This is a genomic window from Tsukamurella serpentis, from assembly GCF_054780975.1.
Genome location: NZ_BAAGVH010000008.1, coordinates 1 through 87,849, shown reverse-complemented (window position 1 = coordinate 87,849; position 87,849 = coordinate 1). Strand labels below are relative to the sequence as shown.

At 68.8% G+C, this 87,849-nt stretch carries 81 protein-coding genes, 1 tRNA gene and 2 pseudogenes; 42 read left to right on the top strand and 42 right to left on the bottom strand.

Translation table 11 applies throughout. From position 1 onward, the window contains the following. On the bottom strand, nt 1-891 hold an 891-nt coding region (locus tag ACYVHG_RS14970; protein WP_461168271.1), incomplete at its 3' end, for an enoyl-CoA hydratase/isomerase family protein. 31 nt (nt 892-922) lie between these two features. Then, nucleotides 923-2,131, bottom strand: a complete 1,209-nt coding sequence (locus ACYVHG_RS14965) for an acetyl-CoA C-acetyltransferase (RefSeq protein ID WP_461168270.1) — start codon at nt 2,129-2,131, stop codon at nt 923-925. A 111-nt stretch (nt 2,132-2,242) separates the two neighbouring features. Between ACYVHG_RS14965 and ACYVHG_RS14960 the strand changes: the two genes are divergently transcribed. Next, entirely contained in the window at nt 2,243-3,829 is a 1,587-nt protein-coding gene (locus tag ACYVHG_RS14960; RefSeq protein WP_461168269.1) for an AMP-binding protein, read from the top strand. Between the two features lie 22 nt (nt 3,830-3,851). Here the strand turns inward: ACYVHG_RS14960 and ACYVHG_RS14955 are convergent, their stop codons facing one another. Beyond that, nucleotides 3,852-4,778 carry an oxygenase MpaB family protein gene (locus ACYVHG_RS14955; protein ID WP_461168268.1) on the bottom strand — a complete coding sequence of 309 codons (927 nt, stop codon included), beginning with the start codon at nt 4,776-4,778 and terminating at the stop codon, nt 3,852-3,854. Nucleotides 4,779-4,909: 131 nt separating this feature from the next. On the opposite strand from ACYVHG_RS14955, the gene ACYVHG_RS14950 reads away from it, so the two are divergent. Continuing rightward, nucleotides 4,910-6,103 (top strand): TetR/AcrR family transcriptional regulator, encoded by a 1,194-nt coding sequence (locus tag ACYVHG_RS14950; protein WP_461168267.1) that lies wholly within the window; start codon nt 4,910-4,912, stop codon nt 6,101-6,103. 36 nt (nt 6,104-6,139) lie between these two features. Here ACYVHG_RS14950 and ACYVHG_RS14945 read toward each other — a convergent pair whose 3' ends face one another. Genes ACYVHG_RS14945 through ACYVHG_RS14890 form a run of 12 tightly spaced genes read right to left on the bottom strand, consistent with a single transcriptional unit; the run spans nt 6,140 to nt 16,235 of the window. Further along, a complete protein-coding gene (locus ACYVHG_RS14945) occupies nt 6,140-7,009 on the bottom strand; it encodes an oxygenase MpaB family protein (RefSeq protein WP_461168266.1) in 870 nt (289 codons plus the stop codon). After that, entirely contained in the window at nt 7,006-7,209 is a 204-nt protein-coding gene (locus ACYVHG_RS14940; protein WP_461168265.1) for a hypothetical protein, read from the bottom strand. Before ACYVHG_RS14940 ends, ACYVHG_RS14945 begins: the two co-directional genes overlap by 4 nt. Next, nucleotides 7,209-7,424: a hypothetical protein gene (locus ACYVHG_RS14935; protein WP_461168264.1), complete on the bottom strand. Its 216-nt coding sequence runs from the start codon at nt 7,422-7,424 to the stop codon at nt 7,209-7,211. The genes ACYVHG_RS14940 and ACYVHG_RS14935 overlap by 1 nt, the downstream gene beginning before the upstream one ends. A 30-nt stretch (nt 7,425-7,454) precedes the next feature. Then, nucleotides 7,455-8,186, bottom strand: a complete 732-nt coding sequence (locus tag ACYVHG_RS14930; protein WP_461168263.1) for a hypothetical protein — start codon at nt 8,184-8,186, stop codon at nt 7,455-7,457. A gap of 28 nt (nt 8,187-8,214) precedes the next feature. After that, a complete protein-coding gene (locus ACYVHG_RS14925) occupies nt 8,215-9,174 on the bottom strand; it encodes an MlaD family protein (RefSeq protein WP_461168262.1) in 960 nt (319 codons plus the stop codon). Further along, nucleotides 9,171-10,211: an MlaD family protein gene (locus tag ACYVHG_RS14920; RefSeq protein WP_461168261.1), complete on the bottom strand. Its 1,041-nt coding sequence runs from the start codon at nt 10,209-10,211 to the stop codon at nt 9,171-9,173. The genes ACYVHG_RS14925 and ACYVHG_RS14920 overlap by 4 nt, the downstream gene beginning before the upstream one ends. Then, on the bottom strand, nt 10,208-11,323 hold the full coding sequence (locus ACYVHG_RS14915) for an MlaD family protein (RefSeq protein ID WP_461168260.1): 1,116 nt from the start codon (nt 11,321-11,323) through the stop codon (nt 10,208-10,210). The genes ACYVHG_RS14920 and ACYVHG_RS14915 overlap by 4 nt, the downstream gene beginning before the upstream one ends. Then, nucleotides 11,317-12,360: an MlaD family protein gene (locus ACYVHG_RS14910; protein ID WP_461168259.1), complete on the bottom strand. Its 1,044-nt coding sequence runs from the start codon at nt 12,358-12,360 to the stop codon at nt 11,317-11,319. Before ACYVHG_RS14910 ends, ACYVHG_RS14915 begins: the two co-directional genes overlap by 7 nt. An 11-nt stretch (nt 12,361-12,371) precedes the next feature. After that, complete coding sequence (locus tag ACYVHG_RS14905) at nt 12,372-13,391, bottom strand: MlaD family protein (protein ID WP_461168258.1); 1,020 nt, start codon at nt 13,389-13,391, stop codon at nt 12,372-12,374. Nucleotides 13,392-13,393: 2 nt separating this feature from the next. Beyond that, complete coding sequence (locus ACYVHG_RS14900) at nt 13,394-14,455, bottom strand: MlaD family protein (protein ID WP_461168257.1); 1,062 nt, start codon at nt 14,453-14,455, stop codon at nt 13,394-13,396. 4 nt (nt 14,456-14,459) lie between these two features. Beyond that, nucleotides 14,460-15,317, bottom strand: a complete 858-nt coding sequence (locus ACYVHG_RS14895) for an MlaE family ABC transporter permease (RefSeq protein ID WP_461168256.1) — start codon at nt 15,315-15,317, stop codon at nt 14,460-14,462. Between the two features lie 3 nt (nt 15,318-15,320). Beyond that, nucleotides 15,321-16,235, bottom strand: a complete 915-nt coding sequence (locus ACYVHG_RS14890) for an ABC transporter permease (RefSeq protein WP_461168255.1) — start codon at nt 16,233-16,235, stop codon at nt 15,321-15,323. A gap of 202 nt (nt 16,236-16,437) precedes the next feature. Between ACYVHG_RS14890 and rpsF the strand changes: the two genes are divergently transcribed. The 4 genes from rpsF (at nt 16,438) to rplI (ending at nt 18,086) form a co-directional block, all read left to right on the top strand. After that, nucleotides 16,438-16,722, top strand: coding sequence for a 30S ribosomal protein S6 (rpsF, locus tag ACYVHG_RS14885; RefSeq protein ID WP_461168254.1), 285 nt, complete (start codon nt 16,438-16,440; stop codon nt 16,720-16,722). Between the two features lie 26 nt (nt 16,723-16,748). Next, entirely contained in the window at nt 16,749-17,282 is a 534-nt protein-coding gene (locus ACYVHG_RS14880; RefSeq protein ID WP_461168253.1) for a single-stranded DNA-binding protein, read from the top strand. 82 nt (nt 17,283-17,364) lie between these two features. Beyond that, entirely contained in the window at nt 17,365-17,622 is a 258-nt protein-coding gene (gene rpsR / locus ACYVHG_RS14875; protein WP_068526176.1) for a 30S ribosomal protein S18, read from the top strand. Between the two features lie 14 nt (nt 17,623-17,636). Further along, on the top strand, nt 17,637-18,086 hold the full coding sequence (gene rplI / locus ACYVHG_RS14870) for a 50S ribosomal protein L9 (RefSeq protein WP_461168252.1): 450 nt from the start codon (nt 17,637-17,639) through the stop codon (nt 18,084-18,086). A gap of 82 nt (nt 18,087-18,168) precedes the next feature. Here the strand turns inward: rplI and ACYVHG_RS14865 are convergent, their stop codons facing one another. Further along, a complete protein-coding gene (locus ACYVHG_RS14865; protein WP_461168251.1) occupies nt 18,169-18,705 on the bottom strand; it encodes a hypothetical protein in 537 nt (178 codons plus the stop codon). 541 nt (nt 18,706-19,246) lie between these two features. Here ACYVHG_RS14865 and dnaB point away from each other — a divergent pair. The 5 genes from dnaB to ACYVHG_RS14840 all read left to right on the top strand — a co-directional run bounded on the left by dnaB (nt 19,247) and on the right by ACYVHG_RS14840 (nt 26,033). After that, nucleotides 19,247-20,647: a replicative DNA helicase gene (gene dnaB, locus ACYVHG_RS14860; RefSeq protein WP_461168274.1), complete on the top strand. Its 1,401-nt coding sequence runs from the start codon at nt 19,247-19,249 to the stop codon at nt 20,645-20,647. A gap of 26 nt (nt 20,648-20,673) precedes the next feature. Then, on the top strand, nt 20,674-21,585 hold the full coding sequence (locus ACYVHG_RS14855; RefSeq protein WP_461168250.1) for a LysR family transcriptional regulator: 912 nt from the start codon (nt 20,674-20,676) through the stop codon (nt 21,583-21,585). Nucleotides 21,586-21,878: 293 nt separating this feature from the next. Further along, nucleotides 21,879-23,210, top strand: coding sequence for an MFS transporter (locus ACYVHG_RS14850; protein ID WP_461168249.1), 1,332 nt, complete (start codon nt 21,879-21,881; stop codon nt 23,208-23,210). Nucleotides 23,211-23,247: 37 nt separating this feature from the next. Beyond that, nucleotides 23,248-24,540 carry a M20 family metallo-hydrolase gene (locus ACYVHG_RS14845; RefSeq protein ID WP_461168248.1) on the top strand — a complete coding sequence of 431 codons (1,293 nt, stop codon included), beginning with the start codon at nt 23,248-23,250 and terminating at the stop codon, nt 24,538-24,540. An 11-nt stretch (nt 24,541-24,551) separates the two neighbouring features. Then, nucleotides 24,552-26,033 (top strand): amidase, encoded by a 1,482-nt coding sequence (locus ACYVHG_RS14840; RefSeq protein ID WP_461168247.1) that lies wholly within the window; start codon nt 24,552-24,554, stop codon nt 26,031-26,033. 3 nt (nt 26,034-26,036) lie between these two features. On the opposite strand, the gene ACYVHG_RS14835 is transcribed toward ACYVHG_RS14840, so the two are convergent. Beyond that, nucleotides 26,037-27,608 (bottom strand): PucR family transcriptional regulator, encoded by a 1,572-nt coding sequence (locus ACYVHG_RS14835; protein WP_461168246.1) that lies wholly within the window; start codon nt 27,606-27,608, stop codon nt 26,037-26,039. A gap of 124 nt (nt 27,609-27,732) precedes the next feature. Between ACYVHG_RS14835 and ACYVHG_RS14830 the strand changes: the two genes are divergently transcribed. Next, nucleotides 27,733-29,259 (top strand): CoA-acylating methylmalonate-semialdehyde dehydrogenase, encoded by a 1,527-nt coding sequence (locus ACYVHG_RS14830; protein WP_461168245.1) that lies wholly within the window; start codon nt 27,733-27,735, stop codon nt 29,257-29,259. A 14-nt stretch (nt 29,260-29,273) separates the two neighbouring features. Further along, nucleotides 29,274-30,656: an aminotransferase class III-fold pyridoxal phosphate-dependent enzyme gene (locus ACYVHG_RS14825; RefSeq protein WP_461168244.1), complete on the top strand. Its 1,383-nt coding sequence runs from the start codon at nt 29,274-29,276 to the stop codon at nt 30,654-30,656. Nucleotides 30,657-30,706: 50 nt separating this feature from the next. On the opposite strand, the gene ACYVHG_RS14820 is transcribed toward ACYVHG_RS14825, so the two are convergent. Beyond that, complete coding sequence (locus ACYVHG_RS14820) at nt 30,707-31,513, bottom strand: carbon-nitrogen hydrolase family protein (RefSeq protein WP_461168243.1); 807 nt, start codon at nt 31,511-31,513, stop codon at nt 30,707-30,709. Between the two features lie 57 nt (nt 31,514-31,570). Here ACYVHG_RS14820 and ACYVHG_RS14815 point away from each other — a divergent pair, with 57 nt between their 5' ends. Further along, nucleotides 31,571-32,212, top strand: a complete 642-nt coding sequence (locus ACYVHG_RS14815) for a GntR family transcriptional regulator (protein ID WP_461168242.1) — start codon at nt 31,571-31,573, stop codon at nt 32,210-32,212. Nucleotides 32,213-32,218: 6 nt separating this feature from the next. Here ACYVHG_RS14815 and ACYVHG_RS14810 read toward each other — a convergent pair whose 3' ends face one another. After that, nucleotides 32,219-33,541, bottom strand: a complete 1,323-nt coding sequence (locus tag ACYVHG_RS14810; RefSeq protein ID WP_461168241.1) for an MFS transporter — start codon at nt 33,539-33,541, stop codon at nt 32,219-32,221. 119 nt (nt 33,542-33,660) lie between these two features. On the opposite strand from ACYVHG_RS14810, the gene ACYVHG_RS14805 reads away from it, so the two are divergent. The 7 genes and pseudogenes from ACYVHG_RS14805 (at nt 33,661) to ACYVHG_RS14775 (ending at nt 38,975) form a co-directional block, all read left to right on the top strand. Then, nucleotides 33,661-34,350, top strand: coding sequence for a DUF2848 domain-containing protein (locus ACYVHG_RS14805; RefSeq protein WP_461168240.1), 690 nt, complete (start codon nt 33,661-33,663; stop codon nt 34,348-34,350). Nucleotides 34,351-34,483: 133 nt separating this feature from the next. Beyond that, complete coding sequence (locus ACYVHG_RS14800; protein WP_461168239.1) at nt 34,484-35,128, top strand: ABC transporter permease; 645 nt, start codon at nt 34,484-34,486, stop codon at nt 35,126-35,128. Then, nucleotides 35,125-36,294: an ATP-binding cassette domain-containing protein gene (locus tag ACYVHG_RS14795; RefSeq protein ID WP_461168238.1), complete on the top strand. Its 1,170-nt coding sequence runs from the start codon at nt 35,125-35,127 to the stop codon at nt 36,292-36,294. Before ACYVHG_RS14800 ends, ACYVHG_RS14795 begins: the two co-directional genes overlap by 4 nt. Continuing rightward, on the top strand, nt 36,291-37,064 hold the full coding sequence (locus ACYVHG_RS14790; protein ID WP_461168237.1) for an ABC transporter permease: 774 nt from the start codon (nt 36,291-36,293) through the stop codon (nt 37,062-37,064). Before ACYVHG_RS14795 ends, ACYVHG_RS14790 begins: the two co-directional genes overlap by 4 nt. Beyond that, the gene (locus ACYVHG_RS14785; RefSeq protein ID WP_461168236.1) at nt 37,064-38,023 is read left to right on the top strand and encodes a glycine betaine ABC transporter substrate-binding protein; all 960 of its coding nucleotides are present in this window, start codon (nt 37,064-37,066) and stop codon (nt 38,021-38,023) included. Before ACYVHG_RS14790 ends, ACYVHG_RS14785 begins: the two co-directional genes overlap by 1 nt. A gap of 52 nt (nt 38,024-38,075) precedes the next feature. Beyond that, nucleotides 38,076-38,585: pseudogene (locus tag ACYVHG_RS14780) on the top strand (cupin domain-containing protein); the annotation flags it as partial. Then, nucleotides 38,565-38,975 (top strand): rhodanese-like domain-containing protein, encoded by a 411-nt coding sequence (locus ACYVHG_RS14775; protein ID WP_461168273.1) that lies wholly within the window; start codon nt 38,565-38,567, stop codon nt 38,973-38,975. The pseudogene ACYVHG_RS14780 and the gene ACYVHG_RS14775, both read left to right, overlap by 21 nt. On the opposite strand, the gene ACYVHG_RS14770 is transcribed toward ACYVHG_RS14775, so the two are convergent. Beyond that, entirely contained in the window at nt 38,966-40,129 is a 1,164-nt protein-coding gene (locus ACYVHG_RS14770) for a GAF domain-containing sensor histidine kinase (protein WP_461168235.1), read from the bottom strand. The genes ACYVHG_RS14775 and ACYVHG_RS14770 overlap by 10 nt on opposite strands. 83 nt (nt 40,130-40,212) lie before the next feature. On the opposite strand from ACYVHG_RS14770, the gene ACYVHG_RS14765 reads away from it, so the two are divergent. Beyond that, nucleotides 40,213-40,461: a hypothetical protein gene (locus tag ACYVHG_RS14765; protein ID WP_461168234.1), complete on the top strand. Its 249-nt coding sequence runs from the start codon at nt 40,213-40,215 to the stop codon at nt 40,459-40,461. Between the two features lie 5 nt (nt 40,462-40,466). On the opposite strand, the gene ACYVHG_RS14760 is transcribed toward ACYVHG_RS14765, so the two are convergent. Further along, nucleotides 40,467-41,117 (bottom strand): response regulator, encoded by a 651-nt coding sequence (locus ACYVHG_RS14760; RefSeq protein WP_461168233.1) that lies wholly within the window; start codon nt 41,115-41,117, stop codon nt 40,467-40,469. A 196-nt stretch (nt 41,118-41,313) separates the two neighbouring features. Between ACYVHG_RS14760 and ACYVHG_RS14755 the strand changes: the two genes are divergently transcribed. The 3 genes from ACYVHG_RS14755 (at nt 41,314) to ACYVHG_RS14745 (ending at nt 44,821) form a co-directional block, all read left to right on the top strand. Further along, the gene (locus tag ACYVHG_RS14755) at nt 41,314-42,258 is read left to right on the top strand and encodes an acyl-ACP desaturase (protein ID WP_461168232.1); all 945 of its coding nucleotides are present in this window, start codon (nt 41,314-41,316) and stop codon (nt 42,256-42,258) included. 22 nt (nt 42,259-42,280) lie between these two features. Continuing rightward, on the top strand, nt 42,281-42,961 hold the full coding sequence (locus tag ACYVHG_RS14750; RefSeq protein ID WP_461168231.1) for a TIGR00266 family protein: 681 nt from the start codon (nt 42,281-42,283) through the stop codon (nt 42,959-42,961). A 99-nt stretch (nt 42,962-43,060) separates the two neighbouring features. Further along, nucleotides 43,061-44,821: a BCCT family transporter gene (locus ACYVHG_RS14745; protein WP_461168230.1), complete on the top strand. Its 1,761-nt coding sequence runs from the start codon at nt 43,061-43,063 to the stop codon at nt 44,819-44,821. Nucleotides 44,822-44,824: 3 nt separating this feature from the next. Here ACYVHG_RS14745 and ACYVHG_RS14740 read toward each other — a convergent pair whose 3' ends face one another. From ACYVHG_RS14740 to ACYVHG_RS14725, 4 genes are all read right to left on the bottom strand, one after another. Beyond that, nucleotides 44,825-45,409 (bottom strand): GNAT family N-acetyltransferase, encoded by a 585-nt coding sequence (locus ACYVHG_RS14740; protein WP_461168229.1) that lies wholly within the window; start codon nt 45,407-45,409, stop codon nt 44,825-44,827. Nucleotides 45,410-45,464: 55 nt separating this feature from the next. Further along, nucleotides 45,465-48,719, bottom strand: coding sequence for an arabinosyltransferase domain-containing protein (locus tag ACYVHG_RS14735; RefSeq protein WP_461168228.1), 3,255 nt, complete (start codon nt 48,717-48,719; stop codon nt 45,465-45,467). An 8-nt stretch (nt 48,720-48,727) separates the two neighbouring features. Next, nucleotides 48,728-52,153 (bottom strand): arabinosyltransferase domain-containing protein, encoded by a 3,426-nt coding sequence (locus tag ACYVHG_RS14730; protein WP_461168227.1) that lies wholly within the window; start codon nt 52,151-52,153, stop codon nt 48,728-48,730. A gap of 114 nt (nt 52,154-52,267) precedes the next feature. Beyond that, nucleotides 52,268-55,516, bottom strand: a complete 3,249-nt coding sequence (locus tag ACYVHG_RS14725; RefSeq protein WP_461168226.1) for an arabinosyltransferase domain-containing protein — start codon at nt 55,514-55,516, stop codon at nt 52,268-52,270. 101 nt (nt 55,517-55,617) lie between these two features. Between ACYVHG_RS14725 and ACYVHG_RS14720 the strand changes: the two genes are divergently transcribed. Continuing rightward, complete coding sequence (locus ACYVHG_RS14720) at nt 55,618-56,043, top strand: ImmA/IrrE family metallo-endopeptidase (protein WP_461168225.1); 426 nt, start codon at nt 55,618-55,620, stop codon at nt 56,041-56,043. Next, nucleotides 56,040-57,080, top strand: coding sequence for a hypothetical protein (locus ACYVHG_RS14715; RefSeq protein WP_461168224.1), 1,041 nt, complete (start codon nt 56,040-56,042; stop codon nt 57,078-57,080). The genes ACYVHG_RS14720 and ACYVHG_RS14715 overlap by 4 nt, the downstream gene beginning before the upstream one ends. A gap of 32 nt (nt 57,081-57,112) precedes the next feature. Here the strand turns inward: ACYVHG_RS14715 and ACYVHG_RS14710 are convergent, their stop codons facing one another. Continuing rightward, nucleotides 57,113-57,517, bottom strand: coding sequence for a transcriptional regulator (locus tag ACYVHG_RS14710; protein ID WP_461168223.1), 405 nt, complete (start codon nt 57,515-57,517; stop codon nt 57,113-57,115). A gap of 120 nt (nt 57,518-57,637) precedes the next feature. On the opposite strand from ACYVHG_RS14710, the gene ACYVHG_RS14705 reads away from it, so the two are divergent. Further along, nucleotides 57,638-58,084, top strand: coding sequence for a type II 3-dehydroquinate dehydratase (locus tag ACYVHG_RS14705; RefSeq protein ID WP_461168222.1), 447 nt, complete (start codon nt 57,638-57,640; stop codon nt 58,082-58,084). 5 nt (nt 58,085-58,089) lie between these two features. On the opposite strand, the gene ACYVHG_RS14700 is transcribed toward ACYVHG_RS14705, so the two are convergent. Beyond that, nucleotides 58,090-58,665 (bottom strand): TetR/AcrR family transcriptional regulator C-terminal domain-containing protein, encoded by a 576-nt coding sequence (locus ACYVHG_RS14700; protein ID WP_461168221.1) that lies wholly within the window; start codon nt 58,663-58,665, stop codon nt 58,090-58,092. 40 nt (nt 58,666-58,705) lie between these two features. On the opposite strand from ACYVHG_RS14700, the gene ACYVHG_RS14695 reads away from it, so the two are divergent. From ACYVHG_RS14695 to ACYVHG_RS14685, 3 genes are read left to right on the top strand one after another with little or no spacing between them, the layout of a single operon-like run. Beyond that, nucleotides 58,706-59,272: a biotin transporter BioY gene (locus ACYVHG_RS14695; RefSeq protein ID WP_461168220.1), complete on the top strand. Its 567-nt coding sequence runs from the start codon at nt 58,706-58,708 to the stop codon at nt 59,270-59,272. After that, entirely contained in the window at nt 59,269-59,961 is a 693-nt protein-coding gene (locus tag ACYVHG_RS14690) for an energy-coupling factor ABC transporter ATP-binding protein (protein ID WP_461168219.1), read from the top strand. The genes ACYVHG_RS14695 and ACYVHG_RS14690 overlap by 4 nt, the downstream gene beginning before the upstream one ends. Nucleotides 59,962-59,968: 7 nt before the next feature. Beyond that, on the top strand, nt 59,969-60,544 hold the full coding sequence (locus ACYVHG_RS14685; protein WP_461168218.1) for a CbiQ family ECF transporter T component: 576 nt from the start codon (nt 59,969-59,971) through the stop codon (nt 60,542-60,544). On the opposite strand, the gene ACYVHG_RS14680 is transcribed toward ACYVHG_RS14685, so the two are convergent. The 5 genes from ACYVHG_RS14680 to ACYVHG_RS14660 all read right to left on the bottom strand — a co-directional run bounded on the left by ACYVHG_RS14680 (nt 60,541) and on the right by ACYVHG_RS14660 (nt 67,125). Next, the gene (locus ACYVHG_RS14680) at nt 60,541-62,205 is read right to left on the bottom strand and encodes a TIGR03767 family metallophosphoesterase (protein ID WP_461168217.1); all 1,665 of its coding nucleotides are present in this window, start codon (nt 62,203-62,205) and stop codon (nt 60,541-60,543) included. The two genes, ACYVHG_RS14685 and ACYVHG_RS14680, sit on opposite strands and share 4 nt — an antisense overlap. Before the next feature lie 101 nt (nt 62,206-62,306). Further along, nucleotides 62,307-64,229 (bottom strand): galactan 5-O-arabinofuranosyltransferase, encoded by a 1,923-nt coding sequence (locus ACYVHG_RS14675; protein ID WP_461168272.1) that lies wholly within the window; start codon nt 64,227-64,229, stop codon nt 62,307-62,309. 1 nt (nt 64,230) lies between these two features. Continuing rightward, entirely contained in the window at nt 64,231-64,992 is a 762-nt protein-coding gene (locus tag ACYVHG_RS14670) for a decaprenylphospho-beta-D-erythro-pentofuranosid-2-ulose 2-reductase (RefSeq protein WP_461168216.1), read from the bottom strand. 23 nt (nt 64,993-65,015) lie between these two features. Next, nucleotides 65,016-66,446, bottom strand: a complete 1,431-nt coding sequence (locus ACYVHG_RS14665) for an FAD-binding protein (RefSeq protein ID WP_461168215.1) — start codon at nt 66,444-66,446, stop codon at nt 65,016-65,018. Between the two features lie 79 nt (nt 66,447-66,525). Next, on the bottom strand, nt 66,526-67,125 hold the full coding sequence (locus ACYVHG_RS14660; protein ID WP_461168214.1) for a TetR/AcrR family transcriptional regulator: 600 nt from the start codon (nt 67,123-67,125) through the stop codon (nt 66,526-66,528). Nucleotides 67,126-67,238: 113 nt separating this feature from the next. Here ACYVHG_RS14660 and ACYVHG_RS14655 point away from each other — a divergent pair, with 113 nt between their 5' ends. From ACYVHG_RS14655 to ACYVHG_RS14635, 5 genes are all read left to right on the top strand, one after another. Continuing rightward, nucleotides 67,239-68,399, top strand: coding sequence for an acyl-CoA dehydrogenase family protein (locus tag ACYVHG_RS14655; RefSeq protein WP_461168213.1), 1,161 nt, complete (start codon nt 67,239-67,241; stop codon nt 68,397-68,399). Between the two features lie 103 nt (nt 68,400-68,502). Beyond that, the gene (doeB2, locus tag ACYVHG_RS14650; protein ID WP_461168212.1) at nt 68,503-69,648 is read left to right on the top strand and encodes a N(2)-acetyl-L-2,4-diaminobutanoate deacetylase DoeB2; all 1,146 of its coding nucleotides are present in this window, start codon (nt 68,503-68,505) and stop codon (nt 69,646-69,648) included. 35 nt (nt 69,649-69,683) lie between these two features. Beyond that, nucleotides 69,684-70,943, top strand: coding sequence for a diaminobutyrate--2-oxoglutarate transaminase (locus tag ACYVHG_RS14645; protein ID WP_461168211.1), 1,260 nt, complete (start codon nt 69,684-69,686; stop codon nt 70,941-70,943). Then, nucleotides 70,940-72,148 (top strand): ectoine hydrolase, encoded by a 1,209-nt coding sequence (gene doeA, locus ACYVHG_RS14640; protein WP_461168210.1) that lies wholly within the window; start codon nt 70,940-70,942, stop codon nt 72,146-72,148. The genes ACYVHG_RS14645 and doeA overlap by 4 nt, the downstream gene beginning before the upstream one ends. Further along, on the top strand, nt 72,148-73,524 hold the full coding sequence (locus ACYVHG_RS14635; protein WP_461168209.1) for an NAD-dependent succinate-semialdehyde dehydrogenase: 1,377 nt from the start codon (nt 72,148-72,150) through the stop codon (nt 73,522-73,524). Before doeA ends, ACYVHG_RS14635 begins: the two co-directional genes overlap by 1 nt. A gap of 13 nt (nt 73,525-73,537) precedes the next feature. On the opposite strand, the gene glmS is transcribed toward ACYVHG_RS14635, so the two are convergent. Together glmS and ACYVHG_RS14625 are read right to left on the bottom strand one after the other, a co-directional pair. Beyond that, nucleotides 73,538-75,358: a glutamine--fructose-6-phosphate transaminase (isomerizing) gene (gene glmS / locus ACYVHG_RS14630; RefSeq protein ID WP_461168208.1), complete on the bottom strand. Its 1,821-nt coding sequence runs from the start codon at nt 75,356-75,358 to the stop codon at nt 73,538-73,540. 13 nt (nt 75,359-75,371) lie between these two features. Continuing rightward, nucleotides 75,372-75,632, bottom strand: a complete 261-nt coding sequence (locus tag ACYVHG_RS14625) for a hypothetical protein (protein WP_461168207.1) — start codon at nt 75,630-75,632, stop codon at nt 75,372-75,374. 150 nt (nt 75,633-75,782) lie between these two features. Here ACYVHG_RS14625 and ACYVHG_RS14620 point away from each other — a divergent pair, with 150 nt between their 5' ends. From ACYVHG_RS14620 to ACYVHG_RS14605, 4 genes are read left to right on the top strand one after another with little or no spacing between them, the layout of a single operon-like run. After that, nucleotides 75,783-75,998: a helix-turn-helix transcriptional regulator gene (locus ACYVHG_RS14620; RefSeq protein ID WP_461168206.1), complete on the top strand. Its 216-nt coding sequence runs from the start codon at nt 75,783-75,785 to the stop codon at nt 75,996-75,998. Further along, entirely contained in the window at nt 75,988-76,497 is a 510-nt protein-coding gene (locus ACYVHG_RS14615) for a hypothetical protein (RefSeq protein ID WP_461168205.1), read from the top strand. Before ACYVHG_RS14620 ends, ACYVHG_RS14615 begins: the two co-directional genes overlap by 11 nt. A gap of 29 nt (nt 76,498-76,526) precedes the next feature. Continuing rightward, nucleotides 76,527-76,976: a GtrA family protein gene (locus ACYVHG_RS14610; RefSeq protein WP_461168204.1), complete on the top strand. Its 450-nt coding sequence runs from the start codon at nt 76,527-76,529 to the stop codon at nt 76,974-76,976. Continuing rightward, nucleotides 76,973-78,556 (top strand): glycosyltransferase family 39 protein, encoded by a 1,584-nt coding sequence (locus ACYVHG_RS14605; RefSeq protein ID WP_461168203.1) that lies wholly within the window; start codon nt 76,973-76,975, stop codon nt 78,554-78,556. Before ACYVHG_RS14610 ends, ACYVHG_RS14605 begins: the two co-directional genes overlap by 4 nt. On the opposite strand, the gene ACYVHG_RS14600 is transcribed toward ACYVHG_RS14605, so the two are convergent. From ACYVHG_RS14600 to ACYVHG_RS14575, 6 genes are all read right to left on the bottom strand, one after another. Then, nucleotides 78,557-78,832, bottom strand: coding sequence for a type IV toxin-antitoxin system AbiEi family antitoxin domain-containing protein (locus ACYVHG_RS14600; protein ID WP_461168202.1), 276 nt, complete (start codon nt 78,830-78,832; stop codon nt 78,557-78,559). It abuts the gene before it with no gap. A 93-nt stretch (nt 78,833-78,925) separates the two neighbouring features. Beyond that, nucleotides 78,926-80,566, bottom strand: a complete 1,641-nt coding sequence (locus ACYVHG_RS14595; RefSeq protein WP_461168201.1) for an acyl-CoA synthetase — start codon at nt 80,564-80,566, stop codon at nt 78,926-78,928. A gap of 82 nt (nt 80,567-80,648) precedes the next feature. Then, entirely contained in the window at nt 80,649-81,584 is a 936-nt protein-coding gene (gene glfT1, locus ACYVHG_RS14590; protein WP_461168200.1) for a galactofuranosyltransferase GlfT1, read from the bottom strand. Further along, nucleotides 81,577-82,377, bottom strand: a complete 801-nt coding sequence (gene wzt / locus ACYVHG_RS14585) for a galactan export ABC transporter ATP-binding subunit Wzt/RfbE (RefSeq protein ID WP_461168199.1) — start codon at nt 82,375-82,377, stop codon at nt 81,577-81,579. Before wzt ends, glfT1 begins: the two co-directional genes overlap by 8 nt. Nucleotide 82,378: 1 nt before the next feature. Beyond that, a complete protein-coding gene (gene wzm, locus ACYVHG_RS14580) occupies nt 82,379-83,236 on the bottom strand; it encodes a galactan export ABC transporter permease subunit Wzm/RfbD (protein WP_461168198.1) in 858 nt (285 codons plus the stop codon). An 87-nt stretch (nt 83,237-83,323) separates the two neighbouring features. After that, complete coding sequence (locus ACYVHG_RS14575; protein ID WP_461168197.1) at nt 83,324-83,839, bottom strand: bacterial proteasome activator family protein; 516 nt, start codon at nt 83,837-83,839, stop codon at nt 83,324-83,326. A 71-nt stretch (nt 83,840-83,910) separates the two neighbouring features. Between ACYVHG_RS14575 and ACYVHG_RS14570 the strand changes: the two genes are divergently transcribed. After that, nucleotides 83,911-85,167: a cysteine desulfurase-like protein gene (locus ACYVHG_RS14570; protein WP_461168196.1), complete on the top strand. Its 1,257-nt coding sequence runs from the start codon at nt 83,911-83,913 to the stop codon at nt 85,165-85,167. Nucleotides 85,168-85,179: 12 nt separating this feature from the next. Here ACYVHG_RS14570 and ACYVHG_RS14565 read toward each other — a convergent pair whose 3' ends face one another. Next, nucleotides 85,180-86,145 (bottom strand): NAD(P)H-quinone oxidoreductase, encoded by a 966-nt coding sequence (locus tag ACYVHG_RS14565; RefSeq protein WP_461168195.1) that lies wholly within the window; start codon nt 86,143-86,145, stop codon nt 85,180-85,182. 92 nt (nt 86,146-86,237) lie between these two features. Here ACYVHG_RS14565 and ACYVHG_RS14560 point away from each other — a divergent pair. Further along, nucleotides 86,238-86,325 (top strand) — tRNA-Ser (locus ACYVHG_RS14560). Nucleotides 86,326-87,049: 724 nt separating this feature from the next. On the opposite strand, the pseudogene ACYVHG_RS14555 reads toward ACYVHG_RS14560, so the two are convergent. Further along, nucleotides 87,050-87,643 (bottom strand): annotated as a pseudogene (locus tag ACYVHG_RS14555) (recombinase family protein); the annotation flags it as partial. Nucleotides 87,644-87,849: the final 206 nt, after the last annotated feature.

Sequence of the window (87,849 nt, the reverse complement as noted above, 5' to 3'; positions counted from 1 at the left end):
CGCCTTGATCATGTTCTTCGACACCTGACCGGTGGCCAGCTTGGTGAAGTACCGGGACTCGATCACACTCGCCGTGTCGAAGTCCACCAGTGCCCCTTCGACTGCCGCGGCCATGATGGCGCGCGGCGCCGGCATCGGTGCGCCCTTGAGCTGTTTACGCAGGTTCGCCGGGAACGCCGGCAGGTTCGCGGCGACGGCGGGGGAATTCGGAGCGCCGCCGGGGATCTTGTAACCCTTGACGTCCCAGGGCTGCACGCCGCCCTCGGGGTTCGCGGTGATCCAGGCCTTCGCGGCCGGGATCAGCTCCTCGACGGTGTCGACGACCTCGTGGACCAGGCCCACCTCCTTCGCCTTGGTGGGCTTCATCCGCGGACCCTGCAGCAGCACACCCATCAGTGCGCCCTGCAGCCCCAGCAACCGGACGGTGCGGATGATCCCGCCGCCGCCCGGGAGCAGGCCCAGAGTCACCTCGGGCAGACCGATCTGCGAGCCCCGAGCGTCCGCCGCGATCCGGTGGTGGGTGGCGAGCGCGATCTCCAGGCCACCACCGAGTGCGGCACCGTTGATCGCGGCCACCACCGGCTTGCCGAAGGTCTCCAACCGGCGCAGAGTGCCCTTGAGGGCCACGCCGTTGTCGAAGACCTGCTGCGCCTGCTCGGGAGTGGCCTGGCGGATCAGGTTCAGGTTTCCGCCCGCGAAGAAGGTCTTCTTCGCCGACGTGAGGACCACGCCGGTGATGGAGTCCTTCTCCGCCTCCAGACGGTCGACGGTGGCGTCCATCGAGGTCCGGTACAGGTCGTTCATGGTGTTTGCGGAGCTGGTGGGATCGTCCATCGTCAGTACGACGATGCCGTCGGCGTCCTGCTCCCAGCGGATCATGTTCTCAGCCATGTCGTGTTGTCTCCGTAGTCTTTTCGGCCGGTCAGAGGCGCTCGATGATGGTGGCGATACCCATGCCGCCGCCGATGCAGAGGGTGATCAGGCCGTAGCGGCCACCGGTGCGCTCGAGCTCGTCGAGCACGGTGCCCACCAGCATGGCGCCGGTCGCACCCAGCGGGTGACCGAGCGCGATCGCACCGCCGTTGACGTTGACCTGCTCACGGTCGAGCTTGAAATCCTTCATCCACTTCAGCACCACCGACGCGAAGGCCTCGTTGAGCTCCCAGACGTCGATGTCCGCGGGGGTCAGTCCGGCCAGGGCGAGGGCCTTCTCGGTGGCCGGGGTGGGTCCGGTGAGCATGATCGTCGGATCGGAGCCGGTGACGGCGGTCGAGACGATCCGGCCGCGCGGGGTCAGGCCCGCCTTCTTGCCACCGGCCTCGTTGCCGATCAGCAGCAGCGCTGCACCGTCGACGATGCCGGAGCTGTTGCCGCCGGTGTGCACGTGGTTGATCTTCTCCACCGTGTAGTACTTCTGCAGGGCCACCGCGTCGAAGCCGCCCATGGCGCCGATCCCCTCGAACGCGGGCTTGAGCTTGCCGAGGCTCTCCGCGGTGGTGCCGGGGCGACGGTGCTCGTCGTTGTCGAGCACCGTCAGGCCGTTGATGTCCTTGACCGGTACCACGGACTTGGCGAAGCGTCCCTCGTCCCAGGCCTGCGCGGCATTGGCCTGTGATTGCGCGGCGAAGGCGTCGACATCGTCGCGGGTGAAGCCCTCGATGGTGGCGATCAGATCGGCACCGATGCCCTGCGGGACGAAGTAGGTGTCGTAGTTGGTGGTGATGTCCTGGAACATGGCGCCGCCGTCCGAGCCCATGGGCACTCGCGACATCGACTCCACACCACCGGCGAGCACCAGCTGGTCCCATCCTGAACGGACCTTCTGCGCCGCGGTGTTTGTGGCCTCCAGACCGGAACCGCAGAACCGGTTGAGCTGCACACCGGCGACGGTGTCCGGCAATCCGGCGACCATGGCCGCCGCGCGCGGAATCACGCCTCCCTGATCGCCGATCGGGGTGACGACGCCGAGCACGATGTCGTCCACATCCGCCGGATCGAGGCTCGGGAATCTGTTCTTGACCTCGTCGATCAGGCCGACCACCAGGTCGACCGGCTTGGTGGCGTGCAGCGAGCCGCCGCGCTGCTTACCGCGCGGCGTGCGGATGGCCTCGTAGATGTATGCGTCGGACACTGTCTTCCTTCCATGGTGTGCGTCTCTCCGGATTATCACAAGTGAATCACTATTCTCTAACTTTCAGCGATTCGACCCAAGGAGAACATGTTCTACAACACAATCGCATACATGACTCGAGAAGAGAACATCGCCTGGTACCCCCGCACCGAGGAGCCGCGCAGCTCCCAGCGCAACACCTGGAACAACCATGTGCGCAACCACGCCGTCATGCGCGGCGATCAGCCGGCGCTGAAGTATCAGGACTCCACCCTCACCTGGGCGGGACTCGCGGACCGGGTGAGCACTCTCGCCGGGGCGTTGGCGCACCGCGGAATCGGATTCGGCGATCGCGTCCTGGTGCTGGGACTCAATCGCCTCGAATACGTCGAAGCGGTTCTCGCAGTCACAGCGCTCGGCGGCATCGCGGTTCCGGTCAACTTCCGGATGGCTCCGCCCGAGGTCGCCTTCCTGGCCCAGGACACCGCCGCCAGCGCCGTCGTCTACGAGGCGCCCTTCGATCCGCTGATCGCCGCGGGCGCCGCCGCCGGAGCAGGGTTCGGCCTGCGCATCCGGTTCGACGGTGCCGACGAGGCCTCCGGCGCACTCGGGTACGAGGACCTGATGTCCGAGGGCCGTACCGCGCCGGTGGTCGACGTCCCGGAGGACTCGCCGGCACTCATCATGTACACCTCGGGGACCACCGGCCGGCCCAAGGGCGCGGTACTCACCCACGTGAACATGACGGCCCAGGGCTTCAACAACCTGATCGCCCCCGGATCGGTGGACACCGAGGCGGTGGGTGCGGTCGCGGTCCCGCTGTTCCACATCGCCGGTTTCGGGGTGCTGTCCTCGGCGTTCATCGCCGGCACCACCTCGGTGATCTTCCCGCTCGGCGCTTTCGACGCCGCTCAGACCCTGGACGCGCTCGAACGCGAGGGCATCACCACCATGTTCATGGTGCCCATGCAGTGGCAACTCGCGGTGGCCGAACAGCAGGCCCGTCCCCGCCGGCTCAGGCTGCGGTACGTCTGGTGGGGCGCCGCCCCCGCGAGCGAGACCCTCCTGCGCGCTCTGGTGCAGACCTTCCCCGAGGCGACCATCTGCGCCGTCTTCGGCCAGACCGAGATGTCGCCGGTGACCTGCGCGCTGGCCGGTGACGACACGCTGCGCAAACTCGGCTCGGTCGGCAGGGTGGTACGCACCGTCGCCGCCCGGGTGGTCGACCCGGAGGGCCGCGACGTGCCCCGCGGCGAGGTCGGAGAGATCGTCTACCGCGGGCCGAATCTGATGGCGGGTTACTGGAACAACCTCGATGCCACCCGCGCCGCCTTCGACGGTGGCTGGTTCCACTCCGGCGACCTGGTGCGGATGGACGAGGAGGGCTTCGTCTACATCGTCGACCGGGCCAAGGACATGATCATCTCCGGCGGCGAGAACATCTACTCGGTGGAGGTGGAGAACGCCGTCGCCGCGCACCCGTCGGTGGTCGAGGTGGCGGTGATCGGCAGGCCCGACGAGACCTGGGGAGAGGCGGTGGTGGCCGTGGTGCAACTGGGCGAGGGGGCCGAGCCGCTGACGGTGGACGCGCTCTCCGAGTTCCTCACCGATCGGATCGCCCGCTACAAGCACCCGCGCGATCTGGTCGTGGTGCCGGCCCTGCCGCGCAATCCCGCGGGCAAGGTCACCAAACCCGTGTTGCGCAAGGACTTCGGCTGAGCCGCCGCAGCGCGGTCGGGCGTCAGATCAACGGGCGCCCGAATCTCGCACGCAACCGGGTGTCGGCCAGCAGCAGGCGATAGGGAAGGCGTCGCAGCGCCGGCGGTACCAGCCGGTCGGCCGCGGCCACCGCCTGCCAGAACCGATCGAACCGGCGCTGGTCGCGTGCGGTCCACTCGATCTGCATCGCCTCGCGGAACCGGGGCGCCAGGAAACCCGCCGTCTGGAAGCGGGAGAAGCCGCGCAGCGGACGCGGCACCGCGCCGACGAAGGTGAGGTCCACCAGTTGCCGGAGGTAGTCGCGGGTCTCGCTGGTGGGCTGCACTTTCCGTTCGCAGAGTTCGATCCACCGGGCGTCGAACTCGGCCGGAGTGGCCGGCCACATGTCCGGGTGCACCTGCAGGGTGGTGCCCAGCGGCGCCGAATCGCGGTAGAACAGCGCACGCTGCTCCGGGCTCATCCGCCCGCGCAGCAATTGGTGGGTGTCCTCGAATCCGACATACAGGCACATCGCGACCCACAATTGCAGTTCGCGGTCCATACCGTTGTACTTCACCGGGCTCGTCGCCGTCGACTGCACCTGGCGGTGCGCGCCGTCGACCGCTTCCCGGTAGCGACGCCTGTCCTCGGCGTCGCCGAGCACGGCAACCGCCAGGTAGGTGAACGTGGTCCGGGTGCGCTTGACCGGGTGACGGTACAGCGCACCGGATTCCACCCGGGACTCCATCACCCCGTAGGCCACCGGTGTGTTGAGCAACTGCATCACCACGTTCGCGGGCCCCGCCACCGCGGAGGGCGCGTCCATCGAATCCGCGAACACCGTGAGCGTCTCGGCGGGCCGCTGCGCCGCCGTGATCGCGATCCGGTAGCCGGCAGCCACCGGGTCGGTGTGCGGCTTCGGTTGTGACCGGACGTGTGCATCGGTGACAGGTGTTGCGCTGCGGGTCATGCCGGTTCCTCCGGTGAAGTTCCTTACCGAAACGGTATGTGAATGTTCGTTTACTTAGTAGGCTCGACGGTACACCGCGATCGGGCATGCGTCAGCGAGTAGTCTCGATGCGGAGCGAGAAGGAGTGGTAGGTGACGCAGGCGAAGCGGAAGCGGCCGAAGGATCGGCGCGAGCAGATCGCGCGAGTGGCCGCCGAGGACTTCTCCCGGCGCGGGTACCACGGTGTCGGCATCGAGGAGATCGCGGCGAGCCTGGATATCAGTGGCCCCGCGGTGTACCGGCACTTCCCCAACAAGTACGCGCTACTCGAACACGCCATCACCACCGCCTCGGACGCGCTGACCGCGTCCGTCGACGAGGCCGCCGAGCGCACCGCGGGCCGGCCCGCCCCCGAGCGGGCCGATGCGATCATCGGCGCCGCCCTCGCCGTCGCCTTCGAGCGGCGCAACACCGGCGGGCTGTTCCGCTGGGAGCAGCGCCTGCTGGAGCGCGAGGACCGCGCCCGTATCCGGAATCAGCTCACCGAGATGGTGGGCACGTTCGCAGAATCGGCTCAGGAGATGCTGCCCGGGGTCGATCGCGCCGAGGTCGAACTGCGGTGCGTCGGCGCGGTCAGCGTCACCGGCAGCGTCACCGCTCACCGCACGGTGCTCGCGCAGAAGCGGGCCGAGGCCGCCCTGGCCGGTGCCGCTCGGGCCGTGCTCGCGCTCCCCGAACCGGTAGTGCCCTACCGGGCGGACCCGGGCGGCCAGCAGGAGCTCGACGGTGGCCGGCAGGCTCAGGTGCTCGACGAAGCGATCGGCCAGATCTTCGAGCACGGCTTCCACAACGTGAGCATGGGCCAGATCGGACGCGCCGCGGGCATCGTGCCCTCGGGCATGTACCGCTACTTCCCGAACAAGGCCGGAATCCTGGTCGGAGCATTGGACCGTGCCGCCGAGGCCACCGCCCGGATGATCGACGAGGTCGCCGCCGCGCACCCCGAGCCGGTGGCCCGGCTCGCGGCCCTGGCGCAGTCGTACGTGCACCTGTCCTTCCGCGCTTCGAAACTGATGACGGTGTACTTCCGGGAGATCGGCAACGTCCCCGACGCCGACCGCAGCCGGTTGGCGAGTATGCAGCGTGCCAACGTCGCGGCCTTCGCCGACGCCGTCGGCGCGGTGCATCCCGAGCTCAGCGCCGCCGAGGCCACCTTCCTGGTGCACGCCGCGTTCGCGGTGGTCTTCGACGTCGGCCGTACCCGCCGCTTCGACCCGGATCCGGCGTTCCAGGCGCAGCTGTACGCGATGGTCTGCGCGGTGCTGTTCTCCGGACCCGGAAACTGAACCACTCGAACCCGAACCGTCGGCCCGGAGACGCGGTCAGAGAATCGGCTTGCCGGCCTTCATCCGGTGCCGCAGATCCGTCATCAGCGCATAGCTGCCGCCGAAGCGCAGGAACCGCGGGATGAACCGGTTGACGAAGCCGAGGAACGAGAACAGATTCTCGAACCGCCGCTGATCGGAGGCCGTCCAGGCCACGCCCAACTGCTCACGGAAGTGTGGCGCGAGGAAACCGATGGTCAAGAACCGAAGCACGCCTCCGAAGACGAACCGCGTGGGACGGTTGATCATCCGCAGATGCAGCAGATCATCGAGGTACGCGGCCACCGGCTCGTCGAGCCGCGTCCGGGCACACGCGCCCACCCAGTACTCGTCGAACTCGTCCCGCGTGGCGGGCCACATCCGGCGTGGCACCTGCAGTGAGGTCGCCAGGACCGACGCCGACTGGTAGAAGCTCTCCCGATGCCGATCCGGAAGGCGTCCGTGGAGCAGCTGGTACGAGTCCTCGAAACCGATGTACAGGCACGCAGCGACCCACAATTGCAGGTCGCGGTCGAAGGCGTTGTACCGCACCGCCGAATCCGGTCCGGACCGGACCCGCCGATGCGCCGCGTTCACCGCTTCTCGGAACGCTTCCACCTCCGCGTCGTTTCCCAGGATCGCGACAGCGAGGTACTGCGTGGTGGTCCGCGCCCGCTTCCACGGCCGGTGCATCAATGAGCCGGAATGCACCGTCGGCTCCACCACGCCGTGCCCCACACCGGGATTCATCATCTGCATGGCGACATTGGCGGCGGCTCCGCCGAACGACCAGAAGTCCAGCGCGTCGGTCACCGCCGGCTCGCGACGGGCGGTGCGGCTGTGCGTGCCCGGGACCGGGATCCGGATGTTCTCCACGGTGAGGGTCATGGTGTCTCCTTGGGCGGTTCGATCGTGGCGAGCTGGTCGTAGAGCAGCCTCAGGCCGAGGACGACCGCCGTGATCGCAGCGATGACCATCCCGATCAGCGCGAGCCAGGCGACGACTCGCACCGCTGCCGGAACAGTTTGTCGCCCAACGAGTATCTTGACGTATTGGACCACCAGATCGATGATCCACACCAGGGCCATCACCGCATCGTCACATTCGTGAAGATCAGGACGGGCCAGCACACGATCGCGCCCAGGAACGAGACGAATCGTTCCGTGGGGTCGAGTGCACCGAGATGATCGGTGTGGGTAGCCGACCACACCACCCCGATCAGCAGGTACGGGATACCGATCAGGATGAAGAACCCGATGAACTCGGAGACCTTCATCTCGTAGTCGAGGAATCGTCGGAGCATGGATCGTCCTAGCTCAGTGCGGTGTGTGGGTCAGTTCGGGAGCGCCGGCGGCGGAGGCAGTTCGGGCACCGTCGGCGGTACGACGGCGCCGGGTGCGGGTGAGCTCGACGGCGGTGCGGGAGCGCCGCCCAGACCGCCGAGTACCGCATTCGGATTCGCCGAATCGCCCACCTCGGTGATGATCCAATCCCGCCCACGATCCAGGGTCACCCCGTACGCGGTGGTGCTCACCGTGCCCTGCGGGGCCTGTACGTTCTGCGAGGAGACGTCCACCGCCACCTTCACCGTGTAGATCCCGTTGACCTCCGAGGTGACCTTCCCGAACAGGGCCTTGCCGGTGGTGGTCATCCGCAGCGGGGGCAGCACCTCCCGCATGGTGTCGGCGATCGCGTCGAACTTCTTCCCCAGTTCCGGGGTCACACCGGTCTTCATCGCGTTGAGCCACGGGGTCAGGTCCCGGTAGTCCATGGTGGCGGCCTTCACCGCGTAGTCCGCCGCGATCTGCTCGGCCCTGGCGCGGTCGGCGTCGGCGGCACGCTCGGAGCGCAGCGATCTGTGCTGCAGGAACAGCAGCACAGACAGCGCGAGCACCGCCACCACCAGTACCGTCACCAGCACCGTCCTGACCACGTGGGCCGCGGCGGGCGGCCCGGACGGAGCGGCGGGCCGGTCCTCGGTGCCGGGGTGCGGGGTGCCGGCGTCGGCGCTACCGGCATCGGAGACGTCCGGGGCGGTTCTTCCGTGCTTGTCGTCGGCAGCCATGGTGCATGCCTCCTTCACGTTCGATGTCTCATGGGCGGGGGAGGGTGAGGGTCACCCGGGCGGCGCCGTCCGGTCCGGCGAGTTGCAGCGCGTTGCTCAGCAGGGTGCTCAGGTCGATCTGTGGGACGGTGCGGTTGAGTGCGGAGAAGATCGAGATGAACGGCCCCCCGGTGGTGGCCAGCGCAGGTAGGAGTTCGTCCAGGTACGGCTTCAGCCGCATCAGGAACGGATCGATCGTGGTGATGAACGGAGTGGGCGCATCGAGCGTGGTGACCATGCGGAGCACCGCGTCGACGGCGCCGCGCACCACCGTGGACGTACTGCGGAACTCGGTGCCCACGGCGGCCAGCGTGTTCGGCGCCCAGGCGAGATCGGCGGAGTAGATCTGAGTGTCGGCGAACATCTTCCGGATCGCCGGCATTCGGGCCAGGACCGTCGCGCTGAGCAGTTCGCCCGCCCTGCCCAGGGTCTCCAGTTGACTCTCCCGGCCGGCGGTGGCCCGCCACCCGGTCTGCACCAGGTCGGCGACGGCGCCGCTGTCGGCGGTCCGGTTCAGTGCTGCGAGCGCCGTGAAGACATCGCTGATCGACCGTGACTGGGACACCGCCGAAGCGGGAACCACAGTGCCGGAGGTGAAGACGGGACCGCCCGAGGTTCTCGGCGAGACTGCGATGTACGGCTCACTGAGTGCACTGAGTTGTTCCACCGCGAGTGCAGAGTCCACCGGAATCCGGTACTGCGACGGGTACCGGACACCGACCTCGACACCGTCGACCGAGGGACGCACATCGGTCACGCCACCGATCCGCACTCCGCGCAGCAGGATCGGCGACCCGGGGGAGAGCTGGCCGGTGTGCGGTAGCCGCAACGACAGAGTGGTGTACTGCACGCCGGGCCGCAGGCCCATGTATCCGTGCAGCAGGATGAACAGGCCGATCACCAGGACCGCGGTGAAGGTCACGACGTTGACCAGCAGTTCCTTCCTCACTTCACCGCTCCGATCATCCGCATCGCGCGCACCGCCTGCTCGGCCTTCTCCGCCGTGGGCACCCCCGGCCCGTCGGAGACCTTCGCGATCGTGACCTTCGGGCCCTTCTCGACCCAGGGGATGATGGTGTCGCGGAGAAGGTTCCGGAGGTTGATCAGATTGTCCGGGCGGGTGGCGCCGACCGGCCGGTCCAGCAGCAGCAGTGGCGTGACCACCTGTGTCAGCAGTGCCGCGAGATCACGTACGGCGGGGGTCAGGGGTGCCGCGTTGCGGACCACCGGGGCCAGTCCGGCGAAGACCTCACTCACGCGGGAGGTCTCGTTGATCACCGCCCAGCGCTTCAATCCGGCGGGCGAGAGGTACGCGCCGATCAGCTCACGTTGTGCCACTACCGCATCGGTTACACCGACCACCGAGCGCAGTGCGTCGTTGAGCGATCTGGTGTCGTTCGCCCACGCCAGCACGGTGGTCGAGAGGTTGTCGGTGATCGTGCGCGTGCGCGCGGGATCGTCGGGGAAGGCGGCGTCGATCCGATTGACGGTGTTGCCCAGTTGTGCGACACCGCCGCTGCCCAGGAACCCGGACAGGCTGACCATCAGGTCCTCGATCTGATCCGGTGGCCGGGTCTGCGACAGCGGGATCACACCGCCGTCGCGCAGTGGGCCCCTCGTGGAGGTGGGCGCGCTGGTCAGCGCGATGTACACGTCACCGAGCAGGGTGTCCTGCCGCAGTTCGGCGGTGGTGTCCGCCGCGATGGTGGCCGGCTCGGTGACAGTCACCGTGGCCACTGCCCGGTCGGCGTCGAGACGGACCGAATCGAGGGTGCCGACGATGCGTCCGTCCAGCCGTACCTGCGCCTGGTCCGGCAGGTTCAGTGCGTTCGCGAACTCCACTCGCAATTGCCAACCGGAGGCGAAGGAGGCCGGTGCGGGCAGAGTCGCCGGGCTCGCACCGCGCACCCCCACGACCGCGAGGAGCAGTACGCCGATCACGATCAGGATGCGGGCCGAGCGCCCGCGCAGCGGATTCGCGTTCATCGCGCCGCCCCCGTTCCACGGAGCACCGCCGAGATCAGATCCACTTCGATGCGACCGGGATCGACCACCCGGCACTGGCCCGGTGCGATCCGGTTCACGTTCGCGCAGGTCAGATCCGGGTTCCGCGCCACCATCGTGGTCGGCGGCGGGGTGTACCCGATCTTCAGGCCGAGCGTGCGCTGATCGAACGAGACGTTGAAGGCGTCGATGAGCGGCGGCAGGAAGCCCAGCAGATCGCCCCAGTTCCTGACCCCGGCGCTCACCAGGCGCGAGACCGGGATCACGGTGTCCAGGACCGGCCACAGGTTGTGCCCATAGTGCGAGATCAGGTCCCGGAGCATCTGTCCGATCGGGATCAGCGCGTTCGCCAGCGTCTCGGTGGTCCGGGCCGTCGGCGTGATCGCCCCGGCCAGTCCGCCCGGGGTGTTGGTCAGCAGTCGCTTGAGCGGGTCCCAGTTGGAGGTCATACCACCGGTCAGGGACGAGACCGAGTCGATGGTCCGGCCCACGTCACCGATACCCGGACCGGGATCGTCGAGCAGCGCGGCGAGCCCGTCGATGACACCTCCTATGTCCGGACCGGTGCCCTTGGTGGCGGTGGCCAGTGACTTCACCGACTGCTCGACCTGGGCGGCCTGCTTCGGGCCACCGTCGACGGTGATCCGGGTGGCGAGATCACCGATCGTGGACAGGCTCCGGCTCAGCGACTGCGGGGTCCGGGTGTCGGTGAGACAGGCCCCGGGGCCCAGCGCGGGCCCGGCGCTCTTGGGGTCGATCAGGGCCAGCTGGCGAGAGGCGATCAGCGAGGCTGCGACGGTGACCGCGCCGGTGTTGGTGACGACGGGCTGATCGGCGTCGACGGTGAACTCCACCCGAGCCGAGGAGGGTTGCGGGGTGACCGCGGTGACCCGCCCGATCGGCACCCCGAGGCGAGTGACCGGGTTTCCCACGTACAGACCGATCGCGTCGGGCAACAATGCGCAGTGGGAGGCCTGCGGCTTGTCCGGGGTGCGCGCGCGGTACAGGGCGCCGGCGATGAGTACCGAGACCACGGCGATCGCGATGGCTGTGACCAGCCATTTCGATCCCAGGATGCGGTTGTGGATCAGCACGGTGCCCCTTCCATGGGGATGCAGTACTGGGAGGAGATGGTGGGCACCGAGGCGTCGAAGACGATCGTGCCGTCGGGCTTGACCGACGACTGCAACCGGCGCAGGATTGCCATTGCGTCGTCGATCATCTGCTGGTACTTGCCCAGCAGGCCGCCGATCTGTTGGGTGATGAGGTTGAACTGCGCCTCCATCGACGCCAGGTTCTCCTGGTAGAACCCGGCCGGCGGTAGCAGTCTCTGAAGCACCAGATCCAGTGCGGCCATGAACCGTTTGTATCCGGCCACGTTCAGCCGTGCGGTGGAGAAGTACACGTTGAGGTCCCGCATGATCGCGGTCAGCGCGTCACCGTTGCGATCGACCTCTCGGGAGTACTCCGAGAGAGTCTGTACGAACCCGCCCACCTGATCCTTCTGCCGGGAAAGGCTCTGCACCACACCGGACATCGTGGTGAGTAGTCGCTTCATCTGCCCGGGCCGGCCACCGGTGGAGCGTTGGATCTGGGCCAGCGTCTCCCGCAACGGGGTGGGGTCGATGGCGCGGATCTTCGGCTCGGCCTGTTGGAAGGTCTGGACCAGGCTGTACGGCAACCGGACCCGCGCCGGCGGAATCACCTTCGCGCCCAGCGGCTCGCGGCCGATCGAATCGATGTCCACGAAGTAGCCGCCGACACCGGTGAGCATCTTCACCGCGACCCGTGACTGGTCCCCGATGTGCACCGATCGCCGGACCTGCAACTGGACCTTCACGCGGTCACCGTCGAGTCCTACGCTGCGTACCGATCCCACCGAGACGCCGGCCACGCGGACGTCGTCACCGGAGCGCACCATGCCCGCCTCGGGGAAGTCCGCGCTGATCGTGGTGGTCCCGATCGGACGGATCGCGAGCACTGAACTGGCGATCAGTACGGCAAGGGTCACCACGATCCCGATCACGCCGAACAGCAGTTGCCGCGACCGGGAACCGGGTACGGCCCAGAACTCCTCGATACCGGAGACGAGTCGGACCGCGAGACCGTGCCCGTCGCGCAGTACTCTCACCGGAACCGACATTACCTGCGGCACAGCGTCACCTTCGATCCGCGGAGGAAGATCTGGATGTTCGCCGGCAGGCTCGCCTCGCCGCGGGTGCAACCGGTGGAACCGCCCGGTGGGGGCAGGCGCTGTTGGGTGAGTGCGGCGAACAGCCCGGGTAGCAGCGCGGCGAGGTCGACCAGGCTCTGCAGGCGCGGCAACTCGGGCCGGGCCAGCTCCAGCCAGGTACTGCCCGTGGTGTGCAGGCCCGCGCCGCGCAGCAGCGAGTCGGCTGCGGCCATCAGTTCGGCGCCCTGGTCCGAGAGCACGGTGACCGAGGGTGCGGCATTGCGCAGTACCTGGGCGGTACTGGTGAGGTAGCCGATCACTGTCGGCAGGGTGGTGGATCTGCCGCCGAGCGTCCGGTTCATGGCGTCGAGATTGCGCACCAGCGTCTGCAGCAGTTCGGAGCGGTCGTCGGTGAAGCGGCTCAGCGTGTCCAGGGCGTCCATCAGTGGACCGAAGCCGGAGCCGTCGCCCTCCACCACTGCGGCGATGGACCGCACGAGGTGGTTGATCTGTCCGGGGGACATCGCCGCGAGCACCGGTTGCAGTCCGTTGAAGATGGACGTGACATCGAACGAGGGCACCGTCCGGTCGGTACCGATGGTGGTGTCCGGGCCGATCGGGGCGGCCGTGGCATCCGACGGTGACAGGTCGAGGTACCTCAGGCCGGTGAGGTTCTGGAAGCGGATCGACAGCGTGCTCGCCGTGGTCAGTCGCTGCGCGCGGTCGACGGTGAACCCCACCCGGGCCAGCGTGGCGAGGGCACCGTCGTCCTGAGCCAGGGTCACCGATTCGACCTTGCCCACCTGCACCCCGAGCAGGCGGACGTCGTCGCCCGGCCGCAGGCCCGAAGCGTTGGTGAACACGGCGGTGTACGGCGACTGCGCCGCGGTCGCCGGCCGGGTGAGCGCACGGAGGGTGAACGCCCCGCCGATCGCCACCAGTACCACGAAGATCAGCAGCAGGATGCCGGGGTGACGAGTGCTCCGCACGACTACCGCCCCCCGGGAGGGGTGACGCTGAGCTCCGGCAGCGGCGGCAGCGCCGAGGTGATCGCGGGGAACTGCTGGAAGGTCACGTCCAGATTCAGTACCGGACCGGATCCGTTGTCGGGCATGGACCGTCGAACCCTCTCGATCAGTTCTTCGAGCTGTCGGCCGTTGCGGGCGGCGTCCGGCATGGAGGCCACGGTCCGGTTCGCGAGCTCTCGCACCGGAATCAGGACCTCGGTCAGTGCGGTCGTGTTCGGTGCACCGAGCAGGCTCGCCACGACCGGCAGTGTGGTGGTGACCAGACGGTCGATGGTCGCGGTCTGGGCCTTCGGGTAGCCCGGGACGTCGGGCCCCTTCCACTCCCACAGCGTCTGCAGACCGGGCAGCACCTTGGTGGTGGTGCGATCGAGTGCGCCGAGGGTGGCGGCGATGGTGGGCAGGGTCTGCGCGGTGGGCACCCGCTGGGTGTCGGCATTGGCCTCGGCGACGGCGCCGACAGCACCGATGAGCGGCAGGAACAGTCGGGTGGTGGTATCGGCCTGGGCCAGCAGCTGCGACATGTGCGGGCGCAGCCCCTCGCGTTCGAGTGAACTCAGTGAACGCAGCAGCGTCGACATGGTGCCGTCCTCCGGGGTGGAGCGCGGCTCGAAGGAGGCGCCGTCGGCCAGTGCCCGGCCCGAACTCGACGGAGTCAGGGCGACCACGGTGATGCCGAAGGTGTTGCCCGGGGTGAACGCGACCGCGACCGAATCGGTGACCAGTTCGTCGGCGGTGCCGTTGAGCGCCATGGCGACACCGAGCCTGCCGGAGCCGCGGTCGGTGATCGCGGTGACCCGACCGATCCGCAGCCCGTCCATCTGGACCGCGGTGCCCGGGACGACTCCCGGCGCGATCGACCGGACCACCAGGGTCAGGGACTTGTCGGCGGTGGCCCAGAGCGCACCGGCGACGGCGAAACCGGCCACGGCGAGCGCGAGTGCCACCAGCGTGGCCAGGCCCCGGCGCACCAGGAGCGGGCCCGTGGTCGTCATCCCGGGGACCGGGGTGATCCAGTTCTGCGTCACCGCTTCACCCCCGGAACACCAACTCGCTGTTGACTCCCCAGATCGCGATGGTGAGCAGCATGTCGAGGACGACGATGGCCACCATCGAGGCGCGGACCGCACGCCCGGAGGCCACGCCGACGCCCTCCGGCCCGCCCGAGGCGAAGAACCCCTGGTAGCAGTGGATCAGGATCACCGCGGCCAGGAAGACGACCACCTTCCCGATCGACGCGATCAGGTCGGACGGGGTGAGGAACTGCCGGAAGTAGTGCTCGTAGGTGCCCGCGGCGTCGCTCTGGGACAGCGCGACGATGGTGCTCGAGGCGAAGAAGCTCACGATGATCGCGATCAGGAAGACCGGGACGATCGCGATGACACCGGCGATGATGCGTGTGCTCACCACGAAGGAGATGGCCCGCAGTCCGAGCGCTTCGAGGGCGTCGATCTCCTCGGTGATGCGCATCGCGCCGATCTCCGCGGTCATCCGGCAGCCGGCCTGCACCGCGAAGCCCGCCGCGGCCAGGATGGGCGCGAACTCGCGGGTGTTGGCCAGTGCCGCGATCACACCGGTCAGCGGGCCCATGCCGAGGAGGTCCAGGGTGGCGAACGCCTGGACGGCAACGGTGCCGCCCACGGCCAGGCCGAGCACCACCATCATCAGCGAGGTGCCGCCGCCGACGATGACGGCGCCGCGCCCCCAGGTGAGATCGGTGACCGTGCGGACGGTCTGCTTCGGGTAGGAGCGCAGCGCGTGCGGGATCAGGGCGATCGCGGTGACCGCGAACGAGACCATGTGCCCGAGTCGCGCGAGCAGGGCGCGCAGACCGTCGTAGGCGGTGCCGGCGGCCCGGAAGCCGGGGGGCCGGTAACGGGTGATGGTCACGTCTCAGCCCACCCGCATCGGGAAGTAGGACGTGTAGATCTGCGTGAGCGCGAAGTTCAGCACGATGATGCCGACGGTGGAGACCACCACCGTGGTGTTGACCGCGTCCGCGACACCGCGCGCCCCGCCGCGGGCCTCCAGTCCGTGCTGGCATCCGATGACCGCGATGATCAGACCGAAGATCGCCGACTTGATCAGCGAGAAACCGAAGTCTCGGGTGGTGGCGTAGGCGCCGAAACTGAGCCAGTAACTGCCTGCGGTGACACCCTGCCCGAACACCGCCAGGTAGTAGGCCGCGCCGATACCGACGACGATGATGAAGGTGCACAGCAGCGGTGCCACCAGTGCGGCGGCGAGCATCCGGGGTACCACCAGGCGACGGACCGGGTCGATGCCCATCACCCGCATGGCGTCGACCTCCTCGCGGATGGTCCGGGAGCCGAGGTCGGCGGCGATCGCCGAGGCTCCGGCGCCACCGAGCAGCAGCCCCGCGGCCAGTGGCGCGGCCTGCTGGATCACCGTCAGCCCGCTCGCGGCACCCATCAGTGAGCCCGCTCCGATCTGCTGCACGATGCTTCCCACCTGAATGGTGACGATCACGCCGAAGGGCACGGCCATCAGGAAGGCGGGGACAGCGGTGACACTGACCAGGAACCAGGACTGGGTGATCACCTCACGGATCTGCGCCCGCCCGCGCAGCAGGTCGGCGAGCAGGGCGACGGTCGAGTTCAGGACCAGTTCGACGGTGCGCCCCAGGGTTCGGACCGGGCCGAGGGCGTTGTCGTCGAGGTTGCGGCGGAGGGTGGCGACGGTGCCGGGCCGTGCGGTGACGCCGGAGGGCACAGCGGAAACGGTGGGTTCTGAGGGCACGGGCGGCGCAGGGGCGGTGGGGTTCGCGTCGGTCGCGTGCTGCGGCATGGTCGCCCTCCTTCCACCCGACATGTTAGGGAACGTTCTCTATCTCCGTACGGGTTTTCGGCAGATGCGCCGGGGTTCGCGGGCGTGCGCTGATTTCGCAGGTGGGGAGCACTGGGGTACTCTGAACCGGTTGCCGGACCGGCAACACTCCTGCCGCGGAGAGTCCGCGGCCGCATAGTCCATAGGAGGAGGCGAAAAGCCCATGCGTAATTACGAACTGATGGTGATCCTGGATCCGAGCCTGGATGAGCGCACCGTCGCACCCTCGCTGGAGACCTTCCTGAACGTGGTCCGCAAGGACGGCGGATCGGTCGGGAACATCGACATCTGGGGAAAGCGCCGCCTGGCGTACGAGATCTCCAAGAACTCCGAGGGCATCTACGCGGTGATCGATCTGACCGCTGAGCCTGCCACCGTGAGCGAGCTCGATCGTCAGCTGAAGCTGAACGAGTCGGTGCTTCGCACTAAGGTGCAGCGACAGAACTAGTCGCACACGAAACCAGGGAGAGAACCATGGCAGGCGAGACGGTCATCACGGTCATCGGAAACCTCACGGCGGATCCGGAGCTGCGCTTCACCCCGTCCGGGGCGGCCGTGGCCAACTTCACCGTCGCGTCCACGCCCCGCACCTTCGACCGGAACACCAACGAGTGGAAGGACGGCGAGGCGCTGTTCCTGCGCTGCAACATCTGGCGTGAGGCGGCCGAGAACGTCGCCGAATCGCTCACCAAGGGCACGCGCGTCATCGTCTCCGGCCGGCTCAAGCAGCGGTCGTACGACGATCGCGAGGGCCAGCGGCGCACGGTCGTGGAACTCGAGGTCGACGAGATCGGCCCCTCCCTGAAGTATGCGACGGCCAAGCCGACGCGCACCCCGCGCGGCGGTGGCGGCGGCGGTTTCGGTGGCGGCCAGCAGGGCGGCGGTGGCGGTTACAGCCAGTCCGCTCAGCAGGCTCCGCGCCAGAACCAGCCACAGGACGATCCGTGGGGCAGTGCCCCCGCGGCCGGGAACAACTTCGGCGGCGGCAACGACGATCCGCCGTTCTGATCCCGCATCGAACACCGTGATCGGCGCGTGAACCCCGAACACCGGGAGCGCCCGGAAGACCTCATCAAGGAGTACCAACACCATGGCCGGTAAGGGCAATGGCCGGAAGGTGCGCGTCGAGAAGGCCGTCAAGGCCAAGGCGTGCACGTTCTGCAAGGAGAAGAACACCAAGATCGACTACAAGGACACCACGCTGCTGCGTCGGTTCCTGTCGGAGCGGGGCAAGATCCGCAGCCGTCGCGTGACGGGCAACTGCGTTCAGCACCAGCGCGACATCGCGATCGCCGTCAAGAACGCGCGTGAGGTGGCTCTGCTGCCGTTCACGTCGACGACCCGCTAAGGAGGGATGAAGAAATGAAGCTCATCCTCACCGCCGACGTCGACAACCTGGGCGCCCCCGGCGACACCGTCGAGGTCAAGGACGGCTACGGCCGCAACTACCTGCTGCCCCGCGGCCTGGCCATCGTGGCCACCCGTGGTGCCGAGAAGCAGGTCGAGGGCATCCGCCGCAGCCAGGAGGCCAAGCGCGTGCGCGGCCTCGATCACGCCAACGAGCTCAAGCAGGCCATCGAGGGCCTCGAGAGCGTCTCGCTGACCGTGAAGACCGCTGAGTCCGGCAAGCTGTTCGGCTCGGTCACCGCAGCCGACGTCGCCGCCGCGCTCAAGGCAGCAGGCGGCCCCGTCGTCGACAAGCGCAGCATCGAGCTGCCCGAGGGCCACATCAAGTCGACCGGGTCCTTCCCCGTCGTCGTGGTCCTGCACCCGGACGTCCGCGCGAAGTTCGCGCTCACCGTCTCGGCGTAAGTCCCGCAGTACGCCAGGAGCCCCCATCGCCAGCACGGCGGTGGGGGCTCCTGCGTGTTCGGGGGTGGGAGGGGGATGCGGATCAGACCGCGATGGTGCCGACGCACGGCGTGCTGGTCTGAGTGCCGATCCACTCAGTGCCCGCACCCGCCTTGATCACCACGTTGAAGGTGACCGATCCCTTGCCGGTGACGATCGGAGTGTCGGCGAGCGTGGGGAGCGGGCCGGTGCCGCGCAGTTTGGCGCTGCCGAACTTGCCGCTGGTGGTGTTGTTCCAGGACAGCGTCGCGGTGGAGGCGAACTGGCTGAGCACCAGGTCGCGGGCTCCGGCGTTGCCGGTGGCGCCGACCCGGATCGTTCCGCTCTCGGTGACGCTGGCGGTCACCTTCCAGGTCAGAACGTCACCGCCGAGCACGAACATGGGGTTCGGGCTGGTGCAGGTCGCCGTTGCGGTGGCCGGCTTCGGTGCAGGTGCAGGTGCAGGTGCAGGGGCAGGGGCCGGAGCCGGAGCCGGAGCCGGAGCAGGGGCGGCGGCGACCAGGCCGGCCGAGCAGACGGCGGCGGCTGCGACAGCGACCGCGACGCCGGCAGTGCGAGCCGAGATCGTGGAGGTGTTCAATCGGGCGTCCTTCCGCGTTGCTGAGTGCAGCCTCAGACTACGTCCTGAGAGTGCGATGAGACAGCTGAGTTCGACCTGGCGGATGCAAAGGTGCAGGTAGTGGCAGACGTCTTCGGACGGCGTCCGACAACGTCAGCTGGTTTTTCACCCCGAGGTGTCCTGCGGTTCACCCACGACACGCCCGAATGTCAGATCAGTGCGACACGCGGAGCAATCTTGTTCCACAGGAGTGTGGGACGTCCGAAGGGCGGTGACCAGGGAGAATGTCGTGTCCGATTCGGTGTCTCCACAGGTTTTCCCCATCGGTCCACACCGGCGTCCCCACCGTGACCTCGCATCGTGCACAGGCGCTCCACAGATCGGTCCACAGTCGGGCTTTGCGCCCGGCGGCGCAGGGCCTAGCGTTCACGGGCATCGCCGGGCGCGGGTACAGAGGGCCGGAAAACCTGTCGGCCCGTAGCGATAGACATGCAACACAGGAACCAAGACCAGCACGTCCCATCGGGGCGCGGCGGTCGCGAGGAGAGGCGGTCGGGTGTCGATCACGGACGAGCAGGAGTTCACCCCGAGCGCCGCCGACCGGGCGGAGCCCACCTCGTCCGCGCCCCCGGCTGAGGACTTCGGCCGTCAGCCCCCGCAGGACATCGCCGCCGAGCAGTCGGTGCTCGGGGCGATGATGCTCTCCAAGGACGCCATCGCCGATGTGATCGAGGTGGTCCGCCCGGGTGACTTCTACCGCCCTGCGCACCAGTCCGTGTACGACGCGGTCCTCGATCTCTACGGCGCCGGAGAGCCCGCCGACGCCGTCACCGTCTCGGCCACCCTGGACCGCAAGGGCGAGCTCAAGCGGGTCGGCGGCGCGCCCTACCTGCACACCCTCATCTCCACCGTGCCTACCGCCGCCAACGCCGGCTACTACGCCGAGATCGTCGCCGAGAAGGCCATCCTGCGGCGGCTGGTGGAGGCCGGGACCCGCATCGTGCAGTACGGCTACTCCGGGTCCGACGGCGCCGATGTCGCCGAGGTCGTGGACCGTGCACAGGCCGCCGTCTACGACGTCACCGAGCGCAAGGCCTCCGAGGACTACGTGGTCCTCGAAGAACTGCTCCAGCCCACCATGGACGAGATCGACGCCATCGCCTCCCGTGGCGGTGTCAGCATGGGGGTGCCCACCGGCTTCACCGACTTCGACGCGCTGACCAACGGCCTGCACGCCGGTCAGATGATCATCGTCGCCGGCCGGCCGGGTGCCGGTAAGTCGACGGTAGCGCTGGACATCCTGCGCTCCTGCTCGATCGCCAACGGTATGGCCGGTGCGCTGTTCAGCCTGGAGATGAGCAAGACCGAGGTGGTGATGCGCCTGCTCTCCGCAGAGGCGCGGATCAAGCTCGCGGACATGCGCTCGGGCAAGATGACCGACGACGACTGGACCCGCTTGGCGCGCCGGATGTCGGAGATCTCCGAGGCGCCGCTGTTCGTTGACGATTCCCCGAACCTGACCATGATGGAGATCCGGGCCAAGGCCCGCCGGCTCAAGCAGCGCCACGATCTCAAGCTGATCGTGATCGACTACCTGCAGCTGATGACCTCCGGTAAGAAGGTCGAATCCCGCCAGCAGGAGGTCTCGGAGTTCTCCCGCCAACTCAAGCTGCTGGCCAAGGAGCTCGAGGTGCCGCTGATCGCCGTCGCGCAGCTCAACCGTGGCCCCGAGCAGCGGACCGACAAGAAGCCGCAGGTGGCCGATCTCCGTGAGTCCGGCTCGCTGGAGCAGGACGCCGACATGGTGGTCCTGGTGCATCGGCCCGACGCCTACGAGCGTGACGATCCGCGTGCCGGTGAGGCCGACTTCATCCTCGGTAAGCACCGCGCCGGCCCCACCGCCACGGTCACCGTCGCGCACCAGCTGCACTACAGTCGCTTCGTGGACATGGCGAAGGGCTGATCCTGCGCGCCCGGTGAGGAGTGCTCGTGGCAGCTGACTTCACGCTGACCCAACTGCGCTACTTCGTGGCCGTCGCGGAGGCCGGGAGTATGACCGCCGCCGCGCGGAAGTTGTCGGTGACCCAATCCACCGTCTCGGCCGCCATCGCCCAACTCGAGCACGAGATGGGCCAGGCGCTGTTCGTCCGGCTCGCCCGCCGCGGCCTGGAACTGACCGCCGCGGGACAGCGGCTGCGATCCGGTGCCATCGCACTGCTCGAGGACGCCGGATCGCTGATCGCGACGGTCCGCGACGAGGGCGACGAACTCGACGGCGAGATGACTGTGGGGATGTTCGCGCCGCTGGCGGCCTTCCGCGCCCCGGTGATTCTGCAGGCGTTCGAGCGGGCCCATCCGCGTGTGCGGGTGACCTTCCTGGAGGCCGATCAGGACGGCCTGCGCAGCGCTCTTGCCAAGGGGCAGTGCGAGGTCGCTCTGATGTACGACATGGGGGTGCTCGCCACACCCGGAACCCAGGTGGTGGAGACGATCGCGCCGCACGTGATCGTCTGCCCGGATCACCCCGCGGCGAACAATCCGGATGCCGAGGTCTCACTGCGCTCCTTGGCCGATGAGCCCTTCGTCCTGTTCGACGCACCGCAGTCGCGCGAGTACTTCCTGTCGCTGTTCCGGCATTTGGGTATCGAGCCCAACGTGCGGCATCGGGCGTCGGGTTACGAAACGGTACGGTCCTTCGTCGCCCGTGGCCACGGCTACTCCGTCCTCAACCAGCGCCTGCATCACGATGTGACGGCCTCGGGTGGCTCGGTGGTTCCCCTGCGCATCGTGGAGGACCTGCTGCCCATTCGAGTCATGCTGATGTTCCCGCCGGTCGGAGCACCCACGCGGCGCGCACGTGCCTTCGCGACGGTGTGCCGCACGCTGTACGGAGCCGGCTGACCCATATCCATCGATCGAATCGATGACAGCAAGCAAAATCATTCGTTGGATTTCTGTGATCCGGCTCACCATGCTGGAGGGTGAGTGTCCTCCACCACCGCTACGGCAGCGGCGTGAGCCCCCGGTGGAGGTCTCCGGATCCGTAGGAAGAGGTCATCGATGAGCGATGTGTTAACCGCGGCGTGCCGTGTCTGCGAGGAATCACCGGCACGATTCATGAACGTCACATGCCGGGTGCCGGCCGCAACTCGAGCGCGACGGTCCGGAAAAGTCGCGTCCCTAGCGTGGCGCGCATGACCGCAACCCACCGTGAAACCGCAAGCCGCGCAGCAGTGACCGGCTCGCCCACCCGAGCCACCCCGATGCAGCGCCGCGTGCTGGCGGGCGGCGCGATCGGGCAGTTCATCGAGTTCTACGACTTCGCGCTCTACGGCCTCTCGGCCGTGGTGCTGGCCCGCAACTTCTTCCCGTCGCACAACGAGCTGGCCGGGCTGCTCGCCACGTTCGCCACCTTCGGGGCGGCGTTCGTCATCAGGCCACTGGGCGGGCTCTTCTTCGGCGCCCTGGGCGACCGGATCGGACGCCGCAACGTCCTGTTCGCCACGCTGCTCACGATCGGCGGTGCCACCGCCTGTATCGGACTGCTCCCGACGTACGGGAGCATCGGTGTCGCGGCCCCCGTCCTGCTGGTCATCTGCCGGTTGTTGCAGGGCTTCTCCGCGGGCGGGGAATCGGTCGGAGCGCCCACCTTCACCTACGAGCACGCACCGATCGAACGTCGTGGTGCATGGTTGAACACCACCATCGCCGCCACAGCCCTGCCGTCGGTCTTCGGCGGCGCCCTGATCCTGGCCCTGACCGCTGCGATGGGGTCGGATGCGTTCAGTCAGTGGGGCTGGCGGATCCCGTTCCTGCTGGCCGCGCCGCTCGCAGTGGTCGGACTGTGGATCAGGTTGCGCACCGAGGAGTCCGACGCCTTCCGGCAGACCTTGGCGCGGGCGGAGCGTCGTGAGTCGACACCGCTGCGGGAGGCGATCTCCCAGAACGGCCTGCAGATGCTGCAGGTGATCTTCGTGATGGGGCTCACCGCGATGGGCTTCTACTTCCTCTCAGGCTATTTCGTCACCTACGTCAAGACCACCGGTGGCCTGACTCAACAGCAGTCGCTCATCGCGAATGCGGCGGCCATGTCGCTGTACACCGTTCTGCTTCCGCTGACCGGCCGGCTCGGCGACAGATTCGGGCGCAAGCCCATGCTCATCACCGGCAGCCTCGCCATCGCGGTCCTGGCGGTACCGTGCTTCGCGCTGGTCACCAGCGGAAGCCTGGCGATGGCGATCCTCGGCCAGATGCTGTTCGTGCTGCCGATCACCGTCTACGGTGGCGGTTGCTACACCTTCTTCGTCGAGATCTTCACCACGCGCACTCGATTCACCAGCGCTGCGATCAGTTACAACACCGCCTACGCCCTGTTCGGCGGAACCGCTCCGTTCGTCGGTACCTGGTTGGTCGGGATGACCGGAGCGAGTGCGGCGTCCGGCGTCTACATGGCCGCCGCTGCGGCCGTCGTCCTGGCACTGCTGCTGCTGACCCCGGTACCCGAGACCAGGCACGCTCCGCTGTGAGCACCGCCGATACCGAACCGACTGTGAAAGGAATCCTGTGAACACCCCACCTCCCGCCGACACCGCTTCCACCGACCAGACCTTCCTCGCGGACTTCCACCAGGTTGCCGCTATCGGTGCCACCGCCGCCGGCGGTGTCGACCGGCAGGCCGGGACCGAGGAGGACCGCGAGATGCGGCAGTGGTTTTGCGAGTTCGCCGCCCGGCGCGGCTGGGAGACGCGCAGTGACGGGATCGGAAACCTGTTCGCCCTCGTCGAACTGGTACCCGGGGCTCCCTACGTGATGATCGGCTCGCACCTGGATTCGCAGCCGCTGGGCGGCCGGTTCGACGGTGCGTACGGTGTGATCGCGGCCCTGCACGCCGCAGACAGGTACCAGCGGCAGGTGCGTGAGTCCGCGGTTCCCGTGGCGCCCGAGTACAACATCGCGGTCGTGGACTGGTTCAACGAGGAGGGCGGACGGTTCGCCCCCTCGATCATGGGGAGCTCGGTGTTCGCCGGTTTGATGGACCAGGAACAGATGCTCGACGTCGAGGACCTCGCCGGGGTGTCCGTGCGGGAAGCGATGACGTCGATCGGGGCACTGGGCACGGACCCGCGGCCGGAGGTGGCCGCGTATGCGGAGATCCACATCGAGCAGGGCAGGATCCTCGAACGGGAGGGCGTCGATCTCGGTGCGGTCGACTTCAGTTGGCACACGCAGAAGCTCGACATCGAGGTGATCGGTGAACAGTCACACACCGGTGCCACCGCGATGGCCGATCGGCGCGATGCACTCGTCGCCGCCAGCGAGGTGATCCTGCTGGTCCACCGCGTGACCGAGGTCGCCGAACCGGAGTCACTGGTCTCGTCGGTCGGCCGGATGACCGTCGAGCCGAACTCCCCGATCGTGGTGCCGCGCCGCGTGCACCTGGTCGCCGATCTGCGGGCCGAACGCAAGAGCGATGTTCTCGCGGCCCGCGACCGACTGCGGCGGGAGATCGCTGAGGTGGCGGCCCGGTACGACGTGCGGATCGAGGTGACCGACGTGGACATCAGGGAACGTCAGTTCTACCCGGTCGAGGGGATCGAGCTCGCCGAGAAGTGCGCCGCCGATGCGGGACTGAGCGTGCGCAGGCTGCGCACGATGGCCGGGCACGACTCCGTTGCGATGAACCGCATCGTTCCCACGGTCATGCTGTTCATCCCCTCGGCCGACGGGGTGTCGCACTGCGAGCGCGAGTTCACCTCGGATGCGGACATGGTGTCCGGCGTGCACGCTCTCACCGCGGTGGTGGCGCGACTCGCCGGGGGCGAACTCGACGGTGTCGCAGCGGGAATGCGGCGGTAGCGGAGTTCGCGATGATCGCCGCAACACCGCAGTTGTGCCTGGTGTCCGCCACCGAACTGCGCTCGGGGTACCTCGCCGGGCGGTTCACTCCCGAGGAGGCGATGCGGGCCGTCCTGGCGCGGATCGCCGCGGTCAACGGAAGCCGGGAGCAGGGGATCAACGCGTTCACCGAGATCCTGTACGACGAGGCGATGCGACGAGCACGCACCGCCACAGACATCGTCACCGCGGCGCGCCGCACCGGTGATCCGATACCGGCACTGCTGGGTATTCCGGTGGCCACCAAGGAGAAGCACGCCATCGGTGGTCGCACCCTGGAACTGGGGCTGTTGTCGCGCCGCGGCCGGATGGCGGTGCGGGACCATCCGGTGGTCGCCCGCATCCGGGCGGCGGGCGGAATCGTGCACGCACGTACCACTACACCCGAGTTCAGTTGCGCGACGGTGACCCACTCACCCCTGTGGGGTGTGACCCGCAACCCGTGGAACCTCAGGGCTTCACCGGGTGGCTCGTCCGGTGGAGCGGGGGCGGCACTGGCGGCCGGAATGGCCACCCTGGCGACCGCGAGCGATATCGCCGGCTCCACCCGGGTGCCAGCGGGATTCACCGGGACGGTGGGTTACAAGGCTCCGTACGGCCGGATCCCGGGCACTCCGCCGCTGAGTGCCGACACCTACCGCGGTGATGGGCCGATGGCGAGGACCGTCGCGGACACCGCACTGCTGGCGGATGTGATGTCCGGCCACGATCGTGGTGACCACTTCAGCTGGGGAGCGCCCGGAGACCTCTCCGCCGCCCTGGAGCAGTGCGGGTCGTCGCTCACCGGGGTCCGCGTCGGGCTGGCGACCGGGATGCGCGACGTTCCGGTGCACCCCGAGGTGCGCGCCGCCACCGAGCGTGTGGGGCAGGCCCTGCGCGAGCGCGGCGCCCGGGTGGAGGAGGTGGAGCTGCCGTGGTCGAGCGAGCGGATCCGCGAGGTCACGTTCGCGCACTTCGGGCATCTGCTCGGGCCGGCGTTGGCCGCGGAGGCGGTGGGCCCCGGCGGACGCCGGCCGCAGGTGGCGGCCTACACCAGCAGATTCATCGAGGACGCCGCCGAGGCGGCCCGGGCCATGTCGCACTACGAGTGCGTCCGGGCCGAGGCCCGGATCCAGGCCGAACTCGCAGCGGTGATGGAACCGGTGGACGCGCTGGTGTGCCCGGTGTCCGCGGTCACCTCGCTGACCGCGGACGGCGACTACCTCGACGGGATCGATGCGCCTGGAGAGCAGTCGATCCACCTGCGGCACTACTGGCAGGCGCACCTGACGAGCGCGTTCAACGTGTGCAATCGGTGTCCGGTGCTCGCGGTACCCGCGGGAATGGCGGGTGACGGCACTCCGATCGGCGTTCAGTTGGTGGGCAAGCCGCTCGACGAGTTGCTTCCGTTCCGCCTGGGCGCCGCCGTCGAAGCCGAATCGTCACGTCCGGCGTGGCCACGACTCGACGTTTGACGGTCAGTCGTTCAGCGTGTCGGCCACCAGCACCGCGACCCCCAAGGACAGCAGGGAGCCCGGTTCGCTGAGGGAGACGCCCAACTCGCGTTCCAGGCGGGCGATCCGGTGGTAGAGCGCCGGACGGGACAGGTAGAGGGCCTCGGCCGCACCGGATTTCGAGCCGCCCGAGCGGGTCAGCGCGCGGATCACCGCCAGGTCGTCGCGGCGCTCGGGCGCGAGCAGGGGACCGAGCTCGGAGGTGGCGAAGGCGGTGACACGGGGTTCGTCGGCGAGCAGCGCCACCAGACCTTTCAGCCGGACATCGCTGGAGCGGAACCAGTTCCGAGTACCGGTGCCCAGACCGGCGGCAGCGGCCGCGACGTGGCCTGCTTCGGCCAGACCCGCTGCTGCGACGTGCACTGCAGTGGCCGCCGGGCCGGCCCCGATCCACAGCGGGGCGGGCTCGGCGTCGAGGTGTGCGGCGGTCACGTCGGCGGCGATGCAGTCGATCACCGGCTCGATCCCGGCCGGCCGGGTGGCGGCCGCGACGATCACGGCCACCGAATCCGGACCCACCCGGCCCACCAGTGCCGATGCACCGCACCGTCGGACAGCGGAGGAGATCACCTCGCGCAGGCGTCGCTCGCGGCGCATGGCCTCCAGCGGCCCCACCGAGCCGGACCAGTGCAGCACCAGGGGCACGATGGCGCCGCGGTGGGTGAGTCCGAGCGCGGTGGCCTGTTCGTCGACCTGTGCGGGTTCGAGTTCTCCGGCCGAGACGTCCGCCAGGAACGTCGACTGCGCCAGCGCGGCGAGGTCCTTGTCGTCGCGTTCTGCGATCAGGTGCAGCGCGATCGCCTGCGCCGCTCGTTCGGCGACGTGCCGTGCGGTGGCGTCCGCCCGTCTGGTGACTCGGAGCTGGCCCCAGGCGGCCTCGCGCACCGAGACCAGCGCGACGACCTCCGTAGGGCCGCCGTCCGCGCACTCGGGAGCCGCGCCGGCGGGCGGGCGCGAGGGGTGCTCGGCCGCATCCGGAGCCGAACCGAAGGCGACCACGGTGCCGCTGGGGTCCTCCAGGACGACGGTGGCTCCCAACAGCTCCGCCGCTGCGTTGACGATCCGCTCCGGTGCGGCGCCGCGGAGCGCCAGGTCGGTGAACAGTTCGTGGATCCGGCGGTTCGCCTCCAGTTGTTCGAGCTGGTCGGCGACGATCAGCCGGTGCACCGCTTCGGTCACATCCACGAACCGGGTCTGGTTGTGCAGGATGACCACGGGGACGGTGGTTTCGGCGGCGGCTCGGCGGAGCGCGCTGCGGGTCGGTTCGCGTCCCGCCGGGAGCTCGACGATGATCCCGGCGGCACCGGCCTGCTGCAACTGGGCCAGGTGCCGGGCCGCGGCTTCGACGTCGGCGCCGATCATCAGACCGGTGCTGAGGATCAGTTCGCCGCCGGTGAGCAGTGCGGCGGTCTCCAGCAGCTCGGAGACGTGTACCCAGCGAACCGGTGTGTCGAGCGCGTCGCCACCGGTCACCAGTTCGACTGCGGAGTCGGCGAAGACAGGTAGTTCGAGCACGTCGCGGACCGACAGGATCATTCACAGAGTGTAAATGCCTAGAGGTCGTCTCATTACAGAATGCAGGCGGTGCGGTGAGCTGCGGACCGCCAGTATCGGGGGAACGACAGGCGCGCCGTGCGCCCTCGCCGATGGGAGGAATTCGATGACGACGACCGAAGCTCAGCGTGAGACGGTGACCGGCCACTGGATCGGGGGCCGGGTCACCGCGGACTCCGCAGGCCGCGTCGCGGACGTGACCAACCCTGCCACCGGCCGGGTGACCGGACAGGTCGCGATGGCCTCGGCGGAGCAGGTCGACGCCGCCGTGGCGGTCGCGGCGAGCGCCTTCGAGAGCTGGAGCGCCACCTCCCTGGCGAAGCGGACCTCGGTGCTGTTCGCCTTCCGCGAGCTGCTCAACGCGCGCAAGAACGAGCTGGCGGAGATCATCACCCGCGAGCACGGCAAGGTTCTCGACGACGCCCTCGGGGAGATCGCGCGCGGACTGGAGGTGGTCGAGGTCGCGTGTGGTGCGGCGCAATTGCTCAAGGGCGGCTTCAGCGAGAGCGCTTCGACCGGTGTCGACGTCCACTCCAAGCGGCAGGCCCTGGGCCCGGTCGCGATCATCTCACCGTTCAACTTCCCGGCCATGGTGCCGCTGTGGTTCTTCCCGATCGCGATCGCGTCCGGCAACACCGTGATCGTCAAGCCGAGCGAGAAGGATCCGTCCGCATCGAACTGGTTGGCCCAGCTGTGGCAGGAGGCGGGCCTTCCCGACGGCGTTTTCAACGTGGTCCACGGCGACAAGGAGGCAGTGGACGCCCTCCTCGACCACGACGGTGTGAAGGCCGTCTCCTTCGTCGGATCCACGCCGATCGCCCAGTACGTCTACGAGCGCGGCACCGCGCGGGGCAAGCGCGTCCAGGCGCTCGGGGGCGCGAAGAACCACATGCTGGTGCTGCCGGACGCGGATCTCGATCTCGCCGCGGACGCCGCCGTCAACGCGGGCTTCGGCGCCGCGGGAGAACGCTGCATGGCGATCTCGGCTCTGGTGGCGGTGGGGGAGATCGCCGACCCGTTGGTCGCCCGGATCGCCGAGCGGGCGCGCGGCCTGCGCACCGGGGACGGCACCCGCGGCACCGATATGGGGCCGCTGATCACCGCGGCCCATCGGGACAAGGTGGCGGACTACATCGAGCAGGGTGTGGCGGCGGGCGCACGGCTCGTGGTGGACGGCCGTCCGGGCCAGTTCTACGACCAGTTCGATGCCGACGGTGACGGCTTCTTCGTGGGCCCCACGCTGTTCGACGACGTCACCGAGGACATGAGCATCTACCGGGACGAGATCTTCGGCCCGGTCCTGTCGGTGGTGCGCGTGGATTCCTACGACGACGGCCTGGCGCTGATCAACCGCAATCCGTACGGCAACGGGACGGCGATCTTCACCAACGACGGTGGCGCGGCGCGGCGGTTCGAGAACGAGGTGCAGGTGGGCATGGTGGGTATCAACGTGCCGATCCCGGTTCCCATGGCGTACTTCTCCTTCGGCGGGTGGAAGGCCTCGTTGTTCGGTGACACCCACGCCTACGGCGCGGAGGGGTTCCACTTCTTCACCCGGGGCAAGGTGGTCACCACCCGATGGCAGGACCCCAGTCACGCCGGTATCAACCTCGGCTTCCCGCAGAACGACTGAGAACGGAGAGCGTGATGACTGCGAGTACTACGACGGTGCGGGACTCCGATATCGCCCCGGAACTGCTGGAACAGGGCCGCCGGGCGTATCAGCTCGATCGCGCGCACGTCTTCCACTCCTGGCAGGCGCAAGGGCGGTTCGATCCCACCACGATCGTCAAGACCGAGGGCTCGTACGTGTGGGACGGGAACGGCCGCAGGTTGATCGACCTCTCCAGCCAGCTGGTCAACACCAATATCGGCCATCAGCATCCCCGGGTGGTGGAAGCGGTCGCGGACCAGGCCCGCGACATCTGCACGATCGCGCCGCAGTACGTGAACGCGGCGCGCTCGGAAGCGGCCCGGCTGATCGCCGAGCGGACTCCGGGTGAACTGAACAAGATCTTCTTCACCAACGGCGGGGCGGATGCCGTCGAGCACGCGGTGCGGATGGCTCGGTTGCACACCGGGCGGCGGAAGGTGCTGGCGGCATTCCGGAGCTACCACGGGGGCACGCAACTGGCGGTGAACATCACCGGAGACCCGAGGCGTTTCGCCAACGACTACTCGGCGGAGGGCGTGGTGCACTTCATGCCGGCCTACCCGTACCGCTCCTACTTCGGATCCGAGTCGCCCGAGCAGGAGACCGAGCGGGCACTGCGTCATCTCGAGGACCTCATCCTGCTGGAGGGCCCGGAATCGTTCGCCGCGATCATCGTCGAATCGGTGCCGGGTACGGCCGGGATCTACACGCCGCCACCCGGTTACCTCGCGGGGGTGCGGGAGTTGGCCACGCGGTACGGGATCGTCTACATCGCCGACGAGGTGATGGCCGGCTTCGGCCGGACGGGCGCGTGGTTCGCCGTCGAGCACTTCGGCGTGGTTCCCGATCTGGTCACCTTCGCCAAGGGGGTGAACTCCGGTTACGTGCCGCTCGGGGGCGTGGCGATCTCCCCGGAGATCGCCGAGACCTTCAACGACCGCGCCTACCCCGGGGGGCTGACGTACTCGGGTCATCCGCTGGCCACGGCGGCGGCGGTGGCGACGATCAACGCGATGGCCGACGAGGCGATGGTGGAGAACGCGCGACGGCTCGGTGAGGAGGTGATCGGGCCGCGGCTGGAGCGGATGAGGTCCGAGCACCCGTCCGTCGGTGACGTTCGCGGTCTGGGCTGCTTCTGGGCGATCGAGCTGGTCAAGGACAGGGCGACGAAGGAACCGCTCGCTCCGTACGGCGGTTCGTCCGCGGAGATGGACCGGGTGGTCGCGGCGATCCGGGCGGGTGGCGTCCTGCCGTTCGCGAACTTCAACCGTATCCATGTGGTGCCGGCCTTGAACATCGCTGACGATGTGCTGCGGACGGCGCTCGATGTGGTGGACGAGGCACTGGCGGTAGCGGACGGGTTCGCCCGTGCGTGACTGACGCGTGCTCGTCGGTGGGGCCGCCCGGACTCGGGCGGCCCCCGGCGTCAGTCGATCCGGCGGCGGTTCGCGAGCACCGGCAGCGCCGCCCGGGTACGCCCGAGGACGTCGGTGTCGATCTCGACCAGCAGGTCGCCGACGGCCCCGCCCAGGGCGCCGATCACCTCGCCGGTGGGTCCGGCGACCACGCTGTGTCCGACGCCGAGCGGCGCCGATCCGGTCACCTCGGCACCTCCGGCAGCGGGATCGGCCTGCCCGCAGGCCACGACGAAGGAGGTGGAGTCCAGCGCACGGGCACGGGCGAGCACCTGCCACTGGTCGATCTTCCCGGGTCCGGCACCCCAGGAGGCCGACACCACGATGATCTCGGCGCCGCGGTCGGCCATCGTCTGGAAGAGCTCGGGGAAACGGATATCGTAGCAGGTCGCGAAACCGACGGTGATCCCGCCGATCTCGACAACGAGCGGCTGGTCGCCGGGTGCCACGGTGTCCGATTCCGCGAAGCCGAACGCGTCGTACAGATGGATCTTGTGGTAGGCGCCCTCGACGCCTGGACCGGTGACCAGCAGGGTGTTGCGCACCCGATCGCCGTCGGCGGGGGTGAACATCCCGGCCACGATGGTGATGCCGTCGCGGTGCGCGATCCGTCGCACCGCCGTGGCCCACGGACCGTCGACCTCCTCGGCGATCTCGGCCAGGGGGACTCCGAAGCAACGCATCATCGCCTCGGGGAAGACGACGACTGCGGCGCCGGCGGCCGCTGCGGCGGCCGATTTCCGATCGATGATCTCGAGATTCTCGGCCGGGTCGGCGGAGCTGTTGACCTGCGCCAGTGAAATTGTGAGCGTAGACATACTGTTCACCTCTGTGGAAAATCAAAACGGACCGCCGAAGCGGTGTATACATTACGTATGCAGCGACTGTCGGGCCGGGCGAAGGCCTACGCCTTCCTGCGCAACCAGATTCTGACCTCCCCCACTCTCGAGGGTGCGTTCCTCAACGAACAGCAGATCGCAACCCGGATCGGTGTCTCGCGCACACCGGTGCGCGAGGCCCTGCTCCGGCTCGAGGCCGAGGGACTGGTGGAGATGGTGCCTCAGCGCGGCGCGCTGGTGCCGGCGATGTCGGGGCGCCAGCTCACCGAACTCATGGACCTGCGGGGTGCGCTCGAACGCCACGCCGCCACGACCGTCCTCGGCAGCGGCACGGCGCCGGTGGCGGAGATGCGCAGCCTGTGGTCCGAACAGCGGGCCCTGGTGGGCGATGAGACCGACACCGCCGCGAGGGAGTTCATCGACCTCGACAGTCGCTTCCACCAGATCCTGGTCGACGCCGCCCGGAACGACCTGCTCTCGCGGACCTACGAGAGCCTGCGTACCCGGCAGATGCGGGCGGGCCTCGCCGCGCTGTCCACCTCGTCCGCCCGCTTCGACGCCGTGTGCTCCGAGCACGCGGCCATCGTCGACGCCTTGGACAGCGGCGACGAGGCTGCGGTGCATCGGAGCATCGACGATCATCTTGAAGTCACTTTGCAGGTGCTGTTGCGGGCTTAGCCGCGATCACGGAGTCCCGACCAGCTTCGCGGACTCCTGCTCCTCGGCCCGGTCGGGGTCGCGGCCCAGGGCGAGACCGGCGAGGGTGACCGCACCGACCACCGCGATGTAGATCGAGACCGGGACCCACGAACCGGTCCGGTCCAGCAGGAAGGTGAAGATCAGCGGCGCGAGCGCACCGCCGAAGACGCCGGCGATGGTGTAGGCGAGGGAACTGCCGGTCGATCGCAGCCGCACCTGGAACTGCTCGGTGACGAACGCCGCCTGCGGGCCGTACATGAAGGAGTGGAACGCCAGGCCCACGACGATGCCGGGGATCAGCGTCGCCATCGAGCTGCCGCCGATCAGCAGGAAGAAGATCGGAGTCCAGATCACGCCGCCCACAGCTGCGACACCGTAGACCAGGCGGCGGTTGATCCGGTCGGAGATCGCACCCGCGAGCGGGATCAGGCCGAGTTGGAAGGCCGAGCCCACGAGGATGGCGATCAGCACCTCGCTGCGGTCGAAGCCGAGCTTCTTCACGCCGTAGGTGATCGCGAAAACCGTGAACAGCGCGTAGATCACATCGGGTGCGATGCGGGACATCACGGCGGCCACCAGCGGGCGGGCCTGGGTGCGGAACACCGCACCGACCGGTGCCGCCTCCCGCTCACCGGACGCCTGCAGTGCCTTGAACACCGGAGTGTCCTCTAGGCGCAGGCGGATCCACAGGCCGAATCCGACCAGAACCGCGGAGAGCAGGAAGGCGATTCGCCAGCCCCACTCCTCGAACTGCTGGTCCGATAGCGACAGGGTCAGCAGGGCCAGGGTGCCGTTGGCGAGCAGGTTGCCGGCGGGCGGTCCGATCTGGGCCGCCGACGACCAGAAGCCGCGCTGCGCGGGGTTGCCGTACTCGCTCGAGAGCAGCACGGCTCCGCCCCATTCGCCGCCGACCGCGACGCCCTGCGCGAACCGCATCATCACCAGCAGGCTCGGCGCGGTGATGCCGATGCTCGCGTACGAGGGGATGAGTCCGATCAAGAAGGTGGTGACACCGATGAGCAGCAGGGTGATCACCAGCAGTTGCTTGCGGCCGATGATGTCGCCGAGTCGGCCGAAGACGAATCCGCCCAGCGGACGGGCCACGTAACCCACCGCATAGGTGGAGAAGGCGAGGAGCGTTCCCGTCATGGGATCGTTGCTCGGGAAGAAGACCACCGGGAACACCAGTGCCGCGGCGGCGGAGTAGATCGCGAAGTCGTACCACTCCAACGCGGTGCCGGTAAGGCTGGCCGCAAACGCCTTGAACAGGCTTTTCCTGTCCGGCGGCGCGCTCGTTTCACTGCTCACGGGGAGCTCCTTCCAATCATCGCATTCGCGTTGTACCCGCTCCATACTTGATGTATACAAGAGGTATGCGCAACCGCGGGGCGCTTTCAGAAACAATCTTGTAACGAGGAGCGACTTCCATGCTGACCTTCACGCTGCCCGATGGTTCCACCGAGACCGTCGAGGTGTTGAACGTGCTGAACGCGGGCTACGCAGGCCGTGACCAGGCCGAGGTGGAACACCACATCGCCGAACTCGCCGAACTCGGAGTTCCGGCGCCGCAGACCACCCCGACCGTGTACCCGGTCTCCCCCTATCTGGCCCGCCAGACGGATCAGGTCGACGTACAGCACGGCCGCACCTCCGGCGAGGCCGAATGGGGCATCGTGCTGCTCGGCGATCGGGACGAGGACGTTCTGCTGGTGGCCGCGTGCGACCACACCGATCGTGAGCTCGAACGTCACGGTGTCGCGTGGAGCAAGAACGCCTCGCCGGACGTGCTCTCGGAGAAGGCCTGGCGACTGACCGATGTCGCGGACCGGATCGACGCGATCACCATGCGCGCCTGGGTCGGCACCGGGGATTCCGAGGAGACCCTGATCCAGGACGGGACCATGGGCGATCTCCTCACCCCCGGGTACTGGCTCGACGTGCTCGCCGAACGCGGCCTGCGCAAGCGCGGCACCGTGCTCATCTCCGGCACGATCTCCATGCTGGAGGGCGTGAACCAGTTCGTCGACCAGTGGCGGGTCGAGCTCGGTGATCCGGCGACCGGCAACACCCTCGACTGCCGGTACCGGGTCGCGCGGATGCCCGAGCCGATCGGCTGAGCCTGAGTAGATCTTCGCAGCCGGCGGCCACGGGCCGCCGGCTGCTCCATGACCGGATACCGGCCGGTCCGGGATTCGAACCGGTGTGACGCGAATCGCGCACGAGCCGGGCAACATCTGTAGGTTCGTAGAGGTGGACCTCGGACGATTCCTGGAGGGTCGTGGCGGGCAGCTCGCCTTCCTGACCTACCAGCACACCTCGTTGGTGGTCCAATGCGTGCTGGTCGCGGCAGTGATCGCGCTGGTGATCGCGGCACTGGTCTACCGCACCCGCGCAGGTGCCGCGCTGGCCACGGCGATCGCCTCGGTCGGAATGACGGTGCCCTCACTGGCGCTACTTGCCCTGCTCCTGCTGGCATTCGGACTGGGTGTCACGCCGTCGGTCATGATGCTCGCCTTCTATGCCACCCTCCCCATCCTGACCAGCGCGATCGTCGGACTCCAGGCCGTCCCGGCCACCCTGGTCGAGGCCGCTCGCGGGCTCGGGATGCCGCGCTGGCGGGTGCTGGCCACCGTCGAGCTGCCCAACGCCTGGCCGGTGATCCTCACCGGAATCCGGGTCAGCACGCAGCTCGTGGTCGGTGTCGCCACCGTGGTGGCCTACGTGCTCGGTCCCGGCCTGGGATCGCTGATCTTCTCCGGCCTGGTCCGTCTCGGCGGTGCGGGGGCGCTCGAATCCGCGTTGGTCGGCACCGCATTGGTGGTGGCCGTAGCGCTCGTACTCGACGGTGCGCTGGTCCTGCTGGGCCGGGTGACCGTCTCGAAGGGACTGCGATGACCGAAGCCACCGGTACCTCCATCAAGCTCGACAAGGTGGTCAAACGCTATCGCGGTCAGCACGAGCCGGCCGTGCGCGAGTTGTCCATCACCATCGAAGCGGGTGAGACGGTGGCCATCGTCGGCCCGTCCGGCTGCGGCAAGACCACCACTCTCAAGATGATCAACCGCCTGATCCAGCCCACCTCGGGCCGGATCGAGATCGGCGGGAGGGATGTGACCACCGCCGACGCCGACGAGCTCCGGCAGGGCATCGGCTACGTGGTGCAGGCCGGTGGGCTGTTCCCGCACTGGACCGTGGAGCGGAACGTCGCCGCGGTACCGGGTCTGGTGGGGTGGGACAAACAGCGCACCCACGAGCGGGTCACCGAACTGCTGGACCTGGTCGGCCTGGAGCCGAAGGTCTTCCGCGGACGGTTCCCCAAGGAGATGTCCGGCGGTCAGCAGCAACGCGTCGGCGTGGCCCGGGCGCTGGCCGTCGACCCGCCGGTGCTGCTGATGGACGAGCCCTTCGGCGCCGTCGATCCGATCACCCGGGTGCGGTTGCAGGACCAACTGCTCGCCATTCAGGAGGAACTGCGCAAGACCGTGGTGATCGTGACCCACGACGTGGACGAGGCGATCAAGCTGGGGGACCGGGTGCTGATCCTCTCCGAGGGCGGCGCCATCGAGCAGTTCGCCACCCCGGAGGAGATCCTCACCGCGCCGGCGAACGCGTTCGTCGAGGAGTTCGTGGGATCGGGTGCCACCCTGCGCCACCTGACACTGAGTACGGTCACCGAGATCCCCAGCGCTCCTCTGGTGTTCGCCCGGCCCGGGGAGCCGTCGAGCGAGGTGGCCGCGCGCGCCCGCGCCGCCCGGCTGAACTGGGTGGTGGTGGTCGACGATCAGGAGCGGCCGCGGGCCTGGCCGTCGGTGGCCGAGGTGCTCAGTAAGCCCGAGGTCTCCACCTACCTGGACCAGCGGCTCCCCGTGGTGGAGCGGACGGCGACCCTCGCCGACGCCCTCGACGTCATGCTCGCCGCGAGCCAGGGCGGTGTGCTGATCACCGGACGGGGCAAGGTGGTCGGAGCGCTGACCATCGAACAGGTGGCCGGGCGCATCCGGGAACGCCAGGCCCTGGCGAATCCGGAACAGGCCGCGGACACCTACCGGGCGGCGCCGTGACCGCCGCCACCGACACCGTCACCCGCTCGCCCGGCCGGGTGCCGCTGGACCTGATTATCGAGCCGGTGCTGGTGCTCACCGGCGTGGTCGGCTACCTGATCTGGCACGCCGCACAGGACTTCTCGGAGTCCGAGCAGGTCCAACTCGCCTGGCCGAAGCTGGCCGCATCGGTGTTCGAGCACGTGCGACTGACAGTGGTCTCCGCCGTCCTGGTGGTGCTCATCGCCATACCACTGGGAATCCTGGTCACCCGCAGGCGGTTCGCGCGGATCTCGCCGGTGATCGTCGGTCTGGCGAACATCGGCCAGGCCGCTCCCGTCCTGGGCATGGTGGTGCTGTTCGCAATGTGGTTCGGCACCGGATTCTCCACCGCGGTGGCGGCACTGGTGGTGTACGCGGTGCTGCCGATCCTGCAGAACACCGTCATCGGACTGCGCCAGGTCGACGACAGAGTGATCGAAGCCGCACGCGGGCAGGGGTTCTCGGCACTGACCACACTACTGAAAGTGGAACTGCCGCTGTCGGTGCCGGTGATCCTGCACGGCGTGCGCACGGCCCTGGTGATCCTGGTGGGCACCGCGACGCTCGGCACGTTCATCGGCGCGGGCGGGCTCGGCGTGCTGATCACCACCGGCGTCACCCTGTACCTGCCGCCACTGCTGTTCACCGGCGCCGCGCTGGTGGCCCTGCTGGCGCTGGGCATCGATTGGCTGGCCCGGCTCGCCGAGTACCTGCTGACCCCCCGCGGTCTGCGTGGAGTGAGCGCCTGATGCGCCGCGTGGTCACGTCGGCGCTGGTCGCGATACTGGCGATCACCCTCGGAGCGTGCGGGCTGCAGAGCTCGTCCGGGCGGTTCGTGCGCGCCGAACCTGCCGATGGCCAGCGGCCACTCGCCGGCGCGAAGATCTCCGTCACCTCGAAATCGTTCTCCGAGGGCGTGCTCCTGGGGAAGATCTCCACCACCATCCTGCAGGCCGCCGGCGCCGAGGTCACCGACCTGACCAATGCACCCGGATCGATGTCCTCACGGCATGCAATGCTCAGCGGCGCCGCCGACGTGTCCTGGGAGTACACCGGAACCATCTGGGTCAGTTACCTCGGCAGGACCGAGACCATCAGCGATTCCGCGGAACTGTTCCGGCGGGTGCGCGACGCCGAACGCGCCAACGGCCTTCAGGTACTCACCCCGGCCCCGTTCAACAACACCTACGCCTTCGCCGTGACCCCCGCGCAGCAGCAGCGCCTGAACCTGCGCACCGTCAGCGACCTGTTCCGGATGCCGCCGCAGCAGCGGACCCTGTGCGTCGACCCCGAGTTCCAGTCCCGGCCTGACGGTCTGAGCCGGCTGCTGGAGAAGTACCAGGTTCCGCTGGGGACCGGCACCCCGCCCGGCACGGTGACCACGATGGACGCGGGCGTGATCTTCTCCGCGATCAACGACGGCGCCTGCTTCTCCGGCGACGTCTACGCCACCGACGGGCGGATCCGCAAACTCGGACTCGTGCTCCTGGAGGACGACCGCAGGTTCTTCCTCCCGTACGACGGTGTCCCCGAGGTGCGTACCGACGCACTGGCCAGGCACCCGCAGATCGCCGACGTCCTGGGCAGGGTCAGTCGCCTACTCACCGAGCAGACGATGCAGGAGCTCAACGGGCAGATCGACATCGACGGCCGGGATCCGGCGGAGGTCGCCGCGGGGTGGCTGCGGCGCGTCGGACTGGTCCGGTGAGGATTCGCTCCCGCTGATCCGAAGGCTTCCGCCACCACCGGACCCGCATGAGATGATTGCCCACATGAACGATCGCGGTGTGGACCTGCTGGCCCTGACCGCCGCCGAGGCGGCCAAGGTGCGCGGGGGCGACTACGACCGGGTGCTGCCCGAGCAGTGGCCCGCCGACGAGCGGTGGGCGACCCGGCTGAGCGGTAACGACGACGTGGACGTCTGGCTGATCAGCTGGGTGCCCGAGCGCTCCACCGAGCTGCACGATCACGCCGGCTCACTCGGTGCGCTCATTGTGGTCGACGGTGCGCTGCACGAACTGAGCTGGGACGGCGGGGCACTGCGCGAGCGCACCCTGGGTCCGGGGGAGCAGGCCTTCTTCGACGCCGGGTGGGTGCACGATGTGACCCGTGACGCCGCCGCCCAGGACGCGGCCTCCGGCCACGCCGGCACCCCCACGCTGTCGGTGCACGCCTACTCCCCGCCGCTGACCGCCATGTCCTACTACGAGATCACCGACGCCGGTAGCCTTCGCAGGGTGCGCACCGAACTGACGGACGAGCCCGAGGGGCCCACTGGCGGGCGCGGCGTCGACGTCCTGCTCGCGGAGGCCCGCGATCGGATCGACCGCGTCGAGGCCGCCGACCTGAGCGCCGAGCTCGACGCGGGAGCGATCCTGGTCGATACCCGTCCGGCCGCGCAGCGTGCCGTCGAGGGTGAGATCGACGGGGCTCTGGTGATCGAGCGGAACGTCCTCGAATGGCGCCTCGACCCCACCTCCGATGCCCGGATCCCCGAGGCGACCGGCTGGGACGTGCGCTGGATCGTGATGTGCTCTCAGGGCTACGCCAGCTCGCTGGCGGCGGCCGCACTCGTCGATCTCGGCCTGCGCCGCGCGGCGGACCTGGCCGGCGGCTACCAGGCGGTGGCCGCGCTCGCCACCCGTGCGGCTCAGGCCTGACGCGGCACCGACCACCGAACCACGGTGCCGGGCCGCTCGTCGTCCGGTGAGGCCGGAAGCAGCTCGACGGTCCCGCCGCGCAGCTCCGCGCGTTTGGCGAGGTTGAGCAGTCCGCTGCGCCGGCCACCGTCGGAGATGCCGGAACCGTCGTCGGCCACCTCCACGGTGACGGCCTCCCCGCTGGCGATCACGGTGACCGAGATCCGGGTGCCGCCGGAGTGGCGCACCGCGTTCGAGACGCTCTCGGTGACCACTGCCTCCACGTCACGGGAGAAGGCCTCATCGGCGACAGCGCTCTCGACCGGGCCGGAGAAGCCGACGTCGACGGCGAGCTCGCCGCCGTGCGCCACCGAGCGCACCGCCCGGACCAGGCGGGTCCGGAGACCGCTCTGACCGGTGGAGAGTTCGAAGATGGTGGAGCGGATGTCGGCGATGGTGCGGTCCAGTTCGCCGATCACCGCATCGAGCCGCTCCCGGATCGGCTCGTCGCCCGCGTTGGAGCGCGCCACCTGCAGGCCCAGTCCCACGGCGAAGATCCGCTGGATCACGTGATCGTGCAGATCGCGGCCGATACGTTCGCGCTCCTCGATCACCTGCAAGGAGCCGAGCCGTTCCTGCTGCCGCAGCGCCTCGGCGTGCATCTGCGCATTGTCGATCGCCACTGCCGTTGCGGCGGCGAAGATCTCGATCGCCTTCGCATCGCTGGCGGTGAACGCGCGTCCGCCCTCCTTCTCCGCCAGGTAGATGCACCCGAACAGCTCACCGCCCACGATGATCGGGGCGCCCAGGAAACTGTGCATGGGCGGGTGGTTCGGCGGGAAGCCCACCGACGACGGGTGTTCGGACAGTTCCGCCATCCGCACCGGCTGCTTCACCTTGAGCAGGTGGCCCAATAGGCCTTGGCCGCAGGGCGGATCGCCGATCAGTTGTGCGGTCTCGGCGTCGACGCCGACGTAGATGAACTCCTGGAGGGAACCGTCGTCGTTGCTCACACCGACGGCGCCGTACCTGGCGTCCACCAGCGCGGTCGCCGAGGTGACGATGCGCTGCAGGGTGGCCGGCAGCTCCAAGCCCTGCGCCACCACCATCACCGCGCTGAGGATGTCCTGCAGGTCGGCGTCGGTGCGGTGTTCGCCGTCACACTGTTCGCTCATCCGGCTGCGCTCCCCGCAACCGGGAGCACCGTCGGGACGAAAGCCCCTGGCGCGGCGGCGTACTGGCGGCGAATCTGGTTCCCGTGAACGACATCGATACCGATCCCCTGGAACGCTCCGACGTGCGAGCGCTGGTCGTCGATCTGGCCGAGGCCGCGTACACCGGACGGTTGGCCCGCTGGAACGAGGTGCGCACCAGCGCTGCGGTCGACGACCTCGACTGGGAGTACATCGTGTGCGGGTTGCTGGGCAAGCTGCTGGCCGAGCGCGCGGTGCAGCGCGGAACCCCCGCGGTGGACGCCTGGCCGCAGGCGCGGGCCGCCCTGGTCTGAGGCGGTCATCGCCGGGACCTGCCGGAGTCGCGCCACTGCGCCGCGCGCAGCGCGGCCTGGACCCGGTTCTCCACCCCGAGTTTGGCCAGGATGCCGGTGACGTGGTTGCGGACTGTTTTCTCGGCCAGGAACATCCGCTCCGCGATCTGCTTGTTGGTCAGGCCTTCGGCGAGCAGTTCGAGTACTGCCTCCTCCTGGCCGGTGAGGCCTGCGGGCATGGTCGAGGTGACCTCGTCGGCCCGGCGGATCCGCTGCAGCACCCGGGCGGTGCTCGCCGAGTCGAGCAGTGATCCGCCGCTGGCGACGGTGCGGATCGCCGAGACCAGTTCAGTGCCGCGGATTTGCTTGAGCACGTAGCCCTGCGCACCGGCGGTGATCGCGTCCAGCAGGGCGTCGTCATCGGAGTAGGAGGTGAGCACCAGGCAGGGCAGGCCGGGCAGTTGCCCGCGGATCGCGCGGATCAGGTCGATCCCCGAGCCGTCCGGCAGGCGCACATCGACCACGACGACGTCGGGCCGCACCGCCGGGATACGGGCGAGCGCCTCACGGACCGTCGCCGCCTCACCGATGACGGTGTGCGTTCCGTCGGTGGCGAGGAGGTCGGACAGACCGCGCCGGACGATCTCATGGTCTTCGACGAGGAATACCGAGGGCATGGCTCCCACCCTAGGCCGGTTCCGGCCCCTGACCATCCCTGGAGGGACGATCGCCGATGGATCTAGGACAAACGTCCCTACTGAGCCGGTACGGTGGTCCCTACCTGCGGCGATGCGCCGCCAGAACCGGTTCCAGGACCACTTCGGGGACGATCGCCACTGCTCACCGCGATGCTATCGGAGCAGGGTGGGCACCATGACTGACTTGACCGATCTGGAACTGCTCCACGAGCTCTCCGACACCGCTGAACGCGAGGTCGATCGGCACATGGGGCAGGCGGTTCAGTGGCATCCGCACGACTACGTTCCGTGGAGCCGCGGTCGGGACTTCGCCGCTCTTGGAGGTGAGGACTGGAACGAAGGACAGTCCGAGCTCTCTCCGGTGGCCCGCGCCTCGCTGGTGATGAACCTGCTCACCGAGGACAACCTCCCCAGTTACCACCGCGAGATCGCGGAGAACTTCTCGCTCGACGGTGCCTGGGGCTTCTGGGTGCACCGCTGGACCGCGGAGGAGGCCCGGCACTCGATCGTGCTGCGCGACTACCTCACGGTGACCCGAGGTGTGGATCCGGTGGAACTCGAGGACCTGCGGATGACGCAGATGCAACACGGATTCGCACCCGGGATGAACTCGATGCTGCTCTCGGTCAGCTACGTGACCTTCCAGGAACTGGCCACCCGGATCAGCCACCGCAACACCGCGGAGGTCTGCAACGATCCGATCGCCGACCGGATGCTGGCCCGGGTCGCGGCGGACGAGAACCTGCACATGCTGTTCTACCGCAACATCCTGGGCGCGGCGATCGACGTCGCACCGGCGCAGGCACTGACCGCCATCCACGCCGTGCTGACCAATTTCCAGATGCCCGGCGCCAGCCTGCCGCACTTCCGCCGCGACGCCGTCCTGATGGCCAAGAACGGCATCTACGACCTGCGTCAGCACCGCGACGCGGTGGTGGTGCCGGTGCTGCGCAAGTGGAAGCTCCTCGATCGCACGGACTTCACCGGTGAGGCCGCCCGCATGCGCGATCTGATCGGCGACTTCGTCGACGAACTGGAGATCCGGGCCTGCAAGTTCGAGGCCGCACGGGACCGGGCGATCGAGCGGGAAGCCCGCCGTCGCGAACCCGTCGCGGGCTGACCGATTCGGTTAGATTGGCGACATGCAGGTAGAGCTCCGTCACAATCCCTCGTTCTCGATGGCCCGATGCCAGCTCGCCCCCAACGAGCCCATGACCGTGGAGTCGGGCGCGATGGTCGCCCACTCCGCGGGCATGCAGGTGCAAGCGCAGGCTCAGGGCGGCCTCATGCAGGGGCTCAAGCGCAGCCTGCTCTCCGGCGAGTCGTTCTTCGTCACCACGTTCACCGCGCCGCCGGCCGGAGGCTGGCTGGACGTGGCCGGCACGCTTCCCGGTGATATCGCGGTACTGCAGATCATGCCGGATCGGCCGTACTACATCACCCGCGGCGGCTGGCTGGCCAGCTCGTACGGGATCCAGACCACCACTCAGTTCGGCGGTGCGAAAACGCTGTTCGGCGGAGAGGGCGCCTTCGGCCTGCAGGTGGCCGGGCAGGGTGAGGTCCTGGTGGCCTGTTACGGGGCGATCGACGTGGTCGATCTGCGCGCCGGGGAGCAGGTCGTGATCGACACCGGGCACGTGGTGGCCTACGACCTCGGGATGCGGTTCACCATGCGTCGCGCGGTCCAGGGCAAGTGGATCCAGTCGATGAAATCCGGTGAGGGCATGGTCTTCGAGTTCACCGGTCCGGGACGTGTGCTCCTGCAGACGCGCAATCCGCGCGGCCTGGAGAGCTGGGTGCGCTCAGTGGTCCCGTCCTCCTGACGGACCGCGAGGGAGAACACCTTGGTGAGCGGTGGTGCGGGCGGCATCGCTTCGTCCGAGATTTGACCGACGCCATGACTACTGTGATCTAGTGGGATCATGGCTACTGCAACTATTCAGGCGGAGAACCGCCGCTCGACCGACTGGGTCGTGTTCGGCGTGACGGGAGCCGCGGTCCTCGCCTTCGTGGTCTGGGGCTTCCTGGACTCGAACGGAATGAAGCGGACCACCTCGAACATCCTCAACTGGATCATCACCGATCTGGGATGGCTGTTCCTGATCTCGGCGAGCTTCTTCGTGCTGTTCGCGGCGTTCCTGGCGTTCTCCCGATTCGGCCGCATCCCGCTCGGCCGCGACGGCGAGAAGCCCGAATACCGCACCGTCTCCTGGATCGCGATGATGTTCAGCGCCGGTATGGGAATCGGCCTGATGTTCTTCGGCGCGGCCGAGCCGATCTACCACTTCGTGGGCGCTCCCCCCGGAACCAGCAGTCACGACGTCGCCGTCGCCATGGCGACCACCATGTTCCACTGGGGCTTCCACCCCTGGGCGATCTACGCCGTGGTGGGCCTGGCCATCGCCTACAGCACCTTCCGCTGCGGCCGGAGCCAGTTGATCAGCTCGGTCTTCGCGCCGGTCTTCAACCGCACCGGCGGGCACGGCGTCGGAGGCCGCGTCATCGACATCCTCGCCATCTTCGCCACACTGTTCGGCACCACCGCCTCGCTCGGACTCGGCGCCGCGCAGGTCGGCGCGGGCATCGAACGGTTGGGCTGGGCCGCAGACGGATCCAGCAAGCTGCTGCTGGTGGCCGTGATCGCACTGCTCACCCTGGCCTTCGTCGCCTCGGCCATCTCCGGGATCGCCAAGGGCATCCAGTGGCTCTCGAACATCAACATGGTGCTCGCACTGGTGCTCGCCCTGTTCGTCTTCGTGGTCGGCCCGACGGTGTTCATCCTGAACCTGCTGCCCACCTCGCTGGGCGCGTACGCCGCCGACTTCATGGACATGTCCGCACGCTCGGCCGCCAACGAGCCGGATGCCGGTGAATGGCTCGCGAGTTGGACCATCTTCTACTGGGCCTGGTGGGTCAGCTGGACCCCGTTCGTGGGCCTGTTCCTGGCCAAGATCTCCCGTGGCCGCACCATCCGTGAGTTCGTGATCGGCGTGATGGCCGTGCCGACCCTGGTGTCGCTGGTGTGGTTCGCCATCTTCGGTGGAACCGCGATCAATCAGGAGCAGGCCGGTAAGGCGGTCAGCAAGGCCGCGAACGAGGAGGTCCTGCTCTTCGACGTGCTCGGCAACCTCCCGTGGCCGATGATCACCGCCTTCCTGGTGGTGCTGCTGGTGGGCATCTTCTTCGTCTCCGGAGCGGATTCGGCGTCGATCGTGATGGGCACGCTCTCCCAGCGCGGCGCCGAGGAACCGAACCGGCTGATCACCATCTTCTGGGGTGTACTCACCGGAACCGTTGCCGCGCTGCTGCTGTGGGTCAGCGGCGACGACGCTCTGACCGGTATCAAGCAGATGGCGATCATCGCCGCGGCGCCCTTCCTGGTGGTGATGGTCGGGATGTGTGCCGCTCTGATGATGGACCTGTGGCACGATCCGCTGATCGTCGCCGAGCGCGCGCACCGCAAGCAACTCGGCGAACGCATGCGCTGGCACGCCAACACCCTCGCCGTGACCGACGAGCGCACCGACGTGCTGCCCTCGGACGACGTGCCGGTCTACTCCGACGGTGAGGTCCCCGCCGACCTGTACCACCCGGAGCACACCGCCGAGCTGGTCACCGTCGACGCCTACGACGCCGAGAACTCCGGGCCGATCGAGGTCGAGGAGGCCGAGCCCGCGAAGTAGTCGCTACCCGGCGGGCCGGAACATCGGAATCAACTCCGGCCCGCCGGGAAGCAGGATCGGAGCCAGCGGTTCGAAGCCGAACCGCCGGTACAGCGGCACATTGCGGGGATTGCTCGATTCCAGATAGGCCGGCCCGGTCAACCGCTCGATCCCGTGCTCGAGCAACGCCGAGCCGATGCCGCGGCCCGGAGTGGTCGCGCCCAGCGAGGACAGGTACCAGTGCGGCTCCGTGGGGCGTCGTTCGGCGACCGCGCGGGCGAACACCGCTCCGCGGCGCAGCCCCGTCGACACTCCGGCGGCGAGCACCGGGATCGCGGCGAGTCGGCGCAACACCGAGGGCGTGTAGCCCGGCGGATCCCAGTACGCGGCACCGGTCATCAGCGCACCGTCGAAGAGCACATCGGAGCAGCCCACCGCGCCGTGCGAGGCCAGGTAGGTACCCGCGAAGGTGAGCCGGTCGGTCAGCCGGACCGGCTGGATCCAGCGCAGCAGAGGGTCGTCCGCGAAGGCACGGGCCATCACCGAGAACGAGGGTCGCAGAGTCCGTGCGCTCAGCGGTTCGATCCGACGGTCCCCGGGCCCGGCCATGCGCCCAGACTACCTGCGCGGACGGGCCGTCGCAGTGTCCGATCGACGGTGCCGGTCAGTACGGCGCCGACCGCATCGGGCCGGGCGTGTACCAGCCGTTGCGCACGGTGCTACCGATCTGCACCTGCGCCGGCTGTGCCTTGGTCCACGGCGTGAACCGGGTGATCGTGCCCCAGTCCATCTCCCACTTGCCCACCAGGTAGCTCGGCACCACCTGCTCGTGGAACATCGCATCGGTCACGCCCAGCGGACCACCGGTCTTCCAGCCCTGCCAGGTGTTCGACGTCGACAGTGTGGCGCCGAAGTCCGGGGAGATCCGGTATTCGGGACGCTCGAAGACCCCGTTGACCGCGCGCATCTGGTGCTGGCACGGGAAGGCGAAGGCCACCATGAAGTCCAGCAGTACCGGGGTGTCCCGGCCGAAGACCTCCTGCGCGGTGCGCATGGTGGTCAACCGCGGCGGCGTGAACGCGATCGAATCCGGGGACGGCACCCGATCGTCGATCACCACGCGCACCGTGTCGGTGCCCGGCGGCAGATCCGCGGTGGGGAAGCGCAGGTTGCGCCAGTTGTTGTTGGCCCAGGCGTCGATCGGCACCATTCTGCCCAGCGCCCGCACCTGGCCGCCCGGCTCGCGTCTACCCGCCTCCAGGAACAGGGTGCGGCCATCGCGTTTGATGCCCTTGATCCCGGTGGCCGCCACCGGCCCGACGACCGACATCGTCACGAGCGGCGTGCGATCGGTGACCGTGCCGAGTGCGTACCAGTCGGTGGTGACGTTCGCCAGACCCGTCGCCCCGGCCGAGCCGAGCACCGGGGTGGTCTTCGGGTCCAACCCGAAGGGCAGCGGCACCCCGTCCTTCTTGAAATCGGGATTGCGCTTCCCGCCCACCGCTTCCGGCTGGTCGACGTTCGTGACGTCGGTGTTGTGAGCCGGGTTCGATCCGGTCGGCGACGCCCAGCCGGGCACACCGGTGGGGGTGAAACCGGTGGACCGGCCCGCCAGCGCCTGTTCCGGGGAGGGCACCGAACCGTCGGGCCTCGGCGCCGGCCGGAGCTGTCCGGCGTTCGCATCCTGCTCCAGCAGCACGTTGTTCGCCATCGAGCAGGTGTTTCCCTGCAGCGCATTGATGTTCGATGCGGCCCAGGAGAAGCTACCGCGCTGGGCGTAGGCGCCCTTGGCCACGGTCGAGACGTCGAAGAGGACCATCGCCATGGTCAGGATCGCCAGCGTGGGGACGGCCCGCGATCGTGCGCTGGTGGGTTCGGGGGCGTAGTCCCGCCGGTAGTGCAGCCACAGGCCGTAGAGCGCGGTGATCACCGAGGCCAGGAACAGCACCCACGAGAACTTCACCCCGAACAGCATCGGCGGCATGTTGTTCCACGGGATGCCGTAGGTGCCCACCCAGTAGTAGCCGTTGCGGGCGGCGAACGAGATCGCTGCGATGAACAGCGCCGCCGCCGCGAAGAACACCCGATTGCGCTTCGAGCGCATCATCGGTGCCATCGTCAAGGTGGCGGCGACCGCCGCGATACCGGCGGCGTAACCGGCGAACAGGCCCAGGTGGTGCGTCCACTTGGTGGGGGTGAAGGCCAGCAGCACGATGGTGGCGAAGAAGACCGCCATCAGCCGCCACACCGGACCCGAGGAGATCCCCGCCGGACGTTTGCGGCGCAGCATGAACACCAGCACCGTCAGCAGGCACAGGAAGGCGGTGAGCACACCGATGCGGCGCACCACCGAACCGTCCTCGGTCTCGAGCATCAGGTAGTAGTACCGGACCCCCTCCTCGTACCAGTTCAGCGTGGGACCGGTGACCCCCTTGACCGTGATCGCCTCCAGCAACGCCGCCGCCGTCGGCGTGTAGAAGGCGTAGAACAGGTACGCCATGCCCGAGGCCAGGATCGGCGCGAGCACCGGCAGTAGGCCGTCTCGGCGGCGCCGCTTGACGATCCGCGTGATGATCTGCCGCGAGGCCGCGAGCAGCGCCGCCACCGCGATCAGGCCACCCGGGGCGGCACCGACGCACAACGCCGCGCTGGGCACCGCGATCGCGACCGGGAGCAACCGGCCGGTGGCGATCGCCCGCTCCACCGACACCCAGGTCAGCAGCGAGAACAGCACCACCGCGGGCTCGGGCCGCAGACCGTTGTTCAGCGGCAGCCAGATCAGCAGGAAGCCGCCCGCACCGGCCCACAGGGCCGCCGGATTGTTACGCACCGCGCGACCGAGCCGCGGGATCATCTCCCGGGAGATCACCAGCCAGGTCAGCAGCCCCATCACCAGGCCGGGGATCCGCATCGCCGGCGCCGCGGTGGAGAACTGCGAGATCGCGGTGAACAGGTAGTCGTTCCAGCCCACCGGGTTCTCCGGCACACCGAAGCTGCGGAAGTAGTTGATCAGGTAACCGCTGTGCTCGGCCTGTGTGGCCATGGTGATCTGGTAGCCGTCGTCGGACGTGTTCGGCCCGATCAGCCACCAGATGCCGAGCACCGCGATCACCGTGAAGTCCACCGGCCGGGGCCGCAACCAGCCCGGCGGCATGATCCGCACGTGACCGCGCCCGTCCCGCAGGTCCAGGAAACCCAGCGCCACCAGCGACAGCACGGTCGCGGCGATACCCACCACGATGGCGATCAGCTTGATCGTCGACGGGGACGTGTTGAACCGGGTGTCCACCTGCGTCGAGACCTCGATACCGGTGGTCGGAACCGACTCCGGCAGGTCGGTGTAGAAGCCGGTGATCTGCGGCCGCAGATTCGGATCGTCGACGGTGATCGACAACTGGTTCGGCGTCTGCGAGTTCTCCGGCATCGACGTGAACTGCGCGGTGGTGCGTTCCGGGGTGGAGACGAACCTGATCGCGCAGCCAGCGCCGGCCCGGGCCACATCCGCGCGGTTGGCCGTCGCCAGCGCCACGTCACGGTCGGCGATGATCACGTTCTTGGCATCGGCACTGATGGTCAGGCCCTGCAGACCCGGACGGGGACCGTCGGCCGGCAGGGTCCGCAGCAGCGTTCCCCCGCCCGGCGGCAGCGCGTTCACTAGGGTGCACGGCAGTGCGACGTCGATCTGCACCGGTGCGTACGAGACCAGTGGGGCGTCGACGCCTGCCACCCGCCCGTTCTGCGGCCACTGCACCGATGCGGTGGTCTCCTTGACCGGCAGGAACGGCGTCAGGATGGCCAGGGTGAAGCCCAGCAGGCCGGCCACCGCGGCGACGATCCGCCACTTCCGGTAGCGCTGCTCGGGCGGCGTCCGGTCGAGGGCCGCCGTGGCGGTGGGCGGCGTCGAGTTCTCGCTCGTCATGGCAGTTCCTAGTTGGTCTTCACGGTCTGGTTCGTCAGTGCCCGCACCGGACCCTGACGCCACCAACCCGAACGTGTCGCGGTGCCCACCGTCAGGGAGGCCGCGGGGGCGTCGGCGGACAGGGGCGTGAACTTCTGCAGATCGCCCCAGTCGCGGGTGAGATCACCGGTCATGTACGTCGGCAGTGTCGTGGTGCTCAGCAGCGTCTCCGCCACCGTCAGCAGGCCACCGGCCTCACGGGCCTGCCAGGTCGACGACGTCGAGAGTGCGTCCTTGCGGGTGGGCAGGATGCGCCAGGCGGGCAGCTCGTAGGTGCCGTTGTGGATGCCCAGCGGGCGCTGGCAGGGGAACTGCTGGCCCACCAGCAGGTCCAGCAGCACCGGATCCTGCCCGCCGACCACGTCCTGCAGGGTCCGCAGGCGCGGCACCCGCGGCGGAGTCACCGCCACCCACTGCTGCGGGCCCAGGTTCGGATCGCGGACGTGGATGCGCACCACGTTCGCCGACGGAGGGATGGCCTCCATCGGGATGCGCAGGTTCCGCCACGGCTTGTTCGGGCCCGGATCGATCGGGTCGATCGCGCCCCGCGCGCCCAGCGAGCCGTCGGGACGCCGTTCGGCCCACTCCAGGGTCACCGGCTGCCCGTACTCCTTCTTGCCGGTGGGGCCGACCGAGGAGATCGCGCCGGCTGCGGAGAAGGCCACCAGTGGACGGTCCGCGGACCGCGCGGGCAGGGTGTACCAATCACTGAACAACTCCGCCGGTACCGCGTCCTGACCGTACGAGCCGACCACCGGGGTACGTGCCGGGTCCAGGCCGTAGGGCAGCGCCGCGGTGGAGCCGTTGATCGTCTTCGGGCCCTGCCCGCCGCCGGTCCCGGCGGTGGCCGCGGTGGAGGTGAACGGCGAGGTGATGGGCGATGCCATGTTGATCTGTCCGGGCGCCGAGCTGATCGCCAACGGCTTGAGTTCCCCGGGAACCCCGTCGGGCAGGAAACCGCGGGATTCAGGGCCGGTCAGTGCCTGCGCGGCGGGCCGGCCCTCGGCGGAGGTGAGGAGATCGGAACTCGGATCGGTCTCCACCAGCACCTTCTCCGCCATCCCACAGCTGTTCCCGCGGAGCGTGTTCAGATTGCCCTTGGCGACGGTGTACGTGGCCGGGTTGGAGACGAAGGCCTTGGCGAAGATCGCACCCTCGCCGAGAACCAGCATGCCCAGCACCACCACCAGCGGCAGCGAGGCCAGCTGCAACCGGCGCCGGCCCCGCCGGGCCCGGTCCTGTTCGGCCCGGGTGTGGGTGGCCAGTTCGGTGTCCTCGAGCGCGGAGTCGTCGATGCCCTCCTCGCCCACCAGGCCACCCTCACCGCGGCGGCGGAAATCGATCCGGAAGTGCTGCCACGCGGCGAGCGCCCCGGCGAGCCCGGCGAGCACCAGGAAGGCCTTGCTGAAGGTCAGGCCGGCGACCTCGGGTTGCCGGTCGAACCAGGGCACCCCCCACAGCATCGGCCAGGACCACAGGTTGAACCCGGCGAACGCCGCCGCCAGCGCGAAGAGCATGCCGCAGACGAAGAACGTGAAGTTGCGGACGGAGGTCCGGGCGGACTCGACCACCGCCACCGTCGTGACCGCCGCCAGCGCCGCCGCGAGCCCGGCGTACACCCCGAAGTGGATGGTCCACTTGGTCGGAGTGAGCGAGAGCAGGGCCGCGCCGATCAGGGCCGCGCCGATCAGCCGCCACACCGGACCCGGATCGATCCGCGGGATCCGGGTACTGCGCAGCATCACGAACAGCGCCACGAAGACGCACATGATGAACAGGTAGACCGGCACACGACGCACCAGCGAGCCGTCGGTTGTCTCCACCGTGAGGAAGAAGAACCGCAGGTACTCCTGGGTCCACGGCGCCGCAGGACCCACCTCGAGACGGATCCGGATCGCCTCGGCGACCGAGCCCAGGGACTGCTCCCGGAAGGCCACCGCCACGACCACTGCCGCCGACGCCATCACCGGCAGCACCAGCGCGAGCAGTCCGGCCTCCTTGCGTCGCGCCACCAGTACGCGCAGCACCGCCGCCGACGAGGCCAGCAGCAGCGCCACCGCGATCACACCCTGCGGTGCCAGGCCGAGCGTCAGCCCTGCGGCCAGCGCCGCGATCGCGGCCGGTAGCGCCCGGTGCGTGGCGACCGCCCGCTCCACGGCGGCCCAGGTCACGATGGTGCCGAGCACGATGATCGGCTCCGAGCGCAGGCCCGAGTTCAGCGGGAACCAGAACGCCAGCAGCATCGCGCCGGCCGTCCACGTCGCCACCGGGTAACGGCGGATGCCCGGCCCCAGCCGGGGCAGCAGCACTCGGCTCAGCAGCAGCCACACCACGATCCCGGCGAGCAGTGCCGGGATCCGCATCCACAGTGCGTTCGCGCTGATCGCGGCCCAGTGCGAGAGGAACGAGTAGTACCAGTCGAAGGGGGCCTCGGTGGCGCCGAAGAAGCGGTAGTAGTTCGCGGTGTACCCGGCCTCGGGCGCCACCTTCGCCATGGACAGGATGTAGCCGTCGTCGGAGCTGCCCGCGCCGAGGAAGGTCCACAGCACCAGGCCGCCGATCACCGCGCCGTCCACCGGGCGCGGCATCACGATTGCGCGCAGGCTCCGGTGCGGGGCGCGGCGGTGGTACCCGAAGGCGCGGTCCAGCAGCCACAGCGCGAACAGTGAAGCGAGCACACACAGCAGCCCGGCCCCGATCGCCAGCGTCTTGACCGGTGCCGGGGAGAGCTCGAAACGGGTGTCGATCTGTGCGTGCAGGCGCAGGCCCGGTCCGGCTGCGGTGGTCTGCTCCGTGGTCAGGGAGGTGAACACCCCACCCATCACCGGACGGTTCTCGGTCGCGATGGACCCGGCCACGTCGGTGCCCTCGAAACGCGCCGCGACCTCGGTGTTGTTCGACCACAGGCGCAATTGCGAGCAGGCCCGGACCCGGTCCAGCGGAGCCGACGCGATGACGGTGTTCCGGGAGGAGACGGTCACCGCCTGACCGGGACCGGGGGCTCCGACGGTGACACCGAGGCCCAGCTCACGAGCCTGGCCGGTACCGACCGGCAGGGTGGAGAGCACCGTCCCACCGGTGGAGGCGAGATCGGCGAAGACCGCGCAGGGCACCGTCGCCGTGAGATCCGCGGGGGACTGCGTGATCAGTGAGGCGGTCACGTCCGCGGTCTGCGCGCCGGGCCGCATCTGCGGCCAGTCGACCGACGCGGTGCTCTGTTGGACGGGCAGCAGCGGGGTCAGCAGGCACAGCAGCAGGCCGACCGCGCCGGTGAGGACGGCGACCAGGCGTGCGACCGCGGCACCGCGGGGCGCGGTCGCGGCGCGGGCTGGGGCCGCTGCGGGACGACGCTGCGGGCCGGGCTCCTGCTCGGAGCGGGACGTAGGCACGGACACGGATGCTCATGCTATTCCAGTGCCGGGTGAGAACCGACTCACAGCCCGGCTACCAGGGCGATCGTTCAGTTGATTCTCAGGCGGTCGGACTCTCGCCGGTCCCGGCTGCCGGTGTCAGTCGGTGCGGTCCTTGCGGATCGGGGCCTCCACATGGGTGCCCCAGACGGTGCGTTCGCCGATCGTCAGATCCGCGGCCTGGGCCGGTGTGTAGGGCACCAGTCGCATCACGTCGCCGAAGTCCTGGCCGAGGTCTCCGCGCAGGTACGCCGGGACCTTCTCCTGTTTGAGCAGCATTTGCGTCCACCCCAGCGGACCGCCGCCCAGCGTGCCCTGCCACTCGGTGGTCACCGGCGACAGGTTCTGGTCCGGGGTGATCCGCCAGCGCGGCACCTCCGCGACACCGTTGCGGTGGTTGAACGGACGCTGGCAGGGGAAGGCCAGCCCGGAGGTCCAGTCCAGCAGTACCGGGTCGGTCGAACCGACCAGTCGCTGTGCGGTCTCCAGTTGCGACATGCGCGGCGGGGTCACCGCCAGCCAGTGGTCGATCGCGAGGTCGTCGTCCACGGCGACGATCCGCACCGCGGTGGCCTCGTCGGGCAGGTCCGTCCGCGGCATCCGCAGGTTCCGCCAGGCCGGCTTGGGGCCGATGTCGATGAACGGTTGCTTGCCCGCGACCTTCGGCTGCCGGCCGGGGGTGATCGGGTCGGTGGCGTACTCCACGTACAGCTCGTCGTTGGTGAACCGGCCGGCCGCCGACATGGTCAGCAGGGAGCGGTCGTCGGCGCGGGCCGGCAGCGGGTACCACTGGGTGACGATCTTCGCCCGGCCCTGCGTCTCCTGGGAGTACGAGCCCAGCACGGGGGTACGCGCCGGATCGAGCCCGTACGGCAGCCGCATGTGCGAGCCGTTGATCCCGGGGGTGTCGTTGCGGCCGGAGGTGGTGTCCTGCGGCAACCGGGTCATCGCGTCCAGCGACGTCGAGGAGTCATCGGTGGCGGTACTGGTGGTGGCGTTGATGATGGTGGGCACACCGTCCGGGGTGACCCCGACGGTGCCCGGGCCGGCCAGCCCGTCGCGCGGGTCACCGGCCAGCGGGGTCAGCAGCCCGGAGGTGGGATCGGGTTCGGTGAGCACGAAATCGGCGAGATTGCACCCGTGGCCGGCGAAGGCCCGCAGATTGCCCTTGCCGATCGAGTACGAGGAGAACTGGGTGGCCGTCACCGTCGCCGCCATCGACCCGATGCACAGCAGAACCACCAGCCCGCAGGCCCAGGTGATTGGTGACTGCCGGGAGAAGGCCGCGCTGAACCGGCGGATCCGCGCGGGCATCGGCGCCGGCTCCGGTTCGTGGAAGTGCAACCAGCCGGCGAGCAGGACCGCGACCCCGGTCGCGACGAAGAACACCGTGCCCAGGGCGAGCACCGTCGACTCGCCCCACGGAACCCCGTAGTTACCGGCGTACCACCAGCCGTTGGGACCGCTGAACGCCAGTCCGAGCAGCAGCAGCAGCACCGCCGCCGACAGCGCCCGGTTGCGGGGGCTGCGCAGCGCGGTCGGGGCGATCGCGACCGCGGTGAGCGCGGCGAGTGCGCCGGCCAGCCCGGCGAAGGCGCCGAACTGGTGCGTCCATTTGGTGGGGGTGAACATCAGCAGCAGTAGGCCGCCCAGGGTGACCACCACCAGTCGGCGGCTCGGTCCGAGGCTGGTGCCGGGGATCCGGCCCTTGCGCAACAGCAGGGCGCCGGACAGGAGCAGGCAGCCGACGGTGACCAGCACCGCGAACCGGCGGGCCACGCCCCCGTCGGCGGTGAACGTGAACAGCGCCGAGTACCGGTCGATCTCGTTGTACCACTTCTTGGTGTCGACGACGGTGCCCACGTCCGACTGCATCAGGGTCTTGGCGACGAACGCCGACGCGGTGAGCTTGGAGAAGATGATCGGCACCAGCAGCACCCCGGCGGCCAGCACCGGGGCGAGCAGTGCGGTGGCCGTCAGCCGGAAACCGATCTCGCTGGTGCGCGCGCGGGCCAGGATGCGCCTGCCCACCGGGCGGACGCCGGCGAGCAGCGCGGCCAGCGTCATGATGCCGGTGGGCCCGGCCGCCACCGTCCAGCCGGCGATGATCGCGGCGGCCGCGAAGGGCAGGATCCGGCCGGTCGCGATGGCCCGTTCCACCGAGCACCAGGTGAGCAGGGCTCCGAGGGCGATCACCGGCTCGGGTCGCAGCCCGTTGTTGAAGGCGAACCAGTACAGCAGGAAGACACCGCCGGCGGCCCACAGGGCGAAGGTCGACCGGGCGGCGCGGCCGAGCCGCGGGACCACCTCCCGGCTGATGATCAGCCAGGTCGCGATACCGCAGATCAGTGCCGGCAGCCTCACCCACGGGCTGGCGGTGGACAGGTGGGAGAGCCAGGCGAAGGCCTGGTAGTACCAGCCGAACGGGGTCTCCGGGGCGCCGTACCAGCGGTAGTAGTTGGCCGTGTACCCGGCCTCCTCGGCGGTGCGGGCCATGGTCAGGATGTAGCCGTCGTCGGAGGTGTTGGCACCGATGAGGTGCCACGTCACCAGCAGTGCGATGACGGTGCTGTCCAGCTTCGTCGGGCGCCACCAGCCGGCCGGGAGCGCCCGGCGATGCCGTCGCCCGTCCGCTGCGGAATCGAGCCGGTGCAGCGTGATCAGGGAGATCAGGATCAGCAGCAGCGCCAGCGCGATCGTCACCCCGCGGGCGATCGTCGGCACCGTCGAGTAGCGGGTGTCGATCGCGGCGTGGAAGCGGATGCCGGTGCGATCGGTGACCGGTCCCTGCAGGTCGGTGAACACGCCCACGAGCTGCGGGCGGTAGTCGAAGCCGTTGTCCTTGCCGCCTTCGAGGGCGGAGCCGTCGGGGGCGGTGACGCCGGTGATCTGGGCCCGGACCCGGTCGGTGTCACCGGAGAAGGTGATCGCACCGCAGGCGGGGGCGGCGAGCACGGTGGCGTCCACTACCAGCAGGGGGGTGTTGCGGACCACGACCTCGAGCGTGCGGCGCTGATCCGGGCCGGCGTTGACGGCGATGTTCAGGCCGCGGCGGACGGTGTCCGCCGAGTCCTTCGGGCCGGTGGCGACCAGGGTCCCGGTGCCGCCGGGCAACTGCGCGAGTGCGGAACAGGGGACCGTGACCTCGATCCGGTCCGGCACGTACGAGACCAGCGGCGCCGCCACCGACTCGAGGGTTCCGCGCTGCGGCCAGTCCAGTGCGGCGGTGCTCTGCCGGACCGGCATGAACGGTGTCAGCAGCGCCAGCAGCACGCCGAGCAGACCCGTGACCGCGGCGGTACGGGCTGTTATGCGGGCGGCGCGGGCCGCGGCGGACGGTTCGTGCACCCCGCGAGTCTAAACGGCGGCACTTCCGGCGAATTGTGAAAACCGTCCCGCTGGACGGCTTGCTGTACACCGAGCCGTTCATCCGTCGTATCGTTTCACCCATGAGGGGAACCGATCGACCTACGCGCGCAGTGCGTGCCGTGGTGCGAGCGGTCACGCCACCCGGCGGATCGGGGCCGCGAACGGTCGCCGACGTCGTCGCGGCGTACTCCGCGCATCTCGGTCGCCGGATCGACGTCGAGCGCCGCCCGCTGGCTGTGGGCGTGTTCGGGATGTGGCTGCGTTCGGACAGTCGTGACCTGCTGATCGTCTCCACTGGTGTGGCCACTTTCGAGCAGACCCTGGCGCATGAACTCGGGCACATGGTGCTCGGTCACGAGCAGGGGTGCGCAGCCGATCCGGACAGTGGCCGGGCGGCCAAACGGGAGGAGGAGGCGGAGTCCTTCGCCACGTTGCTGGTGCGCCGGGTCAAGGCCGGGCACACGATTGCACGCGTCGACTCGGTGGTCGACGAACTACTCGGATGATCGCCTCGCTGGTCGCTCCGATCCTGTGGGGCGGAGCGCTGGAACGGCTCGGCCGGTGGCAGGCCAATCGGAACCCACCGGCCGGCGGGGCACTGCTGACCGCCGTCGCCCTGGCCGTCATGGTCACCCTGGACACGCCCGTGGTCACCGGCTTCCTGGTCCGGCTGGGATGGGACGAGGTGGAAGTGATCACGATGCAGCGGATCCTGCTGCTGGTGGCCTGCTTCGGTGCCCTCGTCTTCGCCTTCGCGCTCGACGGTGTGCTCACCAGCGCCAGGCTGGTGGTGGGGGCTGTCCCACTGCTCGTGGTGGGCGCGGTCATCTGGGGCATCGCGGTGGCCTCGCGGACCGGTACCGGGCCGGACGCCGAGGTACGGCTGGCGATCGAGACGGCGCTGGTCTACTCCTGCCTGGGCGTCACCGCGATGGTGGTCGCGGTGTCCGCGTGGCGGGTGTCCCGCCGCGCGCGGGTGCGCAGGCTGCAACTGCGGATCCTCACCGTGGGCGGGGTAATGCTGACGGTGGTCGCGGTCGCGAACGTGCTCGCCGGCGGATTCTTCCTGCAGCAGTTGCAGGTGGGGGTGTGGGTCCTGCGGCTGAACCGGCTGATGCTCGGCGCCGCGTTCGCCGGCTGGACCCTGGTGCTGATGGCCTCATGGCTGGGGTCGACGCTGGTGGCGGCGCACGAATGGCTCCGCTTCCGGGCCGCGTACGAGCAGGTCAAGGGACTCTTCCCGGATCTGGAGGCGACGGTGCGGCCCGGAGGCGGTTGGGTGGAGACGGCGGAGGCCCGCGCGGTGGTGGTCCTGGACGGATGGGCCATGCTGGCCCGTCCCGGTGAGGCACGGTTGACCGAGGGGTCGCCGGCCGACCGCGCGGCGGTGGTCGCGCAGTGGCTGGACCAGACGGCGCCCTACGGGGCGATCACTGCCGCCGATCTGGAGGCGCCGCCGGGTTGGCGGACCTCTCGATGGACCGCAGCGGTGACGAAAAGGGCCCAGCACGCCTCGTCCCCCCTGTTGGAACGGGTGCGCTGAGCCCCTCGGTGGTCGGCCGGTGGCCGGTAGGCCTACGAGGCCGAGCCGCTCCGGCCGTCGGCCTCTTCGAGTTCGGCGAGCAGGCCGGCGAGCGCGGCACGGCGGTCCGCCGAGAGCTTGGTTGAGCGACGGGCCATCTCGAGCATGCCCGACTCGCGGAGCTCACGGGTGAGCTCCAGATCGCCGAGCACCTCACGCTCGTAGAGCGGGTCCGAGAAGTACTCCGCACGGACCCCGAAGGTCTGCGCGATCGAGGCGACCATGTCGTACGCGGGGCGCGAGCTCCGGCCCGAGCGAAGTTGCGACAGGTAAGGAACGGACAGCTTGCCACCGTTCTCCTCGACCATCCTGCAGAACTCCGAGGAAGTGTAGGGCCCCCGATCCGCCGGGTGCACGACCTCGAAGAGTTGGTTCAGCTTGGCCGCGAACGTAGTCATCGGGGCCCTCCCTTCCAGATTGCGAATACACTGCAGATTACATGACCGGCACGGCTGATAGGCACGCCATGGCTAACTAACCCGGCTCCTTTGCCAGGTGGGCGGCTACGCTGTGAGTTTATGGGATCCCGCATTCTCGTGTTGAACGGTCCGAACTTGAACATGCTCGGAGTTCGGCAACCGGAAGTCTACGGAGACGGCTCGTACGCCGACGTCGTCGAGATCTGTACGCGGAGCGCCCGGAATCGCGGCGCCGAAGCGGAAGTTCGTCAGACTAACGATGAAGCCGAGATGTTGGTTTGGATTCACGGTCTCGCCCGGGAACGGGACTTCTCCGCGATCGTGATCAACCCGGCCGCGTGGACGCACACCTCGGTCGCACTGGCCGACGCCCTGGTGATTCCGGAGGTCCCCGTCGTGGAGGTGCACATCTCCAACGTGCACGCCCGGGAGGGCTTCCGGCAGCACTCCTACGTCTCGCCGATCGCCTCAGCGGTGATCGCCGGGTGCGGTCTGGCCGGCTACGGATACGCGGTGGACCGCGCGGTGGACCTCGCGCAGAGTTGAGCGCGTCAACCGGCCAGGCGGGCCCGGAGTCCGTCCACGATCAGTTCCACCCCGCCGGCGAAGGCGCGGGCGGTCGCCGTCGGGTCCACCTCACCGGCCACCGCACCCGCGCCGGCCATCGTCTCGCGGGTCTGCTCCTCGAAGGTGAAGCCGACCACGAAATGGGTCAGGGTGAGCGCCACCGCCCCGGCATCGGCCGGCGCCGCCCCCGCGGAGGCGGCGATATCGGCGATCTGCGCCTGCGGGTTGCCGGTGCCCAGCTGCGAGGCCAGTGACGCGGAGACCACCTCGGCACCGTCCCGGTGCCGGCGCAGTACCGTCCGCAGGGCGTGCGCGTACCCGGTGAGCTGCCGGTCCCACCGCATGCGCGACTTCGACGCTGCAGCGGCCAGGGACGGATCCGCGAGGATGGTGTCCGCGATCCCGGCCAGCAGCGACTGCTTGTTCGGGATGTGCCAGTACAGCGCGGCCGGCGCCACCCCCAGATCGGCGGCGACCCGACGCATCGTCAGATCCGGCAGGCCGGACCGGTCGAGCACCCCGATCGCAGAGGTCAGGACGTCCTGACGGTTGATGGCCACGGATTTGACTGTAGTGCAGCGCCCCGACCAGGCTTGAACCGTGTTCAACGCTGCCACCTACCGCGCGACGCCCCGCGACCTCGCGCTGATCGCCGTCTTCACCGCCCTCACCGCGGTGCTGGCGATGCCCACCGTAACGATCAGCGGCATCGCGCCGATCACCCTGCAGACCCTGGGGTTCATGCTGGCCGCATCGTTGCTGGGCTTCCCCTGGGGCGCCGCCTCGGTGGCGCTGTACGTGCTGCTCATCGTGATCGGACTGCCGATCGCCGCCGGTGGCCGCGGGGGCCTGGCGGTGCTCACCGGCCCCACCGGAGGCTTCCTCGTGGGCGGAGTCATCGGTGCACTGGTCACCGGGTGGCTGGTGGACACCTGGGGCCGGCGCAACGTGCTCGCGGTCGGTGCCGCGAACGTCATCGGGCTCATGGTGATCGTCTACGCCGTGGGCCTGCCGTGGCTCGGCTGGCGCACCGGCTCCGGTCTGTTCGCCAAGCTCACGCTGGGGGTGCAGTTCGTGCCCGGGGACCTGATCAAGGTCGTGATCACCGCACTGGTGGTGGTCACCGTGGTGCGCGCCTACCCGGCGATCGCGAAGAAACGGTCATGATCCGGCTCCGGGACGTCCACCACGGTTTCGACGGCCGCCCGGTGCTGCGCGGTATCACCGCTGATCTGACCGAGCGGCGGATCGGCATCATCGGCGCGAACGGCTCCGGCAAGTCGACCCTCGCACGCACCTTCAACGGCTTGGTGATCCCGGACCGGGGCACCGTCGAGACCCTCGGAATGGACGTGCGTGCCGAGCGCGCGCAGGTGCGGCGCCGGGTCGGGTTCATGTTCGCCGACGCCTCCGCGCAGATCGTGATGCCCACTCCCGCTGAGGACGTCGCGCTGTCGCTGCGTCCGCGGCGCGGCCGGCGCAGCCGGACCGGGGACGCCGAGATCGCCGGCCGGGTGACCCGGATCCTCGGCGAGTTCGGTCTGGGGGATCATCTCGACGCGCCCGCGCAATTGCTCAGCTCCGGCCAGAAACAGATGCTCGCGTTCGCATCGGTACTGGTCACAGAGCCGGAGGTACTGGTCTGTGATGAACCGACGACGCTGCTCGACCTGCGCAACGTGCTCAAGGTCCGGGACCGCCTGGCAGCACTGGAACAGCAGGTCATCCTGCTGACCCACCACCTGGAGATGCTGGAGGGTTTCGACCGCGTGCTGGTGATGGACGACGGTGCCGTGGTCCACGACGCGCCGCCGGACGACGCCGTGGCCTTCTACCGGGACCTCGCGGCGCGGTGATCGGCCGATGATCGGGCGGTACGTGGCGCGGGCCTCACCGGTGCACCGGGCGCCGGCCGCGATCAAGCTGGTCGCGATGCTGGTGCTGGTCACACTGCTCGCGGTGGTCCCCCGTCCGCTTCCGCTGGCGGTTGCCGCGAGTGCGGTCGCGCTGCTGTTCCCGGTGGCGCGGTTGGGTCCGGTGCACCTGTGGCGCGCGCTGCGGCCGGCTCTGGTGTTCGCCGCAGTGCTCGCCGCGTTCTACCTGATCAGCCGAGGTCCGGCCGACGGCGCCCACGCGGCGATCGGCCCGGTCGGACAGCTCGTGGTGGGCGTGCTGGCCGGAAACCTCCTGGTCTTCACCACCCGCGCCGGTGATCTGGCGGCGCTGGCCGGGCGGTTGCTGGGACCGCGGGTGGAGTTGCTGGTGGCGATCACCGTCCGGTCCGTTCCCACGGTGATCGACGTGGTCCGGCAGAGCCGGGAGGCGGCGTGGGCGCGTGGACAGCGGGCCTCCCCGGTACGGGTGCTGCCGACGGTGTTGGTGCGCCTGATCCGCGATGCGGATCTGCTCGGCGAGGCGCTGACCGCTCGGGGGCTCTAGCGCAGGGGGTGCGGCAGCAGCAGCTCGCAGTTGCGGTCGGCGGGTTTGCCGAGCAGGTCGTCGTCGCGGTGGATGTCGTTGTAGGACAGTTCGCGGTACAGGCTGGCGAGGCCGGCGGCGCTGAGGTCGGACGGGTTCGCGGTGGTGGGGCTGGCGGCCTCGATCAGCGGAGTGAACATGCTCAGCGTGCCGTCCCGGTTGTCGGTGATCTCGATGATCCGCGCCAGCTGGGGGAAGTCGATGTGGCTGGCGGTGTTGATCTCCCAGAAGCTCTGCTTGGGCGTGGCGCCGGTGTGCGCGATCATCTCGTTCTTGTGGGTGTGTCCGTTGACCCAGGCGATCACGTTCGGGTGGGCGGCCAGCGCGGCCACCACCGTGGCACCGTCGTACTGCTTCTCCCCGGGCTCGACGGGGTCGGGGAGCTTGGCGCCCATGGATTTCGAGGTGTGGTGGCTGAACACGACGGCGAGCTGATCCGGGTGCGCCTTGAGCTGCGCGACCATCCAGTCGAGTTGCTTCTGGCCGATCGAGCCCTGGGCCAGGCCCAGGTTGTTGGTGGTGTCGAGTGCGATGCCGATGACGCCGGGCGCCATCTGGAAGGTGTACCAGGTGGGGCCGTCCGGGCTGGAGAATCCGTGCCCCACGGGGCCGGGGCCGGTGACTGCGGGATCGAAGTGCCGGCGCACGAACTCGCGGGGGTTGAACGGTGTGCGCTGCGGGTCGACGGTGGCCGGAATCACCGGTCCGGACAGTTTGAGCCTGCTCAGCATGGGGCCGACCTGCGAGGGGTCGGTGGTCAGGGCGCGGGCGATCGCGAGTGCGGCGGGGTCGGTGTGCGGGATGTCGAACTTCACCGGCGAGAGGTAGAGCCAGTCCGCGATGCCGTGCGGCAGCGTGCCCTGCAGGCTCTCGTCGTGGTTGCCGACCACGGCGTACCACGGGACCCGGAGGCCGGGACTGGTGTGGGCGCTGATGGCCGCCCTCAGGAATCCTGGGATCTGCTGGAAGCCCTTGTCCTTGTACATGTCCCAGTACGGTGACTCGGGCTGCCAGTAGAGGGCGGCGCCGTGCGCCTGCAGGCCCTCGAAACGGTCCGGGGCGCCGGTGTTGGGCACGATGGTGCCGCCGGAGAGCACGGTCTGGAACCAGTTCAGCTCGGCGAGTTCGCGGTTGTCGGTGTTGTCACCGGTGGTGATGACGAAGTCGAAGGCGCGGCCGGTGATCGGCCCGCCGGGCAGCGAGTTGATCCGCTGCACCAGGGCGACGGCCCCCTGGGTGGTCAGGGTCTCCTGCGGGCGGTGCGCCGGTCCCTGGATCGGGTGGATGTACTCGAAGCGGGCGGGGCTCTGGGCGTCGACGATGTGCATGTCGGTGAGCTGGACGAAGGACGCGAGTGCCTGCCGGGTGGATTCGCGGGCGGATCCGGCGGTGGCGAGTTCCTGGCGCACGTACAGCGGCCAGGCGGCACCGTCGACCAGCGGCCGGTAGCCGCCGGCGCGGGCCTGGCCGGGTACACAGACTTTCTCCAGGGTGGTTCCGGCGATGCTGGCTGCGACGGCGGAGCCGGGAACGGCGCCGGCGGTGCGGGTGGTGGCCGCGCCGGCCGCGACTGCTGTGACAGCAGCCGCACCGGCGCGCAGGAAGTTCCGGCGCGTGGTCATGCGGGGAACGTTAAGGTGAACTAGTTACCAAAGGTCAACAATCACGTTAACAACATCTGTAACAGTAACCACATTAGTCACACGAGTATCGGGTATGCGGGTCACTTCCGCACGATCACGACGAACGGCCCGGTCTCGGTGACGGCGAACCGTGGATCCTCGAACAGCTTCTCCGGGAAGGTGACGCTGTAGCGCCGCACGTTCGGATCGTTGGGGTAGACGTCCTCGGCCAGCCGCAGCGCCAGACCGTCCGCCGAGCGACGGAAGACGAAGGCGTTCGGCGCCCGCCACGGGGATTCGTCGAGCGCACGGATCAGATCGTCCGGCTGCTCCAGCTGCGCCCACGATTCGATCGCCGCGGACCGGTCGGTGAAGTGGGCCAGCGGATTCGCGTAGTTCGACGTCAGGTTCTGGAAACCCCAGTACGGGTAGATGGCCAGGAAGCCGTAATCCGCGGTGAGCACCACCGTCTCGGTACGGGGTTTCCCGGTCGCGGACAGGATCGCCGCGTCGACGTCCCGGTACGACGATTCCGCTCCCGCGGGCCGGCGGTCGCCGCGCTGTCCGTCGCCGCCGGTGTCGGAGTAGGCGATCGCGATCTCCCCGGCCAGCTGTGCGGGGATCGTCTGCGCTACGCCGACCGCGGCGAGGGCGCCGAGCACCACTCCGGCCTGCCGGTATCGCGGGTAGCCGTCGCCGAGCGAGCCCACCATCGATACCGCGCCGAGCGCCCCGGCCGAGGCCAGCAGGATGTGCAGCACCGGCTCGGTGCGGAAACCCAGCAGAGTGGTGCCGGCCGGCGCTGCGACCATCGACAGCAGTGCCCACAGGTACACCCCGGCAACCGCCAGCCCGAGGGCCTGCGCGTGCAGGCAGGTCCGCGCTCGCACCAGGATCCAGACGATGCCGATCAGCGCGAGGACGCCCAGCAGCGTGAAGTGGAACATCGGCAGCGGCAGCACCGACCCCTGTTCCGGCAGGTAGTGGAAGGCCGAACCCTTGGAATCGGTGCCCTCGCGGGCCGCGCGGAGCAGGAACGGGCCGTACGCCGGGGTGCCGATCACGATCGCGATCACACCCATCGCCGCGACCCGCGCCGGGTAGCGCCACTGGAGACGTCGTTCCCGTACGCCCTCGGCGACTAGTGCGACCACACCCATCAGGACCACCACGAAGGCCGCGACGCCGAGGTAGAGGGTGTACAACCAGATCGCGACCCCCAGGTACACCCCGACCAGGGCGATCGCGCCGCGCTGTCCGCGCAGAACGGCGTACCAGGCGATGATCAGCACCGGTGGCATGAGGATGGCGACGACGGCGCCGTAGGGCTCGGCGGATCCGTAGAGGAGCATCGCGATGGTGCCGGCCAGCGTCGCCGCGAGGGCCCGCGCCGGGGACCAGACCAGCAGCCACAGGGCGAGGGCGAGGGCGGCCGCCACCGCCAGCGAGATGATCGACCAGGGCTGGTAGGCCTCCCAGCCCTGCAATCCGAGGAGCTTCGCCAGCCTTCCGCCCAACCAGAACCAGCCGGGGGAGTACAGCGGCGGCATGTCCGCGTAGGTCATGTCCGCGAGCTGCGGCGAGGAGGTGAACCGGGTCAGGTACTCGGTGCGGAACTGCTGGTCGACGGAGATGCCGCCGAGGTACAGCTTTGTCCCGCCCAGCGGCAGTGCCAGGGTGACGGTCACGAATCCGGCGATGGTGGCGAAGGAGACCAACCGGGCCGCGCGGGCCGGCCACGGTCCGACCGCCGACGGTGTCCGGCGGGCGTGGGTGAGCAGCAGTGCGCAGCCGGCCAGTACGGCGATCGCGACCGCCTGCCAGACGGTGGCGAACGCCCGCGTCACGTTGGAACTGCTGTAGGCGGGCCACTCCACTGAACGGATGGCGAGCCACCCGACGACGGCGACCGCCGCCGCGATGATCACGGCGGCGGTCAGGTCGAGTGCCAGGTCCCGGGCTCGGGGCGGCGCTGCCGGGGCGACGGTGCTGGAGCCGGTGCGCGGGGAAGTCACGCCGGTCAGACTAGATGGGCAGCTTCTTGAAGATCGGCTGGGGCACGTTCCGCAGACCGAACATCACGAAGCCCCACGGCGACGGTGCGTAGATCAGGGACTTGCCGGCGATCGCGGCGTCCACGGCGAGGCGGCCGATGACCTCCTTGTCGATCGTCAGCGGCGCCTCCTTGACGTGTGCGGAGAACTTGGTGCGCACCATCCCCGGCCGCACCACCAGCACCGATCCGCCGAAGGGCTCCAGTGCCTGGCCGAGGTTGAGGTAGAAGCCGTCGAAGCCGGCCTTGGAAGAGCCGTAGACGAAGTTGCTGCGGCGCGGGCGCAGACCGGCGACCGAGCTCATCGCGATGATCTGGCCGTGGCCCTGTTCCTTGATCTTCTGGCCCAGCAGCACGCCGACCGAGACGGCGCCGGTGTAGTTGACCTGCGCCAGTAGCACGGCCTTGCGCTGGTCCTGCCAGAGCTGTTCGGCGTCGAAGTCGAGCGCGAAGGCCACGATCGCGACGTCGATGTCGCCACCGTCGAAGGCGGCGTCGATGGTCTTGGCGTGTCCGTCGAAATCGGTGGCGTCGAAGTCGACCACCTCGACCGAGGTCGCGCCGGCCGCCTCGACCTGGGCGACGGCCTGTTCGCGGAGCGGATCGTTCGGCAGTGCGGCGAGCACGACGCGCTGCGTGCCCTTGGCCAGGTACTCCTCGACGATCGACAGGCCGATCTCGGAGGTGCCACCGAGCAGCAGGATGGACTGGGGGACGCCGACGGCGTTCTTCATGGGATTCGATTCCTTCGTGTTGCTTAGGCGAGTTCGAGGCGGCGGCCCAGGTCGGAGATGAATACTCCGGTGGGGTCGATCCGGCGACGCGTGGCGATCCACTCGTCGATCTGCGGGTACATGGCGTGGAAGCGCTCCGCGGTGGTGCGCGAGTCCTTCGCCGTGTACAGCCGTCCGCCCATGGCCATGATGCGCACGTCGAGCTCGTTGAGGAACTCGGCGAGACCACGCTTGACCGGGAAGTCCAGGCACACGTTCCAGCCCTTGAACGGGAAGCTCAGCGGAGCCTGGTTCCCGTCGCCGAACAGCTTGATCACGTTGAGGAAGCTGACGTGGCCGGAGGCCTGGATGTCCTCGATGAGCTTGATGAACTCGGGCTCGTTGCCGGTGGGCACGATGAACTGGTACTGGCAGAAGCCGCCGGTGCGCCCGTAGGCGTTGTTCCAGTCACCGAAGGCGTCGAGCATGTGGTAGAAGCCCGCGAGGTTCTTCGCCTTGCCCCGGCTGGGCGGACCGGCGCGGTAGTAGGCCTCGCCGACCAGCGAGAAGTCGAACTTGTTCGCCAGCCCGTTGGGGAAGACGTTGGGGAACCGCAGCAGGGGCTTGTTGTTGAAGCTCAGTGGGTTCTTCCGGTACTTCTCCGGCAGCTCGTCGAGAGTGGCGAGGTTGCCGCGGGAGAACGTGCCGCGGCCCAGCTTCGGCGGCGCACTGATCGCGTCGAACCAGCCGGACGCGTACTCGTACCCGTCCTCGAATCCGTCCTGCAGGTGCAGGTCGATGGTCTCCTGCAGCGAGCCGGTGCGCTCGGTGTCGGCGATGAAGTAGGCGCTCTCGGTGCGCTTCATCTGGATCTTCGCGCGCAGGATGATGCCGGTCATGCCGACCCCGGCGACGGTGGCCCAGAACAGCTCGCCGTTCGGATCGTCGGTCGATCCCTTCGGGGTCAGCGTGCGCACCGTGCCGTCCGCGGTCAGCAGCGTCATCTCGAGGACGTGGTTGCCGAACGAACCCTGGCTGTGGTGGTTCTTGCCGTGGATGTCGTGTGCGATGGCGCCGCCGATGGTCACCTGGCGGGTGCCCGGGAGTACCGGGACCCACAGCCCGTACGGCAGTGCCGCCTGCATCAGGGTGTCGAGGTCGACGCCGGCGTCCACGTCCACGACCGCACTCTCGGCGTCGATGTCGTGGATCGCGCTCAGCGGCGTCATATCGATGGTGAGACCGCCGGAGTTCTGCGCCGACTCGTTGTACGAGCGTCCGAGTCCGCGCGCGATCACGCCGCGCCGCAGGTAGGAGGGCTTATCGGCCTCCTGATCGGCGACCACGGCCACCGCTCGGGCGATCTGGTCCACGTCGGGCGTGGACAGCACGTGCCCCTCGATCGGCGTGGTGCGCGACCAGCCCACCAGCGTGCGAGTCGAGATGGGCAGATACGGAAGTGTTTTCTCGGACATCGCAGGCCAGAGTACCGCTCGCAACCTGAGTCGATGCTGAGGTTGCGGCCGCTGTGACGCCGGCGTCGTCGGACTGTGGTCAGTCCTCGCCGATCGGGGCGATGCTCACCGTCAGCTCGGGCTTGCCGGAGGTGACGGCCCGTGGTCCCTGCAGGTGCGCCCACATCGCGTCGACCAGCGGCTGCAAGAACAGGGTGCCGAGCTGGCGCACCATGAGCGCGATCACCTGATCGGTCTCGGCCCGGTCGGTGCTGGCGAGGTTCGCCGCGCGCAGCCGCACCACCTCGCTGCGGGCGAGGTCGGTGAGCCGGATCAGCAGGTCGGAGCCGTTCGGGTCCAGCAGGGCGCGACGCAGGTAGTCGACGATGGCCGGATGTGCGGCCAGCATCGTCCGGACCGAGGCATCGCGCGCCGCAGCCACCTCGGCCGGCGGACCGTCGTCCGGCACCTGCGCGATGGCCCGCGCGTGGCACTCCACGATCTGCGCTTCGACGGCGTCGCGGAGCCCGGCCTTGGTCTTGAAGTGGTGCTGCACCAGCCCGACGGTGACCCCGGCGCGGGCGGCGACGGTGCGCAGCGGGACCGCGCTCTCGCCGTGCGCGGCGTACAGCTGCAGGGCGGTGTTGCGGATCCGTGCCTTCGCGGTCAGGTCCTGCTCGGTGGCGGGGAGATCTGTCACTGGCCCTCCCTTCTCCCGGCGAGAGCCTAGCCGCCATCGACAGCGGCTGTACGAATAGACAGTTCGCTATACAGGTGTATGGTCTTGTTGTCCGGTCAGATGGAGGGTCGTCGATGTCCGAGCTGTTCCCCGAGTACCGCGCCGCGTGGGAGACCGCGGAGCACACCGCGCTCCGCGAGCACGCGGCCGAGTTCTTCCGCCGCGAGGCCACGCCGAACCAGGAACGCTGGGCCGAGCAGCACCAGGTGGATCGCGACTTCTGGAACAAGGCGGGAGCGGCCGGGCTGCTGTGCACCGAACTCCCCGAAGCCCTCGGCGGTGCCGGTGGCGATTTCGGGCACGATGCGGTCGTGGTGCAGGAACTGGCGCTCGCCGGGGACTCCGCCTTCGGCTTCGGGGTGCACTCCACGATCTGCGCGCACTACATCGCCGACTGCGGCACCGCGCAGCAGCGTGAACGCTGGTTGCCGGGCGCGGCCTCCGGCGAATCGGTGCTGGCCATCGCCATGACCGAGCCGGGCACCGGCTCCGATCTGCAGGCGGTTCGCACCACAGCCGTCCGACAGGGCGACGAGTACGTGATCAACGGTTCGAAGACGTTCATCTCCAACGGCAGCCACTGCGACCTGCTGATCATCGTCGCCAAGACCGATCCGGCCGAGGGCGCGAAGGGCATCTCGCTGCTCGTGGCGGAGACCGGCGCACTGCCCGGCTTCGAGCGCGGACGGGTGCTGCGCAAGATCGGCCAACACGGCCAGGACACCCGGGAACTGTCGTTCACCGACATGCGGGTCCCGGCGGAGAACCTGCTCGGCGGGGTCGAGGGACAGGGCTTCTACCAGCTGATGCGGCAGTTGCCCCGGGAGCGGTTGAGCATCGCCGTCGGGGGAGTGGCCGCCGCCGAGGCGGCCCTGACCGAGGCCGTCCGGTACACCAAGGAGCGCAAGGCCTTCGGCCGTCCGATCGCCGACTTCCAGAACACGCGATTCGAACTCGCCGAGTGCAAGGCCGAGGTGCTCGCCGGGAGGACGCTGGTCGATCACTGCATCGCACTCGCGATCGCGGGCACCCTGGACGCCGCCACCGCTTCGATGGCCAAACTCTGGGCCACCGAGATGCAGTGCCGGGTGGTGGACCGCTGCCTGCAACTGTTCGGGGGCTACGGCTACATGATGGAGTACCCGATCGCCCGGATGTACGCCGCCGCCCGGGTGCAGCGGATCTACGGAGGCACCAACGAGATCATGAAGGAACTGATCTCCCGCGGCCTGTAGGCCGCAAGAGACGGACCGTCCGGCACCGTCCGGCCTCCACGATCGCGCTGAGCGCGGTACGTTGGGAATCGACTTCAGACGGAGACGATCCGAGGAGGTCCGATTGAGCGTTCCGTGGGTCGAAACCGTTGCCCATGCCCGTGAACTGCGACACCAACTGCATCGCCGCCCCGAACTCGGCTGGGCGGAGTACAGCACCGCCGCTGCCGTGCGCGCCGAACTCGACGCGATCGGCATCGGGTGGCGCGAGTGCGCGGGTACCGGCACCGTCGCACGACTCGCCCGGAGCGCTCCCGGACGGCATGTGGCGCTGCGCGCCGACCTCGACGCCATGCCGATCGGCGAGGCGACCGGTCTCCCGTACGCCTCGGAGAACGACGGCCTCATGCACGCCTGCGGACACGACGGCCACACCGCCGTGTTGCTCGCCGCGGCCCGCTGGCTCGCCGGCCACGAAGATGTCCTGCCCGGTCCGGTGACGCTGCTCTTCCAGCCCGCCGAGGAGGGTGGGCACGGTGCCCGCGGCATGATCGAGGACGGCGCACTGGACGGCGTGGAAACCGTTTTCGGGTGGCACAATTGGCCCGGAGAACCACTCGGCCGGGCACTGTGCCCGGACGGTCCGGTGATGTCCGCGAACGGCACTTTCGAGATCGACCTGATCGGTCGCGGTGGTCACGCCTCACAGCCGGAGTCCACGCGCGATCCGGTGCTCGCCGCGGCGGCGGTCACCGTTGCACTGCAGCAGATCGTGGCACGCCGCACGCCGCCGCAGCAGGCGGCCGTGGTCGCGGTGACCACCCTGCGCGCGGAGAGTGCGCCCACCGTGACACCGGACACCGCGGCGCTGGCGGGCAGTGTCCGCGCCGCCGACGACGATGCGCGGACCACCCTGTTCGCCCTGATCGAGGAGATCGCCACCACCACCGCGGCCGCTCACGGAGTGCGCGCACAGGTGCGCACCGCTATCCGGTACGGCGCCACCGTCAACCACCCGGGTCCGGCGGCCGAAGTGCGCCGGTGCCTCTCGACGGTGCTCGGCGCCCACTGGTCCACCCCGGCTCGCACCCCGGTGCTGGCGTCCGAGGACTTCAGCTACTACCTCCAGCGCGTTCCCGGCGCCTTCGTCCTGCTGGGCAGTGGCACCCGGGCGCCGCTGCACAGCGCCGAATACGACTTCGACGATGCCCTGCTGGACCCGGCGGCGCGACTGCTGGTCTCACTCGCGGGCGCACCCGAGCCGCCCTGACCGACCGACGCACCGAACGAAAGGAACTGAGCACCATGACCGCAGCCACTGCACCGTTCGAGAACTGGGAATCGGAAGTCCGCGGCTACTGCCGGAACTTCCCCACCGTCTTCGCCTCCGCGTCCGGATCGCGTCAGGTCGACGAAGCGGGACGCAGCTACATCGACTTCTTCGCCGGCGCCGGCGTGCTCAACTTCGGGCACAACAATCCGAGGATGAAGAGGGCGATGATCGACTTCCTCGAATCCGACGGTGTGGCGCACAGCCTGGACACCTACACCACCACCAAGCGGGACTTCATCAGCCGCTTCCACGAGGTGATCCTCGCCCCGCGCGGAATGGATCACCGGATGCAGTTCACCGGCCCCACCGGTACGAACGCGGTGGAAGCGGCACTGAAGCTGGCACGCTTGGCCACCGGGCGCCGTGAGGTGGTGGCCTTCAGTCACGGCTTCCACGGGATGACGCTCGGCGCGCTCGCCGCCACCGCCAACGAGGCCTTCCGTCAGTGGGCCGGGGTACCGCTGCGGGACGTGGTGCGCCTACCCTACGAGAGCGCTCCCGGTGGGAAGACGGCACTCGCGGATTACGCAGCCGCGCTGCAGGATCCGTCCAGCGGACTGCTGCCGCCGGCCGCTTTCCTGGTGGAGGCGGTGCAGGCCGAGGGCGGTGTGAACGTGGCCAGCCCGCAGTGGCTGCGCGAAGTCCAGGAGCTGGCCCGGGAAACCGGCGCACTGTTCATCATCGACGACATCCAGGCCGGATGCGGCCGCACCGGAAGCTATTTCAGCTTCGACGGTTACGATCTCGACCCGGACATCATCACCCTGGCCAAGGGGCTGGGCGGGTACGGCACACCGATCGCGATGAACCTCAACAAGCCCGCGGTGGATGCGCACTGGTCACCCGGCGCACACACGGGCACCTTCCGCGGGCAGGGGCTGTCGATGGTGGCGGGCACCGTCGCCCTGGAGTACTTCACCGACGACGAGCTGATGAAGGCCGTAGCCGTCAACGGGGAGGCGATGCGTGAGAGGCTCGCATCGATCGCCGCGGCACATCCGGACCGCGACTGGGAGGTGCGCGGTAAGGGCATGATGCAGGCGCTCGACACCGGCGACGGTGGGTTCGCCAAGGAGGTCCAGCGGGTCTGCTTCGAATCGGGTCTGCTGATCGGCCCGTGTGGAAGCGGTGGACGGGTCTTGAAACTCATTCCGCCGTTGACGATCTCCACCGAGGACCTCACCGAGGGGTTGGACCTGCTGGCCCGCGCGATCGAGCAGGTGGCCCGATGAAGGCCCGCGACGACATGACCTTCGCCCCCGCCGAGTACGAGCGGAGGCTGACCGAGCTGCGTGAGCGGATGGAGCGCCGCGGACTCGATGCGGTGGTGATCACCGATCCCGAGAACCTGATGTACCTCACCGACTATCAGACCACCGGCTACTCGTTCTTCCAGGCGCTGGTGGTGCCGCTCGACGACGAGCCGGTGATGATCACCCGCGCGATGGAGGAGTCGAACGTGATCGCCCGGACCTGGGTGGAACGCACGAGGCCGTACCCCGACACCGGTGATGCGATCCAGGAATTGGTGCTCACCCTGAAGGAGGGCGGGCTCGGCACCAAACGTGTGGGATACGAGCGCAACAGCTACTTCTTCCCCGCCTACCAACAGGATCGGGTGCACACCTCGTTCCAGCCGGGTGTGCTGATGGACTGCTTCGGGATCGTCGAAGCCGGCCGTGCCACCAAGTCCGCTGCCGAGATCGAGATCATGCGCAAGGCCGCCCGCGCCGCTGAGGCGGGCATGGCTGCGGGGCTGGAGGCCGCGGTCCCCGGCAACACCGAGAACGATGTGGCCGCCGCGATCAGTTCCGCGATGTTCCGGGCCGGTGGTGAGTTCCCCGCGGTGATGCCCTACATCGCTTCCGGACCGCGGTCGATGATCGGCCACGCCACCTGGGAGGGGCGCACCATCGAGCCCGGCGAGCACGTCTTCCTGGAGGTCGGCGGCTGCTACCGCCGGTACCACACGGCGCTGATGCGCACCGTGGTCAACGGTGAGCTGGCACCGAGCATGTATCAGGCCCAGGAGCGGATGAAGTTCGCCCTCGCAGAACTGAAATCGCTGATGCGCCCGGGGATGACGGTCTCGGACGCGGACTCCTTGGTGCGTCGCATCATCTCCGACAACACCGTCGGCGCGCGCCTGGTGACGCGGTCCGGGTACTCGATCGGCATCGCCTTCCCGCCGTCCTGGGACGAGGGTTACATCCTCAGCCTGAATCCGGGGGACTTCACCGCGCTGGAACCGGGGATGACCTTCCACGTGATCCCCTGGATGTGGGGTGTGGACGGTGACAAGACCGTGGGGATCTCGGACACCATCGCGATCACCGAGGACGGCTGCGAGTCCTTCTTCACGCTCGACGAGGACTTCACCGTGCACGACGGCGAGAGCAGTCCAGTAGAGCGACCGGAGCAGGGGCAGGTGCAGTGATGACGATGTTGACGGCGACCGATCCCTCCACCGGCCGGGTGATCCGCGAGCAGCCGGCCGCGACCGCACCCGAGGTGGAGCAGATCCTCGAAAGTGCCGAGAACGCCTTTCCGCAGTGGCGCGCCGCTGGATTCGCAACCAGAGCCGGGCTGCTGCGGGACGTGGCCGCAGAGCTGCGGCGCGGCATCGAGGAGTACGCCCTGGTGATGACCGAGGAGATGGGCAAGCCCATCACCGAGGCTCGTGGTGAGGTGCAGAAGGCGGCCTGGGCCGCTGAGCACTACGCCGACCACGGGGAGCAGTACCTGGCGACCGAGTACGTCGACTCCGACGCCGCATCGAGCTACGTGCAGTATCTGCCGCTGGGGCCGGTGTTGGGCGTTCTGCCGTGGAACGCACCGTTCTGGCTGGCTTTCCGGTTCTGCGCACCGGCGCTGATGGCGGGGAACACCTGCGTGATGAAGCACGATCCGCATGTGCCGGGGTGCGCCGCCGCGATCGCTGCGGCGTTCCGTGCCGTCGGGGCTCCGGAGGGCGTCTTCGCGTCACTGCCGGTGGCCACACCGGACGTGGCGGACGTGATCCGTGACCGCCGTATCCGGGCGGTCTCGTTCACTGGCTCGGACCGCGCCGGCGCGGCGGTCGCGGCGGTCGCGGCGTCGGAGATCAAGCCGGCCGTTCTCGAACTCGGTGGATCGGATCCGTCGATCGTGCTCGCCGACGCCGATATCGACGCAGCGGCGGAGGTTCTCACCCTGTCGCGGATCATCAATGCAGGGCAGTCCTGCATCGCCGCGAAGCGGATCATCGTGGAGCGTTCCGTGCACGACGAGTTGGTCGAGGCCTTGCGCAGCCGGCTGGCGGCGCTGCAGATGGGAGATCCGCGCCTGGAATCGACGCAGATCGGCCCGATCGCCCGGGCCGATCTGCGGGACAACCTGCACCGGCAGGTGGTCGAGACCATCGCCGCCGGAGCCACCTGCGTGCTGGGCGGGCGGATCCCGGACCTGCCCGGATACTTCTACCCCCCGACCCTTCTCGACGGGGTACGTCCGGGGATGGCCGCCTGCGCCGAGGAGACGTTCGGTCCGGTCGCCGCGGTGATGACCGCGGTGGACGCCGAACACGCCGTCGACCTCGCCAACGCCACCCCCTACGGGCTGGCGGCGAGCGTGTGGACCGAGGCCGCGCGCGGTGAGCGGATCGCCCGGGATCTCGAAGCCGGGCAGGTGAGCGTGAACGGCATCGTCAAGACCGATCCACGCCTGCCCAGCGGCGGAATCAAGCGCTCGGGGTACGGCCGCGAGCTGGGCAGGGCCGGTATCCACGAGTTCGTCAACGCCCAGCAGGTGTGGGTGGGTCCGAAGCGGGAATGACCGGCCCGTCCGGCTATTCGACGGTGACCGACTTCGCCAGGTTGCGCGGACGGTCGATGTTCAGGCCCAGGCTCAGTGCCGCGTAGTAGGCGAGCAGCTGGGTGGGGATCATCAGCAGGATCGGGTCCAGCTCGGGCTCGCTCTTGGGCACCGTGAGCGTGACCTTCGCCTCGGGCAACTCGACGCCCGGATTGGTGATCGCCACGATGTCGCCGCCGCGTGCAGCGATCTCATGCAGGGCACCGACATTGCGGTCCAGCAGCTCGTCGTCCGGGACGACGGCGACGGTCGGGAGCTCGGGGCTGATCAGGGCCAGCGGTCCGTGCTTGAGCTCGGAGGCCTGATACGCCTCGGCGTGCCGGTAACTGATCTCCTTGAACTTCTGTGCACCCTCGCGGGCCGTCGGATAGCCGCGCACCCGTCCGATGAAGAACAGGCTGGGAGCCTCGGCCAGCAGCTTCGCGGCCTTCTCGATCTCCTCGGGCGCGCTGATGATCTCCCCGATCTGTGTGGGCAGGTCCTTGAGCGCCTTGACGATCCGGCTGCCGTCGGTGATCGAGAGGTCACGGACACGGCCCAGCGCCAGGGCGAGGAGTGCGAAGCCCACCGCCATGTGGGTGTTGGCCTTGGTGGAGGCCACCGAGACCTCCGGTCCGGCGTGCAGGTAGATGCCGCCGGAGACCTCGCGGGCGATGGTCGAACCGACCACGTTCACCAGGCCGACGATGGTGCCGCCCTTGCGCTTGACCTCCTGCACCGCGAACGCGGTGTCGGCGGTCTCACCGGACTGGCTCACCGCGACGTACAGGGTGTCCGGCTCGATGATCGGGTTGCGGTAACGGAACTCGCTGGCGGCCTCGGCGTCGGCGGGGATACGGGCGAGTTCCTCGATCAGCGAGGCGCCCAGCTGCCCCATGTAGTACGCGCTGCCGCAGCCGAGGATCTTGACCCGCTTGAACCGGCGCATCGCCTGCGCGTCCAGGTTCAGTCCGTCCAGGCGTGCGGTGGCGAAGCGCTCGTCGAGCCGCCCCGAGAGCATCCGCTCCAGGGACTGCGGCTGCTCGGCGATCTCCTTGAGCATGAAGTGGCTGTGGTTCCCCAGCTCCAGCTCGTCGGGTGAGATATCCACGGTGGTTGCGGATTTGGCGACCGCACGGGCGTCGTCGGCGCTGAACATGCGGAAGCCGCCGGCGGTGACGGTGGCGCACTCGCCGTCGTCGAGGTGCACCACCTGGCTGGTGTGCCGGACCACCGCGGAGATGTCGGAGGCGACGAACATCTCCTTGTCGCCCACGCCCAGGATCAGCGGCGAGCCGTTGCGCGCCACCACGATCCGGTCCGGGTGCTCGACATCGACGACGGCCAGCGCGTAGGTGCCGCTGAGCCGGTGCAGCGTCTGCCGGACGGCGTCCTCGAGGGTTTCGGCGTCGCTGCGCGCGATCAGGTGAGCCACCGCTTCGGTGTCGGTGTCCGAGGACAGCTCCACACCCGCCGCCTCCAGCTCGATCCGCAGATCGCGGGCGTTGTCGATGATGCCGTTGTGCACCACGAAGATCCGTTCAGCGGAATCGGTGTGCGGGTGGGCATTGGCCTCCGACGGTGCGCCGTGCGTGGCCCACCGGGTGTGCCCGATGCCGGTCTTTCCGGCCAGGCGCTTGGGCAGCGCGGCCTCCAGATCGCGCACCCGGCCCATGCTCCGGACGCGCTTGGCGCCGGAGGGCCCGAGCACCGCGATGCCCGCCGAGTCGTAACCCCGGTACTCGAGCTGGGTGAGTCCGTCGACGAGGATGTCCACGGCCGTCTGGCCGCCGATGTATCCGACGATTCCGCACATGTGCAAGGTGCTCCTAGCTGTAGATGAGGCGGCGCAGCTGCCGCTCGGTGAGATCGGGGGCTGCGACGAGCCGGCTGCGCAGCTCGCCCGAGAGGGTCTGGAAGATCTCCGCGTTCTTGGCGCCGCTGCTGCGCAGGGCGCGGTGCCGCCGCCGGACGAACTCGTCCACCGGCTCCCGGTAGTAGGCGGTGACATCGTCGATGACCCGCACGGCCTCGGTGGCCGAGAGCCCCGTGGTCCGCGCGATGTGATTCACGAGGTCGCTGTCCGGCACCACTCGATCTTCCGGGCACGAGGGTATTGCTGTCAACGTTCCTGCCCGGAATCGGGCAGGAACGTGTCGCATTCGGCCTTCCAGGAAGCACCCGGGAGCAAATTGTCAAGAAGCCTTGACTCCGAATGTCAAGAATGCTTGTCTTGAGGTGTGGGTGATTCCAATCCGGTCCGACTGCGCCGACGAGCCATGCGGATCACACAGGCCGAGCTGGCCGCCCTGGTCGGCGTGAGCCGCCAGACGGTGGTCTCGGTGGAGAAGGGCGACTACGCGCCGAGCGTGTACCTCGCCGTGAAGATCGCCCGCGCGCTGCAGAGCACCGTTGAAGATCTGTTTCCCCTGGAGGAGGAGAGTCATGCCGGTTGAGACCAAGATCGAGGAGTTCATCCTTGCCGCGTCGGACCCCGCGTGGGGCGACGAGCGCAACCGGGACGAGTACTACCGGGCCGCCACCATCGGGCAGTTCTGGTGCACCTACGCCTTCCTGGTGGTCGCGATCATCGCGGCGCTGCAGGGCGCGGTCCTGGCCTCGTTCGCAGCGATGATCCTGCCGGGAGTCGTCACGGTGGCGATGTTCCGCTACTGCCGGCGCCGCGGAGTCGCGTACGCGCAGCTGATGTCGACGTTCTCGACCGGGCGGCGGTGGCTGGTGGTTCTCGCCACCGCCGGGCCGCTGATCCTGCTGTGGTTGGGGGCGCTCGCCGTCGGCTCCGACTACTTCGGCACCGATCCGGGCAGTCTGGCCGGCGCCGCGGCGGGTGCCGGCGTGGGGATCGCCGCGGCGATCGGCGTGGTCGCCCTGGTGAAGAACCGGGAGAAGCGACAGGACGCGCGGGCCGCCGAGGACGACGACGTCTTCGAGTAAGGGCGCCGGGGTGGGTACCCTGATCCTCCGTGACCACATCTGATGCTGCGGAGCGCGGCGAGCAGCGCGATCACCTCGATCTGAGGACGCAGCTCGTCCGGTTCGTCATCACCGGCGGATTCTCCGCTGTGGTCGATTTCGGGCTCACCCTGCTGCTGGGCAAGTTCCTCGGACTCGACGAGGCGCTGGCCAAGACCATCGGTTTCATCTGCGGCACCACCACCGCCTACCTGCTCAACCGGCGATGGACCTTCAAGGCCGAACCGTCCACGAAGCGGCTGATCGCGGTGTGGGTCCTCTACGTCGCCATGTACGGCGTGCAGCTGGGCCTCTACATGGCCTTCTACACCCTGTTCCCGCCCCCGGAGGACGGCATCGGGAGTTACCTGAACCGGCTGATCGCGTTCGTGATCGCTCAGGGGACGGCGACGGTGGTCAACTTCATCGTGCAGCGCACGGTGATCTTCCGGTTGATGTGAGGCGGACGGTCCCCTGGGCGCTCGCCCTGCTCGGAATCGGTCTCTCGCTCTGGCAGGGCGGGCGACCGTCGGTGTGGTTCGACGAGCTCGCCACCGCATCCGCGATCGACCGCTCGCCCGGTGAGATGTGGCGGATGCTCGGTGACATCGACGCCGTGCACGGGCTGTACTACTACGCGCTCAAACTGTTCACGCTCCCTCTCGGGCCGGATGCGGCCTCGTTGCGTGCCTTCTCGGCGGTCGGCGCCGGCGCCGCGACGGCCGCCTGCTACGTACTCGCGCGACGGCTCGGTGGCGACGCCGTGGCGCTGGTCGCGGGCATCGTCGCCGTCGTGCTCCCGCGGATCACCTGGTCCGGAGTGGAGGCCCGCTCGTACTCGTGGGTGATCGCCACCGCGGCTCTGGTGCTCATCGCGGCGCACCACGCCGGCGCCGGTGACCGCCGGCGGGACTGGGTCGGTTACGGCGCCGCCCTCACGCTCGCGACGGTGCTGTTCCTGTACTCCGCGACCCTTGCTGCCGCGGTCCTCGCCGTGATCGCGTGGACCACATCCGCTGCCGCCGGCGCCCGGAGGGTGCGGCTGAAGCGGGCCGGGATGGCATCCGCGGTGTCGATACTGATCGCGAGCCCGGTCGCGGTTCTCGCCGCGACCCAGCGCGATCAGGTCTCATGGTTGCAGTGGCCGGGCTGGATGATCTTCCAGAACGTACTGGTGGACCAGTGGTTCGATCACTCCTACGCCTTCGCGGGCCTGGCCTGGGCGATCATCGCGGTGGCCGCGCTGCTGTGGTGGCGGCGCGGCGTCCCGCCGGATCTGGCGCCCGCACTGCGCTGGGGAGTGAGTGCGGCGCTGGTGCCGCTGGTGGTGATCGTGCTGGTGTCCACCGTGCTCCCGTCGTACGTGGGGCGCTACGTGAGCTTCACGGTGCCGGGGATCGTGCTGGTGCTCGCCGCCGCGGTGACGACGCTGGCCCGCGCCCTCCCTCGCCCTCGGCGGGTGGGGGCGGCGCTGCTCGCCGCACTCACCGCCACCGCGATCCCCGGTTACCTGTGGCAGCACAGCCCCCTCTCCAAGCCCGGGGGCAGCGATTTCAGTTACGCCGCGCGGTACATCCGCGAGAACGCCAGGCCCGGCGACTGCATCTTCTTCCAGGTGCAACCGAGCTGGTCCGGACCCTCACTGCGGATCGCCTACCAGGGACTTCCGGGCGTCTTCGCCGGCCTGCACGATATGGGGTCCGACGGTGACCGCCGTGAACGGGGCACACTGTGGGACAAGGACCGCGGGGTGAACCAGTGGGCGCAGTGGGCGGCGGAGAACTGCACCTCCGCGTGGGTGCTGGCCGACGCGGACCGGCCGGACGACGACTTCCGGCAGGAGAACGGCAACCTGTGGTGGACCTTCCGGCAGTTCCAGTTCATGGGCACCGATATGCAGGTCTCGCTCGACGACGGCGGGCTGACGGTGGTGCATCAGGAGCAGTTCCACATCCTGCAGGTGGTGCACCTGGTGGCTCCGCCGCCGGCCCAGGGGCCGGACCCGCAGCCGCTGCCGCACACCCGCAACGGCTACTGGTGATCAGGCAGCGCGAGCGCCGATCGCCTCGGCCAGAATCGTGATCACACCCTCCGGGTCGTCGTGCAGGTGGTGCCAGGAGAAGCTCAGCACCGACCACCCGGCGGTCCGGGTGGTCCGGGTGATGTTCGGTGCGCAGCAGGCCGGGCGTATTCGCACGATCTCCCCGGCGCGAACCCGCGCCGCGATCATCGAGTCACTGACACCGGCTGCATGCAACTGCGCCCGGGTGGTCACGCCGTCCTGCGCGGCGAACAGCAGTGCTGCATTCCTCCACATACCAATTGGACGCATGTGGCCGCGGCACGGTTCCGGCGCGCAATTTGCGGTCATCCGTTCCAATGATCATCGGTACGAACGACCGCATGATCATCAGTCCTTGGATAGTTCCCGCCGCACGATCTTGCCGGTGGCGTTGCGGGGCAGGCCGTCGAGGAAGACCACGTCACGAGGCACCTTGAACCGAGCCAGGTTGCTGCGCACGAAGTCCTTGATCTCGGTGGTGAGCCGCTCGGCCTCGGCCTCGCTGGGCGCGCCGCCGGAGAGCACCACGAAGGCCCGCAGACGCTGCCCGAAGTCCGGATCGGGAACGCCGATCACTGCGGCCTCGTCCACGTCGTCGCGGGTCACCAGCAGGTTCTCCACCTCGAGCGGGTACACGTTCTCACCACCGGAGACGATCATGTCGTCGTCCCGACCGTCGATGTGCAGGAGACCGTTCTCGTCCCAGTGGCCCATGTCTCCCGAGGAGAGGTGCCCGTCGATGATCTGCTTGGTGCGGCCGTCGCTGTAGCCCTCGAACGGCGCACCCGCGCGGACGAAGACCCGCCCGCGTTCTCCGGCGCCTTCCACCAGGCGGTCGTCCTGGTCGTACAGGCGGATCGTGGTGAGCACCGGCGGCTTCCCGACGGTGCCCGGCGCGGTGCGCAGTTCCTTCGGCGTGGCGACCGTCGCGATCGCCACCTCGGTGGAGCCGTAGAGGTTGTACAGCACGTCACCGAAGACGTCCTGGAAGCGCTCGGACAATTCGGGGGAGACCGCGGAACCGGCCACCACCACGGCGCGCAGCGAACTCAGGTCGTACTTCTTGCGCACCTCGTCCGGCAGCGCGAGGAGGCGGTTGAGCATGGTGGGAACCGCGATCAGCATGTCCGCCCGGTTCTCGGCGATCAGCTTGAGGGTGTTCTCCGGGGCGAACCGGCGCATCGTGACGGTGGCGGCGCCGACGGACATCGCCGCCGACCACATCCCGAAGCCGGTGGAGTGGAAGATCGGCGAGGCGATCACCACCGTGCCGCGATGCTTGAACGGGATCCGGTCCACCAGCATGGCGGTCGCGAACGAGGGCACCTTGCTGCGAGCGGCGCCCTTGGGCAAGCCGGTGGTACCGGAGGTCAGGATGATGAAGCCGCCGGGCCGGCCGGGGGGATCGACCCGGCTCGCGTCGCGGCCCTTGGACAGCGACTCGATGGTGTGCGCACCCTCGGGAACGGTGTCGTTCTCATCGACCCAGGTGAGGTAGCGCGGCATGTCGGCGGGCAGGCCGTCGAGCAGCTCGGTGAACTCGCTGTCGTGGAAGACGGCCTGAACCTTCTCCCGCTCGCACACCTGCGCGAACTGGGGCTTGGCGAAACCGGTGTTCATCATGGCCAGACGCAGGCCGGCACGGGCCGCTGCGCTGATCAGCAGGAGCAGGCCCCGGTGATCGCGCGCCAGGACGGCGATCACGTCGCCCGGCTTCATACCGGCGGCCACGAGTCCGCGCGCGAGGGCGTTCGACTGCGCGTCGTACTGCGCGAAGGTGAGGGTGCCGTGCTCGTCGACGATGGCCGTGCGGTCCGGGTTCTCCAGCGCGCCCTTCATCACCAGGGCCGCCTGCGAGCCGTACTTGCGGTTGAAGCCGATGGCGCGGAACGCCACGTCGGGTCGGACCGGATCGACTACGCGGCGCTGGACCAGGCGGAGGGCTGCCATGCCGTGCGGAATCAGATCTGAGGCCAGAAGCGTTCCCATGCCGACGATGATAGGGGGTGGTTTTCGATCGCGGAGCACAACCCCTATTGAAGGGGGGTCAACAACCGTTCGGAGGTCGCGATCAGGGGCGGGTGAAGCGTTCCGCGCGCCCCATCCGGCGCAGCCGCAGCCATTCCCGGAAGCCTGTGACGTCGCGTTGTTGAATCAGGAAGAACCACCCGAATCGGGCGTACTCCTGTGGAACGAGCCTGCGCATACCGGGCTGCGACTGCAAGTAACCCCGGTTGCGGTATGTGAAGAACCGTTTAGTGGGATTGTCCGGATATTGCGTGTGCATCCGCCCGCCCAGGATCGGACGGAACTCGTCGGCACCGTTCGGGTGCAGGTACGCCGTGGTCAGGCAGGTGCCGAAGGGCAGTCCTGAGCGGACCAGCCGGCGGTGCACTTCCACCTCGTCGCCGCGGATGAACAGCCGTAGGTCCGGTACCCCGACCGCGGCCACGGTGTCCTTGCGGAACAGGGCTCCGTTGAACAGAGAGGCGATCGACGGCAGCAGGTCGTCCGACGGTGCCTGTGGGTCGATCAGTTCCGATCGCTCGCGCCGCCAGACCAGGCCGCGTCGCAACGGGAAGGCCAGCGTCTCGGGGGCGTCGATGTTCGCGACCACCGGGGAGACCTCGGCCAGGCCGTGCCGATCGGCGCACTCGAGCAGCGTCGCCAGTACCTCCGGACCCTCGGGACGGCCGTCGTCGTCGGCGAGCCAGATCCAATCGGCGCCGAGCGCGAGCGCATGCAGCATCCCGAGCGCGAAACCCCCTGCGCCACCCAGATTGAACTTCGAGGGCAGGTAGACCGTGGGTACCGGTTGCCGGGCGACGAGCTCCCGGACCTCGGGCTGGTCGGCGTTGTCGACCACCACGATCGTGTCCACCGGACGGCTCTGGGTACTGAGCACCTCCAGGGACTTCGCCAGCAACTCGGCGCGATCGTGGGTCACGACCACCGCGACGACGGTGCCCGATCCGGCGCCGGACGAGGCCGGCTCGCGCTCAGGCATCGTCGTCCTCGGCCTTGATCTTGGCGATCACCTTGCGCACCTGCTCGCCGGCGTCCGGACCCTCGTACGCGGTCACGACCTCCTCGATCCCGCCCTCCTGGCGCACCTGACCGTGGTCGATCCACATCGCGGTGTCGCAGAGCTGAGCGAGGAACTCGTTCGAGTGCGAGGCGAAGACCAGAATGCCGGACCGCTCCACCAGGGCCTGCAGGCGTTTGCGCGCCTTGCGCAGGAACTCGGCGTCGACGGCGCCGATGCCCTCGTCGAGCAGCAGGATCTCCGGGTCGATGGAGGTGACCACGCCGAGCGCGATCCGCACGCGCATACCGGTGGAGTACGTGCGCAGCGGCATGGAGAGGTAGTCGCCGAGCTCGGTGAACTCGGCGATCTCATCGAGTTTGCGCTGCATCGACTTGCGTGTCTGCCCCAGGAACAGTCCGCGGATGATGATGTTCTCCAGGCCCGAGATCTCCGGGTCCATGCCCACGCCCAGATCGAAGACGGGGGCTACGCGGCCCTTGACCACGGCGGTGCCGCGGGTCGGCTCGTAGATGCCCGAGAGCAGCCGCAGCAGCGTCGACTTGCCGGCGCCGTTGTGGCCGACCAGGCCGACCCGGTCGCCCTCGTTGAGGTTCATGGTGATGTTGCGCAGCGCCTCGACCACCACGACGTTGTCGTCGGCCACCACGGCGCCGCCCGCCTTCCCCATGACGGCGCGCTTGATCGACCGGGATTTGGCGTCGAACACCGGGAAGTCGACGCAGGCGTCCTGCGTACGGATCGAAACGGTCATCTCACACCCAATACGCGACTCGGGAACGGAACTGCTTCATCAGCACCAGCGTCAGCGCCCAGCCGACGACGGTGCACCCGATCACCACGTACCAGTGCTGCGGATCGAAGGGCTTACCGGTGAGCGGCCCGCGGACCAGCTCCAGGTAGTGGTACAGCGGATTCAGCTTGACCAGCTGCGCGCGCTCGCTGTTGCCGCCAGGCACCGTCTCCAGCGTCCACACCACCGGCGTGACGTAGAACAGCAGCTGGGTCAGCGCGGTCAGCAGCGGAGAGATGTCGCGGAAGCGGGTGGCGAGGATGCCGAAGAACAGCGCCACCCACACCGCGGTGAGCGCCAGCATCCCGATCGCCGGGATGACGCTGAGCTGCGTCCACGACCATCGCTCGGGCGGGAAGATCGCCAGCACGACCACCACGATGATCATGTTGTGGGCGAGGAACAGCAGATGCCGCCACACCAATCGGTACACGTGCACCGACAGTGGCGCCGGCAGTTGTTTGATCAGGCCCTCGTTGGCGATGAACACCTCGGAGCCGTCGATGATCGAGCTCTGGATGAAGTTCCACAGCACGAAACCGACGGTGAGCTGCGGCAGCAGCGTCTTGACATCGGCACCGAGCAGGACCGACCACAGCAGGGCCAGGGCGCTGGCGGTGACACCGGTGGCGATGGTGATCCAGAACGGGCCGATCACCGAGCGGCGGTAACGCTGCTTGATGTCCTGCCAGCCCAGCTCGAGCCAGAGCTCGCGGTGCGCGGTGGCACCGTCGACCAGGTCCCGGACGGCGCGCCTGACGGTGCGCGAGTCCGAGACGATGGGCGCCGGGTGGGCGGCGGTAGGACTATCGGCGGGCACGATGAGAAAGGGTACCCGCACCCCAGGTACGGGTCGGTGAGGTCGCCGGTGAGGTCGGCGGACGGGTCCCCGGAGGGGTCGGGCGACTCACAGGTACTGGCCGTGACCGGTCTGCGATTCCGGCCCCGGGTTCATCACCGGCGGCAGCGCGCCCTGGCGCATCTGCTCCAGCTGGGCGCGGGCCGCCATCTGTTGCGCGAACAGCGCCGTCTGGATTCCGTGGAAGAGTCCCTCGAGCCAGCCCACCAGCTGTGCCTGCGCGATCCGTAGCTCCGCGTCCGACGGGGCGGCGTCCTCGGTGAAGGGCAGGGCCAGGCGTTCCAGCTCGGCCTGCAGCTCGGGGGCGAGTCCGTCTTCGAGCTCCTTGATCGAGGTGCGGTGGATCTGCATCAGACGAGCCCGGCTGGCCTCGTCGAGGGGGGCCGCACGCACCTCCTCCAGGAGTTGCTTGATCATGGTCCCGATACGCATCACCTTGGCCGGCTGCTCCACCATCTGGTGCAGTTCCTCGGCAGTGCCGTCGGCGTCGCCCGACCCGCCTTCCGGGGTCGAGCCGGGGCCGGACCCGGCAGGGATGATCTCCACCTCGTTGCCATCGTGCATAGCACCCATTCTGGCAGTTCGAGTCGGGCGGTCCCTCGACTCGTCGGACGGTCGGTGTAATCTGCGTCCCAGTGAACACATTCTCTGGCGGCCAAGGGGAACCTGGGCGCACGTCGACGTCGGTTGCGGTCTCCGCATTCGACGTCGCCCGTGTCCGGGGGCTTTACCCTGCGCTCGGAGACGGTTGGATCCATTTCGACCCGCAGGCCGGGGCTCAGATCCCCGGTGCTGTGTCGTCCGCGGTCGCGAGTGCCTTTCGCGGATTCGTGAGCAATCCCAACGGTGTCTACGCTGCAGCTGCACACACTCGCGGGATCGTCCAGGCGGCCCGGGTCGCGGTTGCCGATCTGGTCAACGGCAAGCCCGAGGGCGTGGTGCTGGGGCCGAGCCGGGAGAACCTGCTGGGCGGTCTGGCCGAGTCGCTGAGTGCGCGGCTCGGGCTCGGCTCGGAAATCGTGCTGTGCCGGCTCGACGACGACGCCAACCAGACGCCGTGGCTGCGGGTGGCCGATCGTGGCGGCGGCCGGGTGAAGTGGGCCGAAGCGGATATCGAGACCGGTGAGGTGCCCGCCTGGCAGTTCGGGGAGCTCGTCGACTCGGCCACCTCGCTGGTCGCGGTGACACTCGCATCGTCGACCATCGGCACCGTGATCGATGTGGCCGAGGCTGCGCGGGCCGCGCACGAGGTCGGTGCGCTGGTGGTGGTGGACGCCACGAGCGCCGCGCCCTACGAGCTGCTCGACATCGAGCGCCTGGGTGCGGACGTACTGCTGGTGAGCGCCAATCGCTGGGGCGGCCCGCAGGTCGCGGCGATGGTCTTCCGGGACCCGACGATCTTCGACCGGCTGCGGCCGGTCAATCCGGACCCTGCGGCGCAGGGGCCCGAGCGGTTCGAACTCGGAGAGCATCAGTACGCGATGCTGGCGGGCCTGATCGCCTCGATCGATCACCTCGCCGGCTTGGACGAATCCTCGGTAGGTACTCGCCGTGACCGGCTCGAACACTCGATGTTCGGCCTGCGTCAGTACCAGCAGCGGTTGCTGTACTACTTGCTCAACTCGCTCGCCTCGGCGCCGCAGGTGGCCATCATCGGCCGTGCCGAGCGGCGGATCCCCACGGTGTCGTTCACGCTGCCGGGTGTGCCGGCCAGCAAGGCCGCCAAGCGTCTGGCCGACAACGGTGTGTGCGCCTTGTCGAACGTGCCGAGCCGCTATTTCACCGGACTCGGTGTGACCGAGTTCGGGGGAGCGGTCACTGTGGGGTTGGGGCCGTACTCCACCCCGTACGACGTGGACCAGTTGGTCCGCGCGCTCGCGTCGCTGGGGTGACCCGCTCGCGGTTCACAGTGTGAGCAGGACTTTTCCGACCGATTCGGGTGAGTCCAGCAGATCGTGTGCGGCGCCCGCGTCGGCGAGCGGCAGGCGCTGCGAGATCACCGGTCGCAGCCGGCCGGACGCGAACAGCGGCCAGACGTTCTCCCGCACCGCGGCGACGATCTCCGCCTTGCCGCGCGGGCCGGTGTCCGGGCGGTTGCGCAGGTTTGTGGCACTGATCCGGCCCCGCTTGGCGAGCAGGGCGGCGATGTTCAACGTGCCCTCGATACCGCCCTGCAGACCGATGATCACCAGCCGGCCCCGATCGGCCAACGCCCGGACGTTGGCCTGAAGGTACCTCGCTCCCATGATGTCGAGGATGACGTCCACGCGGCCCGCCAGCACCTCGGCGAAGTCCTGCTCGCGATAATTGATCACGATGTCGGCGCCGAGGTCGCGGCACTGCTGGGCCTTGTATTCGGAGCCGACGGTGACGGCCACCGTCGCCCCGAGTGCTTTGCCGAGTTGTACGGCGTGCGTGCCGATCCCGCTGCCTCCGCCGTGCAGGAGCAGCGTCTCGCCCGGTTGTAGTCCGGCTTCGACGAGCACATTGGAATACACGGTGCACGCAACCTCGGGCAGTGCCGCCGCATCGACCAGAGTGACGCCCTCGGGGATCGGAAGGCAGTGTGCGGCAGGGGCGACCGCGTACTGCGCGTATCCACCACCGGCGAGCAGAGCGCACACCTCGTCGCCGACGCCGAGGTCGGTGACGCCGGGACCGAGTGCATCAACCGTGCCCGAAACCTCGAGTCCCAGTATGGGGCTGGCGCCCGGCGGTGGGGGATACAAGCCCCGCCGTTGGAGCAGATCGGCACGGTTGACCGCTGTCGCCGCGACGCTGATCCGCACCTGACCGGGACCTGGCTGCGGGGTGGGTGTCTCGATGATCCGCAGGTTCTGTGTGGCCTCGTCGACGCCGATCGCCCTCATGGGTTCATGGGTAGCACATGTGCCGGTCAGGGACGCGTCTGAGCAGGTGGTGGACATTGGGTCGGGTGTGGTTCCGGTACCATCCGGTGCAGGGAAGCGTGGCAGAGCGGCCGAATGCACTCGCCTTGAAAGCGAGCGTGGGTGAAACCACCGGGGGTTCAAATCCCTCCGCTTCCGCCAAAAGTGTGTTGTTCGAACCCGCCGTACACAATAGTGTACGGCGGGTTTTCTGTTGCCCTGGCGATGCTTTGACCTGCTCGAACATCAGCCGCACGGCGCTGTGGCGTCCCTGGTGGATCGTTCGGTGGTAGACGGTGCCTCTAGGTGCGGGCACGGCGTCAGCGTCGCCCTGGGCGTCGCTGGGCATGTCTGGGAGTGCGTTGACGGGACGAGGTGCCACCCTCGCCACGATCTTGGTGTCCCTCGCCCGTGCGAGTAGTTGTGCGAACGGGGTATGAAGCTCAGCATCCTCGATCTGACCGTCCTCGCCGACGTACAGTCGGCGGAAAAAGCCCTGATTGAACATGCGGCGCTCCCGTGGCTTCGCCGTTCGGTACAGCCGGTGGCAGTGTTGGATCAGGTCAAGTGCTCGATCGAGCACACGCTGCTGGTCGCTGGCGCTTGCCTGTGCCAACGCGATCGCCTTCTCCGCTTCATGGAGTTCGCGGGTGAATCGCGCCATCTCTCGCTTGAGCATGTCGAGTGGTATGGCGCCTTCGTAGTGGGCGGCGAGCAGCTTCTCACGTTCAGCTTCGATTCGGCGAAGGTCACGTGCGCCCTTCTCGGCCGCCAGCGCCGTTTGTCGTTGGTCGTGTGCCATCTCATCGATGACCGTCGCCCTGATGGCGGCCGCCACATCGGTCGGAATGTGTAGATGGTTGTAGAACATCTCGATACCCTCCTCGATCTTGGCGACCGACACGTAACCGCGCGGGCACCGGTCCTCTCGGTTACGCCTGCCCATGCAGAAGAAGTACTCGTAGGTGCCACCTTTGCCGGTATTGCGCGAGAACACCATTCGACTGCCGCAGTGTCCGCACCAGATGCTGCCGCGCAGGTAGTTGTTGTGCGTGCGATCCTTCTCGCCGGCCGTGTTGTGGGCTCGGAGCACGTCCTGAACGCGGAGCCACGTCTCAACGGTGACGAGCGGCTCATGGGTGCCCTCGTGGTAGACGCCGCGGTAAGCGACAACGCCGATGTAGTACGGGTTGACGAGTAGCTTGTGGAGCGACCCAATTGACACCGGACGGCTCGGAACTTTCGGGGTGCGTCGCGTTCGAAGGCCACGCTGTTCGAGCGCATCGGCCAGCTGGGCGATGCTCCACTCGCCTGTGGCGTACTGCTCAAACGCCCAGACGATGTGGCCAGCGCGGTCAGGGTCGGGTTCGACCCAGCGAATATCACTGACATCCTCATAGCGCCGCTTGTTGAGGTAGCCGAGTGGTGCGCGGCCAGGCGTACCACCCTCTTTCGCCTTGACCGTCAATCCCTTGAGCACCTCAGTGCCGAGGTTGTTGCTGTGATAGCTGGCCACGCCGCGTTGAATTTGAAGATTGAGCTTGCCCTGAGGTGTGTCATCGACGTATTCCGATACGGAGACAAGTCCGACGTGTGCTGCTTCGAGACCACTGTCCACGTAGTAGGGAGCTTGACCCGGTTTCCCGGACAGTTGACGTGACGGCTTCAGGCTACCGATGAGGCGGC

What these genes read in the sequence shown, in the direction of transcription:
- ACYVHG_RS14785 (WP_461168236.1), top strand. Translation starts at nt 37,064, where the DNA reads ATGCGCCGCGTGGTCACGTCGGCGCTGGTCGCGATACTGGCGATCACC.
- ACYVHG_RS14635 (WP_461168209.1), top strand. Translation starts at nt 72,148, where the DNA reads ATGACGATGTTGACGGCGACCGATCCCTCCACCGGCCGGGTGATCCGC.
- ACYVHG_RS14890 (WP_461168255.1), bottom strand. Translation starts at nt 16,235, where the DNA reads ATGCCGCAGCACGCGACCGACGCGAACCCCACCGCCCCTGCGCCGCCC.
- ACYVHG_RS14600 (WP_461168202.1), bottom strand. Translation starts at nt 78,832, where the DNA reads ATGTGGAGGAATGCAGCACTGCTGTTCGCCGCGCAGGACGGCGTGACC.
- ACYVHG_RS14940 (WP_461168265.1), bottom strand. Translation starts at nt 7,209, where the DNA reads ATGGCCCTGGTGTGGATCATCGATCTGGTGGTCCAATACGTCAAGATA.
- ACYVHG_RS14655 (WP_461168213.1), top strand. Translation starts at nt 67,239, where the DNA reads ATGTCCGAGCTGTTCCCCGAGTACCGCGCCGCGTGGGAGACCGCGGAG.
- ACYVHG_RS14830 (WP_461168245.1), top strand. Translation starts at nt 27,733, where the DNA reads ATGACGACGACCGAAGCTCAGCGTGAGACGGTGACCGGCCACTGGATC.
- ACYVHG_RS14795 (WP_461168238.1), top strand. Translation starts at nt 35,125, where the DNA reads ATGACCGAAGCCACCGGTACCTCCATCAAGCTCGACAAGGTGGTCAAA.
- ACYVHG_RS14745 (WP_461168230.1), top strand. Translation starts at nt 43,061, where the DNA reads ATGGCTACTGCAACTATTCAGGCGGAGAACCGCCGCTCGACCGACTGG.
- ACYVHG_RS14615 (WP_461168205.1), top strand. Translation starts at nt 75,988, where the DNA reads ATGCCGGTTGAGACCAAGATCGAGGAGTTCATCCTTGCCGCGTCGGAC.
- ACYVHG_RS14575 (WP_461168197.1), bottom strand. Translation starts at nt 83,839, where the DNA reads ATGCACGATGGCAACGAGGTGGAGATCATCCCTGCCGGGTCCGGCCCC.
- ACYVHG_RS14825 (WP_461168244.1), top strand. Translation starts at nt 29,274, where the DNA reads ATGACTGCGAGTACTACGACGGTGCGGGACTCCGATATCGCCCCGGAA.
- ACYVHG_RS14935 (WP_461168264.1), bottom strand. Translation starts at nt 7,424, where the DNA reads ATGCTCCGACGATTCCTCGACTACGAGATGAAGGTCTCCGAGTTCATC.
- ACYVHG_RS14665 (WP_461168215.1), bottom strand. Translation starts at nt 66,446, where the DNA reads ATGTCCGAGAAAACACTTCCGTATCTGCCCATCTCGACTCGCACGCTG.
- ACYVHG_RS14595 (WP_461168201.1), bottom strand. Translation starts at nt 80,566, where the DNA reads ATGGGAACGCTTCTGGCCTCAGATCTGATTCCGCACGGCATGGCAGCC.
- glmS (WP_461168208.1), bottom strand. Translation starts at nt 75,358, where the DNA reads ATGTGCGGAATCGTCGGATACATCGGCGGCCAGACGGCCGTGGACATC.
- ACYVHG_RS14750 (WP_461168231.1), top strand. Translation starts at nt 42,281, where the DNA reads ATGCAGGTAGAGCTCCGTCACAATCCCTCGTTCTCGATGGCCCGATGC.
- ACYVHG_RS14960 (WP_461168269.1), top strand. Translation starts at nt 2,243, where the DNA reads ATGACTCGAGAAGAGAACATCGCCTGGTACCCCCGCACCGAGGAGCCG.
- ACYVHG_RS14720 (WP_461168225.1), top strand. Translation starts at nt 55,618, where the DNA reads ATGAGGGGAACCGATCGACCTACGCGCGCAGTGCGTGCCGTGGTGCGA.
- ACYVHG_RS14930 (WP_461168263.1), bottom strand. Translation starts at nt 8,186, where the DNA reads ATGGCTGCCGACGACAAGCACGGAAGAACCGCCCCGGACGTCTCCGAT.
- ACYVHG_RS14805 (WP_461168240.1), top strand. Translation starts at nt 33,661, where the DNA reads ATGCTGACCTTCACGCTGCCCGATGGTTCCACCGAGACCGTCGAGGTG.
- ACYVHG_RS14740 (WP_461168229.1), bottom strand. Translation starts at nt 45,409, where the DNA reads ATGGCCGGGCCCGGGGACCGTCGGATCGAACCGCTGAGCGCACGGACT.
- ACYVHG_RS14565 (WP_461168195.1), bottom strand. Translation starts at nt 86,145, where the DNA reads ATGAGGGCGATCGGCGTCGACGAGGCCACACAGAACCTGCGGATCATC.
- ACYVHG_RS14645 (WP_461168211.1), top strand. Translation starts at nt 69,684, where the DNA reads ATGACCGCAGCCACTGCACCGTTCGAGAACTGGGAATCGGAAGTCCGC.
- ACYVHG_RS14770 (WP_461168235.1), bottom strand. Translation starts at nt 40,129, where the DNA reads ATGAGCGAACAGTGTGACGGCGAACACCGCACCGACGCCGACCTGCAG.
- ACYVHG_RS14715 (WP_461168224.1), top strand. Translation starts at nt 56,040, where the DNA reads ATGATCGCCTCGCTGGTCGCTCCGATCCTGTGGGGCGGAGCGCTGGAA.
- ACYVHG_RS14920 (WP_461168261.1), bottom strand. Translation starts at nt 10,211, where the DNA reads ATGAACGCGAATCCGCTGCGCGGGCGCTCGGCCCGCATCCTGATCGTG.
- ACYVHG_RS14760 (WP_461168233.1), bottom strand. Translation starts at nt 41,117, where the DNA reads ATGCCCTCGGTATTCCTCGTCGAAGACCATGAGATCGTCCGGCGCGGT.
- ACYVHG_RS14880 (WP_461168253.1), top strand. Translation starts at nt 16,749, where the DNA reads ATGGCAGGCGAGACGGTCATCACGGTCATCGGAAACCTCACGGCGGAT.
- ACYVHG_RS14710 (WP_461168223.1), bottom strand. Translation starts at nt 57,517, where the DNA reads ATGACTACGTTCGCGGCCAAGCTGAACCAACTCTTCGAGGTCGTGCAC.
- glfT1 (WP_461168200.1), bottom strand. Translation starts at nt 81,584, where the DNA reads ATGCCTGAGCGCGAGCCGGCCTCGTCCGGCGCCGGATCGGGCACCGTC.
- ACYVHG_RS14705 (WP_461168222.1), top strand. Translation starts at nt 57,638, where the DNA reads ATGGGATCCCGCATTCTCGTGTTGAACGGTCCGAACTTGAACATGCTC.
- ACYVHG_RS14945 (WP_461168266.1), bottom strand. Translation starts at nt 7,009, where the DNA reads ATGACCCTCACCGTGGAGAACATCCGGATCCCGGTCCCGGGCACGCAC.
- rplI (WP_461168252.1), top strand. Translation starts at nt 17,637, where the DNA reads ATGAAGCTCATCCTCACCGCCGACGTCGACAACCTGGGCGCCCCCGGC.
- ACYVHG_RS14835 (WP_461168246.1), bottom strand. Translation starts at nt 27,608, where the DNA reads ATGATCCTGTCGGTCCGCGACGTGCTCGAACTACCTGTCTTCGCCGAC.
- wzt (WP_461168199.1), bottom strand. Translation starts at nt 82,377, where the DNA reads ATGACCGTTTCGATCCGTACGCAGGACGCCTGCGTCGACTTCCCGGTG.
- ACYVHG_RS14815 (WP_461168242.1), top strand. Translation starts at nt 31,571, where the DNA reads ATGCAGCGACTGTCGGGCCGGGCGAAGGCCTACGCCTTCCTGCGCAAC.
- ACYVHG_RS14820 (WP_461168243.1), bottom strand. Translation starts at nt 31,513, where the DNA reads ATGTCTACGCTCACAATTTCACTGGCGCAGGTCAACAGCTCCGCCGAC.
- rpsF (WP_461168254.1), top strand. Translation starts at nt 16,438, where the DNA reads ATGCGTAATTACGAACTGATGGTGATCCTGGATCCGAGCCTGGATGAG.
- ACYVHG_RS14685 (WP_461168218.1), top strand. Translation starts at nt 59,969, where the DNA reads ATGATCGGGCGGTACGTGGCGCGGGCCTCACCGGTGCACCGGGCGCCG.
- ACYVHG_RS14735 (WP_461168228.1), bottom strand. Translation starts at nt 48,719, where the DNA reads ATGACGAGCGAGAACTCGACGCCGCCCACCGCCACGGCGGCCCTCGAC.
- ACYVHG_RS14690 (WP_461168219.1), top strand. Translation starts at nt 59,269, where the DNA reads ATGATCCGGCTCCGGGACGTCCACCACGGTTTCGACGGCCGCCCGGTG.
- ACYVHG_RS14955 (WP_461168268.1), bottom strand. Translation starts at nt 4,778, where the DNA reads ATGACCCGCAGCGCAACACCTGTCACCGATGCACACGTCCGGTCACAA.
- ACYVHG_RS14680 (WP_461168217.1), bottom strand. Translation starts at nt 62,205, where the DNA reads ATGACCACGCGCCGGAACTTCCTGCGCGCCGGTGCGGCTGCTGTCACA.
- rpsR (WP_068526176.1), top strand. Translation starts at nt 17,365, where the DNA reads ATGGCCGGTAAGGGCAATGGCCGGAAGGTGCGCGTCGAGAAGGCCGTC.
- ACYVHG_RS14850 (WP_461168249.1), top strand. Translation starts at nt 21,879, where the DNA reads ATGACCGCAACCCACCGTGAAACCGCAAGCCGCGCAGCAGTGACCGGC.
- doeA (WP_461168210.1), top strand. Translation starts at nt 70,940, where the DNA reads ATGAAGGCCCGCGACGACATGACCTTCGCCCCCGCCGAGTACGAGCGG.
- ACYVHG_RS14840 (WP_461168247.1), top strand. Translation starts at nt 24,552, where the DNA reads ATGATCGCCGCAACACCGCAGTTGTGCCTGGTGTCCGCCACCGAACTG.
- ACYVHG_RS14670 (WP_461168216.1), bottom strand. Translation starts at nt 64,992, where the DNA reads ATGAAGAACGCCGTCGGCGTCCCCCAGTCCATCCTGCTGCTCGGTGGC.
- ACYVHG_RS14755 (WP_461168232.1), top strand. Translation starts at nt 41,314, where the DNA reads ATGACTGACTTGACCGATCTGGAACTGCTCCACGAGCTCTCCGACACC.